We start from the raw sequence: 111,295 nt of genomic DNA, 5'->3' as shown, positions 1-111,295 counted from the left end.
AGTGTTCACATAGTTATTCATATGAGCAGGTTGACCATATTGAGTAGGATTCGATAGACTGCGAAGGGCGTCTCCCGAAATGCCTGGCGTGTAGATATCTTCACCTAACAAGTAATCACCTGAATCTAAGAAATAACCAAAAACATCAGAGAATGACTCGTTCAAAGCACCAGATTGATATTGATATTGTAATCCGGCAGTACGTTCCGTTACGGCATGAGTCAGTTCATGGGCAACGACATCCAATGCACCCGATAGGGAAGTGAAGGTTGTTCCGTCCCCATCTCCATAGACCATTTGGGAACCATTCCAGAACGCATTATTGTAATTCGAGCCGTAATGGACAGTGGAACGGATGGTAGCTCCGTTATTGTCATAGCTATTTCGGTTATGAGTATTCTTATAATAGTCATATACTTTGCCTGCATACGCATGGGCATCTACTTCAGCCGCTTGGGAGTAAGCAGTCCACGCATTATTGCTATCGACTGTGTAGCTTCCCGGAAGGCTTGAACCGTTTTGAGCTGTTCGGGTTTCGATGACCCCATTCATTGGCTTCGTCACATCATATAAGTAATAAGTACCGTTTGAATAATAAGTATTAAGGTCTTTATAGTCATCCAATACGCCATATCCATAACCGGTTGTAGCAGCATCCGTCACTGCGTTGTAAGCTTCCAGGATGGAGCCATCAGTCGCATCAACGTATACCTGCCAGTTTGCTCCGTATGGTTGGATGAATTGAAGCTGCACTTTATAAGCAAGCGTGAACTTCCCATCTTTTTCATGAATCACAAGATCATTTTTAACGTTTGTGCTTTCAACATCACTTTCTTTCTTCGCATCAAGGGTATGCTCGTCGTGAGTACCCGCCATTGTGTCTGCTTTAGAAACGCCAATGTGCTTCCATGCTAAATCTGAAGCTGACTTTTGATTGATTTTTGATTTTGTCTTAGTTACTTTTTTAGAAGCTTCTTCATAAAGTTGACCCGTTGTTGCCGTCACTTCATTCTTTTTATTTGTATGGACAATGAAGATCGCTCCATCGACAGGGACACCGTCCACTGACTGTGTGAATTTATAATGTGACATTCCTAATTCGTCTGTCGTCTTCTCCAGTAATGTCAACTCAGAATGGGGATCGACAGCGAAAAGTCCTTTATTATCCTTTAGAAATTTTTTAACATCTTTATCGTTCTTTACAATACCTTTTGATAGTTTACCAGATAAGAAGCTAGGTCCATTTTTATCTATGTTCATGACCTTTTGATGAATGTCCATTTTTGAAGTGATAGAATCAGAAGACTGAGCAAATGTGGTGGCACCTGTAAAGGATGCGCTGAATACAAGTGAAGTACCTAGTGCTAAACTAACGAGTTTCTTTCTCGACATAATTACAATTTCCCCTTTTGATCATAGATTTGAGAAATAGCTATTTCTTTTGGCCCCGGCGGCTAATTAGTAGTCTAGTAAAAAATTGCAAGATTGACAATGGGAAAAATGGTAATTTTCAGTAAATTAAAAATATTTCGTGTTATATCATGTCGATTTCGCGCAAATAGAAGGGGGATTTCTTCTGTTATCTATCCATTTTGTGAAAAAATATTTTTCTGGGAATATTCCACTATTTTTTGTGCATATATGAAAATCTTGAGGTCCTGATGTTTGTGAAAACATTCACAAAATGGCACAGCCGAGTACATAATATAAGGGAATGACGTTATTAATTGAAATAAATACATTCAGAAGATAGGTCGAGGACTAGGTAGGAAGGGGGAGAGCGGTACAGTCTATTCGCAAAAAAAGGACTTAGCCAATTTGGCAAGTCCTTTTCGTCAGCTTTCCATGAAATTATATGAAGTCCAGCACCGATTCATCTCAATGCCTTTTTGCTCTGCATACTCATCGCCCCACTTACACATTTCAAAAAGAGTGGTTTGCAGTTTTTTTCCCATATCTGTCGTGGAGTATTCAACCCGTGGTGGAACCTCTTGGTACACCCTGCGGGAGACTAATCCATGTTCCTCCAGCTCCCGAAGCTGCTGAGTGAGCATTTTTTGAGTGATGTCTGGGAGGGATCGCTTCAGTTCGTTAAATCTTTTTACACCTTCGTTCAAATTCCATAGTATTAAAACCTTCCACTTTCCTCCGATGACGTCGATGACCAGATCGATGGAGCATTGATATTCAGGGTTTAGTTGTTTCATATGAGTACCTCCATGGATTAAATGTGTTGGTTGGTTTTGACAGCTGAAAATCCTGCGTAATTTACCTGTTGAAATTTTTGTTAAATTCAGCAGTCAATTAGTCAAAGAAGTTCAGCTGTTAAAATCAACAATATATTCAGCTGCTGAAAAATAGCCTGAAATCAGCAGCTGAACCAGTATCACCTTAGGTTTCCAAACAGAAACTAGGATACTAAATGGTGCCTACTTGCCAATGTTCATTACAGTATATATTATATACCACGAGAAGGAAATAATTAAGGAGATGAATGTATATGAAAGCACTGCTTTTAAAAGGTAAAGGATTATGGAAAGACATGAAGGTCGAGGAAATGGAAACACCATCACCACAAAAAGGGGAGCTTCTAGTAGAGGTCCATGCAGTCGGGCTGAACCCGGTTGATTATAAAACAGCCACCAACGGAATGGCGGTCTGGTCTTACCCGCATATTCTGGGACTTGATGTGGCAGGAGTCATAGTGGAGAAAGGTGAGGGAGTGACCGGGTGGAAAACTGGAGATCGCGTCGTTTACCATGGTGACTTCACCAAAAAAGGCGGATATGCTGAATTTGCGATCATCAATGCCCATACCGTTTCACGTATTCCTGAAGCTGTGTCCTTTGAAGATGCTGCAGCTCTGCCGACAGCAGGCTACACAGCTTATCAGGCAATTCACCGCAAGCTTCCCCTCGAACAAATCAATACGATTCTGATTCATGGTGGAGCAGGCGGAGTAGGCGGATTTGGTGTCCAGCTGGCGAAACTTGCAGGTAAAACAGTCATATCCACCGCTTCCGTGCACAATCATGAATATGTAAAATCACTTGGGGCGGATCATGTCATCGACTATCGTGAAGAAGATGTAAATGCTAGAGTGATGGAAATAACAAATGGACGGGGAGTGGACGCTGTTGTGGATGCGGTCAGCAGACAAAGTTCTACAGACTCTTTAGACGCACTTGCGTATATGGGCCACATGGTTTACATTGCAGGGGCTCCGGATTTCACGAAAGTAGAACCTTTTACTAAAGTGGTATCCTATCATGAGATTGCCTTGGCAGCGGCCCATCAATCCAATGACGTGTATGCTCAAAAGGACTTTGCCGCAATGGGTGACCAGATGCTCTCCTTGTTGGAGCAAAGGAAAATAGACGCGATGTTAAAAGAAGTGGTGAACTTGGAAGAAGTTCCTGAAGCACTGAGCCGTTTATCAGAACGTCATGTGAAGGGGAAAATCGTAGCCAAAGTAAAATGATGGTGAAGTAAAAGGAGAGTCTGTTGTGTCAGGCTCTCCTTTTTCCATTATATTTTGTTTTGACCTAAATAATCTAAACTCATCCGGACGCTTTCAATAGGGGAGATCCTGGATTCATCCTGTTCAACGATCCACCAATCTACATCACTATGCATACCATAATCGAGCACTGATGAGAGATCCACCCCGCCCGTTCCCAGTTCAGCAAAAAATCGTTCCCCATCCATCGTCATATCTTTCAAATGTACCAGGGGGGTCCGTCCCTGATATCGTTTCAGCCATTCAACCGGCTTTTCCCCTGCAAAGGTGAGCCAGTATATATCAAACTCTGCCTTTACCCAATGTGGATTCGTTTCGGAAAGAATCGTTTCGAGTGCCGATTTTTCATTGGAAAGGGTGGTTAATTCGAAATCGTGATGGTGATAGCAAAGGGTGATTCCTTCGTTGAAGCATTTCTCCCCGATTGAATTTAAATCATCGATCAGTTGAACATAATGTTCTTCCGTTCGCTCTTCAGGAAAAAGATACGGACAAACGATATAGCTGCTGCCAAGCTCGAGCTGATCCTGTATCACTCTGTTTGCATTGCTTCTCAGTTCAGCTAAAGGAATATGACTTGAAACGGCCTGAAGCCCCAGGTTATCGAGTGTACCTTTAAGGTCTTTCGGGGATAACCCTCCGTACCCGGCAAGCTCGACACCCTCATATCCCAACCCGGCGACTTGTTGAAGTGTCCCTGTGAAATCCTTTTCCGTTTCGTCTCGTAAAGTATACATCTGCAGGGCTATCGGTATTTTTTTCATGGTCACACTCCTATTATGTGTTGGTTGTTATTTTCTTGAAATGTTCTCATTCATTTGAGAGAGCACGCTCTTATATACTTCTAAGTCCTCCTCCGAAATACCTTTAAGAATCGTTTCTTCATATAGGCCTTCTATAAAAGGATCATCCCAGTTTGGATTTTCGGCTTTGTATATCATTTGCAGTGGAGTGATAATTATAACGATCGCGGTTTATCATGTAGTGACCAAACGTGGAAATCATGGTAAAAATCAGAACGCTAGCGTATTGGAATTGTAACTGAAACAGAAGAAGAGGACTTACCATAATTCGGTAAGTCCTCTTTCTCATTTAATTAAAGCGGAAGCTGATTGTTTGTCAAAATTTATTCGGGCAACTTTTTTCTCGTTTTTAAACAATATATAATGGGCGGTGGCAATTTTTTCTTCAACATAATCAATAGAGAAAGTCCCTGATGGATCGGTAAGACTCCCAATTGCACGGGATAGATGATCGATCACATGCTTTAAATGTTCTGTCCTCTTTAATTCGTTATCCGTGTTCATTTGATCCATGATTTCAAATGCAAGATTTTGAACATGGTACAGACGTCTTTGCTCCATACTGAAGATTCTCCCTTCATATCAAACATATCTCTTTGATTATATGGGGAAAGCTCCAGATATATGATGATCACTTTCCCTAAGCGAGGTATGAAACAGGGTGGAAAAGTACACTCTAAAGATAATAAGGGAGGTGTTTGAAGATGGCACAAGTCGTACTATGTGAAGTAAGCAACTGCAAATATAACCGTGAAGGCAAGAAGTGCTCTGCAGACCAGATTTTCGTTGTCAGTCATAAAGGGGACAAAGCCCACAACAGTGAAGAAACAGATTGTAAAACATTCGATCCGGGTATGTAATGGATAGAAGGCAACCATAGGCGTGGTTGTCTTCTTTTTATATAGTATTGATAATAATTCTCATTCTTATACAAAAAAAGCCCACAAAAGTGAGCTTCATGGTCAACCGGTCTGTTCGGATAATGTGGTGGTTTTGAGCTGGCGGTATCTTGAATAGAACAGTCCCGTCATCAAAAGGGACAGACATCCGAATAATACCGTCATGATTTGGAGTCCTACGAGATCCAGCAGTAATCCTGTGAGAAGGAGCACAACCTGGAAAATCAGTCTGTCGAGCATATTACGGAAAGAGAAGAAACGGCCGTGAAATTCTTTCGGTATCCGTGTTTGAAAAATAGTAGCAGCAGTCGGGAAGAAGCATCCCACGGCAAATCCAAACACTGTGAACGCAAGCACGGACAAGAACGGACTGGTTGCAAAATAAAGAATCATTTGCGCAATCCCGATGATAAAGCTAAAAAAGAATAATATGTTATAAGGTGACATATTTTCACCCATCTTCTTGACGGCAAAAGCGCCTGTCATAAAGGCAATCCCTTCGGCGGTATAGATCCAACCCTTAATGGCCGAACTATCCTGTAGCTCGCTGATGTTGATGACCATTAAGTTGAATCCGCCGATAAATAGCAGTGGGATCAACGTCATCACAAGAGTCATCAATACGATCGGTAGCCCTTTAATGACGGGGAAAACTTCTTTAAAGCTTGCCCCTTTTGGTTTTTCACCTTGTTGAGAGGTGGTCGCGGTTTCTTCAATTGATAAGAACCAGGTCATCACAAATAGTGCCAGATACGCCACTAATGAGAGAGCGTATACCATCGTTAAGGATATGACCACCAACAGGATACCAGCTAACGCAGTTCCAAGGATCCTTGAGAGTGTGGCAACATTCATATGAACCCCATTCATTTGCAGTAAATCCTTCTCTTTTACCACCATCGGAATGGCAGCTTGCAGAGCTGGGAAATAGAAGGCGGCAGATATTTGGATGCTCACTAAGAAGACGACCATCCATAGCACCGAGCCTGTGTTAATCGCAATCAACATGAAAATAACACTTAATGCCCTGGTGAAGCCTGAGATGAGCATTACCGTCTTTTTATTTACCTGATCCGTAATTCTGCCGGCTAATGGTCCAACAGCAAGCCCGGCGAGCAATCCGGAAGCGAGAATCACCGATTTCAGAAAGTAGGAAGGCACCTTTTCCTGCATAAACTCCAGATTACCGATAATCCCTAACCACAATCCGAGACCGGCTATAAATTCACCTATCAATAATATCCATACATTTTTATTTCTCCACATATAGGTCCGTCCCTCGCAGTCGATTTATTTCGCTTCTCTAAATATACTATGGCGGGAGGGGAATGGGAATGATTTTTTTGGGTGGGGGATGTAGTTATCTTGTGAGAGAGCCTGGAAGGAGCAGTTCGCCGTTATAATTGAAATTTCGCCGTTATATCAAGGATTTCGCCGTTAAATTTGAAATTTCGCCGATAAAACATAAATCTACTATCTCATAGCAGGAATTTCTATAGTTCAAGGAGAATAGATGAAGTATAAAACCCGATTGGAGTGGTAAAATGATTGAAAAAGAACGAATCATCCCTCGAATTATTCTGATTTTGCAAGCTTTATTCCGCAGACTTCCCCCAAACCATCCAAAACTCCTAATGATATCCGAGGAACTTGGTAAAAGAATGGCAGGATTCAAAGGAGAGAAAGCTCTAGATTACTCTTTAAGCTTTTTAGATCCCAAAGAATACTACATTCTCCACGATCTCAGAATCCCCTTCAAAAACAGCTTTTTTCAAATAGACACTCTAATCATCACAACCAAATTCATCCTCAATATCGAAGTCAAATACCTCGCTGGCACTGCTTATTTCGACCCTATCTTCAATCAACTTATTCAAACAAAAGAAGGTATTGAATCAGCTTTACCGGACCCTACCATCCAAATCAAAAGACAGGAAAGCCAGCTATTGAAATGGTTAAAGAAGAATGGATTCCCCTCCATCCCCATTTACTCTTGCGTAGTCATGAGCAACGATCGGACTATCATTAAAACCTCTCCAGATAACAAATCCCTTAATAAAATCGTCATCCATCGTCATTCTCTCTTGGACAAAATAAACGGAATTGAGAGTAGCGTTGAAAAAGAGACAGCTTCATCTAAAGACATAAAAAAAATCATTCGAACATTGATAAGAAAACATCAAGAAGCAACGCCCTCAATTCCAGAAAGATTTAACATTGAAGAAAAAGATCTATTGAAGGGGGTCATTTGTGAAGTTTGCCATCATCGTCCTTTAGTAAGAAAACATGGTACCTGGTTCTGTTTGAAATGTGAAAGCAGGAATAATGATGCACATATTCAAGCCCTTAAAGATTACGAGCTGTTAATCGATTCAAAAATAAATAATACAGAACTAAGAAAGTATTTAGTAGTAGCTTCACCCTATGTTGCAAAAAGACTCCTCCAATCCCTTAACCTCCCCACAGCAGGCACTAAAAAAGGAACACAATACATCCTAATATTCAATGAAGGTCAACCTCAAAAAACGAAACAAAAACACCCGCCAATAATCTGACGGGTTTTCATTCCTTCTCAATCCACTCCTGGGACCACTTTTCTATATCTTTCATTAAAGGTTCTAAAGAATATCCTTTTTTAGTTAGTGAATATTCAATACGCACGGGTGTTTCCGGGTAGACGTCTCGTTTTACGATTCCTTCTTCTTCAAGATCCTTTAAACGCTCTGATAGAAGTCTCCCACTGATGCCGATTGCGTCTTTGATGGTGCAGTTCCGTTGTGGGCCGGTAAGCAATTGATAAATGATGAGTGCTGTCCATCTTTGACTTAAGATGCCGATGGCCTTCTCAAACCTTGGACAAATTTCTGATTGATTCATTTTGTCAGGCGCCTCCTTCTTTGTGACTAGTATACCACAAAAACACCTTTTTAGTAATTTAATTACTTGACAGAACATAGTTATTAAAATAGTATAGGTTACATAAAGTAACTAACTTTAATAAAATAACAAAAAGGAAGGAAGAATAGACAATGCTAAAGAATCACTTAATAGGGGCATTTATTTTAAGAATATTTCTAGGAATCACCTTTTTCATTCACGGTTTGACTAAGTTTCAGGGAGGGATTGAAAATACGGTCGGTTTCTTTCAAAGTTTAGGACTGCCGGGATTTGCGGCTTATGTAGTCGCCATCATTGAACTGGTCGGTGGACTGGCAATGATCCTTGGGATCGGGACTCGTGTCGTGGCTGGATTATTTGCGTTAATCATGCTGGGAGCAATCGTCAAAGTAAAATTAGCTGCCGGTTTCTTAGGGAATGGACAGATGGCCGGATATGAATTAGATTTAGCACTGCTTGCGATTTCATTATATTTTGTCGTGGCTAAGGAATCATTGTTCTCAATAGATCAGAAGTTTTCACAGTCAGAATGAATGGGAGGAATTAAAATGAATTTTCATAAAGAACCACATACATTCGTTGGGGAAGTAAATATAAAAGTTGAAAACTTAGAACGATCTCTTTCCTTTTATCAAGAAGTAATCGGGTTTAAAGTAATGGAACAAACAGAGAATAGAGCGACTTTGACCGCAGATGGGATCCACCCATTATTATCTCTGGAACAACCGGAAAATGTTTTACCGAAGCAGCCCGGAACAACAGGATTGTACCATTTTGCCCTGTTGTTACCGAATAGAGCAGATCTGGGAAAAATAGTAGAACATTTTATAAAGCTGAATATTCAACTGGGGTCTTCTGATCACCTGGTTAGTGAAGCACTGTATTTGTCAGATCCGGATGGAAATGGAATCGAGATTTACAGGGACCGTCCTTCATCGGAATGGACATGGAATGGCGATCAGGTAAAGATGGCAGTTGATCCCATCGATGCAAAGGGGATTTTGGCTGAGGCAATGGGACAGCCGTGGGAAGGCCTTCCTGCCGGTACGGTCATGGGACACATCCATCTGCATGTTTCTGATTTGAAATCAACAGAGGAATTCTACGGGAAGGGACTTGGCTTCGATGTAGTCAGTCGATTCGGAAGTCAGGCACTTTTCATTTCAACAGGTGGATATCATCATCATATTGGGCTGAACACCTGGAACGGGGTAGGAGCGCCGAGACCAGCTGAAAACAGTGTGGGCTTAAACTCATTCACCCTACACTTCCCAACCGAAGAAAAACGCACCACCATCATCCGACAGCTTCAATCCATTGGAGCGACCATACGCGAACAAAATGGAAAAATCCTGACCGATGACCCATCAGGCAATCGGATCTATTTAAGCCTGTAAGAGAAGAGGGACGGACCTCACTTTGAGGTCCGTCCCTCTTGCTGGGATATCTGCAAATCGTAAGGAAACATTAAAAAGGAGCCAACATGCATTGAATGCGGTGCCTGGCTCCTTTTTTGTATGGTTTTATTAATAATAATAAGGGTAAGGAGGATAACCATAATAAGGTGAAGGATATCCGTATCCATATCCATATCCATATCCGTACGGGCTCAATAATGCAGCTCCAAGCAGCCCACCGGCAAGCCCCCCTAAAAACGGGTTGAATCCGAACCCAAACGGTCTTCTTCCAAATCCACCAAAGCCAAATCCAGGCCTGCCAAACCCCACACGTCCGATTGGGCGACGTACATCATGATAATTGATAAATGGTTCATTACTTACAGTATGAAAATCATTCATAACATAAACCTCCTCTCTATCTAGGTTATGAATATTCGCACCGATACGAAAAGGACTGGGCATTCACCCATCTAGAGAGAGTTTGTGATAATAGACCTATGACATTTTTTTGAGTTATTAAATGTAAAGCAGCTGCTAACCTGGTTGCTTTACATTCTCACTAATTGAGTATGTAAAACAACTTCAGGAGGAAGATTCCTTCGTTTGTACCAATGCCGATATGACAGCACCGATTGCCTGGATCCAGCTCCCCGTCACATTGATATTCCCGCTGTCCCTTTCATTCAATTCGAGGATTCCAGCGATGGCCTGTAGTGAGTTACCAATAACCTGAAGGAGATTTCCGTATATAGAATATAGCTCTTCTAACGTATGTTCTTCATCAAATGAATCGGCAAGGGCAGCCCCTCCACCCAATGCTTGAAGGAGATTTCCTTTAATATTCAACTCTTGCTTCGTAATGTCATTAAACTTAATGAGTATGCCGGCTATAACGGTTACGTTTCCGATCGCTTGAATTTCATTTCCTGCTTTCGTCAGGGTGAAATCATCTATTGCATCTGCTTCTAACGCATTTCCCGTTGCTTGAAGTTCATTTCCTACGAGATTGAACGAGTTTAAAGTATTTTCTGGAATGCTCTTAATGGGGGTACTGCCAATAGCGGCAATGACCGTTCCGATTGCCGCGATCCATGCTCCCAATGTGGCTTTTTGTTCATTGCTCATAGTATAATCGCCTACTTTAAAGTTCTTAGATATTGTATACAACTAGGCGATGGTTGGTTCATTCCCACCATATTGAAGAGGGGTAGGAATCACCTTCTACTGGAAACGTTTCTCCGATTCGAGGGGTAACAACATGAACCCCCTGTTCTGCACCGCTATTCGTCACTCTCATTATGGGATCTGTCCATTCATGAAAAGATAACGTGAAAGCACCCCAATGAATGGGCAGAAGCCACTTCCCCTTCACATCAAGGTGGGCTTGTACAGTCTCTTCCGGACACATATGTATCGGTGCCCATCTGGGATCATATTGACCACATTCCATCAGGGACAAATCGAATGGTCCATAAGCACTGCCGATTTCTTTAAAATGTGGCCCGTACCCACTATCTCCGCTGAAAAAGATTCTGGAAGAGTTCCCGATGATACACCACGAACACCATAAAGTAGCATTGCGATCATGTAAGCTTCTCCCGGAAAAATGTCGTGCCGGGGTACAAGCCAGAGTAAGACCACTCCACTCAATCTCGTCCCACCAATCGAGCTCTACAATGTAATCAGAATGGATTCCCCATCTCTCAAGGTGACTCCCTACCCCGATGGGAACAAAGAACTGATTCACTTTGCCTCGAAGCTTTTGAATCGTACCATAATCCAGATGATCGTAATGATCATGTGAAAAGATCACAGCATCAATAGAAGGTAGTTCATCCATTTGAAACGGGAGGTCTTTGCTAAACCGTTTCCCGCCCATCCAAGGAAAAGGGGATGGAGCACGACCAAACATGGGATCAAGCAATAGCCTTTTTCCATCAATCTCAACCATGGAAGCTGAGTGCCCGAACCAAGTGACATTCGTAGCAGAATGAGGGTGGTCAAAGGATGGAAATCGGACCCTGGGAATATCGGTATCAGGTTTACGGTTGCTATTTCTTTTCATAAGATCCCGAATCATTGTAAGAGACGTGGAAAAGCTGGTATCCATAGAGGTTGGAATGGAATTTTTAAATGAGCCTTTTGAATGTTGGGGAGAGGGCTGAACACGTTGAAGGGAAGGCTTCTCACCAAATGCAGGATAAAACCGGACAACCAGGAAGGCAATCACGATCAAAGCGGCAAGTGAAAATATAAAAATTAGCATGGATTCTGCTCCTTTTCATTCGATATCTATTACTATCTCAGATAAGCTTGCGACTGTCCAAAATGAAAGGAGTATCACATTTAAGAATTATTTAAGATTTTCGTTAAGAATCCATAAGGTTTGTTTATTATACTATCGTTAATCATAACGAGGGGATGAGTAAATGAGAAAATGGATGCTTGGAATAGCTGTAGTAGGAGTATTAGGAGTGGGATGGTGGCTGATTTCTCCGTTATTTTTAGATAAGGTGGTGAACGAAGCGCCTGTTTCATCGTCATCTGCCTCAAATATGAAAGAACAAGAAGAGAATACTATGAAAGAAACCGACTCATCTTCGCCAGACGAAATGACAAACGATACAATGGAAATAAATGAATTAGTCGGGATTTTTCAAGGAGCAGATGAAAATCACGATGCAAAAGGAAAAGTGAGAATATCAGGAAAAAATATTCGATTGGAAAATTTTGAAGTGACCAATGGACCGGATCTATACGTTTACTTAGTAGAAGAAGGTCAGGATACAATAGAAGGGATTTCACTGGGTGAATTAAAGGGGAACATCGGTAATCAAAATTATGAGATTCCAGGAGATCATTCTGCTTCATCAGGGATGCATATTGTGATTTGGTGTAAGCAATTTAATGTGGATTTCGGTCGTGCTGAGTTAGGTAAGGCAATGTAAAGGAGAGTAAGCCATGGCAAACAAAGTGCTGTTAGTAGATGATGAAGAAAATATTGTGGATGTATGCTCACGGTATCTCATGAGGGAGGGCTATGAAGTGAGTACTGCCTCAAACGGATATGAGGCAATCGAACGATACAAAACGTTCCAACCGGACATCGTGATCCTGGATATAATGATGCCTCAAATGGATGGGTGGCAGGCTGCTGAAAAGATAAGGGAAGACAGCGACACACCCATCATCATGCTGACAGCACTGGGGCAGGAGAAGGATCGGATTTATGGGCTGACGATAGGTGCGGATGACTATGTCACCAAACCTTTCAGTCCCCGGGAATTATTGCTCCGTGTCAAAAACGTATTAAGAAGGACCTATTCCCCCAAAAACCGGGAAGCTCAAAAGGAAGTTCTTAAGTGGAGGGACTTACTCATTGATCGGGATAAACGAAAAGTAGTCGTTACCGGGAGAGAAATTGACATGACCTTGAAAGAATTCGATTTATTAACCCTGTTGGCAGAGCACCCTTCACAGGTGTTCTCCAAATCCCAGTTGCTCGAAACTTTATGGGGTTATGAATATCTGGGTGATGCCAACACGATCAATGTCCATATTCGCAGGTTAAGAGAAAAGATAGAGGTCGATCCTTCTGAGCCTCAATGGATAAAAACCGTGTGGGGGATAGGTTATAAGTTTGAGGAGCGGCAGCCTTATGAAAATTAGAACCCTCCTTATATTAGCCAACACGATTTCGCTCTCCGTAATCTTAGTATTTCTCACAATCTCGTATGTTCAGATGTTCATCTCAACCAATATCATTATCCTGCTTTCCCTTATTACGCTTGGAGCGGGGATCCTATCCTTTGCCGTGAATTTGATGATCACATCGCCTTTATTAAAGTCAGTAAAGCAGATGAGCAATGAAGCGGAGCGGATGGCTAAGGGTGACTTTGATGTGAAGGTGACAGAGGCTGGACCTCAGGAAATTAGAGAGCTCGCTGCTAACTTTAATCATATGTCCACTAGAATAGAAGCAATGTTCGACGAATTAAGGGAATCAGAGAAGTTCAAGAGTGAACTGATCGCCAATGTTTCCCATGACCTTAGAACACCTTTATCATCGATCCATTCTTTTGTTGCCGCTTTGAACGATGACATTATTGAAGAACCTGAAGCACGAAAGAGATATTACGAGACGATTTTGTCAGAAACCGAAAAACTTGGTCTATTAATTGAAGAAGTACTGGAATTTTCACAGTTGGAAAATAGGAAGCTGCCATGGAATCCGCATCCGACACCAATCGATAAACTCCTGATCGAAACCATTCAGCAGTTCGAAAGGGTTTTACTAGAAAAGAATGTTGAAGTGATTGTACAGTACGATGAAGATTTACCTCTCGTTCCTTTAATGCCCGTTCAAATCAAAAGAGTAATGACGAACTTTATACAGAATGCTCTATCCTTTTCCCCAAATCATACGTCATTGGAAATAAAAGCAGCGAAGGATGGGGAGATGATGAGCTTTTCGGTCACAGACGAAGGAAAGGGTGTTCCCCTTGAAGAACAGGCATCGATCTTTCAGCGTTTTTATCGGGTAGAGAAGTCCCGTAATAAAGCAGGAGGAGGGTCTGGCCTGGGGCTATCCATAAGCAAAGAAATTGTTGAACTTCATGGAGGAGAGATCGGAGTCGAAAGTGATGGGGAGACAGGCAGCACCTTTTGGTTCCGATTGCCTTTAGAAATGAGGAGGAGAGATGATGAAAAAAGTAATGATAGGAATCGGCCTGATGCTGGTAGTGAGTCTGGCGGTATTTTTCGGACCTAAACTTTATGCAAGCATAACCCAGAAGTCCTTGGGAAGTGAGCCCGTAAAGACGGCTATGGTGGATGACGAACATGCAGTTGCGACCTTTGCAGGAGGATGCTTCTGGTGTATGGAGCCACCTTTTGAAAAATTGGATGGTGTGTATTCCGTCATTTCCGGGTACACAGGTGGCGAGGAAAAGAATCCGACCTATGATGAAGTTTCCACGAAACAGACGGGGCATGTGGAAGCCGTTCAGATTGAATATAATCCTAAAGTGATCACGTATGAACAATTATTAAAGGTGTTCTGGAGACAAATCGATCCTACTGATGCAGGCGGGCAATTCGTGGATCGAGGCCCACAATACGTGAGTGGTATTTTTTATCATGATGATGAACAAAAGAGCATAGCTCAACAATCAAAACAGGAATTAGCAGACTCAGGACGCTTTGATGAAGACATTGTCACAGAAATCCAGCCTGCTAAAACCTTTTACAAAGCAGAAGAGTACCACCAGGATTATTATAAGAAAAATGAATTGAGTTATAAGTTTTATCGAAACAACTCGGGAAGAGACGACTTCCTTGATGAAGCTTGGGGAGACGACCGAAACATCAAGCTTGACACAAACCCTCTATATCCTTCTTACACAGATGAAGAATTAAGGGGGAAACTTACGGATATCCAATACAAAGTAACTCAAGAGGATGCGACAGAGAAAGCATTTGACAATGAGTATTGGGATAACAAAGACGAAGGTATTTATGTAGATGTGGTTTCAGGAGAGCCTCTCTTCAGCTCTAAAGATAAATATAAAAGCGGCACTGGATGGCCCAGTTTCACGAAGCCCTTAGTAGAAGAAAACATTGTGGAAGTGGAAGATCGCACACTATTTATGGTGCGAACGGAGGTAAGGAGTAAACACGCGGACTCCCACCTGGGGCATGTATTCGATGATGGTCCTGAGCCAACAGGTTTAAGATATTGCATGAATTCAGCGGCCCTTCGATTTGTACCGAAAGATGAGTTAGAAGATCAAGGCTACGGAGAGTTTGTATCTCATTTTGAAAAAGTGGAGGAGCCGTCATGAATGGCGCAACTTCATTACGATCGGCTTCAGCCATCAGTGATCTTCCAGGAAGGTTCGCAAATTACTCAAAAAAAGAAGTAATCTTTCAACCTTTTTCACTTAGTCAAAATCTGTACAGGATTCAATCCGGGAAAATAAAGCTATATAAACATAGTGAGGATGGACGCAAAACCATCCTCACCATGCTGGGTGAGGGAGATTTCTTCAGTAACATAGCACGTTTCAGCTTAGATGACGAGGGAGTTTATGCAGAAGCCATTGATGAAACGATCTTAAGGATCATCTCACTTAAACAACTGGATAGCCTAAGTGTATCGCAACCTGCATTTCTTTCAGAGCTCTTCTACACCTTCAATCAGCATATGAAACAACGAAATATGTTCCTCGAACGCATCATGTACGCACCGGTTAAAGAACGAATTCTTTATCTCATGTCATTCCTTATGAAGAACTTCGGAGAAAAACAGGGGAGATTCATGAAATTAACGGTCCCCCTTACTCACCAGGACATCGCAAGCTTCATTGGCTCTACAAGAGAAACGGTGACCACCCTCACAAAAGAACTGATCACAGAAGGACACATCCAAAAAAAAGATAAGCACTATCTTGTGATGGGAGGGACGGACCTTTAAAGGTCCGTCCCTCATTATCACCTGTCTAATTTAACGATGTCTGCGTCTTGGTTTGGACGGTTTAAGATGAGGTCACGGAGGATGTTAGATCCGAGCATGCTGTATACCGTGCCGTTTCCACCGTAGCCTAATAAGTAATAGGTTCGTTCTTTATCAGGGTGCTTTCCGATATAAGGGAGGTTGTCCAATGATTCTCCAAAGCTTGCTCCCCATGCATAGTCCATTTTGATGTCCAGGTCGGGAAATAGTTTTTGAACCTCTTTCTCAATCTGCTTTCCCCTTTTTTCAATTTTCTTCTCATTCTGAGGTGCCTCGGGAGGATCCTCATCCAAGCCCCCTGCAATGATTCGATTATCCACTGTAGTGCGCAAATATAAGTAGGGGCGTTTCGTTTCCCAGATGAGAGCACGTTCATGCCATTGGGATAAGTCTTCAATGGGCAGAGTGGCAATGGCGTACGATCGATTGATATCAGTGCCTATTTTCTTATCGATAGGAGGAGTTTCATATCCGGTTGCATGAACCAGGTGTGATGCCTGAATCATTCCTTCAGAAGTATGAATGTTGACACCGTCAGCATCCTCTTCTACTCGCCCGGCTTCAAGATTTTCAAATATGGTTGTCTTTTGACCTTCCTTTAAATAGGCGATGATACCGTTCACAAATCGGTATGGATTTACCTCGGCATCTCCATTGGTGATCAAAGCTCCCGGTTTTGAAAAAGGCAATCGCTCTTTGATCTCTTTTTTGGACCAATATTCAACGGGAAAGCCATGTTCCTTCAATACTTTGTATTCTTTTTTCAGCTTTGATACATGCCGGGTAGTACTGGCATAGTAGATACTCTTCCTCCGGATGAATTCGGGAGACACGGGTAAATTCATAGCAATCTTCTCAAGGCTTTCGATCGCTTCAACACACAGCTTATAAAAACGGACAGCTTTCTCTTCTCCAATTTGATCCATCAGATCCTGGAGCATGATATCGTTGGAAAATTGAAGTAAACCGGTATTGGCAGCTGAACTCCCTGAAGCCATACTTCGTTTTTCAATGATTGCAACGTTCAAACCAGCTTCGGTAAGGGAATAGGCACATAATGCCCCGGACATTCCTCCCCCGATAATGGCTACATCATACTGTTTATCAAAGTTTCTCTTTTTATCTTTTAATGTAGTAGGCCAATATAAACGGCCATTATGCAAATCCATTTTGGTTCCCCCAATAAGTATCGATAATTAAATTATGTTCATATCCCATTCCCTTAAATAGTCTTGGATAAAACATATATTTAATCGTTACTGTTTTGTAACGCAGTGTGCTATAGTCCAAACCGTTGGAGTGGAAAAGAACAAATGTTCGTTTTTGTAGAAAAAAAAGGATAGGCAACTAAATGCCTATCCACGAATATTTAAAATAATTCAGTATTTAATTCAACATCGATATTGCCACTCGTTGCTTTAGAGTATGGGCAAACTCCATGTGCCTTTTCGACCAATTGCTTCGCTTCATCTAATTCAACACCACTTACTGCTACTGATAACACAACGCCGAGTTTGAATCCACCATCTGTATCTTTTCCAATGGAGACTTCAGCTGCTACTTTCGATTCAATCTTTTTCTTTTCTTGACGGGCCACTAAGTTAAGAGCGCTATCGAAACAAGCCGCATATCCAGCTGCGAACAATTGTTCAGGATTCGTTGCTCCTTCTGCCCCGGAACCCCCAAGTGATTTAGGCATTGCCAATCCGACATCCAATACTCCGTCACTGCTTGTTACTTTACCGGCGCGTCCACCTGTTGCTGTTGCTTTTGCTGTGTATAATGCTTCCATTTCATTCACTCCTTATTTGTATTTAATTGCGCACAATTTAATATTACAAAACTAATAATAAAGGCTCTGATTTATATTGTCAACAATTAAGTTGTGTACAATTAAATTTGATAATCGATATCTTTTTTTGTATGATAATCTCAGGTTAGTTTGCACAAGAAAGGAATTCGCATGTATGAAAGATCCATTATTATTAGAAAATCAAATATGTTTTAAAATCTATACAGCAGAGCGGGAGATTACTAAGTTATATCGCGGGCTACTTGAAGAAATCGGTGTGACTTATCCTCAATACCTTACATTGTTAGTTCTTTGGGAAGATGGAACGGTATCTGTAAAGGAATTGGGCCGGAAATTGTTCTTGGACTCGGGAACGTTAACTCCGATGCTGAAAAGAATGGAAGCGAACGGGCTTGTCGAGCGTCACCGATCGGTTGAAGATGAGCGGAGCGTCGTGATTTCCCTTACAAACAAAGGAGAAGCGATGAAAGAAAAAGCTGCTTGTGTTCCGACTCAGTTGCTACAGCGATTAGAGATGGATGGGGAAGAATTGGAAAGATTGGATCAGACATTGACGACGATACTCGGAAGACTGCAAGGGAAGGGAAGTAAGTAGGGATGACTTTGGTCATCTTTTTTTTGGAAAATTGTAGAATCATGGTTGTGGATTTATTATAATTTGGTAATTGGCTGGGTTTTTCGTGAAAACGGCTGGATTCAAGCTGTAGAGCAGTACCAACCACAGGGTCGACAAGGAACAAAAGATACGACTTAACACCCCTCATGGAGCATCCTCCTTCTCTCCCCGAAAAGCCAACACCGAAGTCTTCAAAGAAGCATAATTCCCAATCGCAGCGTATCCATAAAAGAAACCCATGAAGATTCCCGTTGCCAGATGCCCTCTGTGACTGATGAAAATGGAAATTATCAAGCCTAGAATAACGGCAATGTTTGGGACTAAAAAGGCAGGGGGTTTGAAGAAAATTTTAATGAGTTGGGTCAGGATGATCAGGACGGGTATCGCGATGACCGCATCCCAGAAATTTGTGTGAATCGTCGGGAAATCCATACAGCTCCTCCAATCAAGCATTTTATTATAATGTTTCCTTTTTTAGTTCTGATTAACAAAAAAAAATGACCCCTAAAAAGGGATCATCGCTCATTTAAATAACGCATTCCAACGCTTTGCCTTTTCAAGTGCTGCTACGTCATTCTCGATTTCACCAGGCTTCACTCCGGCACCAATCATATAGTCCGCAAATTCCATATTGACGAATTCAAAAATGTAATTGAACTGCTGTACCAGGGGCAGGGCTTTAATCTTTGCTGAGCTACCACCGGTGATCACGACATATGCTTTTTTCTTCGTAAGCTCTTCTTTTAAGTTAAAGCGCTCATCACGCAAGTACTGACTCCAGCGGTCAAAGAAATTTTTCATAGGACCACTCATTCCGTACCAATAAAGGGGGGTGGCAAATAGTAATACGTCATGCTCTTCCATCAATTGGACGAGTTGTTCGTAATCATCATCCACAGGAGAAAATCCTCCTTCTGAATGTCTTAGGTCTTCGATCGGTTCAATATGCAGGTCGGCAAGAGATACGACAGTGTGATCGGTTCCATCCACGATTTTTTTTGCAAGGAATTCTGAATTGCCGTTTTTTCGTGTACTTCCTAAAAGGGCTAATACTTTCATTTGTCAACACTCCTCTATTTATTCAAATGTAATATTTGAGTCATTTTTTTTAGTATTCCGCATCAAGACCATTCAAGCCACGGTGACTGGCGTCCTCCAATAGTCGCTTATATTTAGAGTGTACAGCATGAAACCGTTTGGACGCCACCTTTCGTTGAGATAAGGTAAATGCGATTCTTGCTGAGGCATACACATACATATTCGCATATCCAATCAACAGAGATCATACCCAACCGACGATCGACAGTAGGCGGTGGTAAAGTTAGTAGCGTTTGGTGATAAAAGTAAAACGGCTGGATTTTTCTCGGAATCGGCCGGATGATTGGCAAAACCGGCTGGATTATGAGAGAAAACGGCCGGATTCATCACCATTTCGGCTGGTTTATCACAGAAAAAGGCCGGATTCGCCATCATTTCACCTCGATTTTCACAAGAAGACGCAGCCCTATGGCAGATACAGCGCCAAAATCCATCAAAAAAGGACGAATCGATAAAGAATTCGTCCTTTTTTAGGAAAAGCATGAAGCTGCCTCTTATCACCGTCTCCGAAACCCTTCCTCACGCAAATACAACGTTGCTTCATCGTACCCGCCAAAGCTGTCTTCCAGGTTATCGCCGGCATAAATATTCCAGCGTTCATCTTCTTCGATCAGCATGAGGGAATGCCCTTCAGCATCTTTCCACATCTGTTCGACGGGCGGCACGATTTCTTCTTCCGTAGCCAGGTGATCAATGGAAGCGCGAATGATGTCTCGCAGTTCATCACCTGAAAAATCACGGATATTCACGAGTCCTTTTTGATTGGCTTCATAATCGGGAAGACTGCCCGTATAAACAAAACCGTTTCCGTTCGGATGGAGGTGGTACACCACAGTCGTCTTTTCATAGAGACTTTCTTCAAAGTGGAAGTTCACCCGGTTCAGTGAAACGTCCTTCCGAGAAAGCTCAGGGAACTCTTCGATTATGGTTAATTTATCTTCAAATGGTAACATCAAATTCCTCATTTCATTTTGCGATTTTCCCATTATAACATAGTGCCCTATTTTCTAAGAGAAGTTAAAGGTATAATGGGGTACAAAGAGGTGACCCCAATGAATGATTTTACTTCCTTAGGAATCCAACCTAAGTACGTCAATGCGTTAAAAGAACAATCGATTACTGAACCAACACCGATCCAGATCGAAACCATCCCTGTGTTATTAAATGGTGAAGACGTGATCGGACAGGCACAGACAGGAACGGGAAAAACGATGGCTTTTCTCCTGCCTATGCTTGCCAAAATTGATCCAGCGAAAGATGAGGTCCAATCTCTTATTGTGACTCCGACGAGGGAGCTCGCGATTCAGGTAACGGCTGAATTAAATCAAATTCTTTCTTCTACGGAAGATGACATAAATGTGTTAGCTGTGTATGGCGGCCAGGATGTTGAAAAGCAGATCAAGCGACTGAAGAATAAAGCGATTCATATCGTGATCGGAACACCTGGTCGTTTACTTGATCACGTTCGCCGGGAGACCGTGGACTTTTCAAATGTATCGTTCCTTGTTCTGGATGAAGCAGATCAAATGCTCCATATCGGATTTTTTGATGAAGTCGAGTCGATCATTCGGGAGACGCCGTTCACCCGTCAAACGGCCCTGTTTTCTGCGACGATGTCCAAGGATATCCGAAAGATCGGCAAGCGCTATATGAACAACCCACATAATGTACAGATTAGGGAAAAAGAAAAAATTGTACAGGAAATTCAGCAGGAAATCGTGGAAACGACGGATCGTCAGAAATTAGATGCCCTCAGTCAAACGATTCATGATGTCCAGCCGTTTTTAGGCATCATTTTCTGCCGAACGAAAAGAAGGGTCAGCAAGCTGCTGGGAGATCTGAAAGCAAGAGGATTCCTGGTGGATGAACTGCACGGTGACTTATCTCAAGCGAAACGAGAAGGAGTGATGAAGAAGTTCAGGGACGCGAAACTTCAGCTTCTTATCGCGACCGACGTGGCAGCCCGAGGTCTTGACGTGGAAGGTGTCACTCATGTGTTCAACTATGATATCCCTCAAGATGTCGAAAGCTACATTCACAGAATCGGACGAACGGGCCGGGCCGGTAAAGACGGGCTTGCGATCACCTTTGTGGCATTAAAGGATAAGCAGGACCTTGAAATGATTGAAAAAGGCGTTGGCCGTTCATTGCCTCGTCGTGTCGTGGAGGTGGCTCCTTCTAAGGAAACCTCACATGTTCATAAGGGAACGAATGAAAGTGCGAAGGATAGACGGGAAAAGAATATCCAAACCAATAAAGAGCGTAAAGCAAGATCTCCACGTGGAGGCCGGTCTCGTAATAGTGACAGTGGTGACTCATCACGCAGTCATCGATCCGGAAGGGAAGAATCATCATCCCGGCGTGGCGGAGACTCAGCCGGTCCCTCAAGGGGCAGACCATCCAGAACAAATGATTCTGGCAAACCAAGAAGAAACGACTCCAGCGGAAAAAGAAACAGCCAAAGCAAACCCTCTTCAAGTAGAAGAGGCCGCTAACCAAAAAGCATGGTGACCAATGTGTCATCATGTTTTTTTATAGAAAAGAGTGGTGATCCCCCAAAATTTTATAAATCAGGACATAAAATTCAGAATATTCCCAATCTATACCCAAATCTGCTAAAATAATGAATATAAATAGTCATTAATTACAGAAGGGGTGGTTGTACATATGCATGTACCTTTAGTGTTAACGGATTTTCTGGATCGCGCAGTCGAGCAATATGGAGAAAAGGTGGCGATTATTGATGATGTGAAACGTTTGACGTATAGGCAGCTGAATGCACGTGTGAATCAACTGTCCAGGGGCCTTAAGAAATTCGGGATTGAGAAAGGGGACAAGGTCGCTTATCTGGCTCCTAATACGACGGAGATGCTGGAAGGATTTTATGGTGTATATGGAGTCGGAGGAATTATGACCCCTCTGAATACTCGTTTAAAGCCATCAGATTATCAATTTATCCTGACTCATAGCGAGAGCAAAGCATTATTTGTGGATGAGGAACTTTATCCGCTGGTGCAGCCGATCTTGTCTAAGGTGCCGAATTTAAAGCATGTTGTGATTCATGGTAAGTCTACAGATGGACATCCCGGCTATGACGGGTGGCGAGGCTCATTCAGCGACGAAGCCTTCGATCGTGTAGTACTGGAAGAAAACGATATCGCTTCATTACTATATACAAGTGGAACGACAGGGGATCCGAAGGGAGTGCTCCTCACTCACCGATCGAACTATCTGCATGCTTTATCTTCCATGCATCATTTACGGGTTTCCGATCAGGACACCTTGCTTCACGTGCTGCCTATGTTCCATGTGAATGGATGGGGATCTCCTTTTTACTATACGGCAAACGGTGCGACCCAGGTGATGCTCAGAAAAGTGGACCCTGAGATGATTTTAGATAAAGTCGAGAAGCATGGCGTATCGGTTATGCATATGGCGCCGACTGTTTTGAATATGCTGCTGGAGAACTATCCAAACAGGGAACGGATCATCGGGCAAAATGTAAGGGTTGTCATTGCGGGTTCTGCCCCTCCGCCGGCATTTGTTCGAAAGGTAGAAGAGGATCTGAATTGGGAGTTTATCCAAGTGTACGGAATGACTGAAATTTCGCCACTTATCACTACGTCCATCCTGAGATCTTCAGAGCAGGACCGACCAAAGGAAGAAAAGTACCGGTTAAAGGCGAAAGCCGGCTACAGTATGATTGGCAGCAAGGTGAAAGTAGTGGATGAGCTCGGAAATGAAGTCCCCCATGACGGGAAAGCGATTGGAGAAATCGTGACGAGAACGAATACAGTGATGGAAGGATATTATAAAAATCCTGAAGCCACCAATCAAGCCATTCGAGATGGATGGCTCCATACAGGGGATATGGCGACGGTTGACTTGGATGGGTACATTGAAATTGTCGACCGGATGAAAGACGTCATCATCAGCGGGGGAGAAAACATCTCTTCTATCGAAGTAGAGGGGGCCCTCTATGAACATGACAGTGTCTTGGAGGCAGCCGTCGTTGCCATCCCCCATGAGCGTTGGGGAGAAGTGCCTCATGCAGTGGTTGTGATCAGGGATGGTCACAGCTTAACGGAAAAGGAACTTATCGCATTCAGCAGAGAAAAGCTTGCCCACTTCAAAGCACCGAAGAGTATTACCTTTGCAAAAGAATTACCCAAGACCGCATCAGGAAAAATCCAAAAGGTTGTGATCCGAAAAGAATACTGGAAGGATCATGATCGGATGGTTCATTAGGAATATTTATTTTTGGCGTGCAACAGCACGCTTTTTTTTAATGGAAACCTAAGGATACACTTCCAAAAAAACACTCATATGTTTATCACTATATATGCGTGGTAAACAAGAACTAAGTACTTACAGACTACACTTACAAAGGAGAGATATTAATGAAGGTACGAAATTTATTACTAACTTTACCGCTGAGTGCAGGACTGGTTTTAGCCGGTTGTGGAAACGAAGAAGGTGCCGAAGAGGAAGACAATAATGTAGAACAGCAGGACACTTCTCAAGAAGAAGGCAACATGGATGAAGGATCAGTAAACGAAGAAACTATGAATGAAGATAAAGCGGATGAAGAAGATAATGAAGGTATGCTCAATGAAGATCCTTCTGATGAGACACTGAATGATGATGAGGTGGATAAGGACGATAAAGCCTCTGAAGAACAATAATGCATTTCAAAAAGGACTCCTGGGAGTCCTTTTTTTGGGGGATTGGACAAAAGCCCTTATTTCTTAAACCCATGATGCCCGTCGTCCCTGTTAAGGCTTCTCCAGCATAACTTATAAAAAGGAAGTTTTATTATCATAATAACAGGGAAAAGCAGTTTTTAAGAGTAGACAAATGGAGGGTATCAAGATGAGTTTAAATTCCCCGTTGGTTCCAAATCAAAAAACCTATTGTTCCAATGAGTATGGAAAGTTAAAGAAAGTGGTCGTTGTTTCACCTGAAAATATGCAAATAAATGAAATCATAAATGAGACTCAAAAGCATTTCCTGAAGGAAAATATCAATATAGATAAAGCGGTTCTGCAGCATAAACACTTTGTTGATACGTTAGAGAAAAATGGTTCAGAGGTCATTCACCTGCAACCATCACCAGAGTTCAATGAACAAGTCTTCACAAGGGACATCGGTTTCACGATTCATGATCAGTTCTTCGTTGCATCAATGAATACCGATGTCAGGCGAGGAGAAGTGAAAACGTTGAAGAATTGGCTGGAAACGAATGAAGTGCCTTATCATGAACTTCTCCATTCCATTGAAGGAGGGGATGTGCTCGTTGATGAGCAGAATATTTGGATCGGAGTGAGTGGACGGACGAACCAATTGGCCGTCCAATCGTTACGAAATCAGCTCCCCCAATTTACTGTTCATGAATTGCCTTTAAAAGAAGAGATCCTTCATTTAGATTGTGTATTTACGATCATTTCAGAGGAGTGGGCCCTTGTGTATCCACCGGCCTTTTCAAAAGAGGATCTTGAGAAGATCAAGTCGCATTACAATATCATCACTGTAACGGATGATGAGCAATTCCAAATGGGCCCAAATGTATTAGCAATCGGTGATGGGAAAATCATCAGTCTTACACAAAATCAAGATTTGAATGCACGAATCAGATCGAAAGGTTTTGACGTGATCGAACTGGATTTATCCGAAATCATCAAGTCAGGCGGATCATTCCGCTGCTGTACGCTTCCTCTGATTAGAGAGTAGTGGAGATCTTATTGGATATGAACTAAATTGTTTCATTAAAGAAAAACAGGTGACTTTATACCTGTTTTTCTTCTTTTTACAGAAGCTTTACACTCCTGTCTTCTTTTTGCAAATGGTTCTTCATATTTCCCCTTTATTCTACATATGTAGTCGAAATTATAGGAGGTAGGGTAAATGAAGAAATCAATGAAGAAAATTCTTCCGTTAGCGGTTGTGTCAACATTAGCTCTTGGAAGTGTAATAGGAATGAATCAAGACAACACAGAAGCACAAGCGAAGGATTCCAAGAACGGCAAAGCAAAGAATGTCATCTTCATGATCGGTGATGGAATGGGCGTTCCTTACACAACGGCTCTTCGTTATATGAACGACAATCCGGAAACAGTGGAGATGGAAAAAACGGCATTCGATCCTTACCTTGTCGGATTACAATCCACTTATCCAGAGGATGAGAAAGAAAACGTAACAGACTCAGCAGCAGCTGCTACGGCGATGAGCGGTGGAGTCAAAACTTACAATAATGCGATAGCAGTCGATAATGATAAAACAGATGTTAAAACGGTATTAGAGCAGGCGAAAGAAAACGGTATGTCTACAGGTATCGTGGCTACATCTCAAATCACCCATGCGACTCCGGCATCTTATGGAGCCCATGAAGAGCAGCGTAAAAGCGAAGATGCGATTGCGGATGACTATTATGATGAAATGATTAACGGTGAACATAAGATTGACGTCATGCTGGGCGGAGGGACGGACTTCTTCGAACGTGATGACCGAAATCTTGCCGAGCAGTTTCAAAAGGATGGATACAGCTATGTGAAATCCGCTGAAGAACTGAAAAATGACGACAACAAACAAGTTCTTGGTCTTTTCTCTGAAGTAGGAATGGACAAGATGATCGACCGTGATGAAGAACAGCCAAGCTTAGCGGATATGACGACTTCTGCACTCGACCGCTTAAAAGGTGACAAGGATGGCTTCTTCCTGATGGTGGAAGGCAGTCAAATCGACTGGGCTGGTCATGACAATGATGTTGTCGGGGCTATGAGTGAAATGAGAGACTTTGAGATGGCACTTGAAGAAGTAAGAGATTTCGCGAAAGAAAATGGTGAAACATTGGTAGTGGTTACAGCAGACCATTCTACAGGGGGAATCTCGATTGGTGCAGACGGTGAATATAATTGGGATCCGGCACCGATTCAAGCTGCAAAACGCACGCCTGACTTTATGGCAGAACAAATCGTAAATGGTGCTTCAGTGGAAGAAACATTAGCTGAAAATATCGATCTTGAGCTGACGGAAGAGGAAATCGCTTCTGTGAAAAAAGCAGCAGAAAAAGGCGATCAAACCGAAATCGATAATGCCATCGAGAAAATTTTCGACAAGCGTTCAGGGACTGGATGGACAACGGATGGACATACAGGAGATGACGTTCCTGTGTATGCATTTGGTCCACAAAAAGAGAAATTCGCCGGCATGATCGATAACACAGATCAAGCGAAAATGATCTTTGAATTATTGAAGAATAAAGGGAAGATCAAAGACGAAAAATAAGCTTACTATAGATGAGACCATGCATACCCCTCTTTCCTGAGGTGGACTGCATGGTCTTTTCTCCGTTTATGCTTCTTCTAAATCTGAAACACTTACTTCAGAACGTTCTTCCAATGGTCCGCGAAGATGAACAACGGCTGTTTTTCCATCTTCATGAACAGAGTCAATCCATACGGACGCCTCTTTATATTTCACTTCAATATCAGCTGAAGAAGATAAAATCTGTTTTACACGGTTAGAATCCATCTTTCATTTCCTCCTTATCGTTTATATTCCATAGGTTAGTTTGTCCTCTTTTATGAGAAAAATGAGCGTATATTTCATTTGAAATCCGATACGCTAATAGCGAAAGGGTGATAACATGAAGAAGCAGGATGAAAGGACATCCACTACAGAAGCAAACATGGAATTGAATGAAAGATTTTATGGAAGTAATGAAAAAGAAGTTGATCCGGCACCCCCAACGTATATTCAAAATAATACGGCCGCGGTGAGGATTACTGGTGATGATGAGTAAGAGTACCAGCTGAATTTATTTATCTATGACAAAAACCTGCCCGATAATCTATCAGGCAGGTTTTTTGTTATTTCGTTTTATTACGTTGGTCTTTATTATGTTTATTCCCCTTACTATTGTCTCCACTTGTGATCTCAGTAGCAAATTCAGTCGTTCCACGCTTAGGTGAATTTTGGTTTTCGCTGCCTTTGTTGTACTTCTTTGTCATTAGAATTCCTCCCGTTTATTTTAATCACTCTTAGTTTTTGAAAAGGGAAGAAGAGTTATACAAATTCTAAGAATATATGCCTTTTTTCCTGTATTTAACAACATTAATGAAATATATTTCCCTCTGAACGATAATGAAGATAAGAAAGTCTTTCTAAAGGGAGGTAAGCCTATTGCAAGAACAAATGTTTAGAGATCAGAATTCGTATGGTACACCTGGAAAATGGTTTGTAGATGAAGATGCAGTTGGGATGAAAGGCTATCCGATTTTATTCATTCATGGGATTCATACCTCTTCAGACACGTGGATACGAGAAAATGATTTATTGGAATACACGCGTAAATTTGGGCACCAAGCAGTTTTTATCGATTTGCATCCAGTTGAAGATATGTGGACAAATGGGCAGCTTTTAGCGGGGAAGCTTCGTGAGATTTACGACTATTTTAAGAGGAAGGTAGTGGTTGTGGGCCATAGTAAAGGAGGAATCGATATTCAAACAGCATTGGTTCATTATGGTGCCGGACCCTATGTAGAGAGGGTCATCACTCTTTCGTCCCCTCATCATGGATCAGAGCTTGCAGACCTTGCCTATAGTAAATGGGCCGGCTGGTTGACCGATGCTTTAAACAGTAAAAATAATGCCGTGTTTTCCCTGCAAACGGGATATATGAAATCTTTCCGTTCCGAGACGGATGAACTTGAACTTGCCAGAGCCACCCCATTCTATACATTCGGTGGTACAGGATGGGGAGGGGTGAATTCTGAACTGTTTTGGGGCGGGCTATACTTGAGCCGATTCGGACAAAGTGATGGAGCGGTTCTGGTAACAAGTTCACGCCTTCCTTATGGGGGTGAGGTGCGGGTCCAAGACTGGTCTCATACGACGATAAAAGAAGGCGGGGAGATTTTCCCTTATTTGAAGGATCTCTTAACAGAAGAGGTGCAAGAGGTTTCCTATGCTGCCGTGAGCGAGCTTGGACAAGAGGGAGAAACATCGGTCCTCCATAGAGGAGGGGCATTTATGGGCATTGGAGTGGAGAAGTTTTCTGTCGAGGAAGAGGTAGAGAAAATCTCGGTGGACTGGATCAGTGATCAACAGGATACCAGCTATGAGCTCATAAGTCCGAACGGGCAAGTGTATAAACAGTTCATGGTTACGGAAGATGCGACAGGCTTTTTCCCTGGCGCTTATCATCATTCCATGATCGTTTCCAAGCCCCTTTTGGGACAGTGGGAAATGAGGGCGCATAATTGTCAAAGTGAAAAATACATGCTGACCATTCTGTTTCAGAAAGGGGTTAGTAAGGAGTGGAGTCAGTTGGCGGTGGATGGAGAATCTTTAATGGGTTCATGGAATGTACACGACAAACCTGTGAAGAAAACATATACCATTCACCATATCCCAAGGAAGAGCGGTAACAAAAACCAAACCACCCTCATTACAACTGAAGATCTATCTTCACTGCCACTTGCTGAATTTGAAGAAGGAGTCCATAACATCACCATCGATATAGAAGGGGAAACCCAGGAAGGAAACGAATTTCAGAGAACGATGATTCAAACGGTTTATGTGGATGGAAAGGGGAATGTCTATTAAATGTTTGAAGTGACATTCATCATGAAGGTTAAAAACAAGGTCCGTCCCTCTGCATAAACGGGGACGGACCTTTGGGTTATAGAGCGCTTAGGAATTCTGTTACTTGTTCTGGTGTTTTGGCGTTGGCGCTGTGCAGGTGCGCGATTTTTTCGCCGTTTTTGTAGACAAGCAGGCTTGGGATACCCATGACGTCATATTTTTCGGCGATTTCAGGAAATTCGTCTTTATTGATGTCGTACCATTTATATTGACCGAACTTTTCCATGATCTCATCAATGAACATATCCATACGACGGCAGTCGGGACACCAGTCTGCGTGGAATTTCACAATCACCGGCTCTGCCGAAGTGATCAGGTCTTCAAAGGTTTCTTTGTTTTTAATTGCTTGCATGTTGTTAACCTCCCTTTTTTCATTATTTTATACAAACAACCGATCATTTGTAAAACGAATCATTTTTCGTTTGAACTTGCACATGATAATATGGGAATACATATTGAAGGAAAAAGGTGACATTATGCAACCGATTAAAGTTGGATTAGTAGGATATGGATTTTCTGGACAAAGTTTTCATCGACCGTTACTTTCTCATTTGGAGGAGTTTCATATCGAAGCGGTGCTTTCATCTGATGAAGAGAAAGTACTGAAAGACATGGAGGGTGCAACAGTGGTGTCGTCCCTTGAAGGTTTACTTCAACAAGACATTGAATTAGTGGTGATCACCACACCGAACCACCTTCACTATTCCATGATTAAGCAGGCTTTACTAGCTGATAAACATGTCGTGGTAGAGAAGCCGTTTGTGACGAATAGTGTGGAAGGGGAAGAGCTGATAGCTCTAGCGAAAGAGAGAGGCTTGCATCTTTCTGTCTTCCACAACCGACGATGGGATGCCGATTTTTTAACCATCCAAAAGTTACTTGAAGAAGAAGCTTTAGGACAAATCTATACATATGAAGCCCACTTCGATCGTTTTCGTCCGACTATTAAAGACCGTTGGAAAGAAAATAAAATCGAAGGAGCCGGAGTGTTATATGATTTGGGATCTCACCTTCTCGATCAAGCACTCACTCTGTTTGGTACACCACAATGGGTGCAGGCGGATGTGTTCCCGCAAAGAAACCCGGAAAAAGCGGAAGACTATTTCCACATTACACTTGGGTATGACGTACTGAGAGTACAATTGTACTCGCGTTCCATTGTCCTTGATCCAGGACCGCGCTATCAGGTTCATGGATTGAAAGGAAGCTACGTGAAGCACGGAATGGATCGTCAGGAAGATGATCTGAAAGCAGGGAGAAACCCCCTTGATGAAGAGTGGGGAGTGGAAGATGAAGAAAACTGGGGTACACTGACAACCATATCCGGGGATGAAGTGACTTCAGAAGTCATTCCTTCTGAAAAGGGGGATTATACCCAATTCTATCTGGGCGTACATGGAAGCTTAAGGGGAAATAAACCACTTCCGGTAAAACCAGAGGATGCTTTGCACGTGATAAAAATCATTGAAGCATGTAAAGAAAGTGCAGAGAGCAAATGTGTTATTCAATTGAAATAGAGTAGAAGGGCTCCCCACAATCGGGGAGCCCTTCTATATAGATGCTATTCTACCGTACCAGCTTCTAAGATCTGAACTTTTGCGTCGACATTGAAATTTACACGGGGATAAATGCTTTCTTTCCATTCTTTAAAATCAAATCCACGTACCCCGTGCTTTTGATATTGACCGATGCCAACAGGGTCGATGCCTAATTCCTGAAACTCCTTCAGCATGGCTAAGCATTTCTCCTCGATATCCTTTTCCATTTTTTTCTCAACTTCTCCCACTTTATCAGGTGTTAATTTCTTTCCGGTATACTCTCTTACAATTCCCCGGATCTTGATTCTCATAGTCACTTCAACAGGATCAGCTTTATGTTTGATGATAATTTTGTGTTTTGAAATCAGACTCGTTACAGAAGCCTCAACCGTTCCTTCTGCAGCTCCAGGCTTTTTCCCCATTTTAATGACATGGCTTCCTTCAGCCAGTTTATCCACTAATAGTTTAAAGAAAAACATATCTTCAGAAGGAATCTTCTTGACCATTTTGTCTTTATCGAAGAGAGCCACACCTGAAATCGCTAGACTTTCATTAGAAAGCTGCTTCAATATAGGGAGATAGGCTGTTTGTCCTTCTTGGAAATAAGTAAATAGAAATAAATGTAAATTTGTTTCCGGTAATTCTCTGCGGGTAATGTTGTGTGTAATCAGGTTAGAAATATACGTTCCATTCCCCCTTAGCCCATAATTTCCTTTGATCAGTTCACCCGCATCTCCTTCGACTACCGTTACATATAGCCTTGCGCCAACACTGGCGTCTCTTTGCAGGGAATCTCCGATATCGATGATTCCTTTCTTTGCCAGTTTTTCTCCTATCAGCACGACATCCAAGCTTCCTCTTACAAGGGGCTGTTGTGCCCTTCTTTCTAATTTCTCGAGCACTTCCCGCGTGGATGATGCTTCTGCAGACAGCGTTCCATTTTGGATGGATTTATCAGATAAGTAAATGGGGAACAGAGCTGTCCCTCTTATCTTATTCTCCCCTACATAATCATAGGCTTTTCCGGTTTCAACATATAAATCGTCGAGAATCTCCTTTTCGACGCATCCCGATAGGAATAGAGAACAAATGAGTAAAATGATCAAGGAAAGTTGTTTCATTGTTTTTGTCTCACCTTCTTCATGATAGTCACCAGTACTAAGAGGGCAGGTATGTAAAAAAAGTTGAAATAGAAACCGATTTGTCCTGAGATCGTATTCAGGAAATTAACCTGTTTACGATCAGTGATAAACGTTAAGGTGCATAGACAGAGAATACAAATAATGATCAATGCATGACGATGTCTTAAAGGAGTCATGCGTTTAATGGTCCTGCTGGCGCACCAGATAGCGATGCACACGTTTGGCAGAATCACTAAGCACCAATTGGCGATACCGATATATTCAAAGCGTTCCACAAAGGGCATTTCAACGATTTTCCACATGGAAAGAGTGGCCCACACGGTCTTTTCTAATTGCTTTTGACTGAAAAATGCAAATGAAATGATGGCGATTAAGGTATATATGGTCGTGGTTGTAAACAGCGCCCAATGAGCATATTTTTGCGACTTTTTCGCTTCTTTAATATATGGATAGAGCATAAGTATGGCTTCGTATCCCAGATAAGTAAGTGACATATTTTTGGTGGAAATCAAGATATCCTTGATGGTGTGATCAAATACCGGCAAGATGTTTCGGAAATCTGCGTATTTAAATGTAAACGCAAAGGTCAAGATCAGATAACTGGGTAGTACAGTTCCAAAAAAAGCGGTACCTGCAATGGTTCGGACTCCACCATTCACGATATAGTAGACAAGGATTAAGAAGAACAGTGCAAACATAAACGTACTTAAACGCGGATACATCCATACTTGCAATACCTCGATATACGTCCTCATGATCGTTATCACCAGCAAACTGAAATAGAGGGCGAATAATAAATTGAATATATTCCCAATCCACTTTCCGAAAACCAAAGTATGAGCAGATACAAGGTCCCCTCCGGATTTTTCTAAAATAAGGTACATAACGAACATGAGAACATGAGTAACAATACCTGCGAGGATGACAGAAATCCAGCCATCATAACCCGCATTCATGGAAATGATTCGTTGAAACCCCAGTACACCTGCCCCGACTTGAATGGAGTGTATGAGAAAGAACACCAGGAAAGGGGATATTTTTCTTCTATCTGGAATGGCCTGCATCTGATCACCTCCAACCTTTATTCGTCTATATCCAGCTTTTTCTTTGCTTCAGATGGATGGAATCTGTATGGTTTCTTCGTTCTTAAATATTCCGGACGTCCTGCTTGTTTACTAAATGGGAACCGGATCAGGGCGTCTTTCAGGTCCTTCATTCTCGGTGGATAGAGCGGCTCAAGGAACGGTCTCCCCAGGGAGGTTAATTGTAATAAATGTCCCATAAGCAAACAGAAACAGAAAACGATTCCTAATAATCCCCAAAGTTGTGCGAACAACAAGAAGGGGAATCGGAGCAAACGGATCGTATTACCCATGCGGTACACGGGAGTCGTAAAGGAAGCAAGCGCAGCAAGGGCAACTAATATGAGCAGGACGTTACTCGTAATCCCGGCCTCAACGGAAGCGGTCCCGATTACAATCCCTCCCACGATACCGATGGTTTGCCCGACTTTTGTCGGTAGGCGGGCTCCTGCCTCACGCAATAATTCAATCGTCAACTCTAGGAATAACGCTTCTAATATAGGTGGCAAAGGGATCTCTTGTCTGGATGTTACAAGAGTGGCCATAAGATCCTTTGGTATGAGTTCATAATGATACGTCAGCGCAGCAACATAAATCGGTGTAATCAAAATCGAAAACGCAACTGCAAAAACACGCACCAGACGGAGGAAAGAGGCGATCGAGAAATTCAAGAAATAATCCTCATAGGCATTAAAGAACTCAACAAGAGTCGTGGGCCCTATCAATGCGTGTGGCGATCCATCCACCATCACGGCCACCTTCCCCTCCACCAGTACAGAAGCGACTCGATCGGGTCGTTCTGAATCCAAAAGCTGGGGGAAAGGGGAATTGCTATTATCGGCAATGAGCTGTTCAATAAACGAACTATCCATGATTTGATCAAAATCCACGGCTCGTAAACGCTGCCGCATCGTATTCACATTGGCTTCATCCACTAATCCATCCAGATAGACTAAAGCGACTCTTGTGTGAGTCATTTTCCCAATATTGAATTCTTCCACTAATAGTTCTTTAATAGGAAGACGTTTGCGGAGGAGATTCAGGTTGTCACTGAGAGATTCCACAAAGGCTTCTTTTGGTCCAACCACACTGAATTCCACTTCCGGTTGGGAAACCTTTCTCCCCATTTCATTTTTCGTAGCGATGAAGGCAAATTTCCGGTTGGAGGCATCCATCGTTAACAAGGTATATCCGTTAAAAAGCTTTTGTTCAATTTGTGCTTCATCTTTGGATATTTCTATATCCAGGACAGGAACCAACGTCTTTAAATCATCAAATGAATGAAAATCTTTTGAAAGTAAGGAGGGAAGAACATCCTCCTGCAGGATTTTCCCATCAATCAGGGTGGTAATGAAGTGCAGACTGAACTTGGCCCCTGTATGAGGATTCTGATAAAAGGCTTGTTTATAGTCAGCCGATTTCTCAGCTTCCTGCTTGAAGTTTTCATAGGTCTGTTTTTTCTTCGTGTTATCGGTGTTTTTCTTGTTCTTAAAGAATGGAAACATACTAATCCCTCATGTTCGATGTATGGTCTATCCAATAGTGTTACCGAAAATAGGAGAATTATGAAAAAGGATGGGGAAGTGGGAAAAAACGTTAAGGTCCCCAATGAAAAGAGGGAATGAGTTCGTTGTGGATTTATTAAGATTGGGAATGAAATAAAAAAAGACTGGAAAAGGAATATCCCTTTTCCAGTCTCATGTCGTTATTCCTTCTCCAGGAAAAACTTCTCGATATCATCAAGCATCGCATTTGCTGCCATGACGCCACCGGCAGTGTTCCAAATAGCATCGCTTACTTCATACACTTTATCTTGTTTTGCCACTTCAAGGTTTTGGAATAGAGGATCGTTGAGCCACTCTTCGGCAAGCTTGTTCGCTTCTCCATCACCCGTTTCATAGGTGAAGTAGAATAACACATCTCCATCCATCGCCGGGATTCGCTCTTTCGTTACACCTTTTTCAGCAAAGTCGTCAACATCCTGACCTTCAGGACGGGCAAATCCTAATTGATCCAGGATCACACCTGAGAATGAATCTTTATGGTAAATGCGTACGTCACCTGCTAAAAAGCGGACCATAGAAACTTCCTGGTTAAGTTTGTCTCCAAGTTTCCCTTTAAGATATTCAATCCGCTGGTCATACTGGGCTAATACTTCCTCGCCTTTTTCTTCTTTGTTTACCGCTTTAGCGTATAATTCAAAGTTTTCTTTCCAGTTCCCGCGTAATGTTTCTGCCATCACCGTTGGAGCGATGTCTTTCAGCTGATTGTATTGTTCCTCTTGACGCATTTTGTTCCCGATAATAAGGTCCGGTTGAAGTTTAGCAATGGCTTCCATGTTTAATTCGCTTTCAGTTCCGACTACTTCAACATCTTTCATGTCGTCGGCAATATGATCGTACCATGGATCGCCTGTCCAGGATTGTACGGCACCAACAGGGGTCACACCCATAGAGAGAAGAGCCTCTGTTCCTTCATTTGTAAGGATGACAACCTTCTTAGGAGTTCCTTCGATTTCAGTCGTACCCATTGCGTGTTCCACTGTATAGGTTTCTTCTTTCTTATCGCTACTTCCAGAACCGTCTTTTTCTTCTTCTTTATTACCGCATGCAGCTAGAAATAGAAGAGAAGCGATGAGTAATAAATATAATAAATTTCTTAATTTCATATGTATAAATCCTCCTGAAAAATAGTTTGTGGGTGATAATGATTATCAATTACACTTTTCATAATAGGTGAGAAAGCTTTCATTGTCAATACCTAAATGATAATGATTTTCAAAGTCATTGACGGTTGTTTCATTCTTCTTTAAAATAGTAGGAGAAGGACTGAACGTGAAATGACAATTGATTTTCCTTTCCTTATGGAATGTTCATATGGATTAGAAAGGTTAACACATAATGAAAATTCAAAAACAACTTATTCTGTATATAGGAACCATTTTCTTTCTCCTATTGTGTATTGGAATCAGCATTGTATACGGGTATACCGATACGTCGTGGAGGGTAGCGATTGAAGCGTTCACCAATCCCGATGGTTCGACTGAACATATTGTACTCCAGACGATCCGGTTACCCCGGGCGCTTATTGCTGCGACCGTAGGGGCATCCCTCGCCATTTCAGGTGTCCTGATGCAAACCTTGACCAAGAATCCGTTAGCATCTCCCGGCATTTTCGGGATCAATGCCGGTGGTGCTTTTATGGTGGTAGTGGCGGTTACGTTATTTGGTGTAACCAATCTTCAATCCTTTACATGGCTCGCATTTCTGGGAGCGGGTCTTGCTGCCGTCGGAGTGTATGTCATCAGCTCCGTTGGGAATAACGGGTTGACTCCCATGAAGCTGACGTTGGCAGGTGCTGCCATCACGGCGATGTTCTCCTCATTCACACAGGGATTGCTTGTACTGAATGAAGCGGCGTTAGAGCAGGTATTGTTCTGGCTTGCAGGATCTGTTCAAGGAAGAAGCCTGGACATTTTAACCGGGGTCTTTCCTTATATTGTGGCAGGCTGGATCCTTGCGCTCATGTTAGCAGGAAAAATGAATATACTTGCCATGGGAGAAGATGTTGCCAAGGGGTTGGGACTTAAAACAGCTCTGATTAAATTTATCGCCTTACTTGTGGTTGTGCTGCTGGCTGGAGGTTCCGTAGCCATTGCAGGACCCATAGGCTTTGTCGGGATTGTCATCCCCCATCTTGCGAGAAAAATCATCGGGGTGGATCATCGCTGGTTGATCCCTTACTCAGGATTGCTCGGAGCGATTTTGCTATTGGCCGCTGACATTGGAGCCCGATACATCATCATGCCCCAGGAGGTGCCGGTTGGTGTCATGACAGCCATTATTGGTGCACCATTCTTCGTGTACGTTGCAAGGAAGGGGTTTTAACCGATGAATAGATTTATGGGGAAACGCTGGCTTCAGGACCGGGTTTCTATGCTTGTTGATATATCGGCAATGAAGAAAATCATGATATTAGGCGTCATCACTGTCCTCATCCTTATTATGAGTACGGGAATAGGTGACTTGAAAATAGCACCATGGAAGGTCGTAAGCGTCTTCTTTGGAGGCGGAACAAGCTTAGAGCAGCTTGTGGTTACGTCTTTTCGACTTCCGCGGATCATCATTGCTCTGCTCGCCGGGATGGCATTGGCCGTTGCCGGTGGGATTTTACAGGGGATGATCCGAAATCCTTTGGCATCTCCCGACATCATCGGGATTACTGGGGGAGCAGGAGCGGCTGTGGTCGCTTTTCTGACCGTTTTCAGCAACGATGATAATACCTTGATGGTCAGCATTAAATGGCTTCCTGTTGCTGCCTTTACAGGGGCAGCAGTCATTGCCTTTTTAGTCTATTTCTTAGCGTGGCGAAAAGGGGTATCTCCTGTCAGATTCGTCTTGATTGGAATCGGTATTTCAGCTCTGACACAAGCTTTGACAACACTTCTTATGATACTCGGCCCTATATATAGAGCCAGTCAGGCAAACATTTGGATAACGGGTACCGTGAACGGATCGGATTGGCAGGACGTATGGATCCTGCTTCCGTGGAGCCTGGTCTTTATCCTGCTAAGCTTCTTTATAACCCGCCAATTAAATATTCAGGAACTTGGGGAAGAAATCGCTACAAGTGTTGGAGGGAACGTTCAGAGACAACGCTTTTTGCTTCTATTGATGTCAACGGCTTTAGTAGGTGGAGCGGTTGCCTTTGCAGGGGGAATTGGCTTTGTAGGTTTGATGGCCCCTCATATGGCAAGAAGAATGGTAGGATCATCTTTCGGTGCGTTACTTCCGACTGCCGCATTTATAGGTGGAATTCTCGTGATGGTGGCAGATCTGATCGGCAGAACTCTATTCCTGCCCCTGGAAGTTCCGGCCGGAGTATTTACTGCAGCGATCGGAGCCCCTTATTTTATCTATCTATTATTTAAAACAAGAAATTCTTAAAGGAGTTGGCCATTAATGAGTGACATTTTACAAACGAAGGATTTAACTCTATCTTACGGGGAACGAACGATCATTGATGAACTAAATATTGATATTCCAAAAGGGGAGATTTCTGTCTTTATCGGCGGGAATGGCTGCGGTAAATCCACTCTTCTTCGTTCCATTGCCAGATTACTTAAGCCGAAACAAGGTTCGGTTCTGTTGGATGGGGAAGCAATCTCTCGTTTATCAACGAAAGAAGTCGCTCGCAAAATGGCCATTCTACCTCAATCGCCAACGGCTCCTGAGGGATTGACCGTCCTGCAGCTGGTAAAGCAAGGTCGGTATCCTCACCAGACCTGGCTCAAACAGTGGTCCCATAAGGATGAGGAAATTGTTCAGGACGCACTGAAGGCAACGAAGATGGAGGAACTGCAGCACCGGAAAGTGGATGAACTCTCCGGGGGGCAGAGACAGCGTGCCTGGATCGCGCTGACTTTAGCACAAGACACAGACATCATTCTGTTGGATGAACCGACTACCTATCTCGATATGACGCACCAAATTGAGATTCTTGATTTATTATTCGAACTCAACGAGAAAGAGCAGCGAACCATCGTCATGGTCCTGCACGATCTGAATTTAGCCTGTCGCTACGCCCATAATATTGTCGCCATCCGTGATAAGCAAATTTATGCCCAAGGGAAGCCTGAAGATGTGATTAGCTGTGAGCTGGTGAAGAATGTATTTGATATGGATTGCCAGGTTTCCCGGGATCCATTGTTCGGAACGCCTCTATGCATCCCGTTTGGTAAAGGCCGCTGCATTCTGAATGCTGTCGGTGAGACGGGATGAATGCCCTCACCCAGGAACAGTGGGACACTCTTAAGAAATATCGTTTTCATAGAGAGTGGGATCCTGCTTCTAAAGGGGAAGAAGCAAGTTCTTTCTTAGGGGAGAATGACATGAAAGCTTATTTATCCAACAGGCTTTCGTCAATCGGAACAGATGATCTTAAAGTAGCAGCGTCCTTATTCATGAAACGTTATGCTTTCATAGCGGCAATGGGATTAATGGCAATGACGTATTGGAATAAGAAATTAAACCTCCACCCTGAAAACCTTATCCTGGTGGATGGGGACAAGAATGGATTATGGATGCCTCAGTTTTATGTGAAAGATGCATCCGTTACTGAATTTAATTCCGACTGGGAAAAGGAGGAATTTATTCAGACGATCTTTCGGGATCATCTTGATGGAGTGATTCAGTCGTTAAAGAAAGCGACAAAGTTATCTAATCTTATACTGTGGGAAAATATCGCCGTATATGTTTTCTGGATTTTCGAGAATGATGATTTTCTTTTGACTGAAGGAATGAGAGAGCAGCGTGACGAACAATTCCGCCAGCTGCTTTCCGATGAAAACAGCCAATGGTTCGGACGGTATCACAAAAATCCATTGACCCGTTACTATAGTGGAAAAGTAAATGTAGAAGGTGTAACGGAAAACGTTCGTGTTCGCAAAACGTGCTGCTTCTCCTATAGACTGGAAAATGGGGAGCAGTATCGCTGTAAAACGTGTCCGCAAACCTGTCGAGTGAAAAGGACATAGTTCAATATTCACAAGGAGGTTTAAGATAATGAAAGAATTTCCCGAACAATTTGATGCATTGATCGAAAAGTACACTGAGCTCTTGGTAGGTGAGGCCGATTCGGACAAGAAAGAAATGGTCACCCGATACGCTCTTTACTCATTCATTGCGAAAAATATGCCTGCACTCGTGAAGCATTGGAATTCGTTATATCCTGAAGGCAAGGATGAGATGAAACGGATCGTCGGCGAGATCAAAGAAATGAATGAAGCCCATCGCGCGGAAATGAATGGGAAAAAGAATGAAGAGTAAAAGTTTTTAATGTGAAAAGTGCCCTTTTTTGTTTGAGAGGGTGCTTTTTTTATTGGATTTGTCTAAGACGGGGAGGCAGAGGGTGACTTTAAGCGAGTTTGTGAAATAAAAAAAGGCAGACCCAAGTCTGCCTCCAATTGGCCAATTATTGAACCTGACCGCCATATCCATAAGGGAATTGAGAAGAGTACTGCTGGTGCTGCTGATAGGATTGTTGAATCTTTTGACTGTCGGCCGCCTCAAGCTTATACCAGCCTTTGCGGAACATTTCATTGTATAGCTCGCGTTGAGCATTTTGTGTTTCATTAAAAATCGTGAGTAGATCCTGGTATAGCGCTTGATGGCTCGCTTCGTTCAGAGCTGTACAATAAGAAGCAGTCATGTATTTCTCGTGAGACAGCACATCCGTGATAAAGTCTCGATCATTCATCTGTGGTGTTTCGGGTACTTGTGATTGCGGGTTCTGGATGTTTTGCTGATTCTGCTGATTCATGTAAGAGGACTCCTTTCTACATCATGTTTTGGTTTTGGTTAGTCGTATTCAAATGTGCTAAAAGTTGTTGATAGTGACGTTGGTGCATCTGGCCGCATTTATCCAACTCAGCTTTAATCTCGGTATCCTGACAGTGAGCTGCTGCAAAATGGCACTTCTTCATGGCATTAAGGTTCCAAGCAAGCATGTCATTTAAATATAAAGAATCTTTCGTTGTAAGCATCTGCGGTGGTTCCGTATAGGCTTGGGGCTGGCTTCCTTGTTGAGGTTGTTGTTGCATTTTCTTTTCCTCCTTTTCAATCTTTAAATACCCTTTCTTTGTATGATCGATAGGTAATTTCACCCTGTATACGACCCGTTAAGAAAGTTCTATCATCATAGGGCAAAGGTTATTTTTCCTACTATTCAACAGTCTTATTCACGTATTTACAAATTTCGATAATATTCTACTAAGAAAGTATTGAAAGTATATTCAAAACGTTTAAAAGGTGATAAAATATTGGTAGATATACTACGTATGAACCTTCTCTTTTTTAGCAATAAAGAAAACGGTTTCATAGTATGGTATATATGTTTTTTCAGGGGGTAAGCAACATGGAGCAAGCAATGCGTAATTTCTTTTTATTCCTTTCAAAAAATAAGCCGATGACAAAACTTGCTAAGAAATATGGCCTGCGCTTTGGTGCCGGTCGATTCGTTGCAGGGTCTTCCATCCTGCAGGCAGTTGAGGTTATTCGCGAGCTGAATAGTCAGAATCTTGTTGTAACAATCGACTATTTGGGTGAGTTTGTGGACAATGAGCGTGAAGCAAACGAAATGGCCCTTGAATGCGTAGAGGCGATTCGTGCGATCGGGAGAGAGAACCTTAAATCTCAACTATCCCTTAAAATGACTTCAATGGGACTGGATATTTCTGAAGAGGTTGTCATGAAGAATATGAGATTGATTCTTGATGAAGCAACTAAACAGAACGTATTTGTGACCATTGATATGGAAGACTACTCCCGTTGTGGAAAGACGATTGATATCTTTACGCGGCTGAAGTCCGAATATGATAATATCGGCACGGTCATTCAAGCCTATTTATATAGAACAGAAAAGGATATCGATGATTTGAATGCGTATTCCCCCAATCTGCGTCTTGTGAAAGGGGCTTACAAAGAGTCACCTGAAGTTGCGTTTCCCGATAAGAAGGATGTTGACGATAATTTCAAAAAAATCATTAAAACTCATCTGTTAAATGGGAATTATACGGCTATCGCCACCCATGATGATGAGATGATCGAATATACGAAGAGGCTCGTGGAAGAATATAAGATCCCGCGTGATCAATTCGAGTTTCAAATGCTTTTCGGTATCCGTGTGGAACGCCAGCATGAGCTGGTCAAAGAAGGCTACAAAATGCGGGTTTACGTCCCATATGGTACGGACTGGTACGGTTACTTCATGAGAAGACTGGCTGAAAGACCGGCCAATGTCGCCTTTGTTCTAAAAGGGGTCATGAAGAAATAATGATAATAGATAGTAATAAGACTCTATGGATGTTCATGGAGTCTTATTTGTATATTCGTCATCATGGGAAGGAGGTTAGGGAACAATGAAAATTGTCCCGTTTCACGTGGAAGGAAAGTATTTCAAGAAAATGATCAAGCTTTATTGTCAGCTCTTTGAGGTGGATCCTGCCGGCATGGAGCAACAGTTTAAGCGTCATTCTACGTACCCGCATTTTGAAGGATATCTCGCTATTGTGGGTGAGGAAGTCGTTGGGTATGTGTATGGATATTCCTCTGAAAAAGGGCAATATTACCACGAGCTCTTGTCCCGTCATTTACAGCGGGATCGTGAATGGATGGAGAATTGCATGGAGCTGGTCGAACTTGGCGTTCATCCCGCTTACAGAGGAAAAGGTATGGCTAAACGACTGATGGGAATATTATTGCAGAATAGAAGAGAGGAAAGAGCACTTCTTACGACCCGCAAGGATAATCAATCAGCCATCGACTTTTATCATTCCCAAGACTGGAAAATCCTTCGTGATGGATTCTTTCCGAATGTCCCCCATGAATATATCATCATGGGTAAAACCTTAAGCAGAAAAAAGAGGAATGGTTGAGTCTCGCTCCCTTTCCGAACAGAAGTTGAGAGAAAGGGAGTTCATGCGTTTATACTTACAGATGTTTCGATAATAGGCGCAGCAAGGCTTTTTAATTGTTACGTAATTCACAATATTATATAATAAAAGGGAATAATCTTCATGAGATAAGAGGCGATAAAATGGACATCACCATTGATAACTTGACTTTACTGCTTGGCCTCTTGCTTTTAGTCGGTGTTGTAACCGCTAAGTTCTCCACACGATTAGGCGTCCCCTCACTTATTTTATTTATCATCGTTGGAATGGTATTAAATACATATTTCTTCTTCGATAATGCTCCAATGACACAATTCATCGGAACACTTGCTTTGATCATCATCCTGTTTGAAGGTGGACTTCAAACGAAATGGAGCAATGTGAAAAGTGTCTATAAACCTTCATTATCACTGGCAACCATTGGAGTCATTGTGACCACACTTTCGATTGGGGTGGCAGCAAAGTTCATCCTGGATGTGAGCTGGCTGGAAGGGATGTTATTTGGGGCAATCGTTGGTTCAACGGACGCTGCAGCGGTTTTCTCCGTTTTAGGGAACAAAAACATCAAACCGAAAATCTCTTCTACACTGGAAGCAGAATCAGGCAGTAACGACCCAATGGCAATCTTTTTGACGGTAGCTTTTTTGCAATTGATCCAATTTCCAGGATTAAATCCTGCTACCTTGATTTTAAGCTTTTTTTGGCAAATGGGTATGGGGCTGGTACTTGGACTGGCGCTTGGATGGGCATCTGTGTGGATCATCAATCGCATCAATCTCGATTCATCCGGATTATACCCGGTTCTGTCCATTTCACTGGCTATCTTTACTTACGCCTTTACGAGCATACTGGAAGCGAGCGGTCTATTAGCTGTCTATATCATGGCGATCGTAGTCGGAAATCAGGAATTGACCTATCGTCATTCGATTGTCCGCTTTAATGAAGGATTTGCCTGGATGATGCAAATCGTCATGTTTATCCTCCTGGGCTTGTTGGTATTCCCTCAGCATTTGCCAAGCATTGCGTGGCAAGGTATTGTTCTCTCGATTCTATTGATTGTAGTAGCGCGACCACTGGGAGTCTATTTAAGCCTAGCCCTGGCAAAGAACTTCACGGTTAAAGAAAAGTTCTTCATCTCATGGGCCGGTTTGAAAGGCGCGGTACCCATCGTATTGGCAACGTATCCAATGGTAGCCAATATCGAAAACAATGAAGTCATCTTCAACGTCGTGTTTTTCGTTGTTCTTCTATCCGCCCTGATTCAAGGAACGACGATATCACCTTTAGCCAACTACCTTAAGCTTGCCGGAGAAGAAAGACCCCCTATCGCTCACAGCATAGAACTCGTTTCAATTGGTAAAACAAACAATGAAATGCTCGAAATTCTCATTAACGACGATGCCTATATTACAAACAAGGCGATCAAGGACATCAGTCTCCCCGAGAAAACATTGATTTCAGCCGTTATCCGAAACAATGAACTTATCACCCCAATGGGAGATACCGTCATCAATGCGGGCGATACACTCTATGTGCTTGCAAATAAGAGTCAGAGAAAGCGTATCAATGAGCTCTTGAATTCTAAAGGGGGATTAAGTTCCACGTAAACAGAGCAATTGGAGCCTGGCACGAGTCCCCTCATTCAGGATGACACAAAATAAAAAGCAATCTCCCACTAGGAAGATTGCTTTTTTAATTGATTAATCAGCAGGAACGGCTGCTTTACCCATTGATTTTCTTTCAAAGAGCTGTTCGAAGATCGGGAAGCTATATTGAACCACGAATCCTAATAGGAGCGTGACAATGATTGTGCCGATTCCAATATCACCCTTAAACAGGAATGCCAGTGACAGAGCAAATCCTTCACTGATGATACGGGAATTACGAAGATTTAACCCGAAACGCGTATGGATGGCCACCATAAGTGTATCCATCGGGCTTGCCGGGAATTTGGCCTGTAAGTAAATCGCAATCCCGATTCCCATTGTCAAAATCCCTGAAGCAAGGGTAAACACCTGATTCATCGGCATCTCAGGGGCATAATTAGTAAAGACAACCAGTAACCAAAAATCAATCAAAAGACCGATCACAAGAATACTTCCCGCAGCCAGTACATCAGGCTTCTTCTTCATAATAAGAGCATTAAGTCCGATCAATACAATCCCATTTATGAAAACAGCGGTTCCCACCGTAATCCCAAACATATTCGATTCCCCAACGGCCAGGGCATCCCAGGCAGAGGCACCCAAACCGGATTTAATAATCAAGGCAACCCCCATCGTCAAAATAAAAAGTCCAATTGTAAAAAACATAAGTCTGCGCTTCATTAAATAGTCTCCTTCTCTGTAAACGTTATCATTACAGTACTTTAAAAAACAGACGAGCTACCTTAGGTGATGTTGATAAAGTAGGAGGTCTGACAACTTCAAATTTATATTCTTAGTTTACTGTAAAAGTGGGGACAAGGCAAAGTTAATTTTTGTATGGGTGGGGAAAAGATTGGGGAGGGTTGTTGGGGATGTTAGAGTGTGAGTGTAGAGCGAATTTTGACGAACGGTCGATATATTGAAATGTCGGTTAAAAAAATGAAACAACGGTCGATAAATCCGGATAACGGTTGATAAAACCAATTAACGGCCACATCAACTCCACGAAAAAAAGCACCCAATCAAAAAAATCAGGTGCTTTTCTTCCTTACATACTATGGTTGCTTCTTAAATTGATTGTTTTGACTGTTTCTTTTGCCTCCGCCATCCATATCAACGGTAGGTCCAGCGTCACCCTTCACACTTGCCGCACTAACTCCAGCTTTTGAAGGATTTTTCTTATGCTTTGCCATATCGAACACCTCCATTACTAAGATTCCCTTATCCATATAGAATTATGAAAAAGAAGGTCCGTCCCTCAAAAAAGTGATGGCAAATGAACGGCTTGTTTCATATATTGTAGTAGAGAAGAATTTCTTCCAAAACCTTTTATCACGAATGCAGGTGTATTTGAATATGTTAATCCGGACGAACGCCTATATACTTACTCAGGAAACAAAAGAGAATTTTTTGTGAATTTATGATTTTTTAACCGTTTAAATATTGCGATATTTTAGAAAATCAGATATATTAGATGTAACAGGAACTCATTCGAGTCTTTTTTTTGAGTAAAAAATGAATGAGTATTCATTCAAAGTGTGTAAAAGGGGGAAATACCATTGGTTCGTAGAATTCAGAAAGCCGCAGTGTTAGGATCAGGAGTCATGGGTTCAGGAATTGCCGCTCATCTTGCAAATATCGGCATCCCGACAATGTTATTAGATATCGTACCAAGAGAATTGACCGACGAACATAAAGCAAAGGGATTGACAGAAGAGAGCAAGGCGTTTCGTAATCAATTTAGTGAAAACGCTTTAAAAAAGCTCTTCAAACAAAAACCGGCGCCATTGACATCAAAGCAAAACGCTTCACTAATTACAGCAGGTAACTTCGAGGATGATCTTCAGAATATCGGGGATTGTGACTGGGTGATTGAAGTGGTCGTCGAGAATTTAGATATCAAGAAGAAAGTGTTCGAGCAAGTGGAGCGCTATCGTAAACCGGGTAGCACCATCAGTTCCAATACATCCGGGATTTCAATCGAGGCCATGTCAGAAGGACGAAGCGAAGATTTCCAAAAGAATTTCTTAGGCACGCATTTCTTCAATCCGCCTCGTTACTTAAAGCTTCTTGAAGTGATTCCAACGAAGAAGACGGATCCGGAAGTAGTCAGTTTCATGAAGACATTTGGTGAAGACATGCTTGGTAAGGGTGTCGTGATGGCTAAAGATACGCCAAACTTCATTGCAAACCGCATCGGAACGTATGGATTGCTCATCACTGTTCAAGAAATGTTGAAAGGCGGCTACTCAGTAGGAGAAGTTGATTCCATCACGGGACCAACGATCGGAAGACCGAAAAGTGCCACTTTCCGTACACTTGATGTGGTCGGACTTGATACATTCGCCCATGTTGCGAAGAATGTGTACGACCAAGTGGAAGGTGAAGAGCAGAAGGTATTTGAAGTACCGGCCTTCATGCAGAAGATGCTTGAAAATGGCTGGCTCGGAAGCAAGAGCGGACAGGGATTCTTTCTGAAACAAGGAAAAGAGATCCTGGAGCTTAATCCTGAAACAATGGATTATCAGCCACGTCAAAAGCTGAAAACCGCTTCTCTTGAAATGGCGAAAAATGAAAAAGGTTTAAAAAATAAAGTCAAATCGCTTGTTTATGCAAAAGATCAGGCAGGGTCACTGCTGTGGAATATCGTGTCTCCGGTCTTAACGTATTCAGCCGAGCTGCATGGTGAAATTGCAGATGACATCGTGGGCATCGACCAAGCCATGAAATGGGGCTTCGGATGGGAAATGGGACCATTTGAAACGTGGGATGCCATTGGAGTTGAGAAATCAGTAACCCGTATGAAGGAAGAAGGTCGAACTGTACCACAGTGGGTGGAGACGATGCTTTCAGAAGGCAACTCCACATTCTATAAAGAAGAAAATGGTGAGCGTTACTTCTATCACAATGGCGACTATCGACTTGTAGAACGTAACCCGAAGGCGATTGACTTAAAGGCGCTGAAGAACTCAGGAAAGCTTATCAAAAAGAATTCCGGAGCCAGCCTGATCGACATCGGTGACGGCATCGCGCTTCTTGAATTCCATTCCCCAAATAACGCCATTGGAATGGATATTACGCAAATGATCAATTTTGCAGTGGATGAAGTGGAGAAGAATTACAAAGGACTCGTCATCGGAAACCAGGGCAAGAACTTCTGTGTTGGAGCGAACCTGGCCATGATTCTCATGGAAGCGCAGGATGACAACGTCTTTGAAATCGATATGGTCGTCAAACACTTCCAGCAGGCGATGATGAAGATCAAATTTTCAAAGAAACCAGTTGTAGCCGCACCATTCGGCATGACGTTAGGCGGAGGGAGCGAAGTCTGCTTACCTGCGGCACACATCCAGGCTTCAATGGAAACGTATATGGGCTTAGTGGAAGTCGGTGTTGGATTGATACCTGGAGGAGGCGGAAACAAAGAGCTTTATATGAAGCACTTAGCGAACCTTCCAAATGGAGTGGAATTCGATCTTCAAAAAGTAGCCAATAAAGTATTCGAAACGATTGCTATGGCGAAGGTTTCCACTTCTGGTGATGAAGCAAGAGACAACAACTTCTTAAATAAAGCAGATGGAGTAAGTGTCAACAGTGATCATCTGTTATACGATGCAAAGCAGGCTGCACTGAGCCTGTACGAAGGTGGATACTCAGCTCCGATCCGCAAGAAAGTACCCGTTGTGGGTGAACCGGGATATGCAACCCTTCTTCTTGGAGCTCAATCCATGATCCAATCAGGCTTTATTTCAGAACATGATCTGATGATTGCGAAAAAGCTTGCTTATGTGATCGCAGGCGGAAAAGTTCCATACGGCACAGAAGTAGACGAACAATACCTGTTGGATCTTGAAAGAGAAGCATTCCTGAGTCTTGTTGCACAGCCGAAATCACAGCAAAGAATGCAGCACATGCTTGTTAAAGGAAAACCATTACGCAATTAATCAGCGTTTATATCATATTAGAAAGCGGGGGAATTTCATGCGCGAAGCAGTCATTGTTGCTGGTGCAAGAACACCAGTCGGAAAATCAAGAAAAGGATCATTAGCACAGGTTCGACCAGATGATCTTGGGGCACTTGTAGTTAAAGAAACCCTCAAACGTGCAGGAAACTATGAAGGCAATATTGATGATCTGATCATCGGATGCGCGATGCCTGAAGCAGAACAAGGGTTAAACATGGCAAGAAATATCGGTGGTCTTGCGGGCCTGCCTGATTCAGTACCGGCCATCACGATTAACCGTTATTGTTCATCGGGATTGCAATCCATTGCTTATGCGGCAGAAAAAATCATGCTTGGTCACTCTGATACGGCGATTGCAGGTGGGGCTGAATCCATGAGCCTTGTTCCCATGATGGGTCACGTAGTCCGTCCAAATGCCAAGCTCGCAGAAAATGCGCCTCAATACTACATGAGTATGGGGCACACAGCTGAGCAGGTGGCAAGAAAGTTCGGCGTATCCCGTGAAGATCAGGATGCATTCGCAGTAAGAAGTCACCAAAAAGCGGCAAAAGCGATCGCTGAAGGGAAATTCGACGATGAAATCGTACCGGTTGATGTGCTTCATCGTTCTGTAAGCAATGAAAATAAACTGGTCGAGAAATCATTCCAATTTTCAAAAGACGAAGGTGTACGTGCTGAAACAAGCTCGGAAGTTCTGGCTAAGTTACGCCCGGCCTTCAATGTAAAGGGGTCTGTAACAGCAGGGAACTCTTCGCAAACAAGTGACGGCGCGGCAGCGGTCATGGTGATGGATCGGGAAAAAGCCGGAAACCTTGGTCTTCAGCCTATGGCGAAATTCAGAAGTTTTGCCGTAGCAGGAGTGCCACCGGAAATCATGGGGATCGGTCCAGTCGAAGCGATTCCACGTGCATTGAAAATGGCAGGGTTGGAGCTTTCGGATATCGGACTTTTTGAGCTGAACGAAGCATTCGCTTCTCAGTCCATCCAAGTCATTCGTCAGCTGGGAATAGATGAAGAAAAAGTGAATGTAAACGGTGGAGCCATCGCTCTTGGTCATCCACTGGGCTGTACAGGTGCGAAGCTGACCCTTTCCCTCGTACACGAAATGAAACGCAGAAACCAGCAATTCGGTATCGTCACCATGTGTATCGGCGGCGGAATGGGCGCAGCCGGCGTCTTTGAATTAATAGGTTAATAGGAGGGACGGACCTCGAATGCCGGGGCCCCCTACTCCTTCAAAATAATAATTTTTAGGGGGATTCGAAATGGCGAATCAAACAGAAAAACTGATCAAGGGTGGAAGTTTTTTAATTGAAGATGTAAGCTGTGAGCAAGTTTTCACACCGGAGGAATACTCTGATGAACAAAAAATGATTGCCAAAACAACCGAGGATTATGTGTTAAATGAAGTGGTACCGGTCATCGATAATCTGGAAAACCATGAATTTGACCACTCTGTTCGCCTGTTAAAAGAAGCGGGGGATCTTGGACTTCTGGGTGCAGATGTTCCTGAAGAGTACGGCGGTCTGGGATTGGATAAAGTAAGCTCGGCACTGATTGCTGAAAAAATGTCCCGGGCAGGTGGATTCTCCATTTCTCACGGGGCACACGTTGGAATCGGTTCACTGCCAATCGTTCTGTTCGGTAACGAAGAACAAAAGCAAAAATACCTTCCTCCACTGGCGACCGGTGAGAAACTGGCAGCCTACGCATTAACAGAGCCGGGTTCAGGTTCAGATGCCCTTGGAGCTAAAACGACTGCTAAATTGAATGCAGAAGGTACTCACTACATTTTAAATGGTGAGAAGCAGTGGATCACGAACTCTGCATTTGCTGATGTATTCGTTGTGTACGCAAAAATCGATGGGGAGCATTTCTCGGCATTCATCGTAGAAAAAGAATTCCCTGGTGTTTCAACTGGTCCGGAAGAGAAGAAAATGGGTATCAAAAGCTCATCCACCCGTACATTAATCTTGGAAGATGCTGAAATTCCAGTTGAAAACCTTCTTGGAGATAGCGGGAAAGGTCATATCATTGCCTTCAACATTTTAAACATCGGCCGTTACAAATTAGGGGTAGGTGCTGTCGGAGCGAGTAAGCGTGCATTAGAGGTAACAGTACAATACACGAATCAACGTCAGCAATTCAAAACACCAATTTCTGCTTTCAACCTGACTAAAGAAAAACTGGCCACAATGGCGTCTAAATTATACGCAGCAGAAAGCTCCGTTTACCGTACAGTAGGGTTGTTCGAGGATCGTATGAGCAAGCTTACGGATGAAGAAGTGAAGAACGGAACGGAAGTGGCAAAATCGATTGCAGAATACGCGATTGAGTGTTCACTGAATAAATTCTTTGCAACAGAAGTACTGGATTATTTAGTCGATGAAGGTGTTCAACTTCATGGAGGATACGGTTTCATGCAGGAATATGAAATTGAAAGAATGTATCGCGACTCCCGTATCAACCGCATTTTCGAAGGAACGAATGAAATCAACCGCCTTCTGGTTCCTGGCACGTACCTGCGTAAAGCAATGAAAGGTGAACTTCCATTACTTCAAAAAGCACAGGCCCTTCAAGAGGAATTAATGATGCTTATGCCTGAAGAAGTAGGAGATGAGCCACTTGCTCAGGAAAAATACCTTGTGAAAAACGCGAAGAAAATCGGCTTGATGCTATCTGGTCTAGCGGCTCAAAAATTCGGTAAAGCTCTTGAAAAAGAACAGGAAATCCTTGTGAACATTGCCGATATCGTTTCAAACGCTTACGCGATGGAGTCCGTTGTTCTTAGAACAGAAAAAGCGGTTCAAAAAGGTGGAGTAGAGAAAGCTCAGCAAAAACTTCTTTACACACAAATCTTCTGTCAAGAAGCATTCAACGAAATCGAACAGCATGCGAAAGAAACGCTTGTAGCAACTGAAACGGGTGACACACTGCGCATGATGCTTTCCGCACTTCGTAAATTCACCCGCCACACGCCGATCAACGTGATCGCAGTCAAACGTGCTGCATCAGAAAAGCTGATCGACGCAGAAAAATATACAGTTTAATTGAATAGTTTAAGGGACGGACCTCTGATTCAGAGGTCCGTCCCTTTATTATGTTTCGACTTGACATCCACTTCAATCTTAATTACTATATGTTTAAAAACTTAAACGTTTAAGTGTTTAAACATTAAAGATAAGGTGGTTACTATAGATGAATAAAACGGTTCTAATTACAGGGGCTTCAAGTGGTATCGGTTTGCACTTTAGTCATAAATTCGCAGGTTCCGGCCATGATGTGATTCTCGTGGCAAGAAGTGAGGAGAAGCTTCGTACTCTATCAAAAGAAATAGAGAGTAAGTACGGAGTGAACTCATATGTCATACCATCGGACCTTTTCAAACCAGGGGCTTCTGAAACGTTATATGAGGAAGTGAAAGCAAAAGGGATCCAGGTTGATATCCTTATCAATAATGCAGGCTTCGGTCTGTTTGGTGAATTCGAACAAACAGTGCTCTCAAAAGAGCTGGATATGATTCAAGTGAATATCACTGCCCTTACCGAGCTAAGCAAGTATTTTGGAAAAGAAATGGTGTACCAGAAACGTGGACAAATCCTGAATGTAGCATCAACTGCTGCATTTCAGCCGGGTCCGCTAATGGCCGTTTACTATGCGACAAAAGCGTATGTCCTTTCATTCTCAGAAGCACTGGCAAATGAATGGGGGCCACACGGAGTGAAAGTGACCGCGTTGTGCCCTGGAGCTACCAAAACGGGATTCAGCGATGCCGCTGACCTTCAGTCTTCCAAACTATTTCAGTCTGGTGTGATGAGCGTGGAGGAAGTGGTGGAAGAGGGGTATAACCAAATGATGACGAAGAACAAAACCGTTATCATCCCAGGTCTTAAAAACAGAATGCTGACTCAATCCATCCGTTTTATGCCGAGGGAAATGGTCACAAATATTGTTCGTAAAGTACAAGAACGGGTATAATTGAATGTGAATGAGTTTGAAGGGAGAAGACTATGGGTCAAAAAGCAATCGATACATTTCGTGCTTGCATTCCATTATTTCAAGCACTGAGTGATCCTTATCGTCAGGACATAATATTACTTCTTGCCGAACAAGAACCTCTTACGGTCAATCAAATTACTGAAAACCTAACGTTATCGCGCCCGGCTGTCTCTCACCATTTAAAGATCCTGAGAGATCAGCAATTAGTTTCTTTAGAGCAAAAGGGGACGCAGCGCTTCTATTCTCTTGAATTGGATAATGCGTCTGTCCTTCTGAAGGAACTGGTTGAGACGGTTGAAAAACAATGTGAGTAATGTTTCACAAAAGAAGGATAATAATGAATATTGTCGAATGTAGAGATAGATTCGTGCAATACAGAATGCTGGATGGAGCCATGCTTCATCCAGATCATAATGAAAGGTGGTGGAATGATGTCGTTGACTTTTTATTCGTATCCAACGTGTGGTACGTGCCGGAAAGCAAAGAAGTGGCTTGAAGATCAAGATATAGCATTGAATGAAATACATATTGCCGAAAACCCACCGTCAAAAGATGAGCTCAAAAGCCTATATGAAAAAAGCGATTTACCTCTTAAAAAGTTCTTCAATACAAGTGGTAAAAAGTATCGTGAACTAGGCTTGAAAGATAAAGTGAACTCAGCTTCAGATGAGGAATTATTAGAAATCCTTTCCACAGACGGGATGCTGATCAAGCGTCCAATCACAACGGATGGGAACCAGGTGACAGTTGGTTTCAAGGAAGAAACCTTTCAAGAAACCTGGAAGTAAAAATAGGTCTTTGATTACCAGATCATGGACGATGAAAAAGTTTCATTATTCACACTTAGTTTTCTTGCTTTTTCAATGAAAAGTGTGTCAATATTAGGTTGTATAACTAGCATTTGGAGGGATAGAGAATGAGTACACCGAAAGAACTTCGTTATTCAGAAGAACATGAGTGGGTCAAAGTTGAAGGGGAAAATCTACGCGTTGGAATCACATCATTTGCACAATCTGAACTGGGCGATATCGTATTCGTTGAGTTACCAGAGGTTGGAGATGAGATCAAAGCGGACGAGCCATTCGGTAGTGTTGAGTCGGTTAAAACCGTTTCTGAGCTATATGCACCTGTATCAGGTAAGGTGGTAGAAGTGAATGAAGAGCTATCTGATAGCCCTGAATTCGTGAACGAATCACCTTATGAAAAAGCATGGATGATCGTTGTTGAACCAACAGATGCTGGAGAAGTAGACAAGCTTATGACAGCTGAACAGTATGATGAAATGATTAATGAAGGATAATATCTTCAGAAGCACCTTGAGAAGTTCTCAAGGTGTTTTGTTTTTAATTTTGGGTACCATATGAGTAGACGTTTTTTCCAAAAGAAAGGGTGAACACAAATGGTACTTGAGCCTAAGAAATTAGATGTGACCAATAGAGTGACAGGAAAACTTAAAGATGGTGAAGTAGAACTATATTTGGATAATCAGCCGATCGGCAGAATGGCTCTGCCTCTTGACGGAATAACCATGGAGCCGAACTTTGAAGCGAAAGAAAATAAAATTTATCAAAGCTACACTTCCACAGAAGGCGATCAAGCAAGATACACCGATTGTGATGAGGGTGGCTGGTGTTAGAGAGGCCCGTGGTGCCAGATTCATTAATGAATCTGGCACCATTTGTATAAATAGATGATTTAGGCAAACCACTTGCACTTTTTTTTATAAACATGAGAAAATATAAGTAGAAAGTGGACATCATCTCTTGTTATCTGAATATACTATCGTAATCTTATTTATGAAAGATAAGGTGATGATCATGATGGAACTTGACGAAAAAGTAATCATTGTCGAAGGAACAACGGACAAACGTAAAGTAAGAGGTATCATCAAAGAACCGATTGAAATAATTTGTACAAACGGGACCATCAGCATTACAAAAATGGACGAACTCATTGATGCTTTATTGGAAAGGGATGTCTATATATTAGTAGATGCTGATGATGCAGGTGAAAAACTGCGCAAGCAATTTAAACGTGAGTTTCCGGAAGCTGAACATTTGTATATCGATCGTATGTACAAGGAAGTGGCCGCAGCACCGGAGTATCACCTGGCGTCAGTGCTTATAGGAGCCAATATCGACGTTCATAAAGAATTTCTAGGAAAAAGGATGATCTAGATTTGATTGAGGTAAGTAGTACCGAAGCTTTAAAACAATTGATTGGAAAACATGCGTTCGAAGCTGTTTATCTTTATACACCGATGTGTGGTACCTGTCAGGTTGCAAGCAAGATGATTGACTTAGTGGAGAAGCTTCCACAATCCTTTCATTTTACAAGGTCCAACTTGAATTACTTGCCCCAATTTGCAGAAGAGCAATCCATCGAAAGTGTACCCTGCCTGATTTTATTTAAGGATGGTGTCGAACAGGAAAGGATTTATGCCTTTCAATCCGTGCCATTTTTATATGAAACCTTAAACAAATTCGCGGATAGTTAGAGGGATAAGAGACCTTTAAGGAGAAGGTCTTTTTTATTTGTCTGATTTCACCTATTTCCTCATGAAATCCAATGATAGAACGTTTTTCTTTCTACAAACGAAGACATATTTCTCGGGAAATGTTGCGAATGGCATCATATTTTGACTAGACATCATCCAAATTCTTACTGTTCGACAAATAAGCTGGACCGGTTCAAATCATGTCGAGAAAGTATTGAAGGGGAAAATGCCTAAAAGTGGAATGGTTAGTATATAGAAGTTTCACTGGGAGGGTAATCATGCGAATATATTTAGAGGGATTAGTAGATCAGTGTCATTCAAGATATCACTTACGACTCTTATTTCCAGACAACCCATTTATTCTTCATTTTGATTGTGGAAGTGACGTGTACGGCATAATGATTTCGAGTAAGAGGTGCGCTTTATTAGATGATTTAAGTGGTGACGCTCATTTCGTCATTGAAGGGATGGAGGAAACACTGGTTTCTCTACTTTCGGGGGAAGAACGGTTGTCTCAACTGATTGAGGACGGATCCCTGGCTATAAGGGGAGGGTATCGTCCACTCTTATTTGTGGAGTCGGTCCTTTGGCTGACGAGATCCAGAGAAAAAGAGCCGATTGAAGTTTAAACATCGGGGAGAAAAAATAATTGACACACACTATATCCGGTGATAGAATCTCTCTTGTAGCAAATTTTCAGAGTCTTTAACTATTTTAAATAATTAAATAATATACTTAGCTCTTATTAAGAGAGGTGGAGGGACGTGCCCTATGAAGCCCGGCAACCGTCAATGAAAATTGAAATGGTGCCAATTCACTCAAAGCATCTGCTTTGAAAGATGAGAGAAAGGATAGTCCTATATGATTATGCCTTTCTGCTTATCGCAGGAAGGCATTTTTTATTGCTTTTAGAAATAGGAGCAGGAAACATCAGATAAGTACAACTATAATTCTGATTAAACAGGTCGTTTTACTCCGAAAGAAGGTGGAATACAACATGATTACCATTTCAGATGTGAAGAAAATCTATCAATCCAAATCGGGTCCGATTTCAGCCGTTGATGGCGTCAATATCGAGATTTCCCAAGGAGAAATTTTTGGAGTGATTGGCTATAGTGGGGCAGGTAAGAGTACGCTGATCCGCATGCTTAATGGTCTTGAAGTTCCTACAGATGGAATAGTGGACGTGAACGGACAAATCGTTTCCCAAGTGAAGGGGAAAAAGCTGCGGGAAGTAAGACAGTCAATAGGGATGATTTTTCAACACTTTAATCTCCTCTGGTCTCGTACTGTAGTAGAAAATATCCAGTTCCCATTAGAAATTGCTGGAGTATCAAAGAAAGAGAGAGTCCAAAGAGCCAATGAATTATTGAAGCTTGTGGGATTGGAAGGCAGAGGAGATGCCTATCCGTCGCAACTGAGTGGCGGACAGAAACAACGGGTGGGGATTGCAAGATCCCTTGCGAACAATCCCGATGTCCTTCTATGTGATGAAGCTACTTCCGCTCTGGATCCACAAACAACCGATTCCATCCTTGATCTATTGGTGGATATTAATAAACGCTTAGGGCTGACGATCGTCCTGATCACCCATGAAATGCACGTGATTCAAAAGATCTGTCATCGTGTAGCGGTCATGGAACAGGGGAAAGTCGTCGAACTCGGGGATGTATTGGAAGTGTTCCGAAATCCACAAGAGCAAGTGACAAAGCGTTTCGTAAGAGAAGTCTCGCAAGTAAAGGAAACGGATCAAACCATTGACCACCTATTGACGCAATATCCTAATGGAAAAGTGCTGAGATTTACTTTTGTAGGTGAATCAACTGAGCAGCCGCTCATCACCGCGCTGATAAGAAAGTTTGACTTAGACGTAAATATCCTGCAAGGACAAATCTCCCAAACCCAAAAAGGGGCCTATGGAACGTTATTTGTTCACCTTGACGGGGAGGAACAAACCATTAAGGATGCATTGGCGTTTGCTCAAACGCAACTGGTTCAAGTGGAGGTGTTGAGAGGATGATTGAAAACTTATTTCCAAATGTAGATTGGGAGAAGATGTGGGAAGCAACCCTCGAAACCCTGTATATGACCGGGATGTCTGTATTGATTACCTTTGTACTCGGAATGATCCTTGGGATTTTGCTCTTCCTTACTTCTAAGGAAAATCTATGGGATAACAAACTGACATATACGATTACAAGTGCAGTCGTAAACGTGTTCAGATCAATTCCATTCATTATTTTGATCGTGTTGTTAATCCCGTTCACCAAGTTTTTATTGGACACAATCCGTGGAGCGAATGCAGCTCTGCCGGCACTGATCATCGGGGCTGCTCCGTTTTACGCCCGCATGGTAGAAATTGCTTTAAGAGAAGTGAACAAAGGCGTCATCGAAGCCGCGAAAGCGATGGGAGCGAAGACGGGCACGATTATATGGAAAGTACTCATACCGGAATCCATGCCGGCTTTGATCTCAGGGATTACAGTGACAGCCATCGCTCTTGTTGGATACACAGCAATGGCCGGGGTCATCGGAGCAGGTGGACTTGGTAACTTAGCTTATTTAGATGGCTTCCAACGAAGCAGGGAAGACGTGACGATTGCAGCAACCATTATGATTTTACTCATTGTGTTTGCGATTCAGATACTGGGTGATTTCTTTACAAATAAATTAGATAAACGATAAAAGGAGAGAAATGAAATGAAAAAATGGGTAACAGGAGTTATAGCAGCAACTAGTATTTTTGGCTTGGCAGCATGTGGGAATGATTCAGGTTCTGGAAATGACGAAAAGGAATTGGTAGTAGGAGCTTCTAATATTCCACACGCTGAAATCCTTGAACAAGTGAAGCCTGTCTTAGAAGAAAAAGGGATCGACTTGCAAATTGAAACGTACCAAGACTATATCCTTCCTAATAAAGATTTGGATAATGGGGATATTGACGCAAACTATTTCCAAACCATTCCTTATATGGACTTGCAAATGAAGGAAAATGAATATGAGTTTGTCAATGCAGGCGGAATTCATATTGAGCCGATCGGTATTTATTCGAAAAAACACAAATCTCTCGAGGAGCTCCCTGAAGGCGCTACGATCTTAATGAGTAACTCTGTATCGGATCATGGACGTATCCTTACATTATTAGAGAAAAAAGGACTCATCACCTTAAAGGATGGGGTGGAAAATACGCAAGCCCAACTTGAAGACATCAAAGAAAACCCTAGAAACCTTCAATTTGATTATGAGTACGAAGCAGCTCTTCTCCCACAAATGTATGAAAACGAAGAAGGAGACGCAGTTGTCATCAACTCTAACTATGCCATTGATGCAGGGTTGAAACCCCTTGAAGATTCAATTGCCATTGAAGATAGTAACTCTCCTTATGTGAATGTGATTGCAGTGAACAAAGGTGATGAAAACAAAGAGGAAGTTAAAGCGCTAGTGGAAGCACTGCGTTCGAAAGAAATCCAGGACTTCATCAATGAAGAATGGGATGGAGCCGTCGTTCCGGTAAGTGAATAATATCGAAACCCGATACTGACATTGATCAGAATCGGGTTTTTTCATTGTAAGGTCTTCCCAAAATTTTTAACATAATCATTTCCTTATTGGTTCATACTATTTCCGATGAATCTATTTCAGAAATGGAGCTGAATGAAATGCAGATGGAACCAAGAAATACAACAGAAGCTGCCCTTCATGATTATAAAATGGGGCTTGGGATCTTCACTGAAAAAATGCCTGAGCTTGCCGAGCAGTACAATGCGTTCACTGAGCACTGCTTTCGAGAAGGAGTTCTTACTAAAAAAGAAAAGCAATTGATCGCGTTAGGAATCAGCCTATATTCCCAGGATGAATATTGCATTATCTACCACACAAAAGGATGCCTGGACCAAGGATGTTCAGAAGAAGAAATCCTTGAAGCAATCGGAGTAACCGCTGCATTCGGAGGCGGAGCAGTCATGAGTCAGGCTGTGACACTAGTACAGCAATCCATTCAGGACTTGAATCAACTGAAGCAATAACAACTAACGGGAGGTGATACACTTCCCGTTTTTTTTGTTGCAGAAGTGAATGATGATCGAGTGTTTTATAGTGGCTATTTTTATTCTATAAGATCGAATAGTGGATTGAATTCGTAATACTAAGTTGATTGGAGCGGAAGGTGCTCGACTTCCTCCCCGGGGAATATTGTGCCTGGAGCGAGAAGGAACGGTCCGTGTCTTTATGTACCGTCTCTTCAGTAGAAGTGGTCACCAAGTATTAAATACTTATTCAATAAAATGAATATATATTAAAAAAGCTATTAATTGGCAGTATAATGGCGGAATTTTGTGAAAACTTAAAGGTAACCCCTTGAGGCTAGGGTGAAAAGGATGAATTTAAGAAAAAATGACCCTATACTGGTTTTGTCTTGTGAACGAGGGGGTAGTATAGTTGTAAAGTAATTAAAAACCTGAAAGGAATGATTCGTTATCGACTCTCTTGAGAGTATCTCGTACACAAGTGAAATGGAAAAGGCAATGCATGGAGCCCATGGGATTGGTTATGAGGTGTACAAACGAAAGCATGAAGTCAGAATGCAAGTAGAGAAAAGAAGAGAGCAGGACTATAAGGAAAGCAGACGAATGATTGCGGCATTTGATCGTAAGGTGCACGCTAATATATAATAAGGAAGAAAAAAGAAAACCAGTGTAGACGTTGCACTGGTTTTTTTGCGTCTTTAACCAAAGGACATAGAGGGAGATCGAATGGTTTTCAACTCCCATCAGTATTGGTATGTTCTTCATGACCGGTAACTGGAGATTGAATCCCTACATTTTTCCTTTATTTTAGGTCAACAATAAAAAAGGATTATCTAGTCAAGTTTACACTATCGATATAGTTGAAAAAGTTGATAATACCTTTTATTTGTTATAAGATTGTAATGAGAATAAATTGAGAATGATTAAAGAATTTAATTCTTAAATTCATTATAAAGTCACGGAGGTAAATATACATGGCAGGTTCTACTTTAACAATTAAAGATCTTCATGTTGAGATTGAAGGAAAGGAAATCCTGAAAGGGGTTAACCTTGAAATTAAAGGTGGAGAAATCCACGCAGTAATGGGACCGAATGGTACAGGTAAATCTACTTTATCTTCTGCTATCATGGGTCATCCAAAGTATGAAGTGACAAAGGGAAGCATTCACTTCGATGGTGAAGATGTGCTTGAAATGGAAGTGGATGAGCGCGCTCGCGTAGGTCTATTCCTTGCAATGCAGTATCCAAGTGAAATCAATGGGGTAACGAATGCAGACTTCTTACGTTCAGCCATCAACAGCCGTCGCGAAGAAGGCGAAGAGATTTCTCTTATGAAATTCATTCGCAAAATGGATTCTGAAATGGAATACCTTGAAATGGATCCGGATATGGCACAGCGTTACTTAAACGAAGGATTCTCCGGTGGAGAGAAGAAGCGTAATGAAATCCTTCAATTAATGATGCTACAACCTAAGATTGCCATCCTTGACGAGATTGACTCTGGTCTTGATATCGATGCCCTTAAGGTTGTATCAAAAGGAATCAATAAAATGCGCGGTGAGGATTTCGGTTGCTTGATCATCACTCACTATCAGCGTCTTCTTAACTACATCACTCCTGATCATGTTCACGTTATGATGCAAGGACGCATTGTGAAATCAGGCGGGAAAGAATTAGCACAACGCCTTGAAGCAGAAGGATATGACTGGATTAAAGAAGAGTTAGGAATCAAAGACGAAACTGTTGGCCAAGAAGCGTAAGTGTTAGGGGGATGAAAATGACTGTAGAAACGAAACTACCAGTAGATCAGGACTATGTCAGCTCCTACTCAAAACAACTTGGAGAGCCGGAATGGTTAACAACCCTTCGCACAGATGCCTTTGATAAAGTAAAGGATCTAAGCCTTCCAGTTGCTGATAAAACGAAAATCACGAATTGGAATTTTACTCAATTCCAGAAGCATACAGTGGAAAGTGATACGTTCTCATCATTGAGTGAGCTGCCGGATGAAGCAAAAGAATTAGTTGATTTAGAAAGCAGTGACCAAAGTCTTTATATTCAACGAAATAATACACCTGCTTTTCTTTCTCTTTCAAACGAATTAAAAGACAATGGTGTTATTTTTACGGATATTTTCACAGCTGTAAAAGACCACAGTGAACTTGTACAGAAGTACTTCATGACTGAAGGTGTGAAAACGGATGAGCATAAGCTTACAGCCCTTCATGCTGCGTTGATGAATGGGGGAGTTTTCCTTTACATTCCAAAAAATGTGGAATTGACTCAACCGATTCAAGCGGTATACCTTCATGACAATGCTGAAGTAGCGATGTTCAACCACGTATTAGTAGTGGCTGAAGACAACAGCTCTGTAACGTATGTTGAAAACTACATTTCTACAACAAATGTGGAAAACGGCGTATACAACATCGTTACGGAAGTTTTGGCAAACAATAATGCTAAAGTGGAATATGGTGCTGTGGATAATTTAACAAGCGGATTAACCACGTATGTTAACCGTCGTGGAATCGCGCAAAGAGATGCTCGCATCGAGTGGGCTCTTGGATTAATGAACGATGGAGACACCGTTTCAGAAAACGTGACAAACCTTATGGGTGACGGCTCATATGGTGATACAAAAACCGTTGTCGTTGGACGCGGAAAACAGAAACAAAACTTCACGACGAAGGTTGTTCACTTCGGTAAAAACTCTGAAGGATACATCCTTAAGCATGGAGTGATGAAAGATGAAGCATCTTCCATCTTCAATGGTATCGGTAAAATTGAACACGGTGCGTCCAAGTCGAATGCAGAGCAGGAATCTCGGGTATTGATGCTTAGTGAAAAAGCACGTGGAGATGCGAATCCGATCCTTCTTATCGATGAAGATGACGTAACGGCAGGGCATGCTGCTTCAGTAGGTCGAGTGGATCCACTGCAACTCTATTACCTGATGAGTCGTGGAATTCCGCAGCATGAAGCGGAACGTCTGGTTATTCATGGCTTCTTGGCTCCTGTGGTAAAACAATTACCGATTGAAGGAGTTAAGAAACAACTTGTTGAGGTTATCGAAAGGAAAGTTAACTAATGGATGTAAAAGAGATTCGTAAACAATTTCCGATTCTCAACCAGGAAGTAAATGGCCATCCACTTGTTTATCTTGACAGTGCCGCAACATCGCAAAAACCGGTTTCCGTTATCGAAGCGATGAATGACTATTACCGTGGATATAACTCAAATGTTCACCGGGGCGTTCATACTCTTGGGACGAGAGCGACAGATGGATATGAAGGTGCCCGTGAAAAGGTCCGCAATTTCATTAATGCTTCCTCTACTCAAGAAGTGATCTTTACCCGTGGAACGACAACAGCAATCAATACAGTTGCAGCAAGCTACGGTCGTGCCAATCTGTCCGAGGGTGACGAAATTGTGATCACTCACATGGAGCATCACAGTAATATCATCCCTTGGCAGCAGTTAGCCAAAGAGACCGGAGCGGCGTTAAAATACGTTCCCCTTCAAGAGGATGGAACGATTGCGATTGAAGATGTACGGGCGACTGTCACATCTCAAACGAAGATTGTTTCGATCATGATGGTTTCAAACGTACTTGGTACGATGAACCCGATCAAGGAAATCACCGGGATTGCTCATGAAAATGGGGCAGTCATGGTCGTTGACGGGGCACAGGCTGCTCCACATATGAAAGTCGACGTACAAGATCTTGACTGTGATTTCTTTGCCTTCTCAGGTCATAAAATGGTAGGTCCTACAGGGATCGGAGTACTTTACGGTAAGAAAAAACACCTGAACAAAATGGAACCGGTAGAATTCGGTGGGGAAATGATCGACTTTGTCGGGCTTCAAGAATCCACTTGGAAAGAGCTACCGTGGAAATTTGAAGGCGGTACACCGATCATTGCAGGCGCCATTGGACTTGGAGCAGCGATTGATTTCCTTGAAGAAGTAGGACTTCATAACATTGAAGAACATGAACATAAGCTTGCGGCTTATGCGTTGGAGAAAATGAATGAAGTCGAAGGCATGAAAATTTTCGGGCCAAGTGATCCCGGAAAGCGTGCAGGTCTTGTTACGTTTAACATTGATGATGTTCATCCGCACGACGTGGCAACCGTCCTTGATGCTGAAGGGATTGCCGTCCGCGCGGGTCATCACTGTGCACAACCGCTGATGAAGTGGTTGAACGTATCCGCAACAGCACGTGCCAGCTTCTACCTCTATAATACGGAAGAAGATATTGATAAACTTGTTGCAGGCCTATTGAAGACAAAGGAGTTTTTCAGCGATGTCTTTTAATAATTTAGATCAGTTATATCGACAAGTCATCATGGATCATTATAAGAATCCACGAAACAAAGGTTCTTTAGAGGATGGAAGCTTTACCATCGATATGAATAACCCTACTTGTGGAGATCGCATACACCTGACTTTAAAGGTGGAAGATGGGATCGTTCAGGATGCGAAGTTTGACGGGGAAGGCTGTTCGATCTCCATGGCTTCTGCTTCGATGATGACCCAAGCGGTTAAAGGGAAGGATATTGAGAAAGCATTGAAGCTTTCCAAGATCTTCTCTGAAATGATGCAAGGCAATGACTATGACGACGATGTAGATTTAGGAGATATAGAAGCATTACAAGGAGTCGCTAAATTCCCGGCCCGTATCAAATGTGCGACACTGGCTTGGAAAGCGATGGAAAAAGGAGTCCAAGAAGAAGAGCAGGAATAAGCTCTTCTCCTACTCTATTTAAGAATGGAGGAATCAACATGGCAAAGAAGATGCCTGAGATCGGAGACTATAAATACGGTTTTAGTGATAAAGACGTATCGATTTTCCGTTCTAAACGTGGTTTGACACGGGAAATCGTTGAAGAAATTTCTCGTATGAAAGATGAGCCTAAGTGGATGCTTGATTTCCGTTTGAAGTCACTGGAGCATTTTTATAATATGTCTATGCCTCAATGGGGCGGAGACATGCAGGAACTGAACTTTGATGAGATCACTTACTATGTGAAGCCTTCTGAAAAGTCAGAGCGCAGCTGGGATGAAGTACCTGAAGAAATCAAGCAGACGTTTGATAAATTAGGGATTCCGGAAGCAGAGCAAAAGTATCTTGCAGGGGTATCTGCACAGTATGAATCAGAGGTTGTCTATCATAATATGCAATCAGATCTTGAGGACATGGGGATCGTTTTCAAAGACACAGATTCTGCTTTAAAAGAAAATGAAGAACTTTTCCGTGAGCATTGGGCGAAGGTTATTCCTCCTACGGATAACAAGTTTGCTGCCCTTAACTCAGCAGTATGGTCAGGTGGTTCTTTCATCTATGTTCCTAAGGGAATCAAGGTGGATACACCACTTCAAGCATATTTCCGTATCAACTCAGAAAACATGGGTCAATTCGAGCGTACGCTGATCATCGTGGACGAAGGCGCAAGCGTGCACTATGTTGAGGGTTGTACAGCACCGGTTTACACAACGAATTCACTTCACTCTGCAGTCGTTGAAATCATCATCAAGAAAGATGCGTACTGCCGTTATACCACGATTCAAAACTGGGCGAACAACGTGTTCAACCTGGTGACGAAGCGTGCCGTATGTGAAGCGAATGCAACGATGGAATGGGTGGATGGAAACATCGGTTCGAAACTGACGATGAAATATCCGGCTGTCATCCTTAAAGGGGAAGGTGCCCGTGGTATGACACTATCCATTGCACTTGCAGGTAAAGGCCAGCACCAGGATGCCGGAGCGAAAATGATTCACCTGGCTCCAAACACATCTTCTACGATCGTTTCTAAATCCATCTCCAAGCATGGTGGTAAAGTAACGTACCGTGGAATTGTACACTTTGGCCGTAAAGCGGAAGGCGCACGCTCAAACATCGAGTGTGATACGCTGATCATGGATAACCAATCGACTTCCGATACGATCCCTTACAACGAAATTCTGAACGATAACATCTCGTTAGAACACGAAGCGAAGGTATCAAAAGTATCAGAAGAACAATTATTCTATCTTATGAGCCGCGGAATTTCAGAGGAAGAAGCAACAGAAATGATCGTAATGGGCTTCATCGAGCCATTCACGAAAGAACTTCCAATGGAATACGCAGTCGAAATGAACCGCCTGATCAAGTTCGAAATGGAAGGTTCCATCGGATAATATATCATTCAAACTCCCTTGATGTTTTCATCAGGGGAGTTTTTTCTGGTTCCAATAATCACCACGATCCTCCTTCAAAGAATCCAAACATAAGAATTTCCATTTCCCTTATGATAAAATGGACATGTTCATAATAAAGCAGGTGAATGAAGATGATATACATAGGAGTAACAGGCTGGGGAGATCATGATACCCTTTATGAAAATGTTTCCCCGAGGGACAAACTAAAAGAATACGGTGCGCATTTTCCGATTGTCGAGGTGGACACAACTTTTTATGCGGTCCAGCCTCTTCGAAATGCTGAAAAATGGGTAAAGGAAACACCGGAAGACTTTAAGTTTATTGTAAAGGCTTATCAGGGAATGACGGGACATCAGCGGGGAGAGATCCCTTTTGATACAAAGGAAGAAATGTTCAATGCCTTTAAGGAATCCCTTGCTCCGTACGAAGATGCAGGTAAATTAGCGATGGTTCTGCTTCAATTTCCCCCTTGGTACGATTGTAAAAAGGAGCATGTTGACTATATCCGGTACTGCCGGGAGCAGCTAAAGGGATTTCCACTATCGTTGGAGTTTCGGAATCAAAGCTGGTTCAGACCGGAGTTCCGGGATAAGACGTTAACGTTTATGAAAAAGGAAGGGTGGATCCATAGCATTTGCGATGAACCTCAGGCAGGAGAAGGATCTGTACCGCGGGTGTTGGAAACCACTCATAAAGATGCGACTCTTATTCGGTTTCACGGCAGGAATCTGTATGGCTGGAATAAACCGAATGGGGAAGACTGGCGGGAGGTTCGTTATTTATATCGCTATAATCGAGCAGAGCTTGAGGAGTGGATTCCGCATATTCATCAGTTGCACGAAACCTCTGAAGATCTCTATATTCTTTTCAATAATAATTCTGGTGGAGATGCCGCTGATAACGCGAAAGAGCTCATTGAATTATTAGGTCTTGAATATAGTGGACTTGCACCAAAGCAACTGGATTTATTTTAGCTGACAGGAGATGAAAGACAGATGGAATGGATCGTTCTTCTATCAATCGGACTACTAGCAGGAGCGATAGGTTCCCTTGTAGGACTGGGCGGAGGAGTCATCATTGTTCCTGCCCTAATCTATTTCGGCGCATATACAAGCTTGATTGAGGGAATGAATCCTCAGACAGCTGTAGGAACATCATTGGTCATTATGATTTTCACAGGGTTATCATCCACCCTGGCTTATTTAAAGCATAAGACCGTTGATTATAAAAGCGGCCTGATTTTCTTTGCCGGCAGCGGGCCGGGTTCAATACTTGGAGCATGGGTAAACAAGGGATTGAACATGGAAAGCTTTAATTTATATTTTGGTATTTTTATGATTCTGATTGCCATTGTACTCATGGTAAGAAACAAGTTGAAGCCTATTGAGAAATTCAAGGATGCCTCTTTTCAACGGGAATTTACCGATCCTGGCGGAAACACCTTCCGATATGGATATCCTCCTGTATTAGGAGCGGCAATTGCCTTTGCAGTTGGATTTACATCTGGTTTATTTGGCATCGGCGGTGGATCATTAATGGTACCTGCGATGATCTTGATTTTTCTTTTTCCGCCTCATGTAGCCGTCGCCACCTCCATGTTCATGATTTTTCTATCGGCTTTGGTCAGCTCGGGAACGCATGTCATGTTTGGCAATGTCAAGTGGCTGTATGCACTGGCACTCATTCCAGGCGCCTGGATAGGGGCGAAGTTTGGGGCCTATTTGAATACGAAGCTTGAATCAAAAGTCTTAGTGAGTGTTTTACGGATTATATTGATTTTAATTGGAATTCGATTGATTTACCAAGGTATTACAGGATAACATACCTCCAATAGGAGTGAGCAAATAGTGAGAGAAACCATTCATATTTATCATACAAACGACCTTCACAGTCATTTTGAGCATTGGTCAAGGATTCGGGATTTTTTGAAGATGAGAAAACAATGGCATCTGGACGAAGGGGAGCCTGTTTATCTATTTGATATCGGAGATCATGTAGACCGCTGGCATCCACTAAGTGAAGCGACCTTAGGAAAAGGAAATGTCGATTTTCTAAATGAAGTCGGCTTTGATGCTGTAACGATTGGGAACAATGAAGGAATTACACTGGACTATGAAGATTTAAACAGTCTCTATGAAGATGCAGATTTTCACGTGATTGTAGGCAATCTATTCGATCGGTCGTCGCAGCTGCCAAGCTGGGTCAAAACCCATCATATTTATCAAACGAATAGTGGCATGAAGATTGGTGTCATCGGATTGACAGCTTATTTCAAACCTTTTTATAAAGCCCTCGGCTGGAATATTACATCTCCGGTGGAGGAGCTTGAGAAATTGGTTCAAGAGCTTCACCCGCAGGTGGATATGGTGATTCTTCTTTCCCATCTGGGGATTCGGGATGATGAGCTGATTGCAGAGAGATTTCCCGGAGTGGACGTTATCCTTGGAGCACATACCCATCATGTTTTGCATCAAGGAAAAGAAATTAAGGGGACCATGCTGGGCGCAGCAGGAAAATATGGTCATTATGTCGGTCATATGATGATTGAGGTAGACACGGCCAATAAAAAGATTGTCGGCAAAAAAGCACAACTTTATGAACAGCAGGAACTTCCCTTTGTCGAAAAGGAAGAGCAGGAAAATCTCGAGTGGTATCGAGAAGGAGAGGAATTGTTAGGGGAGGAAGTAACCGAGCTTGCCAAGCCTCTGCCAGTGGATTGGTTTAATCCTTCGACACTTCCGAATGTGTTGTGTGATGCCCTTGCTGAATGGTGCGAGGCTGATTGTGCCTTCCTCAATTCAGGCTTACTCATTGATGGATTGAGTGAGGGGACAGTGACGAAACAGGATCTGCACCGGATTTTGCCTCATCCCATCAATCCATGTCTCATCGAGATGAAAGGGGCAGAGCTGAAGGAAATCATTAAACAAACATTTAATGAGGAATGGCCGCACCTTCAAGTAAAGGGATTAGGGTTCAGAGGCAAGGTGATGGGCCGGTTTGTGTATACGAATATTCAATTCAAAGGTCATGAAATCTTAATCGATCACAACCCGATTGATCCACAGAAGATATACAAGCTTGCCTTACCTGATATGTTCACGTTTGGCCACTTCTTTCCAGACCTTCAAAGGCTCGGGAAAAAATACTTTATGCCTGAGTTTTTACGGGATATCCTCCAGTGGAAATTAAAGCAGTAAATGTATCACCGTTTCCATCCTCACGTCATACATATGAGGGAAAGGAGCGATGAAACATGATGAATGTATCTCCGATTACCATTCAGGGACATACCTTTTTAGCGATTTCTGTTGAACTGCCCAAGACCAATCTCCTCGTTGTGACGAGTGATATAGGATATATAATGTGTGGAGCACTGGACGTAGCGTTACTAAATGAGAAGTTGAAAGACAGAGGGATCATTGCGGGAAGAGCCGTCGGTGTAAAAACAATCGACCAGCTCCTGGCCGCCCCTCTTGAATCCATCACCTATGAGGCAGAAAATCGCGGCATCACACCGGGCATGATCGGCCGGGATGCATTGTTGAAAATGATATAAGTGTTAAAAAAACCAGCTGCCTTTTTAAGAGCGCTGGTTTTTTGTTGGGTGAATATCAACATTCGCTTTATATTCTTTCATGAATAATTAACAATATATCAGGAAATACACCTTGCAAGAACGTTTTTATCCTTTATAATGGAGATACTAGGAAATTTTGTCGAAAAATGAAAGAATTACATAGGAGAATTCTATGAGGCTTATATCAACTAGGGCTTTGAAACCGGGCATGGTTCTAGCTACAACCGTATATAATATGAGAGGTCAAGCTTTAATTCATGATAACGTTCCGATTACAGAACGCATGATTTTCAGATTGCAGGAGCTTAGTATTCAGTATGTCTATATTGAAGACTCCCTTTCGAAGGGAATCCATGTAAAGGGAACTGTTTCGAGTAAGGTAAGACAGCAAGCTGTAAACAATATTGAGATGGCCTTTAATCAACTAAGCGTATCGAAAGCGCCACCTGGTGTGCTCATGATTGAAGATAGTGCCAAGCAATTGAAGCAGGTGATTGATGTAGTCTTGTCTGAAGTAAAGGCGAATCATGATCTCCTAACCATTTTGACGGATGTTTTCACATACGACTCCTATATTTTTCACCATTCATTTAATGTGACTTTGTATACGTTATCCATAGGGCTGGAACTTAAACTGTCTACTAAACAGCTCGAGCAGTTAGGCGTGGGGGCCATTTTGCATGATATCGGAAAGATGCTCGTGCCGGAGGAAATTCTTCTGAAACCAGGGAAGCTGACAGAAGACGAATTCGGTGAAATCAAGAAGCATTCAGAACACGGTTTTGAGATTTTGCGTCAGCTTCATTCTGTGTCCCTGATCATTGCTCACTGCGCGTACCAGCACCATGAGAGGCTTGATGGATCTGGTTATCCACGAGGGATCAAAGGTGAGGATATCCACCCCTTTGCAAAAATCATAGCGGTGGCCGATGTATTCGACGCCATGACGTCAAATCGTGTATACCGGAAAGCCATGCTTCCACATCAAGCGCTGGAGGTATTATATGCAGGAAGCGGTACTCTGTTTGATGCAAATGTGATTGAAGCCTTCAGGTCTTCTGTGGCCATGTATCCGAATGGGATGGTTGTCGAGCTGAATGATGGCCGAAAAGGAATTGTGACCGATCAAAATAAAGGTGTAACGGATCGACCGGTGATTCGGATCATCGAAGAAGATAGACAGGAAATACAAACGCCTTATGCCATGGATTTAAGTACGGAATTAGATAAGGTGATTACCGGATTTGATCCGGATTATGAACCCCAATCTCTCAAAATTAAATAATTTTTTTGCGTTAAACCCCTCTTACTTTGCATACAAATAGCTTGTAAGGGGGGATTTTTTTGTCAAAGTTTAAAACATACAAACCCCGAAGAGGAGGGCCGCTGCCTTTTCGTTATGTGATGGTCATCACGATTCTATTCTTTATGATTTCGACTGGATTCGGATTGTGGATCATTAACAAAGGTTTGAAACCGACACTGCTTGCGTATGCTGAAACTCAAACCAGCAGGATCGGTACGTTGGTTATCAATAAAGCGATAAACAAAAAAATTGCCGATGTTCTTGATATTTCGGATATAACCGAAGAAGTGAAGAATACAGAAGGCGACATTGTTTCATTTAAATATAATACTCAGACCATCAACCGGGTTCAGGCAGAAATCACCAACTTAGTTCAGCAAAACCTTCAAGAAGCAGAAGAAGGAAACCTAGAAAACCTTGAATTTATTACCGAAGTGGAAATTGATGAAGGGAAGTCTAAAGCAGCAAAAGGGATCACTTACTCGGTGCCTCTTGGTCAAGCGACCAACAACGTGTTACTCGGTAACCTTGGGCCAAAAGTGCCGATTCGCTTTCATTCGATCGGAGATGTCCGATCCGATATTAAAACAACGGTAGAGCAATTCGGGATCAATAATGCCGTTGTGAAAGTGTTTGTGGAGCTTGAAGTCAATGTCCAGATCATCATTCCATTTGCAACGAAAACCGAAACCATCAAGCAGGATATCCTGGTTGCCATGGGTACCGTTCACCTGGATGTACCGCAGTTTTATAACAATGGTGGGGGGGAATCCAGTCCATCCATTGAAATTCCCACAAATTAGTCAGGAAAAAAAGTTGTCAAAAGAATGATAGTTTGTTATATTAATAAAGAAAATTTTATAACACACCACATCATCAGTCCGATGGGGTAGAGGCGCAGAGTTCAAGAGTAAGCTGTTTGAGAATGACAACTGTGAGAACAGATGAAAGGGAACTTTTGCCGAAGTAAATACACATGTCGAATGTGTATTTGCTGGGGTTATCTTGAAGAAGGATAACACTGTCATTATAGGGTAATCTCTATAATGGGGAGCTACAGATCGTGATGGAGCACTTAAATTACTTACTAAGGTAATGATAGCTTCTCTATCGTTGCCTTTTTTTATTATCCTCTATCATGCTACGATGGTTCCCCCCTATCAAATAGGAGGAGGACATTATGGAAAACACGATTTACTCACTATTACCACCCCTTTTAGCCATTCTTATGGTTATACTTACGAGACGGGTTCTACTCTCACTGGGAGTAGGAATCATTGCGTCTGCCTTTCTGTTAGCAGATTTCTCAATTACGAAAACATTCAGCTTTATGTGGGACGCCTTTAAAGGCATCTTTGTCGCAGATGGAGCACTCAACACCTGGAATGTCTATATCATTTTCTTCTTACTCATTCTTGGTGTCATCACAGCATTTGTGAATATTTCCGGCGGTAGCCGCGCATTCGGTGAATGGGCGATGAAACGTGTGAAAACGAGAAAAGGGGCGCAGCTTCTTGCAGCCGTTTTAGGTATCATAATTTTTATTGATGACTATTTTAACGCCCTTGCCGTTGGACAGGTTTCGAGACCCATTACGGATCGTCACAAAATTTCACGTGCAAAACTGGCCTATATCATCGACTCGACATCGGCACCCATTTGTGTCGTTTCACCAATCTCAAGTTGGGGAGCGTACATCATCGGTATTATCGGTTCGATTCTGGCTACACACAGTATCACAGAGTACACAGCATTTTCAGCCTTCGTTCAAATGATTCCGATGAACCTTTATGTCTGGGCAGCTGTCCTGCTTGTCATCATGGTTGCTGCTAAAGGCCTGGACTTTGGAAAGATGAAAGAGCATGAAGTAAGAGCCCTTGAAACGGGAGCCCTTTATGATCCTGAAAAAGAGATTCCAGGAGAATTGAAGAATGATCTGCCTGTCAGCTCGAAAGGATCAGTAGGTGATCTTGTCTGGCCGATTGTAGCTCTTGTTATCGGTACGATTGGAATGATGCTCTGGACAGGATATCAAGCAGTCGGATCGTTTGACATCCTGCCGATTTTTGAAAATACAGATGTAACGAAATCATTATTATATGGTGGATTATTCGGTCTCCTTGTTGCGCTGATCTTCTTCATTCGTCAAGTCAGCTTGAAGGGAATCGAAGGGAAAGCCGTTGGAACAGCAGTAGTGGAAGGGATCAAATCCATGCTGCCAGCCGTTTACATCCTTATCTTCGCCTGGACGATCGTCACATTGATCGATCAATTGCAAACGGGTACGTATCTTGCGGGTCTGGTTGAACAATCAAACTTACCGATGCAGGCACTTCCGGTCATCTTGTTCTTAGTTGCCGGAATCATGGCATTCTCGACGGGAACTTCATGGGGATCTTTCGGAATCTTACTTCCAATCGCCGGGGAAATTGCTGCAGCGACAGATGTAAGTATCTTACTTCCTGCTATGGCTGCTGTATTAGCTGGATCCGTATTGGGAGATCACTGTTCTCCAATTTCGGATACAACCATCCTTTCCTCTACGGGAGCAGGAAGCAATCATATCGATCACGTTCTTACACAGCTTCCATATGCATTGATCGGAGCTGTTGCTGCTTCAATTGGATACCTTGTATTAGGATTCACTGGAAGCACACTGTTCGGTCTCGGTGTTGTGATCGTTTTAATCGTCGCATTCGCTTTTCTGTTTGGTGAAAAAGCAAAACCAGCTGTTTCAGACCAATAATTAAATAAAAAACCAGGAGCTTATCGGCTTCTGGTTTTTTATTATGTATTCGTATGGATGTCAGGGCATTTATTAAAACCCATGGTGGTATCTCAAAACCCAACTCAACCTTTCCGATCATCAATCCTTCATGGTTCGACAAAATTCTTATAGTGAAATAGTACCTGTCCCGATTAGAAAAAATCTCTCTATATGCTTCAAAATAGCTTTGACAATTGCCGTGGAACTAGCTATACTGACTTTAGATTATAAATAATCTGAAAATATAAAAATTTCAAATACCTTAATATGGTAGTTGAAAAGAACTAGGGGGGAACCAACATGGAGAAACGTGCCCAGTTTGGAACACGAGCAGGATTTATTCTAGCTGCTGTCGGATCAGCAATCGGTTTGGGAAACATTTGGCGTTTTCCAGCAGTAGCGTATGAAAATGGTGGAGGAGCATTCTTTATTCCGTATTTATTCGCTCTTCTTACAGCAGGTATTCCATTATTAGTGCTTGAATTTACGTTAGGTCATAAGTACCGTGGGTCGGCACCACTATCTTATTTCCGTCTTAATAGGAAATCAGAGTGGCTTGGCTGGTGGCAAGTATTAATCGCATTTGTCATTTCTACCTATTATGCCGTCATTATCGCATGGGCGATGTCGTACAGTGTGTTTTCTTTCAATTTAGGTTGGGGGAAGGATACAGAGTCATTCTTATTCAATGACTATTTGAAGCTGACAGTTGATCCCGGTCAGACAGGCAGTATCGTTCCTGGAGTATTCATTCCGCTTGTATTGGTATGGGTGATTACATTAGGGATTCTTTTCAAAGGTGTAAAGAAGGGAATCGAAGTAGCGAATAAGATCTTTATTCCGGCACTAGTTATTTTATTCTTAATCATTGTTGTTCGCGCTTTAACATTACCTGGAGCATTGGATGGTTTAGATGCTTTCTTCAAACCGGATTTCAGCAAAATAGCTGACCCTGGTGTTTGGGTAGCGGCATACGGACAAATTTTCTTCAGTTTATCCATCGCATTCGCGATTATGATTACGTATTCCAGTTACCTTCCGAAGAAATCGGATATTACAAATAACGCATTTATCACAGGTTTCAGTAACTCAGGGTTCGAATTGCTGGCAGGTATTGGAGTATTTGCTGCTTTAGGCTTCATGGCTCAATCTCAAGGTGTAGGGGTTCAGGAAGTTGTAAGCGGGGGAGTTGGATTGGCGTTTGTGGTATTCCCGCAAATCATTAACGAATTCCCGGCTCTTAACGGTTTATTCGGATTCTTGTTCTTTGCTTCCCTGGTGTTAGCGGGGCTGTCCTCACTCATCTCGATTACAGAGACGTATGTAGCAGGGGTTTCTGAAAAGTTCGGAATTTCCCGTACGAAAGCCGTTCTATTCGGTGGAGGTCTTTCTGCAATCATCTCGATCTTATTTGCCACTCAGGGTGGATTACTCTTCCTGGATGCGGCAGATTACTTTATCAACCAGTTTGGTGTAGCATTCGCCGGATTAGTTGAAGTACTGGTGATTGCCTGGTTCCTGCGCAAGTTAGGTGCTTTCCAGTCCCACGCTAATGGAATTTCGGATATTCAGCTTGGTGCCTGGTGGAAAATATGCTTAGGCGTCATTACACCAATCGTTCTTGGCTGGATGATGTTCGGATTATTCAAAATGAATTTATTAAGAGAATTTGAAACTGAAACTGGAAACTATGGAGGTTACTCAGATGCCTTCATCCTTTACAGCGGATGGTTTGTTGCAGGATTCGCAATTCTTGCAGGTGTTGCCTTCTCATTCAAACGCTGGCATTCGAAAACAGAAGCTGAAAGCTATAAGGAGGTTGGCTAACATGACTGGTAGTGCGATTGCAATGATGATTGTAGGAATGGTCATCATCTGGGGTGGATTAGCAGCTAGTATCATTAACGCTGTTTCCAAATCCAAAAAACAGGTGTAAAGAGTAAAAAGATGAAGCAGACGATGGGTTAACCATTGTCTGCTTTTTTAACGTTTTTTGCTTTTGATTCTGTCTTGACGTTCCCACATGCGTAAGTGAGGGTAAGGATCAAATGACCATTCCGTCAAACCATTATCCTTGTACATTCCGTAGTGCAGATGAGGAGGGAATTTCCCAGATGTCCCAGGGGGTCCGTATCCGGAACTGCCAACACCGCCAATAACCATTCCCGGTTCCACCACTTGACCTACATGAAGATCTTTAGAGAAACCACTAAGGTGGGCAAAATAATGATACGTATTATTAATGTCACGTATGCCGATACGCCAGCCTCCATATCGGTTCCATCCTTTCATCTCGATGATTCCATACGATGTCGCTCTTACAGGTACACCATAATCAGCAAAGAGGTCCGTCCCTTCGTGAATGCGTCTTCCTCCCCAACCACGGGCATCACCCCAGGTGTTTCGGTAACTGTAGTTGAATCTGAGGGGAAGGGGGAAGGCTTTCTGGTTTAAATGGATGGTACCGTATTGCTTATAGATTTTTGCATTTCCCATGATGATACTGACCGTTTTATCACGTTTGTAATAGTCCCACAGAGCAAGCTTGAAATTATCCCGGTCAATTCCGTATCGTAATATAAAATCTGTCAAAGCAGCCAGTATATCTTCATCACTCTTCAGGCTGGCTTTTCCATCGAAGTCTCCATCCCGGCCTATCCCGTTGAAGAGGGAGATCGTTCCAGGATTGTCATCTTCCCGGTCAGGATTCAGGGGACCGACCCATTTTTCCGGCTCCATATAGATCGATATAAGGGAAGAGGACTTTTCCCTATCTTTGCGGGCAAACCGCAGACTGCGTTCGTACTGATCAACAGCAGCAAGATAGTACCAGGGAATATGAGTCAGAGCCGCGCTTTTCTGAAATAACTCCATCCTTTTCGTATGAATCTGTTCGTCTGTCAGCTTCTCTGCAGCAAAGGTTTGACAAGGACCTGTCAACATGCAGATAGCCACAAAGGCTAAGACCAATCGTTTGTACAAAATAATCCCTCCATTTTTAGGGGCCTACTTCTAGTTTGTATCGTTCATCGGGATTCATAATCATCAATAAATGGTAATAGGGTATCACATGCTTGTTTTCACTTTTTTAGTATGATAAAGTGACAAAAGAAGTATATTGATGATGGCTTTTTTTACATAAGATGAACGATTGAGAAAGCGTTTCACTCTTTGCCTAAGTCAGAATTATTTAGGATTGGAGATGAGGGGTATGAGTAAGAAAGATGAACACATTCGTAAACCGGATTGGCTGAAAATTAAGCTGAATACGAATGATAACTATATGGGCTTGAAGAAAATGATGCGTGAGAACAACCTTCATACGGTATGTGAAGAGGCTCGTTGTCCTAATATTCATGAATGTTGGGGAACTAGAAGAACTGCTACATTCATGATTCTTGGAGATATTTGTACTCGTGCATGCCGTTTCTGCGCAGTAAAAACAGGTCTGCCAACTGAATTGGATCTGAAAGAACCAGAACGCGTTGCTGATTCAGTTCAATTAATGAACCTGAAGCATGTAGTCATTACAGCGGTTGCTCGTGATGACCTGAAAGATGGTGGATCGCAAGTATTTGCTGAAACGGTTCGTGCCATTCGTCGTAAGAGCCCGTTCACTTCCATAGAAGTATTACCTTCCGATATGGGTGGAATTTTCGATAATATCAAGACATTGATGGATGCAAAGCCAGACATCATGAACTACAATGTCGAAACCGTTCGTCGCTTGACTCCAAGAGTTCGTGCCCGCGCTACTTACGATCGCACATTGGAATTCCTGCGTCGTGCAAAAGAATTAAATCCGGAAATTCCAACAAAATCAAGTATCATGGTTGGTCTTGGGGAAACGAAGGAAGAAATTCTTGAAACAATGGATGATCTGCGTGCAAGTCATGTGGATATTGTGACATTAGGTCAATACCTGCAACCATCTAAGAAACACTTGAAAGTACAGAAATATTATCACCCGGATGAGTTTGCTGAACTGCGTGAAGCAGCGATGGAAAAAGGCTTCAGTCACTGTGAAGCAGGACCCCTCGTTCGTTCTTCCTACCATGCAGATGAGCAAGTTAATGCAGCTGCCAAAGCAAGACAAGCAGCCGGTGAGCAAGAAGTTCAAAAGGCATAACTTTTCATATAAAAAAGGACTGACTTGAAGGAGAAGATCTCTAACAGTCAGTCCTTTTTGTAGCAAAGAGCTTCTGTCTTCTAATTAATCGACCATGTTATCTGTGTTATCTTTTCTCTTTTGGCGGTCTTTGTTGATTTTGTGGACATCATCGTCTTGCATTTCGTATTTCTCAGATGTCATCTCACCATTTGGATTTTCACCTGTGTCTACATTTCTTCCCTGAGGAGAATCCTGCAGCATAAGGTTGATGGTATCATCAATGGCTGTATTGGCGTTACGGCTATCGCTATCCATTTTGGCCAGGTTTTCTACATTGCGCATCAGGCTCTTGTCATCGGTCACATAGACATGGTACCAACGGGGAATAACCGACATGGCTGTTTTCTTTACTTGGTCGGCTACTTCAAAGCGGCCGTCTTTATCCTTTTTGTCCGTCACGTATGAAATCAGCACTTCTTCGTCAGTGACAAGAGTGGAACAATCCTTGACGTCTGGAAGTGAGACACTCATTTTGCTGATGGTGTCGGCTACTTGTTCCCGATTGATGCTGTACATATCCTTTGTGGAAATGGTTTGACCACCTGTGGGACTTTTCTGTTGTCGAACATAGCCGAAGTCCTCACCGCGGTGAGCACCTTTTTTCGTCCAGCTATTTTCGTTGTAGAGGTCCTCCCGGTCATTCACGTTAATGGTATTTCCATTGTTGTGAAACATTTCTTCATTGGCCGTGTCAATTCCATCACAAGCAGTTCCGATTAGCGCAATACTTAGTACAGTTGTACCCAGAATGAATTTATTCAAGTTAAACACCCCCTATTTGATAGGGTGACCATCTCTTATGACAATTTTTCATAGTAATTAATGGACAATCCGTTATAATTTAAGATAAGGAAATGAAAGTGGGTGGACAAGATGATTTGTGTGCAGAATACATGCTACGAAATCGTTGAAGAATTTAGAGACGGATTCAACGAGGAAGCATTTAAGGAAAGATATAGCGACATCTTAAGTAAATACGACTTTATCCTTGGGGATTGGGGATATGGACAGCTCCGCTTAAAAGGATTCTTTGATGATCATAATCAAAAAGCCTCTTTTGACACAAAGGTGAGTACGCATAAGGATTATTTGTATGAATACTGTAATTTTGGCTGCGCTTATTTTCTTGTGAAAAAAGTTAATAAATAATGGTGAAAAAAGGAACAAACCGTCCAGTTTGTTCCTTTTGTTATTTTACTTATTTTCAGTATATGGAGGTTCTTCATTCACATCGGGATCTGCATGAACAGGGTGTGATCCAGGCTCCTGACGTGGAATATCCTGATGAAGGGATTTATTTTCATAGTTGAAGGCACTGTAATATCGCTGTCCTTCTTTCCAAGGAGTGCTTTTGTTCTCAACGGGAGTATGCTTTCCTCGGGGAGAGCCATAGGGCCCTTCTGGCAGTGTTTCCGGCACGATAAAATTGCGGTATGTTTCAACATTGGAAAAGTCACTATATACTTCTTCTTCTTTGTCTCTTGGTTCTTTACTCATAGATCTCCCACCTTTCATACTTGTAGTATGTGAGAGTGGAGTGGACTTCATTCTTAATAGTGCGCTGTTAGAAAGACTACATAATGATTTCTCCTAAGAAGTCCCTCAATTCATCGGCTTCTTCCTCCGTCAGCTTGAATACACTTTCTACATAACCGGGTTCATCAAGGTCGTCCTTGCCGACGATCGCGAATCGACTGCCTTGAAGGTCTAATACCAAGGATTTGCCGTAATAGCGATCGGTTTGGGTAATCGCTAAGTCGTACCGCTGATTTTCACCCATAAAACTTACAAAGCGTGTTTTTGTATTTTCTGTATCATCGTATAAATAAAATCGTTCACTCATGACGATGTCCTCCTCTTTTTTTGCTTATCTCATCATAACAAACTGAGCTGAGAAATGCAGGATGTACCTGTATGACAGTGAGGGATATATGTTAAAATAAAGGGGAGGATATCGTTCATAGAGAGGGGTGCACCATGTATTTCGTAGACAGAGAAAAGATTGAGGAAATATTATTGTATATGAATGAGCAGTTAAAGACTGTTAGTGAACTTGATCGATGGGACGGGACATTAGAAAAATTAGCTTTGGAGAGAATGGCTCATACGATTATTGAATCTATACTCGATGTAGGAAACAGTATGATCGACGGTTTCATTATGAGAGATCCGGGAAGCTATGAGGATATCATTGATATTCTTCTGGATGAAAAGGTAATTGGAGACAAGATGAGTGAGGATCTTAAAAGACTTGTTGCAGAACGTAAGGTTCTTGTTCAAGAGTATACAGCCATCGACCATGAGCAATTACATACGATTTTAAACGAGGTATTCAACTCATTAGAGAAGTTTCCCCAGCAGGTTCAGAGCTACCTTGAAAATGAATTGGGACCTGTGTCTGCCTTTAAAAATTAATCAGTATTTGACAGCGCTTTCTTAATAGGGAGCGTTTTGTTTTATTTATGGAATACATTTTACCAAAAATGGCACAGGCTCTACGGTGATTTGGACATACTATACACAAGCATATGGAGGTACACAATGAGAGAATATAAAGGTTACTTAATTGATTTAGATGGCACAATGTATAGAGGCAAAGAGAAAATCGAAGAAGCGGGAGATTTTGTTAAACGATTACAAGAAAAGGGATTACCTTATCTGTTTGTCACCAATAATTCTTCGAGAAGACCGGAACAGGTTGCGGAGAAATTGCAGTCATTCGATATCCCTGCGACGAAGGAACAGGTATTTACTACTTCCATGGCGACAGCTCAGTATATGGCGAAGAAAAAGCCGAATGGGACGGCTTATGTCATCGGTGAAGAAGGAATCCGTTCAGCACTGGAAGAGAACGGCATCACCCTTCAGGATGAGAAACCTGATTTCGTGGTAGTGGGGATTGATCGTGATATTAATTATGAGAAGTTATCCCTCGCTTGTTTAGGTGTGAGGAATGGAGCTACCTTTATTTCAACCAATGGAGATATCGCGATTCCGACTGAAAGAGGGTTGCTTCCAGGGAACGGTTCCCTTACGTCGGTTGTCACAGTTTCCACACAAACCGAACCGGTCTTTATAGGGAAGCCTGAATCGATCATTATGGAGCAGGCGCTAACTGTATTAGGTGTGCCCAAGGAAGATACGTTAATGGTTGGGGATAATTATGATACAGACATTTTGGCCGGGATAAACGCCGGACTTGATACACTGCTTGTTCATACAGGTGTAACAACCAAAGAAGCTTTGAGTTCGAAGTCTATTCAGCCAACCTATACAATTGAAACGTTAGATGAATGGGATCTATAACAATAAAAAAGTGGGGGCAGTATTTACAGCCTCCACTTCCTCTAAACCCTTCTGAGTACTCAAATAGAAAAAATTTCTTAAATTAGTAACATATTCATAATAGACAACCCTCGTTCGTATAAGTAAAATAGAACTAGTGTTAAAAGAAGTAATCAAAATACTATTTATACTCGCGGGACCTATGTAAGGGTCTTTTTTAACTGTCTATGCCTCTATAGATAGTGAGTGAGTATAAATAATAGCAGGAACGAAAATTATACTCCTAAAGAATTATGTGGTTTTTCCTCTAACTAATTTTTCCATCACACATATTTGAGTACTCAGAAGGACCAGGAAGACAGGATTTGAAAAAACAATAAGAATATAAAGATTTTTCTTGAAAAATATTACGAAATGAAGTGTAAAGGTACGCAACTAGGGTAAACAACTAAGGTAGTAGGGGACTATTAGCATTGATACCTTTTCAATTTCTAACTATTCTTTACGAATGCAAACAACTTTAAGAATGAAAGTCACTGTTTCTTATTGATTTTCGAAACATTCCACGTCATTTCTAAAGAATTTTTAAAAGGGTAGTGAGGTAATGAGTATTACAGTTACAGGACTTGTCGGAAAGAAAATAAGGCACCATAGAAGAGCAAAAGAAATCACCATACAAGAATTAAGTCACAAATGTGGATTAACGGTTAATTACATTTCGTTGATTGAAAAGGGAGAGGCGAACCCGTCCCTGAATAAACTATTTGCCATCGTATGTGCCCTGGAAGTCCATTGGGAAGACATTATGCCGACTTGTGAAGAGCACGATGACATCTACAATCAAACGATTCTTTAATGAACTAATTTTCTCTTTTTAATTTCTTGTTCGATCAGAATGATAAATTCATTACTGAGTTTTAACTGTTTTGCTTTCTTATAGGCATCGATAAGGGCTTGGTCACTTAGGAGCCGGATAGGATTTCACCTCAATTATTTCTTCGTATGTAGCATGTGAAATTCTCTCGAATCTCATAAAAGTGATAGCCTTTATTTGGTGTTTATTCGGGCAGAAGCCTTGTTACAACTATATTGACGTTAATTACAACTATAGTTGTAATTATATAAAACTATTCATCGATGTGCAATAATAAAGTTGGTTAAAAGGATCTATTTATAGGAATGTAATCATTTAGGGAATACAGTATGATTTTTTTGTTAGCGTATTTATTCACTTCTTCTATCACAAAAAAATCAGACGACCCCTGTCGTCTGATTTGGATACTTATTCAACCTCATTCTGCGCATTTCGCCCTGTGTGCCAAACGACTGGAAGCAGCCGCCGCAATAGCTCCGACGATATCATCCAAAAAGGTATGACACATACCGGATGACTTATCATTGAGCCTCTCCAGAATTCCGGGTTTTTGCTTGTCGATATATCCGTAGTTTGTAAATCCGATCGATCCATATACATTCACAATCGAAAAAGCCAGGATTTCATCCACACCATAAAGTCCTTCATCTACTTCAATAATCGCTTGAAGCGGTTCTTCTAGCATCTTTTTCTCAGCTAATATATCAAGTTGAATACCTGTCAGTATTGCATTCTGTACTTCCCGCTTCGTTAACACACGTTCAACATTATAGACACATTCCTTTAGTTCAAGATCAGGATGATATTTTTGTTGAAGGTACATGACCAATTGAGCGATATCTTCAATCTCCACTCCTCTTTCATGCAGCCATTTACGTGCCGTTTTCTCTAATAAATCCATTGATTCTTTATCCTTCATCCTATTCACCTTTTCTTTGAAAGATTATAAAACCCCTATTTCGATTAGACGAAGCCTTGTTTTACACATATGATTCCTATTTAAAAAATAGACATAATAATAGCTTCTACTCTCATTCTTGCCCATCTCCAGTTTCAGATATTCATAAATGTCTTTAAAGGTTATATTCATATAAAGTGTGTCCTTTAATACGAAGGAAGATGACAATATGAAAAAGAACTTCTTTGCCACAGATCACCCTGCGAAAAAAAAAGACGGTCACTTTAGATAGGAGAGATCAACATGTCTCAAGAAATATTAATCAATCATTTTGGATTGCATCCAGAGCGGGCATTCTTTGATGGAATGATGAATCGATATATGGTTGGGGGGTTAGTATATAGTATTGTCGGCGTAACGAATATGGAACAAGAAACCTTGGTGGAACTCTACAAATTGGCAGAGCACCTAAAAAGTCAGGGAGATCGGCATGTTTCAACCTTCGTCCCTAACAACGAAGGAAGATTTCTTATTGTCGAAAAAGATAAAGACTTTGTGGTACTGCGAAATGAAAGCATCCAATCCCCCCCTGATAATAAGCAGGGAAGAAAGTTAAGCAAATTCCATTTCAGGGGACGGACCTTTGAAGAAAAGGTGGAGAAAATAAACCGTATGGGACAGTGGAAGAGTCTGTGGGAAAAGCGGCTTGGCCAGTTAGAGAAAGCGTACTATCAGGTTATCCAGGATCAGCCTGCTGATGAGTTTGAGCGTCGTTTTGTTGAGAGCTATCCTTATTACAGTGCTTTGTCGGAGAACGCCATTCAGTACTTGGTGGATACGGAGCTTGATGAGGACCCGAAGCAAGAGGATGCAGGCACGATTTGCCATGAACGTTTTCTTCAATCCACATGGGGGACTGAGGTATGCATTCATTTTCCTTTTCAGTGGGTGTTTGATCACTGCAGCCGGGACATAGCGGAGTGGGTAAGGGAAAGATATTTCATGCGAAGCCAAACGTTTCACCCCGAGCTTCAGGAATTTATGAGAGAGTATGAATCCATCACCCCACTTTCACCTTTCTCATGGAGACTGCTGTATTCACGGCTTTTGTTTCCCCTTCATTATTTCGAATGCATTGAGGAATATTATATTTCGGAATCTGAGCAGAAGAAGAAGATAGTGGAAGAGAAGCTGGAGAACTATCTGAGAAATTCTCATCAATATGAGGCCTTTCTGTCTGACTTTTATCATATGTCCGAGGTTCCGGTGAAAAAATGGGGAATTCCCCTTGTTGCATGGCTCTAAACGAGCAATGTCTTCGCAATCTTTAACCCCCTGTATCCCTTCACTTTTATGCTAAACTGGAGGAAAGTGAAGGGAAGGTAGGGGATACATATGAAGCCATCCATATACATTACGAGAAAATTGCCTGAATCAGTGATTGCACCATTTCAAAGCGAGTTTGAAGTCGACATGTGGGAACATGGGGATGTCCCTGTGCCAAGGGATATTCTTCTCCATAAAGCCGAGAGCTCCACTGCTTTACTTACGATGCTGTCGGACCGGATAGACAAACAGCTGTTACAGAACGCTCCTTCTTTGAAGGTCGTGGCCAATCTTGCGGTGGGCTATGACAATATAGATCTTGAAGCGGCTAAAGAATTAGGGATAACCATTTGCAACACGCCGGATGTCCTAACGGAAACTACGGCCGACTTAACCTTTGCTCTGTTAATGGCGACGTCAAGAAGAATCGTTGAAGCAGATCGTTATATTAAAGAAGGAAAGTGGAAGAGCTGGTCACCACTTCTCCTTTCCGGCATGGATATTCATCACAAAATCATTGGAATCGTCGGGATGGGAAGTATTGGCGAAGCGGTAGCCAGAAGAGCCAAGGGGTTCAATATGAATGTTCTTTATCATAATCGTTCCAGGAAGCATGAAGCGGAAAGAGCCCTTGGTGTTCAATATGTAACCTTTGAAGACCTCCTGATACAGTCTGATTTCGTGGTTGTGCTTGCTCCACTTAACGCGGGAACAAAAGGCATGTTCCAGGAAGAACAATTCACCATGATGAAAAAAACCGGGATTTTCATCAATGCAGCCCGTGGAGCGATTGTAAATGAAGAGGCATTAGAAAAAGCATTAAAGAGGGGTGACATTGCAGGTGCTGGATTGGATGTATTCGAAGCAGAGCCGATTGATGCCGATCATCCCCTTCTTGCCTTTGATCAAGTTGTCGCTATCCCCCATATCGGAAGTTCCTCGAAAGAAACGCGTTATGAAATGATGACCTTATGCGTGGAGAATATTCAGGCAGTTTTAAAAGGAGATCAACCGAAGACGGAAGTGCAATGAAAAAAAGCCTAAATCCGATTAAGGATTTAGGCTTTAACGTGAATGGAATTAGAATACTTGCTCTACTTCAACGATACCTGGAACTTCTTCCACTAAAGCGCGTTCGATTCCTGCTTTTAGCGTGATCGTTGAACTTGGGCAGCTTCCACAAGCACCTAGAAGGCGTAATTTAACGATTCCGTCTTCAACGTCCACTAGTTCACAGTCTCCACCATCGCGAAGTAGGAACGGACGTAATTTATCTAATACTTCCTGAACTGGTGCAATCATTTCGTTTTCAGCCATAATTATCTACTCCTTTCCTTACTCTCTATTATAATGACATATTCACAAAAAATCTATCAACCTGCAAACTATTGGGAATTTCTTTTTTGGAAAATGTTCTAAATGCAATTTCCAGTACAGAATTTCACATATAATCGTTCCAACCCTGCTGCTTTTTTTGTAAAATAAACAAGAGAGGGAAACAAAGGGGAGAGAGTGATATGGAGAGAAAACCTGTTGAGCTTTACGTATATGGGGCAGAAATACTTTGTCCAAGCTGCGTGAACTTACCGTCAGCGAAAGAAACGTACGAATGGCTTGAGGCTGCAGTCAGTCGGAAGTACCCAAACCAGCCCTTCGTGATTAAATATGTAGATATTCACAATCCTCCTGAAGATGAAGCCGTAAAGCAGTTTGCTTCAAGAGTGATTGAAGAAGATATGTTCTATCCAATTGTCCTGTTAGAAGGGAATATTGTCGGTGAAGGGAATCCCCGTTTAAAAACGATTTACTCTGAGCTTGAAAAGTATGGGTATAAAGCGGTTTAGTTCGTGGGGAAGGTTAGCCTTATGTATGGATCATTAGAGCTGCATGAAAAAAAGAACCGCGCGCATCGCGGTTCTTTTTTCATCATCCATTATGATATTTATACATCCACAACACACCGGATTTCAACAATCGAGCGACACGGCCTGTGATGGAGCGCTCGTTTACCAGGCCGAAACCATGTTTCTTTCCGAGTGAACCGAGAATTCCTTTTAGTTTGATTTTAGGTAATTCTGCAGGGAGTTCCTCGTTTTTCCAACGCTTAAGTAGAACGGTCACGATTTGTTCAGCTTGTCCCTCAGCAAGCTGGGCACTTGGAGCTTGAGGAAGGCTTGCGCAGTCACCGACCACGTACACATTCTCATCTTGAGGCAGGTTATGATACTTTGTCAGAATGACGCGACCGCTTGCATCTTTTTCAACATCCATATCACGGACGACCTTGCTTGGCTGTATACCTGCCGTCCAAACGATGGCATCGCAGAAAATCTGTTCTTCGTGGTTATGAAGGGTGTTTGGTTCCACTTTTGTAATATTCGAGCCATTGACGATGTCTACGTCATTCTCGTCGAACCACCCGTGAACATAAGAGCTTAGACGCTCAGGGAAGGCGTTGAGAATACGGGGACCGCGATCGAATAATTTAATTTTCAGATCAGAACGGCTTTCGCGAAGCTCACTCGCAAGCTCGATCCCGCTTAGACCAGCTCCAACGATACCAACGATCGAACCAGCTGGAAGATTACATAAGGTTTGGTATGTCTTACGGGATCTTTCTATTGTTTGAATGGAGTAAGTATGTTCGTCAGCACCAGGAACATTATGATATTTATCCTCGCAACCGAGTCCAACCACAAGGTCGTCATAAGGAACGGGATCTTGATCTTTCATCTTTACGAGTTTATTTTCCATGTCCACTCCGGAGATATCTCCGTACACATAGGATAAACGGGCATGTTCCGGGAATGATACGCGTACATGTTGATCTGAAATCGTACCAGCGGCTAAAGCATAGTATTCCGTCTTAAGACAGTGGTAAGGATTTCGATCAATCAGGGTAATCGATACATCTTCAGGTAATTGGTTGGGTAATAAGCGAAGAAGGACGCGCATATTCCCATATCCTCCGCCAAGCAGCACTAATTGTTTCATGAAAAATTTCCCCTTTTTTGCACTCTACATTATGAATGAAATAGTGTGTTTGTATATGATTTATATCCCATAAATTGTATGGGACAGAATTGAAAGGACATTCACGCCGAAACGGGTCCTGAAAAAGTAAGCATTTTCAATATGAAGCATAATTCGGGCTTTTATCATATTAGTAAACCTATTAACATTAAAAGTATATCGAAATAGTGGCGTTTTCACAACAGAAATAAGCGAAATTGTTCACAATCTGTTATACCATTACATGGAATCAAATGATTGACGATAATGATAAAAAAAGATAGCATAACAATGAGTAGTGAGGTGATAGAATTGAAACCAATTATAGAATTTTGTATAAGCAATCTTGCTAGTGGTGCGCAAAAAGCGCTTGAGATATTAGAGAGAGACCCAAACCTTGATGTCATTGAGTATGGATGCCTGGGTTACTGCGGGAAATGCGCCCAATCCTTTTATGCTCTCGTCAATGGTGAAGTCGTAACAGGGGATACACCTGAAGAACTGGTGGATCATATCTATCAATTTCTTGAAGACAATCCGATGTTCTAATGTAAAGCTGGTCTTATGACTGGCTTATTTTTTTGTATTGTAAACCGGGTTAATGAAAAAAACCAGTGGACTCACCACTAGTTTTCTTTTAAATGGACTTGGTTTCTTTAGAAAGCTCACGAATTTCGTACCAGCTCTCTCTGGCCATTTCAACGATCTTCGGTTCGGTGGAGAGATGCTGATTACTGATCACTTTAGATAAATAAACGACCGATTCCTCGATTTTATCCTGTCTTCTCAATAATTCCGCGATGATATACAATAGCTTAGTTTCGGACATCAAAGAACCTGATACACCCTCTGTCAAATAGGCATCAATGTATTCATGAGTAGCAAGGTTGATGAATCGTCTCTCCTGTTCTTTTTCTTGGGTCTTTCGATAAAGCCAGGCTGTCCGGAGATATAACCCTGCTATGGTCACCTTTTTCTCCTTTTTAATAAGGGCACAGTAGGCGGCCAATTTGTATGTATTGATCCCATCTTCATATGACCTCTGTTTTCCATAATCCTGTGGCTGCCAGTGCAGGCTGATTTTCTTTTCCAGCTCAGCTTTGAGAACAGGAGGTATGTATGTTGTGAAATCATCTGTATATGAAAATCCACACTTTGGGCATACAGAAACATTATAAAGTAAAGGATTTATATCCATTGACTCATAAAGGGGGCAAAAGTCACTGTCATAACCTGCTACCTTCACAAAGCGGGATCTGATCCTTGTTGTACTGTACGAGTGTTTACACGAAAGACACTGAGTTTTTTTATCATAAAAGGGCGTCACTACCGTCATGAATACCACCTCGTAATCGGGACTATTTTCCTTATTATACCTTGATGGAAGGGTAAAGGACTAGTGTTTTCTTAAAAGGTGGTAAGTAAAAAGTCATGGTTGATGGATAATAATATAAAGTTTCCTTCCAATCATTCACCAAAGCCCCTTTGGTTGAGTAGTAAAATAGAAAGGAGTATACTAAGTAGTAAGAAATGTAAAGGTTGGGGGTGTAATGAATGAGTGAAGTAGTCATTCTGACAGAAGCCGCGGCCCTTCAGATTAAAGAAATGATGAAGGAACATGACGAGACAGATGCCATGTTACGAGTAGCGGTAAAAGGAGGAGGCTGTAGCGGCCTTTCTTACGGTATGGGATTTGAACATGAGCTCCAGGATGGGGATACAACACTGGAACAGCATGGAATCAAGCTTGTTGTAGCTAAAAATGATGCTGCCATATTGAACGGTACCAAAATAGATTACAAACAGTCCATGATGGGCGGCGGATTCACCATCGATAATCCGAACGCCATCGCTTCATGCGGATGCGGATCATCGTTCGTGACGGCGACGAATAAAGGAACGCCGGAGAATTGCTAAATGAAAAAAGTGAAAAAAGGGACGGACCTCAGAAATTGAGGTCCGTCCCTTTTATAAGCTCAGTGAATGTTTTTAAGTGCTTCTTCCACAGGTGTGTCACCACTTAGGATTTCGAATACTTTGTGGTTGGTTTCTTCGATGGTTAGAGAGTCCACAAGCACTTTCGCAACATCTGCACGGGAAATGTCACGGCTTTTATCTGTGATGTTTGCAGCCGCTTCAATCTTTCCTGTTGCATCATCGAATGAAAGAGATCCAGGGCGGACGATGGTGTAATTTAAGCCGCTCTCTTTCAAGTGGGCATCGGCAGCACCCTTGGCTTTTAAGTAGAATTGTAATTCATCCGGTCCGCTTGAAGGATTATCGGCTCCCATGGAACTGAGCATCACAAAACGCTCAATGCCCATCTTCTTCGCATAATCCACTGCCTTCTTAGCACCCTCCTGGTCGATGGCTAACGTCTTATCGTCACCCGTCGATCCACCACTGCCGGCTGCAAAAATGACGGCATTCACATTTTCAAGGGCATACGAGAAATCCTGCTCAAGGTCTGCAACAATCGGTCTTGCTCCCAAGTCTTCCATTTCCTTCGCCTGTTCTGTTTTTCGGATCATGGCTCTCACGAAATGCTGACTGCTATTTGAAAGCTCATTCACTATATGGCGGCCTGTGTTGCCGTTTGCTCCGATAACTAACACATTCATTTTACACATCATCCTTTATCTGAAATTTTTTGTCCTACTATTGGTCTACCCATTCATGATGAAAATAAACAAGGGAGTGGGCGTGAATAGGTGAAGAGCACAATGGTTGGAAGGAAGTTGTGATCACGAATCGTTACTCTTTTATAAACTAAAAAAAAGCCCAGGATACGATATCCTGAGCCTTGAATGGTATTAATCCGTAAACATGGACGTACTGTGCATCGGTTGGACTCTTGCTTTTGGATCCATATAAGCTTTGGCATTATTGACCGCTGTCGGTGCCTCGCCAAATCCACTGGCAATGAGTTTGACTTTCCCATCATAGGTACTGATATCACCAGCTCCATAAATGCCTGGAATATTCGTTTCCATTCTCGAGTTGACGACGATTGAATTCTTTTCGATTTCCAGTCCCCAATCCTTGATCGGACCAAGGGATGAAACAAAGCCAAAGTTCACGATCAGCTCATCCAGATCAATAATCTCCTTCTCGTCACCCTTTGTTTCTTCCAAAATCAGCTGATTGATTTTGTTCTCATCCACAACCAGCTCTGAAGGAACATAAGGTGTTTTCAGTTCTACGGTTGAGTTGTGCAAATTCTCGACACTATGTTCATGTGCTCTGAATTTATCTCTTCTGTGAACGAGGTAGACTTTTTCTGCAATCGGCTCAAGCATAAGGGCCCAGTCAACGGCAGAATCACCACCACCACAAATGACAACCTTCTTGCCTCTGAAGTGCTCCAGGTTATCAACAAAGTAATGAAGATTCTTACCTTCAAATTCAGATGCATGCTGGAGTTCCAGGCGTCGAGGCTGGAATGCACCGTTCCCTGCTGTGATGATGATCGTTCTGGAAAAATGAATTTCTTTATCGGTTGTAAGCTTAAACATGCCATCAGCCTGTTTTTCTACACCTTCCACAGCCTGCTCAAGACAAATCGTCGTCTCAAATTTAGCCATCTGCTCTTTTAAATTATTGACAAGATCCTGGGCTTTCACTTTAGGAAAACCGGCAACATCATATATGTATTTCTCAGGATATAGAGTGGCAAGCTGACCCCCGAGTTGTGGTAAACTTTCAATGATCTTAACTGATGCTTTTCTCATGCCGCCATAGAACGCCGTAAACAATCCTGTAGGACCGCCGCCTATGATTGTAATATCATACACTTTTTGATCTTCCTTCAACTAGATCCCTCCAACAATTAAGATGTATTACATGTTAATTTATTCTATCATAGAGCAATCGATTCTTCACAGTAATTGACATTATAATTGGGAATAATCAGTCTTTTCGGGTGGGATCCCCTACGACTTTTGAATGAGTGAATCCAATGTGTTTTTCGATGTGTCCAGCTCCAGGGCTTAGAGGCTCGAGGTCATAAGTCAAACCTGCTAAAAAGGCAAAAAAACGCATTCCCGGCAGGTTCGTCTTATGCTTGTCGCCTCTGGGCAAAGCCCTTCCGCTTTTCGATGTGTCCAGCTCCGGCGGCTAGCCCCTCGAGGTCATAAGTCAAGCACACCAAAAAGGCAAAGAACGCCTTTCCGGTGCACTCGCCTTATGCTTGTCGGGCCTGAGCAAGCCGCCTCCGCTTTTCGGAATATTCTTAAGTTTTCAATTTCCTATATATATCTTGAAAATGTATGGTAAAAAGAATATTATGTAATGTAGGCATAATGTTAAGAATTTATGACAATTCTCGCATAAGTATGTAGTAGTTCGTGAAATACGTCACATACTTTATTGTTTATCGTTTTTATTTATTTTTCATACAATACTTTCCTTTTAAATGAAGGAAAACTTCTCGTTTGATTTGTTTCAGTTTCTTTTCTATAGGGAAAAAGGTAATAGCATCAGATTGAACGGGATAAAAAGGCATGATGTGGAGGACTCTAAGAGTATCCAAAGCAAATTTATCAAAAAAGGTGGATGTGATTCAGTTGAGAAAGCCAAGAATCGTTGTATTAGGTGCAGGTTATGGTGGATTAATGACGGTAACTCGTCTTCAAAAGCAGTTAGGTACAAATGAAGCAGAAATTATTTTAGTTAATAAAAATGATTATCACTACGAAACCACTTGGTTACACGAAGCTTCTGCAGGTACACTTCATCATGATCGTGTACGTTACAACATTAAAGATGTTGTCAACACAAGCAAAGTGAATTTCTTACAAGCTACTGTTAAAGATATTAAAGTAGAAGAAAAGAAAGTCATCACAAGTGACGGTGTAGTAGAATTCGATTACCTTGTTGTTGCATTAGGTGCAGAATCTGAGACATTCGGTATCCAGGGTCTTCATGAGCATGCATTCATGATTTCGAACATCAACTCTGCCCGTCAGATCCGTGAGCATATTGAATTACAATTTGCTACTTATAAAAACGAAGAAGAGAAAAAAGACGACCGCCTTACAATCGTTGTAGGTGGAGCAGGATTCACTGGAATCGAATTCTTGGGTGAATTAGGTAACCGTGTTCCTGAACTTTGTCATGAATATGATATCGATCGCAAGAAAGTACGCATTGTGTGCGTGGAAGCTGCACCGATGATTCTTCCTGGATTCGATCCTGAGCTAGTGAAATACGCGCGTGCCAAGCTTGAGAAAAAAGGTGTGGAATTCCACATCGGAACGCCGCTTAAAGAAGCGAAGGCTGACAGTGTCTTAATCGCTAAAGGTGAAGATGAAGTAGAAGAAATCAAGGCTGGTACGATCGTATGGGCTGCAGGTGTGCGCGGTAACTCCATCATCGAAAGAGCTGGAATCGAAAACATGCGTGCCCGTGTGAAAATCAGCAAAGATCTTCGCGCTCCAGGCCATGATAACATCTTCATCATCGGTGACTGTTCACTTATGATCAATGAAGAAACTGAGCGTCCATACCCGCCAACTGCACAAATCGCGATGCAGCAAGGTGAAGTATGTGCCCGCAACATTGCTTCTTTACTGCACGGTAAGGATCATTTGGAAGAATTCACTCCAGACATTAAAGGAACAGTTTGTTCACTGGGTGAAGACGACGCAATCGGTGTCGTTTACGGTAAGAAAATCACAGGAACAAAAGCTTCGTTCATGAAGAAGGTAGTCGATAACCGTGCGCTTTACATGGTTGGTGGACCATCCCTTGTCTTCAAAAAAGGAAAGTTCAAGTTCTTTTAAGCTGTAATGAGAAAAAAATGAAAAAGCAGGGTGGATTCCGCTCTGCTTTTTGTTATGGGTAAATTCCAGGAAAACAATTCGCCTACATGAAGTGCGAATTATTTTTATAAAATTCTGTAAATTTTAAGAAAAAAAGAGATAATGAAAGAAAAACATAAATGTATTCGCTTTCTTTGAGGTACATCCCCTATAATGTCCCTTTTCTTTATCGAAGATAGATGATATATTATCAGAAAATTAAGAAATTAAAGAAAAGGGAGAGGGAATTATGAGAGCTACTGCAAGTACTAAAACGAAATACTGTCTTTATTGTTCAGGAAAAGGATACTTTCAGTTAGTATTGGGTGGTTCTGAAACGTGTCCGTGCTGCGGAGGCAGTGGGAAGCAGAAATAAGCCCTAAGAGATAGATGAAAAAGCAGACCTGATGAAGGTAGATACTTCTATTGGAAGTATGGATCCTGATTCGGGTCTGTTTTTTTGTCACCTGATATGAAACATATGTTTATTTTGTGAATAAGCTACAAATCTTCCCCGAAAATATTGACGCTTCATTACACTCGGGGTACACTAATCTTTAGTGTTTATGGAGGTGTAAACGGTAAAATGCCTATACATATAATGTTAATTTCGATGCTTCTATTTTTTGTTCTATTTTTCGGAATAGGCTTTTTGTTAAATATGTTATTGCGTATGACGTGGATAATGGCGATCATTTATCCTATTGTCGTCATTTTTATTGTGGATGATGTTCGTTTTATAGATTATTTCCGAAATGCAGGAGAGTCGTTTTCTGAGTTAGGTACGAAAATCAGTCATCTGGCTGTAGCCGATCTTGTGATCTTAGGAAGCGGGCTGGCAGGAGCGATTCTTTCAGGAGTCGTAATGAGGATCTTAAGAGCAAAAGGATATCGAATGTTTTAACCGCATCCGTTTAACCGAGGGATCCTTCCCCGAGTTGAACGGTTTTTTTATTTGGTTCTTTTCGCAAAGATTGTTGTTTTCTAGCATAGAGTCTGCCAGGGCTCTGTCAACCAGGTTTATGCTGGATGGTGAGGGGAACTGCTCCGCTTTCCACGGACGTTCGGCCGAGCCTCCTCAGCTTCGCTTCCGGGGTCTCGGCACGACCGTACTTCCGCAGGAGTCTGCGCAGTTCCCCTCACCATCTTAAACAGTATTTTCATGACAGAGCTTCAAGGTGTGCAAGAAAACAATGTAACTAAAAAAATAACCCTTCTTCCTTAAAATGAAATTCAATCTCTATTGATCTTTAATGAGATTGCTTGCTAAAATTCTTGTTATTATTGATTTCCATTAAGGATACATGCTTAGAAAGTTGATTGGAGCGGAAGGATGCTCGACTCCTGCGGGAATAGCTGGACAGGTGAGACCCCGGAGGCTTGCCGAGGAGGCTCACCGCCAGCCCCGCGGAAAGCGAGCATCCTGGAGCGGAAATCAACTATTACTTTCTCCTCTACAATAGCAACAAACTTTACGAATAGAGCCTTTTATTTAGACTCTTTTCGTAAGGTTTGTTTCTGTTGAAAAAGCGAGCACCTGGAGCGGAAAGGAACGGACCAGGTATTTGTTCACGCTATATTACTCATCTAAAACATTTTATAGCTTTTCAAAAAAAAATTTAATTTATGGAAGTATTTTGGGGGATTGAACATACTAGTTGAAGTAAGGAATGGACCAGTTCGAATAGGGGACTTTCACAAGAAACATCCATCCAATTAATTTCCAAATATTGAAACTATTCGATTTTTTTCTCAATTTATGCATATATCTCCTCCTGGTTGGGAAGTAATAAGGGTGGGAGGAGTGAATACATGAATTTGTTTAAAACATGGACGAAGAGATTCGTTATGGTCAGTTTGTTCATTCTGGCACTGGGAACTACTTTTCAATCAGTCTCCGGAGTAGAAGCCCAAACCTTTAAAACCTGGTTGATGGACAAGGGTGACCGTGATCAAACCAATTTGAATTATAAAGAGCATCAGACAAATCGTATAGGATTGTCATTTAAATTTCTTAAGAAGCTGGCAGGATTTGAAACTCAGATTTCTGCGAGTACCCCCGTTGAACCGAGGACGTTGGAAGAGTCGGTAGATTGGGATCAGTATACAAAGCATAAGGTTGTTGCCACAGGCTATACAGCCGGGATTGAATCGACCGGGAAGAATCCTGGGCATCCCTTGTATGGAATTACATATTCAGGAGTGAAGGTGAAACGTGATTTATATTCTACGATTGCAGCCGATCTTTCCGTTTATCCTATTGGTACCATTCTTTTTATCCCCCATTATGGATATGGGGTTGTAGCCGATAAAGGGAGCGCTATCAAGGGGAATAGACTGGACCTCTATTATGAGACAGTCGATGATGTGTATAATGAATGGGGTAAACAGACACTGGATGTGTATGTGATCCAGATGGGTTCAGGAGAGTTATCCGAACAGCAATTAGTAGACCTTAATGAAAATAAATCCATGCAGGTGTTTAGACAGCAGATTTTATCACCTAAAGAAGAATAATCAAGAAAAGCACGCAGTTGAACTGCGTGCTTTTTTAACGTGATTGTACCTCTTTATACAATTCTGGATGAAGCATCCCGGCAAGCTTGACGGCTCCCTTTAATAGAAGAGGGGACGGCCTGCAATAGAGGGCTTCTTCCAGGACGAATATTCGATCCTGTTGAACAGCTCTCATGTGGTTCCATCCCGGACGCTTCTTCACGATGTCTGGGTTGACCCGTTTCTGCTGAACGCCGACCCAGGCAAGACAAATATAGTCGGGATCACGCTTTTGTACATCTTCCCAATCCGTTTGAACACTCGCAAGATCCACATCTTCATATAGATTCCGTGCCCCGATCATCTCGCTCAACTCGGTTAACCAGTTGATCTTACCAGGGGTGAAAACAGGCTTTGGCCACCATTCCCAGTAGAGAGATGGAGGATGGTGAACCCCGGAACTAATCGTCTTTAATCGTGTTACGATTTGCAGAAATTCACTCTGACGGTTCATGGCATGTTCTTCGATTCCACACGCTTTTCCCACGGTTAAAAGATCGTCTGCTATATCAGAAAAGCTCTGAGGATTTAACGTAATGTGGGGGATGTTCCGTTTATCCAGATTTTCTATGTTTTTTTCCATACCGGGTACACTTAATGAGGAAAACACTAAATCAGGCTCCAAGGACTCCAGCTTATCCATATTAATGGAGAGATCCGGTCCGAGCCTGGGAAGTGATTGGACCTCTTCAGGATAATCGGAGTAATCATCGACTCCTACGAGGAGTGGAGTTAATCCGAGGTAATCGATTATTTCTGTATTACTTGGACAGATCGAAACAATTCTCATCGTGCCACTCCTATGCATAAAAGAAATAATGAAGAAGAAGGGTCAGAATAATACCGGAAAGTCCACCAAAGAACACTTCAATGGGTTTGTGTCCGAGTAATTCCTTTAACTCCTTGCGCTTTTCCTGTTCAGGCTTGTTCTGCCAGCCTTTTGCTTCTGACATGAACCTTTGGAAATCGACCATCAATCGATTCAGGACAATGGCTTGTTCTCCTGCCTGCCTTCTCACACCCGTTGCGTCAAACATCGTAATGATGGCAAACATGGCGGAAACAGCAAAGATTGGTGAATCGACGCCTACTTCCAGGGCTACTCCAGTGGATAATGCCGTTACGGCCGCTGAATGGGAACTCGGCATCCCGCCTGTTGAGGTGATTAATGACCAATTTAATTCCCTGGTCGCGATAAACTGTATGGGAACCTTAACAAACTGAGCAAAAAAGATTGAAAATAAAGATGCCCATAATGGAAAATTAGAAAATACTTCCATGCTGTGAAATGCCACCCTTTCAATTGTTTGAATACAAATAATGTTCTCATTATATCATACCCTATTTACCTCTTTAATTAACTTTGTGGATCGGTTTGTTAGAAAGTCGAAATAATGGGACATTTTCGCTATAATAGAGGGTGGAGGTGTCGGATAAATGAAATTTTCAATTAATCAAAATGAATGGACAGCAGCTGATCAGGAGTGCCTGGTTGTTGGGATTTACAGTCAGCCAACATTTGAAGGGAAGCTGAAAGAGCTTGACCACAAGTTCGAAGGCTATCTTACACAGCTGGTAAAAGACGGGGACATATCTACAAAAGCAAAGAAAGTAACCAAAGTACATACATTTGGTAAGCTCGAAACGAAGAGAGTAGTGTTCGTTGGACTTGGAAAACAAAAAGAGCTTACGTTTGATTCTTTAAAAGAATCGTTAGGGGTGGCATCAAAAGCATTAAAGGGGATGAAAGTTTCTTCTTTTTCAGTAGCACTGGATACGTTCATTTCTGAAGAAATGGTAGCAACAGATGCAGCTCATGCATTTATGGAAGCCTTTACGATGTCTACATATGAGTTCCACGGCTATAAGAAAAAATCAAATCAACGGGAAGTACACGTAGACTCGATCGAGTTCTTCACAAGCGAAGACTCTAAAGAAGTAGAGACGGCTTTACATATCGGCTCCGCCTTTGGGAACGGAGTCAATTCAGCTCGTACGCTGGTGAACACTCCTGGTAATCTATTAACTTCTACAAAATTAGCCGAATACGCCCTTGAATTAGCGAAGCGATATGACTTTGAAGTTGAAATTTTGGATAAAGAAGAGATGGAACATCTGGGCATGGGCGCACTGCTCGCAGTAAACCAGGGATCCGTTGAACCTCCCAAAATGATCGTTCTGAAGTACAACGGGAAAGATGAGTGGAAAGATGTCATCGGTTTGGTTGGCAAAGGAATCACCTTTGATACAGGCGGTTATTCTATTAAGCCGAAAGATGGAATCGTCGGAATGAAAGCCGATATGGGGGGAGCAGCAGCGGTTCTGGGTGCCATGGAAATCATCGGTGAAATCAAACCGGAACAAAACGTAGTTGCCGTCATTCCTTCAACAGACAATATGGTGAGCGGCTCTGCATTCAAGCCTGACGATGTGATAACATCGATGAGCGGTAAAACCATTGAAGTGTTAAATACAGACGCTGAGGGCCGTCTCGCACTAGCTGACGGTATGACCTATGCGAAGCATCAAGGAGCTAATTATTTAGTGGACGTTGCAACTTTAACGGGTGGAGTCATCATTGCTCTGGGTGAAGACAAAACGGGGGCACTCACGAATAATGAAGCGTTCTTCGAGCAAGTGCTGGAAGCGTCAGGGGAATCAGGCGAATACATCTGGCAGCTTCCTTATACGGAAAACGACAAGAAGCGTGTTCGTGGAAGTGATATTGCCGACTTGAACAACTCACCGGGACGAGCAGGTCATGCCATCATGGGCGGGGCCTTTGTCGGGGAGTTCGCTGAAGGTCTTCCTTGGGTACATCTTGATATCGCCGGTACGGCAACGACGAAAGGCAGCTATGAACTGGGTCCGAAAGGAGGAACAGGTGTCATGGCAAGAACGCTTGCACTATTAGTTGAGCGCTTTGTACCTTTAGAAAAATAATATGACGGAATGGAGAGTCTTTTTTCAGTGTTTAAGCACGATGACACTGAAAGAAGGCTTTTTTTGTGAGATACGTCATATTCTCTGATAAAATTTCCCACTCCTCTTTTACTCTGCTAAAGTGTTGACAAACTCTCTTTATCTTGTTAAAGTTGAAATCGTGATTTTATTACTCTACCAATTTAGCGAACTAAAGCAAAACGATAGATCGTTGCATGAAGAATTATGAGGAGGAAGGTAGTTATGAACGCAGTTGTTATAGCGGTTCTGGTCATGCTTGTACTAAGCCTGGTACGCGTGAATGTTGTATTCGCTCTGATCACTGGTGCGTTAGTCGGAGGATTGACTGGTGGGCTGGGATTAAACGAGACGATATCCGTATTTACTGAAGGAATCAGCGGCGGGGCAAGTATCGCCTTAAGTTATGCATTACTGGGTGGATTTGCGGTGGCGATTTCTTATACGGGAATCCCGAATCTACTTGTTGACTGGGTACTTAAAGTAGTTGGGAAAAAAGGCGATTCCAGAAAAACAGCGCTTTCGAAAGCACTTATTGTTTTATCTATTTTAATTATGGCTTGTTTTTCACAAAATGTGATTCCGATTCACATTGCGTTTATCCCTATTTTGATTCCACCTTTATTGAAGGTGATGACAGAGTTACGGATAGACCGACGTTTAATCGCATCTGTGATTACGTTTGGTTTAACGGCTCCGTATATTCTATTACCTGTAGGATTTGGCTTGCAGTTCCATGAAATCATCGCTCAAAACATGGGCTCAAGCGGCATGGAAATTGCGTTAGGTGATATTCCGAAAGCGATGCTTCTCCCTGTAGGAGGAATGGTGATCGGGTTACTCATCGCCGTGTTTGTGAGCTACCGTAAACCACGTGACTACAATGAAGCAGAAGAAGTGATTGCTGAAGAGAAGGTCGTTTATAATAAAAGAGCGATGATTTTCGCTCTCGTTTCCATCGTAGTCGCCCTATATGTTCAGCTTCAGCTGGAATCAATGATTTTCGGTGCATTAGCTGGTATTGCCGTTCTATACATCACAGGATCGGTTAAATGGAAAGAGGCCGACGGGTTACTGAATGAAGGAATGAAAATGATGGCCTTCATAGGCTTTGTGATGATTACGGCATCAGGCTTTGCTGAAGTGGTAAAAGCCACAGGTGATGTCGAAACATTGGTTGAAGCGACTGCTGACCTAATCGGCGGAAACCAGGCATTGGCAGCTCTCATCATGTTGATCGTAGGACTCCTGGTGACAATGGGCATCGGATCGTCATTTGCTACGATTCCAATCATTGCAGCCATCTTCGTACCACTTGCCATGGAGCTTGGATTCAGCCCACTCGCAACGATTGCGATTGTCGGGACCTCTGGGGCACTTGGTGATGCAGGTTCTCCCGCATCGGACAGTACACTTGGGCCGACAGCCGGATTGAATGCGGATGGACAGCATAATCACATTTGGGATACGTGTGTACCAACTTTCTTACACTACAACATTCCACTGATACTATTCGGCTGGATTGCAGCCATTATTCTATAACAAAAGCAAGGGACATGTGCCCTTGCTTTTTGTTCTTTCACAGACGGTTCACCACGTCGCTTCCCTACATCCACCGGACAATCACAATCAAATGGCAGCAATCCACCTGGCCAAGTTTCTCATCGAAGACTAAACGTACACCGTCAGGGTTAAATGAGACGACGGGCTGTACTTTTGTGCCGATGGTTTGAAGTAGTTTATGTACTTCAGGAAGGTTCGATTGCTGTGCAGCCCTCATAAATTTCGATGAAAAATCATCTGAAGATTTAATTCTTTGGAGCACTTTTTGGGCATCTTCCATCAAGCTCAATGTTTTACCTGCTGAAGACATAAATGTTTTGGTTTCAACAGGGGGATAGTTGCGGTTGTATGAAGGCTGTGCCCTTGTATAAATAGGAGGATAGGGGCGTTGAGTGGGCGGATAAAAAGGATGGTACCGATACATAACATAACCCCTTTCTTAGGAATGCTCTAAGGAAATGTATGAAAATGTAGAGGGAATTATTCATGAAACAAAAGGTGGATGGGGAGAGCGGCCAAGCCCTTTTAGGCAAAATAAAGGATTTTCACAGCCACTATAGAACAGATAATAGAGAAGAAAATATGATGAGGTGATTCACATGAACATGGAAAATACATTAATCAGCACGTTAGGAATTGAATTTGTCGAACTGGGAAAAGGAAAAGTGATTGCAACGATGCCAGTAAATGAAAACACGAGACAGCCATTCGGGTTCCTTCATGGAGGAGCATCAGTGGCACTTGCAGAAACGGTTGCGAGTGTTGGGGCGGTGCAATTAATTGATCTGGATAAGGAGATTTGCTTCGGTTTGGAGATCAATGCCAATCATATTAAAGCAAAGCGTGATGGCCTTGTTACTGCTACAGGAACGGTGATGCACCAAGGAAGAACCACAATGGTTTGGGAGATTAAGATCACGGATGAGGACGATCAACTGATCTGTGTTTCAAGATGTACGATGGCAGTTGTGCCAAAACGCTAAACGGAATTCTTACATATCCAAATGTTTTAAAAGTGAATAAATGGGAAATCAATAACTAACCATTTGATTAGGAGGCTATATGTAATGAGTTGGACAAAAAATGATTATCCTGATTCACTGAAAAACCTGCCTGCGGATGTTCGGAACAAAGCCATTGAGATTGCCAACGCCCTTCTCGATGAAGGGTATGAAGAGGGACGAGCGATTGCGATTGCCACCGACCGGGCCCATAAGTCTGAAGAAGGAAGTGCTTCGGATAAAACCGAATATCATGTCAGTCCACATGATGACGGCTGGCAGTTAAAGAAAGCTGACGGACAACGTGCCATCCTGGTGGAAGAGACGAAGGATAAGCTGTTATCAAAGGCGAAGGACTATGTGACGGATCATTCCGGCACGCTTGTTGTACACAAACAGGATGGAAGTGTAGAGAATCACTTGTATCAACAATAAGGAAAAAGGCTTGACCACTCGAGGAGATCCTCATGAGGTCAAGCCTTTTTGTTTCGTATAAGCTCGTTATTGACTGTTTTGGCGGTCATATTCTTTTTTATCTTTTAGGTCATCCCGAACGCTTTTATCCCAAAGCTTAACCCCGGAATTATAGGCAGCTCTTGAGATGAGGTGTCCAGCAACAGGTGCCGTCACAAAGATGAAGAAGATCGCCAGAATCAGTCTCGAATTAAAGTGTCCATGCTCCAAATAAAAGTAAAGGAATGTTGCCAAAAGAATCGACATCACGCCGAGTGTCGCACTTTTAGAAGCCGCATGATTTCTCGTATATACATCCGGGAGTCTCAGCAAACCAAAGGCAGTGACCAGGCTGAGAAACCCTCCTACTACTAAAAAGAACCCGATGAAAAATCTAATGATCTCGCTCACGTTCGATGATCTCCCCTTTCTCTAAGAACTTTGAAAAGGCAACGGTTCCCAAGAAAGCCAGAATCCCAAGAAGGAGAATAACTTCCAGAAAGGCGTAAGTATCGAGCATCATGGATACGAGGGCGATGATGGCAATCAGATTGATACCGATTGCATCCAGGGCTACCACACGGTCAGGGGTGGTTGGCCCTTTCACAACCCTGTATACAAGTCCCAGCATGGATAGGGAGACGCATAGCAGTGTGATTTGGAAAATCGTGTGTAACATTAGCGACTCACCTCCATAATGGCTTTTTCAAAGGAATTTTTAATCTCATCAATGGCTTGATCCACATCAGGGATATCGATGGCATGGACATAAAGAATCTTATTATCATACGATACATCCATCACGAGTGTCCCGGGTGTCAGGGTAATGAGATTAGCTAATAAGGTAATCTCCCAATCTGTTTTTAAATCTGTCGGTAAAGCAAAGATTCCCGGTTGGAAATCAAGCTTCGGTCTCAGGATCGTTTTTAAAACCGAGATGTTAGCAAGGATCAGTTCTTTTAAAAACAGGAAGAATAACTTGATTACGGCAGCCACGCGTAATAAATAAAACCGTGAGCCGAAAAACCTTCTGAATGCAAAAATCACAAGCAATCCTAGCAAATAGCCAATAATAAATGACTGAGAAGTAAAGGATACCGAAAGAAACATCCAGACAAAGGCCAGGAAAAAGTTTAATAAAATTTGAAATGCCATTCTACATTACTCCTTTAACACTGCGTCTATATAAAGATTCGGATTCACCAGTACTTCTGCTGCTTGTGAGAATAAAGGACGGACCGCCTCGGCACCAAAGCCGTAACATACGGCTAACACGACGAGTATTGCGGAAGTCATCCATAAGTAACGAGCGTGACCTTTTGAAATTCCGTTGTATTCTTTTGGAGTTCCCCATATACCATTCAGGAATATTTTCACAACAGAATACAGTACCACTAGACTTGATGCCAGAATGACACCGGCACCGACATACGCTTCTGCAGCAAAGCTTCCTCTTAGAATTAATAGTTTCCCTATAAATCCACTCAAAGGAGGGATCCCTGCCAAGGAGAAGGCTGCCACGAGGAACGTCCAGCCGAGCCACGGGTACTCTTTAATGAGACCTCCCATTTTCTTGAGGTCGGCTGTGCCGGTAATGGCAATCATCACTCCAACCAGGAGGAACAGGGCCGCTTTAATAATCATGTCATGAACGAGATAGTAAATAGCTCCTTCTAATGCTTCAGGGTTCATGGTCGACACCCCGAACAATATCACACCAACTGCAATGATGATGTTGTAGATGATGATCTTCTTGACATCCCAATATGCGATTGCCCCGATACAGCCAAGGACGATGGTCAGGATGGCTAACATGCTCAGGATTTCATGTGTATACCCGGTATCATGGTAGAAGAATAATGTGTACGTTCGTAATATGGAATAAATCCCTACCTTTGTAAGCAATGCCCCGAATAAAGCAAGCACCGGTGTTGGGGGTGCATAGTATGAGCCTGGTAACCAAAAGTAAAGAGGGAAGATCGCACCCTTAAGTCCGAAGACCAATAGAAACATGATAGCGATTGCTGTAAGAATTCCCGGCTGATTCAAATCAGCAATCTTTCTCGAAATATCTGCCATATTCAATGTCCCCACCACGGAATACAAGTATGCAACGGCAATGACGAATAAAGCAGAGGAGATGACATTGACGAGGATGTATTTGATTCCCTCACGCAATTGAGCCTTTGTCCCGCCCAGAACGAGCAGAACATATGAACTCATCAGCATCACTTCGAAAAAGACGAAGAGGTTAAAGATATCCCCGGTTGTAAATGCCCCGTTCACTCCCACCAACAGGAACTGAACAACAGGGTAGTAGTAGAATCGTTCTCTGTCTGCCCCTATGGACTTAAAGGAGTACAGTAACACGACCAATGTGATGATGCTGGTCGTCGTCACCAGTAGAGCAGAGAGCATATCAGAAACGAGTGTAATCCCAAAGGGAGCCACCCAGCTCCCTAAGTTAATCGTTTGTATTCCATCATTGGAGATGGTGTTGATGAGTACAAGGGATGCTGCAATGGTAGCCAGAGTCGATAGGCTTGAAACTCCTCGTTGTACCTTCACATATTTGCTGATAAACATTAAGATAATCGCCGTAAATAACGGGATTAAAATGGGTAATATTAATAAGTTAGTCATTTCCTTCGTTTCCTCTCATCTGATCCATATTATCCGTTCCAAGCTCTTGATAGGCCCGATAAGCAAGAACAAGGAAGAAAGCTGTCACTCCAAAGCTGATAACAATCGCTGTTAAAATCAATGCTTGTGGTAGCGGATCGACATAAGATTTTGCTTTTTCTCCAAGAAGAGGTGCAGCTCCTTCTTTTAGACCACTAATGGAAAGAAGTAAAAGATGCGCGCCGTGACTCAACAATGCTGTCCCGATAATGATTCGGAGCAAGCTTTTGGATAACATTAAGTAAACGGCGATCGTAATAAGAATTCCGACAACAATGGCCATTAATATTTCCATTATTCGCTCACCCCAATCGTTTGAATAATGGTCATCGTGACACCGATCACAACCAGATACACTCCCGTATCAAATAAGACGGCTGTATGCAGGGATGTCTTTCCTAACAGCGGAAGATGGAAATAATCGTACGCATGAGTCAGGAAAGGCACATCAAACAGAAGTGACCCCGCAGAAGTTGCTACTGCCAGGAGTAAACCAATCGCAGTAATGATTTTATAATCCACCGGCAGGATAGTAGCCACTGTTTTGATATCATACGCCAACAACAGTAATACAATCGCTGCCGAAGTCATCAAGCCTCCAATAAAGCCTCCACCCGGGGTATAGTGCCCGGCGAAGAAAAGTCTCAGAGAAAATAGGATAATGATGAATGCGACAACGTTCGTTACGGTTTGTAAGATGACGTCATTCGTTTTTGTTTTCATCCTTCTTTCCCCCTTGTCAGACGCAATTTAATCATGGAGAAAATACCAAGTGCGGCTATCGCCAACACACAAATTTCAAATAATGTATCAAATCCACGGAAGTCAACGAGTATAACGTTTACCATGTTCTTACCGCCCGCTTCTTCATACACATTCTCGATGTAATAGCTTGAAATCGACTTGGAAAGTTTTGTACTGTATGCAGAAATGGCAAATAAGGTAACGACCAGTCCCACACCTATCGCTATCAATGCATTTCCAAGCTTAAATCTCATTCGTTCTTCATGCCTGCTTAATGGAGGCAGGTGATAGAAGCAGAGTAAGAATAGAGCAACAGACACGGTCTCGATCACAAGCTGTGTCAGAGCAAGGTCAGGAGCACGGAATAATACGAAGAATAAAGAAACCGTATATCCGGCAGCTCCCAGCGAAATGATGGAAGTTAATCGGGATTTTGCAAACAAGATGGTAACCGAGCTGATAACAAGTAAAAGCGCTATGGCCACCTCATAGACTCCAATCGGAGCCAAATCATCCGTATTGATAGCAAATGCTCCTTTAAACCACAAACTAAACAGTAATACGGCAATCAAGAAGGAGAAGATATATACGAGATACGTACGGATAAACCCTGTCATATAGCCTTTTGTAAAGTTGTAAGCTCCGCGTTCGGTTCCGATTAATCCACCATCATAAAGTGAATTCAACGTGAAGCGTTCCGGTATCCAAGAGTATACTTTTCTCCATTTTGGAAGCAGGAGATATAACAGAATTCCAAATAGAATGACCCCGAACGTCATAAACAGCTCAGGCGTAAATCCATGCCAGAAATAAATATCAGTTTCGACAGCATGTCCTTCTTGGATCAGGCTGGGAGTAATGGAAGCCACTGCCGGAGCGATGATTCGTTCGGACAGGATATTTGGAAAGAAACCAAAAATAATCACAAGTGAAGCTAAAATGATTGGTGGGATTAACATTCCAAGTGGAGCTTCATGTGGTTTCTTTTCCAGTTTTTCCGGTTTGTGCTCACCTGTAAAGGTTTTAAACACCAGAATCATGCTGTAAATAAACGTGAACACACTACCCACCCAGGCAAGGATCGGGAAAATCATGCCCACTGTATCCAGGTTGAATATATCCATTTCAAGGACTCTTAGCATCCCGGTAAAGAACATTTCTTTACTGAGGAAGCCATTGAATGGAGGAAGTCCTGCCATGGAGAATGCTCCGATCATCGCAATGGTGAAGGTGATCGGCATGAAATTCATCAACCCGCCAAGCTTCCGGATATCCCTTGTTCCTGTTTCATGATCAATAATTCCGACCACCATGAACAAGCTTCCTTTGAAGGTGGCGTGATTGATCAAATGGAAAACGGCAGCAAGGGTCGCAACCATATAAATATTTTCATCTAATTGACTGTAGTGGAGAGCAGCTGCGCCGACTCCCAATAAAGACATGATAAGACCAAGTTGACTGACGGTTGAAAATGCGAGTATTCCTTTAAGGTCTGTTTGTTTCACCGCATTAAAGGAACCCCAGAATAGTGTAAAGATACCGAATCCACCCACAAGCCACAGCCATACACTTGATTCAGCAAATACAGGACTCATGCGGGCAACAAGGTAGATTCCCGCTTTAACCATTGTGGCAGAATGCAGGTACGCACTGACCGGTGTCGGTGCCTCCATGGCATCCGGTAACCAAATGTGGAACGGGAATTGAGCGGACTTCGTGAAAGCCCCCAACAGGACAAGAAGTAATGCCGGAAGGAAAAGTGCTTCTGTCATCAGCTGATCCGACTGCATGACTAATTCCCTGATGCTGAAGGTCCCCGCCATCAGATAGAGAAGTAAGAATCCCCCAAGCATGCTCAGTCCACCAAAGACGGTAATGAGCATGGATTTCTGGGCTCCGTATCTTGAACGCTCACGGTGATACCAGTAACCGATCAATAAGAATGAGGAAATGGAAGTGAATTCCCAGAACATATAAAGAACGATCAAGTTATCCGATAGGACAACCCCCAACATCGCTCCCATGAACATCATTAAATATACATAAAAGTTATGTAGCTGTTCTTTCTTCTTATCTAAGTAATAAATCGAGTACAGGACAACCAGTGAACCGATCCCTGTGATAAGCAGGGCGAACAGTAATCCCAGTCCGTCAACGTAGGCGATGAAGTTGATACCGAAGGACGGCATCCATTCCAAGGTTTCCTTGACGGTATCTCCATTTTTAGTAATGGAGATGAATTGAAAAAAGTAAGTGAATAAAGCGACTGGCAATAATAAAACGAACCAACCGGTATGTACATTCCGAAATGCCTTATAAAGAAATGGAATGAGTATGGCAAATAAAAAAGGCGAAACAATAGCCCAGTGTAACAAAGTCATATAAAACCCCCCTCATGTAGATTATTTATTCTAAAGCATGGTCTAATGTCTTTCCTGTTTTTAAATATGGATCTTCTTTCAAAAACCTCGACCGAAGCTGAACCTCAAAGAGCATTATAACGTAAAAAATAAATGCGTGCATTACTCAGGATTCCATACATTTCAGATTGTTCATGAAGTATTAAATATGTAGATAGACGGAAAATACCACCCTGAAATTTGTTGGTTTTTTTTCCGGCAATCCGACCGATTACAGAATAGTTTCGGTCAAATTGGAGAATCCTATCCATAAGGTGGTGAAGTTATGAAAAAGAAAACGGTAGCGGTTACGACCATATTCTTTACTTTTTTTGGCTTTGCGTGGTTAATTGAATCACAAGATCGGTTTAATAGAGGCATGATCGAAATGGAAGACCCGACCAGTATGAACATCAGGCCAGTTCAATACGGTGAAATGGAAGAAGTGGAAGAGGAAATAACGAAGGACCCCATTCGCCAAAGACAACCATTTGGATCGAGAGAATATATCCGTGTCGTACCACATTCCAATCCTCAGCAATAAATGACTGTCCTTTCTGCACTCATAGAAGGGCGGTCTTTTTATCCTTGCAGTCAAACTAGTGATAGGCAAATAGTCACTGTTCTTTCTGTTTCTATACCCTTTTCAAGATACTCGTAAACGATTATGATGAGAGTGGTCGAAGTATCGTTATGGGAGAGTTTTGAGTGAAAAATACATACTTAACAAGTTATTTGCCTCTTTTTTCAATATTATTATTTAGCCTTACATTTTCTGTGTATGGCGTGGAAGTATTCGTAGACATCTTTAAGAAGATTGGTGTCTATCCCGGAATGAGGGAATTTTTATCGGATATGCAATTAAAGCTCGCGATTTTGATCCTATTAATGGTTGCTTTTTTTATGGTATTTGCTGCTTTGAAGCTGATAGCGGAGACGATTAATGGTATTTCGATGTTGTTTTTCTCCATGGATTCAGATGGTGAATTGTATAACCGTGTTCGAACAGGCTCGATGATTTATTTTATTGGTGGTCTGGTGTCAGTTCTGAGTCTGAAATCCTTTCTCGGACTGTTGATTATCTTTGCTTTGAGCTCTGTTGTTTATTTTATTTATTTTGTATATAAAATAAGTCCGTCCCTCTCGAACATGGGGCTCTTCGGAGTCGTGGGTTTACAGGTGTTTTCATGGTCATCCTTATTTTTAACGATATTCTTTGTGTGCTTGAAATTATACAATGGCGTGATGGCCAGTTTGCCGGTCATGTCGAAGGTGAAGTTATAGACAAAGAGTCTGCAGCACGTGCTGCAGACTCTTTGTCATTCCATGATCTGCTTCCAAATCTTATGACTTGGTCGCTGCTGTTCTATCTGACTCATGTTACGGGGAATGTCATGCCCGACCCATACACCGGTAGTAAAGGTATCGGTCATTCCCATAACCCAGTAGTCATGATAGTTATTGGTGGTGCCCGTCTTAATCCCGACATAAGGCTTTGATACATAAGCTGCTCTTCCAGTTCCGGAAGTAGCGGCTTCACCCAGCATCTTTCTCATTTTAGAAGTTGTATCCGCGGACCAGACCTTCTTCTGCTTATTCTTCCATTGATAAAGGATGTTTCCTTTATTGTCCTTCACATGAATGATCGCATGGCTATCCTTGTACATCCCATCTATAAAGGACGTATATGCATCTGTCATTTCCAGGGGGCTCATCCCATAGGTGAATCCCCCTACGGACGCGGCATAGGTTTGATCCGCGCTGATTACCTTCTCAAATGAGAAAGAGGATAAGGATTTGAAGGCTTCTTCAATACCCACTTTTTCCATCAAGCGCAATGCAGGGGCGTTATACGATTGAGCAAGTGATTGTTTTAACGTGACTGTTCCGGGATTAACCTCTCCATAGTTCACAGGGCAATAGTCACCGACGCAGTACCGGTTCCCATTTACCTTTTCAGTGATGGAAGCCTTGTACTTCTCGATATACGGACCATAAACGAGAAGTGGCTTAATCACTGATCCAGGCTGCCTGAAAGCTTGAAATGCGTGATGAAAGTTATATTTCTGGTAGTTCCTGCCCCCGGTCATAGCCGAGATGGTCCTTGTCTTGTTGTCGATGGTGACAGTGGCTCCTTGTAACTCTTGCTGAAGCTGTTCATTTACAGCCTTCACACTTTTTTGTTGCAGCTCCGGGTTCAGTCCGGTTTGAATTTGAACCCCTGAGGAAATCACTTCCTGGAAACGTTCATCGAGCTTCTGTGCCACTTTCTCCTTTTCCTCTGGAGAGGAGGCATTTGCCAGTTCCACTTTGTAGCCCTCGTGAATCGAGATCAGCTCTTTTAACTCATTTTCCACATAAAAAGCATAATCAGGATATAAATCGATCTTTTGGCGAACATTTAAGCTAATCGGTACTTTTTTCATTTTTTCTGCTTCTTCTTTTGATAGCTTAGCCGTACTGACTAGAATATCCAGAAGCCGTTCCTGACGAACTTTCGTTTGATCGAAATGATCGATGGGATCATATTTCCCCGGATTATTGGGAATCGATGCAATGAATGCCATCTCTGCCTGATTGAGTTCCGTTACACTTTTCTGAAAGTAATACTGTGACGCTGTTTCAATTCCGTAAACACCATTACTGAAGTAAATGACATTCAGGTAAAGCTCTAATATTTCATCCTTGGATAATGACTTTTCAATTTCATGGGCATAAAATAACTCGGTCAATTTACGATTGTACGTTTTCTCCTGACCCAGATAAAGGTTCCTTGCAAGCTGCTGTGTAATCGTGCTCCCACCCTGTTGAATGTGGGTGAACACCAGGTTTTTCACGACAGCCCGAAGGATCGCTCCGGCATCGAATCCGACATGCTCATAAAAATGCTGATCCTCTGAAGCGACAAGAATGTCCTTCATAAAAGGGGGGATCTGTTCATCCGGAATATATAACCGGAAGGGACGATTCACTTCGGAAAATACCTTCCCGTTCTGATCCAGCAGCAAGCTGGTGCGATTGAGATTTAAGGTATCGGTACTTACCGATTGTTCTAATTCATTTTGAAAGCTTTGTACTTTGTTCCATTCATCCGTCGTAAAAAATAATGTGGTAAAAAAGATGAACATAACACTAATTACCGTTATATAACCTGCGAAAATTCTCATTTCTCACTCTACTTTTCTAGTAATCTTTCACATGGCTCGTTGTTTCAGAATGACGCATACTCCACCATAATAATCCAAATGCGCCTAAGAATAAAGCACCTGTTACATAAAAAACGGAAGAAATACCAATATCACTTTTTACAGGGATATTATTTTGCGTAGCTGAAAACTCATTTTGTGATTGAGCGTTGAGTCCACCGTATAACATTTATTCACGGGGAAAACCGGGAATTAGTCATAATTTAGAGGTTCATCATGATATAATGTAAGAATAAGAAGTGTGGGAAATTGGAGTAAGTACCAATTTTATTTTTAGTATGAATTTTTTTTATTATATATAAATTGGGGTCTTATCTAGATTTTGAGGAGGGAGTATAGTGGCGAAAGCGGAACAGCTTGTGTTCATTGATTTTGAGTTTTCTATGCCGGAACGACATAGAGTCCCCAAAGGTTTTTTTCCTGAAATTATTGAAGCCGGTGTCGTGGTGGTCGAGAGAGGGAAAGTGTCCAATTCGTTTTCATCTTATGTGAAACCGACTGCGTTTCCTAAACTGACCAATCGCTGTAAACGGTTTTTATCGATTAACCAGCAGGAAGTCGATTCGGGAATCTCATTTCAATGTTTGATTGATTATTTTTCCGGGTTGAATGCACGAGGGATCGACAAAGTAGTGACGTGGGGAAATATGGATATGAAGGTACTGCGTGATAACTGTGCACAGTCCGGCATTCCATTTCCTTTCCAAGCTCAATTCGTCGACTTGTCCATGGAATACAAACGATTCTTTGGTGATCAAAATCAAACGGGGCTATGGAAAGCAGTCCAGGAATACGGGAGGGAAGGAGTCGGAAAGCATCATAAAGCTTTAGATGATGCCCTCACTACCCACCATATCTACAACCTGGTCGAAAAAGACAAAAAATACCTCGATAAAGCGGAACCAACCACTATCGGGGAAAGAATAGACCTGTCCAAATTTTACAATCAGCTTGCCTAACAAGAAGAGGGACGGACCTTCCTGAGGTCCGTCCCTCTTCTCTGTTTAAAATGTCAGACTATACATCAGTTCGTATTCTCTTTGGATCGATTGGAGCGTTTCAAGGCTCTTTTGGGCGTGAGGGGTTGGGTTTTCTTCCAGCTCTTTCTTCAGTGTATGGTACGCAGAAAACAGTGATTCATTATAATCTGGAATGTTCCCGTCATACGGCTTCACCATCTTCTCCGGCATATTCGCCTGCTCGCGGTGCGCAAGGGCTTTTCGTTCGTGAAACAGAGGAACGTCCACTTCCTGGGGATTATGTAAATCACCTTGCCGTGGATGTTTCACGACGGAGAGAATCTTCACCACGTAGGCACCCGGACGCTCTCCCGTCACTTCCCCGATATACTTGCCCGTTTTATAAAATGCTGTGACATAATCACCAATTTGTATGTTTTTCATAAAAAAACCTCCTCTAATCCTTCAATCTTTATTATAATGAAAGCGGAATGAATGGTGAAAGAACTACTATAAAGGTAACATGTGGAGGTACATATATGAAGCGTCTGATGATCGTGATCCTGTGTTTATTAGGTTTAGTACTTGCCTCTTGTGGACAAACAGAGAAGGAAGATTCGGCTAAAGAAGGAACGGAACAAACAGAAGAAAAGAAGAATACGGCAGAAGAATCCAAAGGAGATGACACAATGACATACCCTCAGCTTACAACAGAAGTTGCTGAAAACGAAAAATTGGTAGAAATGAAAACCTCGATGGGGACGATTAAGATCAAGCTTTTCCCTGAGCAGGCACCTAAAACCGTTGAGAACTTTATCACTCATAGTGAAAACGGCTATTATGACGGACTTAAATTCCATCGCGTGATCAAAGACTTCATGATCCAGGGGGGAGACCCGAATGGAAACGGCACGGGTGGAGAAAGTATATATGGTGAGTCCTTTGAAGATGAATTTTCACCTGAATTATTCAACCTTCGTGGTGCTCTTTCCATGG

The 111,295-nt window shown here is 42.3% G+C and carries 129 protein-coding genes and 2 riboswitches (2 of these 131 only partly in view); of the genes, 80 read left to right on the top strand and 49 right to left on the bottom strand.

Translation table 11 applies throughout. From position 1 onward, the window contains the following. Together DET59_RS07590 and DET59_RS07585 are read right to left on the bottom strand one after the other, a co-directional pair. Positions 1 to 1,392, bottom strand: the 5' portion of a protein-coding gene (locus tag DET59_RS07590) for a M4 family metallopeptidase (protein ID WP_113969082.1). 252 nt of this gene lie to the left of the window's left edge; the window shows 1,392 of its 1,644 coding nt (coding positions 1-1,392); it begins with the start codon at positions 1,390 to 1,392; the stop codon falls past the left edge of the window. A gap of 443 nt (positions 1,393 to 1,835) precedes the next feature. Further along, positions 1,836 to 2,207 (bottom strand): winged helix-turn-helix transcriptional regulator, encoded by a 372-nt coding sequence (locus DET59_RS07585; RefSeq protein ID WP_113969081.1) that lies wholly within the window; start codon positions 2,205 to 2,207, stop codon positions 1,836 to 1,838. A 293-nt stretch (positions 2,208 to 2,500) separates the two neighbouring features. On the opposite strand from DET59_RS07585, the gene DET59_RS07580 reads away from it, so the two are divergent. Then, complete coding sequence (locus tag DET59_RS07580; RefSeq protein ID WP_113969080.1) at positions 2,501 to 3,481, top strand: zinc-binding dehydrogenase; 981 nt, start codon at positions 2,501 to 2,503, stop codon at positions 3,479 to 3,481. A 47-nt stretch (positions 3,482 to 3,528) separates the two neighbouring features. On the opposite strand, the gene DET59_RS07575 is transcribed toward DET59_RS07580, so the two are convergent. Both DET59_RS07575 and DET59_RS07570 read right to left on the bottom strand, forming a co-directional pair. Beyond that, entirely contained in the window at positions 3,529 to 4,284 is a 756-nt protein-coding gene (locus DET59_RS07575) for a sugar phosphate isomerase/epimerase family protein (RefSeq protein WP_113969079.1), read from the bottom strand. 324 nt (positions 4,285 to 4,608) lie between these two features. Continuing rightward, positions 4,609 to 4,884, bottom strand: coding sequence for a hypothetical protein (locus tag DET59_RS07570; protein WP_113969078.1), 276 nt, complete (start codon positions 4,882 to 4,884; stop codon positions 4,609 to 4,611). Positions 4,885 to 5,027: 143 nt separating this feature from the next. Here DET59_RS07570 and DET59_RS07565 point away from each other — a divergent pair, with 143 nt between their 5' ends. Beyond that, on the top strand, positions 5,028 to 5,183 hold the full coding sequence (locus DET59_RS07565) for a DUF1540 domain-containing protein (protein ID WP_113969077.1): 156 nt from the start codon (positions 5,028 to 5,030) through the stop codon (positions 5,181 to 5,183). A 102-nt stretch (positions 5,184 to 5,285) separates the two neighbouring features. Here the strand turns inward: DET59_RS07565 and DET59_RS07560 are convergent, their stop codons facing one another. Then, positions 5,286 to 6,488: an MFS transporter gene (locus tag DET59_RS07560; RefSeq protein WP_113969076.1), complete on the bottom strand. Its 1,203-nt coding sequence runs from the start codon at positions 6,486 to 6,488 to the stop codon at positions 5,286 to 5,288. A gap of 278 nt (positions 6,489 to 6,766) precedes the next feature. Here DET59_RS07560 and DET59_RS07555 point away from each other — a divergent pair, with 278 nt between their 5' ends. Continuing rightward, positions 6,767 to 7,777 (top strand): nuclease-related domain-containing protein, encoded by a 1,011-nt coding sequence (locus DET59_RS07555; RefSeq protein WP_113969075.1) that lies wholly within the window; start codon positions 6,767 to 6,769, stop codon positions 7,775 to 7,777. Positions 7,778 to 7,784: 7 nt separating this feature from the next. Here DET59_RS07555 and DET59_RS07550 read toward each other — a convergent pair whose 3' ends face one another. Then, positions 7,785 to 8,099: a winged helix-turn-helix transcriptional regulator gene (locus DET59_RS07550; protein ID WP_113969074.1), complete on the bottom strand. Its 315-nt coding sequence runs from the start codon at positions 8,097 to 8,099 to the stop codon at positions 7,785 to 7,787. A 152-nt stretch (positions 8,100 to 8,251) separates the two neighbouring features. Between DET59_RS07550 and DET59_RS07545 the strand changes: the two genes are divergently transcribed. Continuing rightward, entirely contained in the window at positions 8,252 to 8,653 is a 402-nt protein-coding gene (locus DET59_RS07545) for a DoxX family protein (protein WP_113969073.1), read from the top strand. A 15-nt stretch (positions 8,654 to 8,668) separates the two neighbouring features. After that, on the top strand, positions 8,669 to 9,517 hold the full coding sequence (locus tag DET59_RS07540; protein ID WP_113969072.1) for a VOC family protein: 849 nt from the start codon (positions 8,669 to 8,671) through the stop codon (positions 9,515 to 9,517). 129 nt (positions 9,518 to 9,646) lie between these two features. On the opposite strand, the gene DET59_RS07535 is transcribed toward DET59_RS07540, so the two are convergent. The 3 genes from DET59_RS07535 to DET59_RS07525 all read right to left on the bottom strand — a co-directional run bounded on the left by DET59_RS07535 (position 9,647) and on the right by DET59_RS07525 (position 11,786). Beyond that, the gene (locus DET59_RS07535) at positions 9,647 to 9,919 is read right to left on the bottom strand and encodes a hypothetical protein (RefSeq protein ID WP_113969071.1); all 273 of its coding nucleotides are present in this window, start codon (positions 9,917 to 9,919) and stop codon (positions 9,647 to 9,649) included. A 183-nt stretch (positions 9,920 to 10,102) separates the two neighbouring features. Then, entirely contained in the window at positions 10,103 to 10,645 is a 543-nt protein-coding gene (locus tag DET59_RS07530; protein WP_113969070.1) for a DUF6944 family repetitive protein, read from the bottom strand. 58 nt (positions 10,646 to 10,703) lie between these two features. After that, positions 10,704 to 11,786 carry an MBL fold metallo-hydrolase gene (locus tag DET59_RS07525; RefSeq protein WP_113969069.1) on the bottom strand — a complete coding sequence of 361 codons (1,083 nt, stop codon included), beginning with the start codon at positions 11,784 to 11,786 and terminating at the stop codon, positions 10,704 to 10,706. A gap of 163 nt (positions 11,787 to 11,949) precedes the next feature. Here DET59_RS07525 and DET59_RS07520 point away from each other — a divergent pair, with 163 nt between their 5' ends. From DET59_RS07520 to DET59_RS07500, 5 genes are read left to right on the top strand one after another with little or no spacing between them, the layout of a single operon-like run. Further along, on the top strand, positions 11,950 to 12,468 hold the full coding sequence (locus tag DET59_RS07520; protein WP_113969068.1) for a DM13 domain-containing protein: 519 nt from the start codon (positions 11,950 to 11,952) through the stop codon (positions 12,466 to 12,468). Between the two features lie 13 nt (positions 12,469 to 12,481). After that, on the top strand, positions 12,482 to 13,189 hold the full coding sequence (locus tag DET59_RS07515) for a response regulator transcription factor (protein ID WP_113969067.1): 708 nt from the start codon (positions 12,482 to 12,484) through the stop codon (positions 13,187 to 13,189). Next, positions 13,179 to 14,291 (top strand): HAMP domain-containing sensor histidine kinase, encoded by a 1,113-nt coding sequence (locus DET59_RS07510; protein WP_113969066.1) that lies wholly within the window; start codon positions 13,179 to 13,181, stop codon positions 14,289 to 14,291. Before DET59_RS07515 ends, DET59_RS07510 begins: the two co-directional genes overlap by 11 nt. Continuing rightward, positions 14,224 to 15,363, top strand: coding sequence for a peptide-methionine (S)-S-oxide reductase MsrA (msrA, locus tag DET59_RS07505; protein ID WP_113969065.1), 1,140 nt, complete (start codon positions 14,224 to 14,226; stop codon positions 15,361 to 15,363). Before DET59_RS07510 ends, msrA begins: the two co-directional genes overlap by 68 nt. Next, positions 15,360 to 15,995: a Crp/Fnr family transcriptional regulator gene (locus DET59_RS07500; RefSeq protein WP_113969064.1), complete on the top strand. Its 636-nt coding sequence runs from the start codon at positions 15,360 to 15,362 to the stop codon at positions 15,993 to 15,995. The genes msrA and DET59_RS07500 overlap by 4 nt, the downstream gene beginning before the upstream one ends. A gap of 17 nt (positions 15,996 to 16,012) precedes the next feature. Here the strand turns inward: DET59_RS07500 and DET59_RS07495 are convergent, their stop codons facing one another. Further along, positions 16,013 to 17,203, bottom strand: coding sequence for an NAD(P)/FAD-dependent oxidoreductase (locus DET59_RS07495; protein ID WP_113969063.1), 1,191 nt, complete (start codon positions 17,201 to 17,203; stop codon positions 16,013 to 16,015). A 200-nt stretch (positions 17,204 to 17,403) separates the two neighbouring features. Next, entirely contained in the window at positions 17,404 to 17,826 is a 423-nt protein-coding gene (locus DET59_RS07490) for an organic hydroperoxide resistance protein (RefSeq protein WP_113969062.1), read from the bottom strand. Between the two features lie 175 nt (positions 17,827 to 18,001). Between DET59_RS07490 and DET59_RS07485 the strand changes: the two genes are divergently transcribed. Next, positions 18,002 to 18,442 carry a MarR family winged helix-turn-helix transcriptional regulator gene (locus tag DET59_RS07485; RefSeq protein ID WP_113969061.1) on the top strand — a complete coding sequence of 147 codons (441 nt, stop codon included), beginning with the start codon at positions 18,002 to 18,004 and terminating at the stop codon, positions 18,440 to 18,442. 165 nt (positions 18,443 to 18,607) lie between these two features. Here the strand turns inward: DET59_RS07485 and DET59_RS07480 are convergent, their stop codons facing one another. The 3 genes from DET59_RS07480 to DET59_RS21610 form a co-directional block, all read right to left on the bottom strand. Beyond that, positions 18,608 to 18,895, bottom strand: a complete 288-nt coding sequence (locus DET59_RS07480) for a hypothetical protein (protein ID WP_113969060.1) — start codon at positions 18,893 to 18,895, stop codon at positions 18,608 to 18,610. A gap of 90 nt (positions 18,896 to 18,985) precedes the next feature. Beyond that, entirely contained in the window at positions 18,986 to 19,522 is a 537-nt protein-coding gene (locus DET59_RS07475; RefSeq protein WP_113969059.1) for a flavodoxin family protein, read from the bottom strand. A gap of 49 nt (positions 19,523 to 19,571) precedes the next feature. Beyond that, positions 19,572 to 19,721 (bottom strand): hypothetical protein, encoded by a 150-nt coding sequence (locus DET59_RS21610; protein WP_181778088.1) that lies wholly within the window; start codon positions 19,719 to 19,721, stop codon positions 19,572 to 19,574. A 119-nt stretch (positions 19,722 to 19,840) separates the two neighbouring features. Here DET59_RS21610 and DET59_RS21410 point away from each other — a divergent pair, with 119 nt between their 5' ends. Then, positions 19,841 to 20,035, top strand: coding sequence for a hypothetical protein (locus DET59_RS21410; RefSeq protein WP_142675569.1), 195 nt, complete (start codon positions 19,841 to 19,843; stop codon positions 20,033 to 20,035). Positions 20,036 to 20,058: 23 nt separating this feature from the next. On the opposite strand, the gene DET59_RS07465 is transcribed toward DET59_RS21410, so the two are convergent. Beyond that, positions 20,059 to 20,514, bottom strand: coding sequence for a hypothetical protein (locus DET59_RS07465; RefSeq protein WP_113969057.1), 456 nt, complete (start codon positions 20,512 to 20,514; stop codon positions 20,059 to 20,061). A gap of 90 nt (positions 20,515 to 20,604) precedes the next feature. Here DET59_RS07465 and DET59_RS07460 point away from each other — a divergent pair, with 90 nt between their 5' ends. The 5 genes from DET59_RS07460 to DET59_RS07440 all read left to right on the top strand — a co-directional run bounded on the left by DET59_RS07460 (position 20,605) and on the right by DET59_RS07440 (position 26,845). After that, complete coding sequence (locus DET59_RS07460) at positions 20,605 to 22,056, top strand: DEAD/DEAH box helicase (RefSeq protein ID WP_181778087.1); 1,452 nt, start codon at positions 20,605 to 20,607, stop codon at positions 22,054 to 22,056. Positions 22,057 to 22,228: 172 nt separating this feature from the next. Further along, positions 22,229 to 23,809: a long-chain-fatty-acid--CoA ligase gene (locus DET59_RS07455; protein ID WP_113969055.1), complete on the top strand. Its 1,581-nt coding sequence runs from the start codon at positions 22,229 to 22,231 to the stop codon at positions 23,807 to 23,809. Positions 23,810 to 23,961: 152 nt separating this feature from the next. Then, positions 23,962 to 24,246, top strand: coding sequence for a hypothetical protein (locus DET59_RS07450; protein ID WP_113969054.1), 285 nt, complete (start codon positions 23,962 to 23,964; stop codon positions 24,244 to 24,246). Positions 24,247 to 24,433: 187 nt separating this feature from the next. Beyond that, positions 24,434 to 25,291 (top strand): dimethylarginine dimethylaminohydrolase family protein, encoded by an 858-nt coding sequence (locus DET59_RS07445; protein ID WP_113969053.1) that lies wholly within the window; start codon positions 24,434 to 24,436, stop codon positions 25,289 to 25,291. 174 nt (positions 25,292 to 25,465) lie between these two features. Continuing rightward, positions 25,466 to 26,845: an alkaline phosphatase gene (locus DET59_RS07440; protein WP_113969052.1), complete on the top strand. Its 1,380-nt coding sequence runs from the start codon at positions 25,466 to 25,468 to the stop codon at positions 26,843 to 26,845. Between the two features lie 66 nt (positions 26,846 to 26,911). On the opposite strand, the gene DET59_RS07435 is transcribed toward DET59_RS07440, so the two are convergent. After that, the gene (locus tag DET59_RS07435) at positions 26,912 to 27,091 is read right to left on the bottom strand and encodes an H-type small acid-soluble spore protein (protein ID WP_113969051.1); all 180 of its coding nucleotides are present in this window, start codon (positions 27,089 to 27,091) and stop codon (positions 26,912 to 26,914) included. Positions 27,092 to 27,206: 115 nt separating this feature from the next. On the opposite strand from DET59_RS07435, the gene DET59_RS21605 reads away from it, so the two are divergent. Further along, positions 27,207 to 27,362, top strand: coding sequence for a hypothetical protein (locus DET59_RS21605; RefSeq protein WP_181778086.1), 156 nt, complete (start codon positions 27,207 to 27,209; stop codon positions 27,360 to 27,362). Between the two features lie 67 nt (positions 27,363 to 27,429). Here the strand turns inward: DET59_RS21605 and DET59_RS21600 are convergent, their stop codons facing one another. Continuing rightward, on the bottom strand, positions 27,430 to 27,570 hold the full coding sequence (locus DET59_RS21600; RefSeq protein WP_181778085.1) for a hypothetical protein: 141 nt from the start codon (positions 27,568 to 27,570) through the stop codon (positions 27,430 to 27,432). 172 nt (positions 27,571 to 27,742) lie between these two features. Between DET59_RS21600 and DET59_RS07430 the strand changes: the two genes are divergently transcribed. Beyond that, a complete protein-coding gene (locus tag DET59_RS07430; RefSeq protein ID WP_113969050.1) occupies positions 27,743 to 29,167 on the top strand; it encodes an esterase/lipase family protein in 1,425 nt (474 codons plus the stop codon). Between the two features lie 76 nt (positions 29,168 to 29,243). On the opposite strand, the gene DET59_RS07425 is transcribed toward DET59_RS07430, so the two are convergent. Beyond that, a complete protein-coding gene (locus DET59_RS07425) occupies positions 29,244 to 29,558 on the bottom strand; it encodes a thioredoxin family protein (protein ID WP_113969049.1) in 315 nt (104 codons plus the stop codon). 124 nt (positions 29,559 to 29,682) lie between these two features. Here DET59_RS07425 and DET59_RS07420 point away from each other — a divergent pair, with 124 nt between their 5' ends. Next, complete coding sequence (locus tag DET59_RS07420; protein ID WP_113969048.1) at positions 29,683 to 30,723, top strand: oxidoreductase; 1,041 nt, start codon at positions 29,683 to 29,685, stop codon at positions 30,721 to 30,723. Between the two features lie 44 nt (positions 30,724 to 30,767). Here the strand turns inward: DET59_RS07420 and DET59_RS07415 are convergent, their stop codons facing one another. The 4 genes from DET59_RS07415 to DET59_RS07400 all read right to left on the bottom strand — a co-directional run bounded on the left by DET59_RS07415 (position 30,768) and on the right by DET59_RS07400 (position 35,636). Beyond that, positions 30,768 to 31,865, bottom strand: a complete 1,098-nt coding sequence (locus DET59_RS07415; protein WP_113969047.1) for a Ger(x)C family spore germination protein — start codon at positions 31,863 to 31,865, stop codon at positions 30,768 to 30,770. After that, complete coding sequence (locus tag DET59_RS07410; RefSeq protein WP_113969046.1) at positions 31,862 to 32,950, bottom strand: GerAB/ArcD/ProY family transporter; 1,089 nt, start codon at positions 32,948 to 32,950, stop codon at positions 31,862 to 31,864. Before DET59_RS07410 ends, DET59_RS07415 begins: the two co-directional genes overlap by 4 nt. Positions 32,951 to 32,967: 17 nt before the next feature. Continuing rightward, on the bottom strand, positions 32,968 to 34,473 hold the full coding sequence (locus DET59_RS07405) for a spore germination protein (protein ID WP_113969045.1): 1,506 nt from the start codon (positions 34,471 to 34,473) through the stop codon (positions 32,968 to 32,970). A gap of 200 nt (positions 34,474 to 34,673) precedes the next feature. Beyond that, positions 34,674 to 35,636 carry an ABC transporter substrate-binding protein gene (locus tag DET59_RS07400; protein ID WP_113969044.1) on the bottom strand — a complete coding sequence of 321 codons (963 nt, stop codon included), beginning with the start codon at positions 35,634 to 35,636 and terminating at the stop codon, positions 34,674 to 34,676. A gap of 232 nt (positions 35,637 to 35,868) precedes the next feature. Between DET59_RS07400 and DET59_RS07395 the strand changes: the two genes are divergently transcribed. Genes DET59_RS07395 through DET59_RS07375 form a run of 5 tightly spaced genes read left to right on the top strand, consistent with a single transcriptional unit; the run spans position 35,869 to position 39,795 of the window. After that, complete coding sequence (locus tag DET59_RS07395; RefSeq protein WP_113969043.1) at positions 35,869 to 36,855, top strand: FecCD family ABC transporter permease; 987 nt, start codon at positions 35,869 to 35,871, stop codon at positions 36,853 to 36,855. A gap of 3 nt (positions 36,856 to 36,858) precedes the next feature. Continuing rightward, positions 36,859 to 37,914 carry a FecCD family ABC transporter permease gene (locus DET59_RS07390; protein WP_113969042.1) on the top strand — a complete coding sequence of 352 codons (1,056 nt, stop codon included), beginning with the start codon at positions 36,859 to 36,861 and terminating at the stop codon, positions 37,912 to 37,914. Between the two features lie 15 nt (positions 37,915 to 37,929). Further along, complete coding sequence (locus tag DET59_RS07385; RefSeq protein WP_044338193.1) at positions 37,930 to 38,748, top strand: ABC transporter ATP-binding protein; 819 nt, start codon at positions 37,930 to 37,932, stop codon at positions 38,746 to 38,748. Then, a complete protein-coding gene (fhuF, locus tag DET59_RS07380; protein ID WP_113969041.1) occupies positions 38,745 to 39,503 on the top strand; it encodes a siderophore-iron reductase FhuF in 759 nt (252 codons plus the stop codon). Before DET59_RS07385 ends, fhuF begins: the two co-directional genes overlap by 4 nt. A gap of 25 nt (positions 39,504 to 39,528) precedes the next feature. Further along, positions 39,529 to 39,795: a DUF2573 family protein gene (locus DET59_RS07375; RefSeq protein WP_113969040.1), complete on the top strand. Its 267-nt coding sequence runs from the start codon at positions 39,529 to 39,531 to the stop codon at positions 39,793 to 39,795. A 145-nt stretch (positions 39,796 to 39,940) separates the two neighbouring features. Here the strand turns inward: DET59_RS07375 and DET59_RS07370 are convergent, their stop codons facing one another. Beyond that, a complete protein-coding gene (locus tag DET59_RS07370; protein ID WP_113969039.1) occupies positions 39,941 to 40,288 on the bottom strand; it encodes a spore coat protein in 348 nt (115 codons plus the stop codon). Positions 40,289 to 40,304: 16 nt separating this feature from the next. Beyond that, complete coding sequence (locus DET59_RS07365) at positions 40,305 to 40,568, bottom strand: hypothetical protein (RefSeq protein ID WP_113969038.1); 264 nt, start codon at positions 40,566 to 40,568, stop codon at positions 40,305 to 40,307. 314 nt (positions 40,569 to 40,882) lie between these two features. Here DET59_RS07365 and DET59_RS07360 point away from each other — a divergent pair, with 314 nt between their 5' ends. From DET59_RS07360 to DET59_RS07350, 3 genes are all read left to right on the top strand, one after another. Beyond that, on the top strand, positions 40,883 to 41,800 hold the full coding sequence (locus DET59_RS07360; RefSeq protein WP_113969037.1) for a proline dehydrogenase family protein: 918 nt from the start codon (positions 40,883 to 40,885) through the stop codon (positions 41,798 to 41,800). 85 nt (positions 41,801 to 41,885) lie between these two features. Continuing rightward, a complete protein-coding gene (locus tag DET59_RS07355; RefSeq protein ID WP_113969036.1) occupies positions 41,886 to 42,401 on the top strand; it encodes a GNAT family N-acetyltransferase in 516 nt (171 codons plus the stop codon). A gap of 161 nt (positions 42,402 to 42,562) precedes the next feature. Continuing rightward, complete coding sequence (locus DET59_RS07350) at positions 42,563 to 44,026, top strand: potassium/proton antiporter (protein WP_113969035.1); 1,464 nt, start codon at positions 42,563 to 42,565, stop codon at positions 44,024 to 44,026. A gap of 93 nt (positions 44,027 to 44,119) precedes the next feature. Here DET59_RS07350 and DET59_RS07345 read toward each other — a convergent pair whose 3' ends face one another. Both DET59_RS07345 and DET59_RS07340 read right to left on the bottom strand, forming a co-directional pair. After that, positions 44,120 to 44,746 (bottom strand): YczE/YyaS/YitT family protein, encoded by a 627-nt coding sequence (locus DET59_RS07345; protein ID WP_113969034.1) that lies wholly within the window; start codon positions 44,744 to 44,746, stop codon positions 44,120 to 44,122. A gap of 374 nt (positions 44,747 to 45,120) precedes the next feature. Then, on the bottom strand, positions 45,121 to 45,258 hold the full coding sequence (locus DET59_RS07340; RefSeq protein WP_113969033.1) for a YuzL family protein: 138 nt from the start codon (positions 45,256 to 45,258) through the stop codon (positions 45,121 to 45,123). 366 nt (positions 45,259 to 45,624) lie between these two features. On the opposite strand from DET59_RS07340, the gene DET59_RS07335 reads away from it, so the two are divergent. From DET59_RS07335 to DET59_RS07195, 30 genes are all read left to right on the top strand, one after another. Beyond that, on the top strand, positions 45,625 to 48,009 hold the full coding sequence (locus DET59_RS07335) for a 3-hydroxyacyl-CoA dehydrogenase/enoyl-CoA hydratase family protein (protein WP_113969032.1): 2,385 nt from the start codon (positions 45,625 to 45,627) through the stop codon (positions 48,007 to 48,009). Positions 48,010 to 48,046: 37 nt separating this feature from the next. Beyond that, the gene (locus tag DET59_RS07330; protein WP_113969031.1) at positions 48,047 to 49,225 is read left to right on the top strand and encodes an acetyl-CoA C-acetyltransferase; all 1,179 of its coding nucleotides are present in this window, start codon (positions 48,047 to 48,049) and stop codon (positions 49,223 to 49,225) included. Between the two features lie 70 nt (positions 49,226 to 49,295). Beyond that, the gene (locus DET59_RS07325; RefSeq protein WP_113969030.1) at positions 49,296 to 51,080 is read left to right on the top strand and encodes an acyl-CoA dehydrogenase family protein; all 1,785 of its coding nucleotides are present in this window, start codon (positions 49,296 to 49,298) and stop codon (positions 51,078 to 51,080) included. Positions 51,081 to 51,228: 148 nt separating this feature from the next. Next, a complete protein-coding gene (locus tag DET59_RS07320; RefSeq protein ID WP_113969029.1) occupies positions 51,229 to 52,008 on the top strand; it encodes an SDR family NAD(P)-dependent oxidoreductase in 780 nt (259 codons plus the stop codon). 32 nt (positions 52,009 to 52,040) lie between these two features. After that, a complete protein-coding gene (locus DET59_RS07315) occupies positions 52,041 to 52,343 on the top strand; it encodes an ArsR/SmtB family transcription factor (protein WP_113969028.1) in 303 nt (100 codons plus the stop codon). Positions 52,344 to 52,460: 117 nt separating this feature from the next. Further along, positions 52,461 to 52,817 (top strand): arsenate reductase family protein, encoded by a 357-nt coding sequence (locus DET59_RS07310; protein WP_113969027.1) that lies wholly within the window; start codon positions 52,461 to 52,463, stop codon positions 52,815 to 52,817. A gap of 128 nt (positions 52,818 to 52,945) precedes the next feature. After that, on the top strand, positions 52,946 to 53,329 hold the full coding sequence (gene gcvH / locus DET59_RS07305) for a glycine cleavage system protein GcvH (RefSeq protein ID WP_113969026.1): 384 nt from the start codon (positions 52,946 to 52,948) through the stop codon (positions 53,327 to 53,329). Between the two features lie 99 nt (positions 53,330 to 53,428). Further along, positions 53,429 to 53,665, top strand: a complete 237-nt coding sequence (locus tag DET59_RS07300) for a YusG family protein (RefSeq protein WP_113969025.1) — start codon at positions 53,429 to 53,431, stop codon at positions 53,663 to 53,665. Between the two features lie 181 nt (positions 53,666 to 53,846). Next, the gene (locus tag DET59_RS07295; RefSeq protein WP_113969161.1) at positions 53,847 to 54,206 is read left to right on the top strand and encodes a toprim domain-containing protein; all 360 of its coding nucleotides are present in this window, start codon (positions 53,847 to 53,849) and stop codon (positions 54,204 to 54,206) included. A gap of 5 nt (positions 54,207 to 54,211) precedes the next feature. Continuing rightward, complete coding sequence (locus DET59_RS07290) at positions 54,212 to 54,526, top strand: thioredoxin family protein (protein ID WP_113969160.1); 315 nt, start codon at positions 54,212 to 54,214, stop codon at positions 54,524 to 54,526. A 278-nt stretch (positions 54,527 to 54,804) separates the two neighbouring features. After that, positions 54,805 to 55,155 (top strand): hypothetical protein, encoded by a 351-nt coding sequence (locus DET59_RS07285; protein WP_113969024.1) that lies wholly within the window; start codon positions 54,805 to 54,807, stop codon positions 55,153 to 55,155. A 110-nt stretch (positions 55,156 to 55,265) separates the two neighbouring features. Next, positions 55,266 to 55,372: riboswitch (SAM riboswitch) on the top strand. Between the two features lie 151 nt (positions 55,373 to 55,523). After that, a complete protein-coding gene (locus DET59_RS07280) occupies positions 55,524 to 56,546 on the top strand; it encodes a methionine ABC transporter ATP-binding protein (protein WP_113969023.1) in 1,023 nt (340 codons plus the stop codon). Continuing rightward, positions 56,543 to 57,211 (top strand): methionine ABC transporter permease, encoded by a 669-nt coding sequence (locus DET59_RS07275; RefSeq protein WP_113969022.1) that lies wholly within the window; start codon positions 56,543 to 56,545, stop codon positions 57,209 to 57,211. The genes DET59_RS07280 and DET59_RS07275 overlap by 4 nt, the downstream gene beginning before the upstream one ends. Before the next feature lie 15 nt (positions 57,212 to 57,226). Further along, the gene (locus tag DET59_RS07270; protein WP_113969021.1) at positions 57,227 to 58,048 is read left to right on the top strand and encodes a MetQ/NlpA family ABC transporter substrate-binding protein; all 822 of its coding nucleotides are present in this window, start codon (positions 57,227 to 57,229) and stop codon (positions 58,046 to 58,048) included. Between the two features lie 137 nt (positions 58,049 to 58,185). Then, positions 58,186 to 58,551 carry a carboxymuconolactone decarboxylase family protein gene (locus DET59_RS07265; RefSeq protein WP_113969020.1) on the top strand — a complete coding sequence of 122 codons (366 nt, stop codon included), beginning with the start codon at positions 58,186 to 58,188 and terminating at the stop codon, positions 58,549 to 58,551. Between the two features lie 486 nt (positions 58,552 to 59,037). Next, complete coding sequence (locus DET59_RS21595; protein ID WP_181778084.1) at positions 59,038 to 59,196, top strand: YuzK family famiily protein; 159 nt, start codon at positions 59,038 to 59,040, stop codon at positions 59,194 to 59,196. Positions 59,197 to 59,525: 329 nt separating this feature from the next. Then, positions 59,526 to 60,311 carry a Fe-S cluster assembly ATPase SufC gene (gene sufC / locus DET59_RS07260; protein WP_064092886.1) on the top strand — a complete coding sequence of 262 codons (786 nt, stop codon included), beginning with the start codon at positions 59,526 to 59,528 and terminating at the stop codon, positions 60,309 to 60,311. 17 nt (positions 60,312 to 60,328) lie between these two features. Beyond that, on the top strand, positions 60,329 to 61,639 hold the full coding sequence (gene sufD, locus DET59_RS07255; protein ID WP_113969019.1) for a Fe-S cluster assembly protein SufD: 1,311 nt from the start codon (positions 60,329 to 60,331) through the stop codon (positions 61,637 to 61,639). After that, a complete protein-coding gene (locus DET59_RS07250) occupies positions 61,639 to 62,868 on the top strand; it encodes a cysteine desulfurase (protein WP_113969018.1) in 1,230 nt (409 codons plus the stop codon). The genes sufD and DET59_RS07250 overlap by 1 nt, the downstream gene beginning before the upstream one ends. Further along, on the top strand, positions 62,858 to 63,298 hold the full coding sequence (gene sufU / locus DET59_RS07245; RefSeq protein ID WP_113969017.1) for a Fe-S cluster assembly sulfur transfer protein SufU: 441 nt from the start codon (positions 62,858 to 62,860) through the stop codon (positions 63,296 to 63,298). The genes DET59_RS07250 and sufU overlap by 11 nt, the downstream gene beginning before the upstream one ends. A gap of 38 nt (positions 63,299 to 63,336) precedes the next feature. Then, positions 63,337 to 64,734, top strand: coding sequence for a Fe-S cluster assembly protein SufB (gene sufB, locus DET59_RS07240; RefSeq protein ID WP_113969016.1), 1,398 nt, complete (start codon positions 63,337 to 63,339; stop codon positions 64,732 to 64,734). A gap of 152 nt (positions 64,735 to 64,886) precedes the next feature. Then, positions 64,887 to 65,729 (top strand): DUF72 domain-containing protein, encoded by an 843-nt coding sequence (locus tag DET59_RS07235; protein ID WP_113969015.1) that lies wholly within the window; start codon positions 64,887 to 64,889, stop codon positions 65,727 to 65,729. A 21-nt stretch (positions 65,730 to 65,750) separates the two neighbouring features. Further along, positions 65,751 to 66,575 carry a sulfite exporter TauE/SafE family protein gene (locus DET59_RS07230; protein ID WP_113969013.1) on the top strand — a complete coding sequence of 275 codons (825 nt, stop codon included), beginning with the start codon at positions 65,751 to 65,753 and terminating at the stop codon, positions 66,573 to 66,575. Positions 66,576 to 66,602: 27 nt separating this feature from the next. Further along, positions 66,603 to 67,955: a bifunctional metallophosphatase/5'-nucleotidase gene (locus DET59_RS07225; protein WP_113969011.1), complete on the top strand. Its 1,353-nt coding sequence runs from the start codon at positions 66,603 to 66,605 to the stop codon at positions 67,953 to 67,955. Positions 67,956 to 68,011: 56 nt separating this feature from the next. After that, positions 68,012 to 68,314, top strand: coding sequence for a YunC family protein (locus DET59_RS07220; RefSeq protein WP_113969009.1), 303 nt, complete (start codon positions 68,012 to 68,014; stop codon positions 68,312 to 68,314). A gap of 193 nt (positions 68,315 to 68,507) precedes the next feature. Further along, positions 68,508 to 69,620 carry an HD-GYP domain-containing protein gene (locus DET59_RS07215; protein WP_113969008.1) on the top strand — a complete coding sequence of 371 codons (1,113 nt, stop codon included), beginning with the start codon at positions 68,508 to 68,510 and terminating at the stop codon, positions 69,618 to 69,620. Positions 69,621 to 69,679: 59 nt separating this feature from the next. After that, positions 69,680 to 70,444 carry a sporulation protein YunB gene (gene yunB, locus DET59_RS07210; RefSeq protein WP_113969006.1) on the top strand — a complete coding sequence of 255 codons (765 nt, stop codon included), beginning with the start codon at positions 69,680 to 69,682 and terminating at the stop codon, positions 70,442 to 70,444. Between the two features lie 79 nt (positions 70,445 to 70,523). Continuing rightward, positions 70,524 to 70,706, top strand: a riboswitch (Lysine riboswitch). A 115-nt stretch (positions 70,707 to 70,821) separates the two neighbouring features. Beyond that, a complete protein-coding gene (locus tag DET59_RS07205; RefSeq protein ID WP_113969004.1) occupies positions 70,822 to 72,387 on the top strand; it encodes a Na+/H+ antiporter NhaC family protein in 1,566 nt (521 codons plus the stop codon). Between the two features lie 321 nt (positions 72,388 to 72,708). Continuing rightward, positions 72,709 to 74,235, top strand: coding sequence for a sodium-dependent transporter (locus DET59_RS07200; protein ID WP_113969002.1), 1,527 nt, complete (start codon positions 72,709 to 72,711; stop codon positions 74,233 to 74,235). 1 nt (position 74,236) lies between these two features. Then, on the top strand, positions 74,237 to 74,344 hold the full coding sequence (locus DET59_RS07195; protein ID WP_113969000.1) for a methionine/alanine import family NSS transporter small subunit: 108 nt from the start codon (positions 74,237 to 74,239) through the stop codon (positions 74,342 to 74,344). 47 nt (positions 74,345 to 74,391) lie between these two features. Here the strand turns inward: DET59_RS07195 and DET59_RS07190 are convergent, their stop codons facing one another. Next, entirely contained in the window at positions 74,392 to 75,351 is a 960-nt protein-coding gene (locus DET59_RS07190) for a M23 family metallopeptidase (RefSeq protein ID WP_113969159.1), read from the bottom strand. Between the two features lie 268 nt (positions 75,352 to 75,619). Here DET59_RS07190 and lipA point away from each other — a divergent pair, with 268 nt between their 5' ends. Further along, positions 75,620 to 76,537: a lipoyl synthase gene (gene lipA, locus DET59_RS07185; protein WP_113968998.1), complete on the top strand. Its 918-nt coding sequence runs from the start codon at positions 75,620 to 75,622 to the stop codon at positions 76,535 to 76,537. Between the two features lie 84 nt (positions 76,538 to 76,621). Here the strand turns inward: lipA and DET59_RS07180 are convergent, their stop codons facing one another. Next, complete coding sequence (locus tag DET59_RS07180; RefSeq protein ID WP_397540924.1) at positions 76,622 to 77,341, bottom strand: YhcN/YlaJ family sporulation lipoprotein; 720 nt, start codon at positions 77,339 to 77,341, stop codon at positions 76,622 to 76,624. A gap of 111 nt (positions 77,342 to 77,452) precedes the next feature. Here DET59_RS07180 and DET59_RS07175 point away from each other — a divergent pair, with 111 nt between their 5' ends. Then, positions 77,453 to 77,728, top strand: coding sequence for a YutD family protein (locus DET59_RS07175; RefSeq protein ID WP_113968994.1), 276 nt, complete (start codon positions 77,453 to 77,455; stop codon positions 77,726 to 77,728). Positions 77,729 to 77,773: 45 nt separating this feature from the next. Here the strand turns inward: DET59_RS07175 and DET59_RS07170 are convergent, their stop codons facing one another. After that, positions 77,774 to 78,076 (bottom strand): cytosolic protein, encoded by a 303-nt coding sequence (locus DET59_RS07170; protein WP_113968993.1) that lies wholly within the window; start codon positions 78,074 to 78,076, stop codon positions 77,774 to 77,776. A 76-nt stretch (positions 78,077 to 78,152) separates the two neighbouring features. Next, positions 78,153 to 78,422 carry a DUF3055 domain-containing protein gene (locus DET59_RS07165; RefSeq protein WP_113968991.1) on the bottom strand — a complete coding sequence of 90 codons (270 nt, stop codon included), beginning with the start codon at positions 78,420 to 78,422 and terminating at the stop codon, positions 78,153 to 78,155. Positions 78,423 to 78,556: 134 nt separating this feature from the next. Here DET59_RS07165 and DET59_RS07160 point away from each other — a divergent pair, with 134 nt between their 5' ends. The 3 genes from DET59_RS07160 to DET59_RS07150 all read left to right on the top strand — a co-directional run bounded on the left by DET59_RS07160 (position 78,557) and on the right by DET59_RS07150 (position 80,720). Next, positions 78,557 to 78,994, top strand: a complete 438-nt coding sequence (locus DET59_RS07160) for a DUF86 domain-containing protein (protein WP_113968989.1) — start codon at positions 78,557 to 78,559, stop codon at positions 78,992 to 78,994. Positions 78,995 to 79,120: 126 nt separating this feature from the next. Continuing rightward, on the top strand, positions 79,121 to 79,885 hold the full coding sequence (locus DET59_RS07155) for a TIGR01457 family HAD-type hydrolase (RefSeq protein WP_113968987.1): 765 nt from the start codon (positions 79,121 to 79,123) through the stop codon (positions 79,883 to 79,885). A 583-nt stretch (positions 79,886 to 80,468) separates the two neighbouring features. Beyond that, complete coding sequence (locus DET59_RS07150; RefSeq protein ID WP_113968985.1) at positions 80,469 to 80,720, top strand: helix-turn-helix domain-containing protein; 252 nt, start codon at positions 80,469 to 80,471, stop codon at positions 80,718 to 80,720. Here DET59_RS07150 and sda read toward each other — a convergent pair. Together sda and DET59_RS07140 are read right to left on the bottom strand one after the other, a co-directional pair. Then, the gene (sda, locus tag DET59_RS07145) at positions 80,717 to 80,839 is read right to left on the bottom strand and encodes a sporulation histidine kinase inhibitor Sda (RefSeq protein WP_113969158.1); all 123 of its coding nucleotides are present in this window, start codon (positions 80,837 to 80,839) and stop codon (positions 80,717 to 80,719) included. The genes DET59_RS07150 and sda overlap by 4 nt on opposite strands. A gap of 317 nt (positions 80,840 to 81,156) precedes the next feature. After that, positions 81,157 to 81,657 carry a phosphatidylglycerophosphatase A family protein gene (locus DET59_RS07140; protein WP_113968983.1) on the bottom strand — a complete coding sequence of 167 codons (501 nt, stop codon included), beginning with the start codon at positions 81,655 to 81,657 and terminating at the stop codon, positions 81,157 to 81,159. 282 nt (positions 81,658 to 81,939) lie between these two features. Here DET59_RS07140 and yutH point away from each other — a divergent pair, with 282 nt between their 5' ends. Continuing rightward, positions 81,940 to 82,941, top strand: coding sequence for a spore coat putative kinase YutH (gene yutH / locus DET59_RS07135; protein ID WP_113968981.1), 1,002 nt, complete (start codon positions 81,940 to 81,942; stop codon positions 82,939 to 82,941). A gap of 90 nt (positions 82,942 to 83,031) precedes the next feature. Beyond that, complete coding sequence (locus DET59_RS07130; protein WP_113968979.1) at positions 83,032 to 83,994, top strand: 2-hydroxyacid dehydrogenase; 963 nt, start codon at positions 83,032 to 83,034, stop codon at positions 83,992 to 83,994. Positions 83,995 to 84,042: 48 nt separating this feature from the next. Here DET59_RS07130 and DET59_RS07125 read toward each other — a convergent pair whose 3' ends face one another. Continuing rightward, positions 84,043 to 84,279, bottom strand: a complete 237-nt coding sequence (locus DET59_RS07125) for a NifU family protein (protein WP_034763763.1) — start codon at positions 84,277 to 84,279, stop codon at positions 84,043 to 84,045. A gap of 200 nt (positions 84,280 to 84,479) precedes the next feature. Between DET59_RS07125 and DET59_RS07120 the strand changes: the two genes are divergently transcribed. Beyond that, the gene (locus tag DET59_RS07120; RefSeq protein ID WP_113968978.1) at positions 84,480 to 84,806 is read left to right on the top strand and encodes a YuzD family protein; all 327 of its coding nucleotides are present in this window, start codon (positions 84,480 to 84,482) and stop codon (positions 84,804 to 84,806) included. 82 nt (positions 84,807 to 84,888) lie between these two features. Here the strand turns inward: DET59_RS07120 and DET59_RS07115 are convergent, their stop codons facing one another. After that, complete coding sequence (locus DET59_RS07115; RefSeq protein ID WP_113968976.1) at positions 84,889 to 85,956, bottom strand: NAD(P)/FAD-dependent oxidoreductase; 1,068 nt, start codon at positions 85,954 to 85,956, stop codon at positions 84,889 to 84,891. A gap of 330 nt (positions 85,957 to 86,286) precedes the next feature. Between DET59_RS07115 and DET59_RS07110 the strand changes: the two genes are divergently transcribed. Next, positions 86,287 to 86,523, top strand: coding sequence for a YuzB family protein (locus DET59_RS07110; RefSeq protein WP_258549604.1), 237 nt, complete (start codon positions 86,287 to 86,289; stop codon positions 86,521 to 86,523). 88 nt (positions 86,524 to 86,611) lie between these two features. On the opposite strand, the gene DET59_RS07105 is transcribed toward DET59_RS07110, so the two are convergent. Further along, positions 86,612 to 87,310: a DUF2225 domain-containing protein gene (locus DET59_RS07105; RefSeq protein ID WP_113968974.1), complete on the bottom strand. Its 699-nt coding sequence runs from the start codon at positions 87,308 to 87,310 to the stop codon at positions 86,612 to 86,614. A gap of 218 nt (positions 87,311 to 87,528) precedes the next feature. Between DET59_RS07105 and DET59_RS07100 the strand changes: the two genes are divergently transcribed. After that, entirely contained in the window at positions 87,529 to 87,891 is a 363-nt protein-coding gene (locus DET59_RS07100; RefSeq protein ID WP_113968972.1) for a HesB/IscA family protein, read from the top strand. A gap of 59 nt (positions 87,892 to 87,950) precedes the next feature. Here the strand turns inward: DET59_RS07100 and DET59_RS07095 are convergent, their stop codons facing one another. Then, complete coding sequence (locus DET59_RS07095) at positions 87,951 to 88,595, bottom strand: SDR family oxidoreductase (protein WP_113968969.1); 645 nt, start codon at positions 88,593 to 88,595, stop codon at positions 87,951 to 87,953. A gap of 192 nt (positions 88,596 to 88,787) precedes the next feature. Continuing rightward, positions 88,788 to 89,786: an NAD(P)/FAD-dependent oxidoreductase gene (locus DET59_RS07090; protein ID WP_113968968.1), complete on the bottom strand. Its 999-nt coding sequence runs from the start codon at positions 89,784 to 89,786 to the stop codon at positions 88,788 to 88,790. 753 nt (positions 89,787 to 90,539) lie between these two features. On the opposite strand from DET59_RS07090, the gene DET59_RS07085 reads away from it, so the two are divergent. The 4 genes from DET59_RS07085 (at position 90,540) to DET59_RS07075 (ending at position 94,292) form a co-directional block, all read left to right on the top strand. Then, entirely contained in the window at positions 90,540 to 91,757 is a 1,218-nt protein-coding gene (locus DET59_RS07085; protein WP_113969156.1) for an NAD(P)/FAD-dependent oxidoreductase, read from the top strand. A gap of 268 nt (positions 91,758 to 92,025) precedes the next feature. After that, positions 92,026 to 92,151, top strand: a complete 126-nt coding sequence (locus DET59_RS21590; protein ID WP_172655674.1) for a YuiA family protein — start codon at positions 92,026 to 92,028, stop codon at positions 92,149 to 92,151. Positions 92,152 to 92,361: 210 nt separating this feature from the next. Then, positions 92,362 to 92,679, top strand: coding sequence for a YuiB family protein (locus DET59_RS07080; protein WP_258549603.1), 318 nt, complete (start codon positions 92,362 to 92,364; stop codon positions 92,677 to 92,679). Between the two features lie 908 nt (positions 92,680 to 93,587). After that, complete coding sequence (locus tag DET59_RS07075; RefSeq protein WP_113968966.1) at positions 93,588 to 94,292, top strand: 3D domain-containing protein; 705 nt, start codon at positions 93,588 to 93,590, stop codon at positions 94,290 to 94,292. A gap of 34 nt (positions 94,293 to 94,326) precedes the next feature. Here DET59_RS07075 and DET59_RS07070 read toward each other — a convergent pair whose 3' ends face one another. Both DET59_RS07070 and DET59_RS07065 read right to left on the bottom strand, forming a co-directional pair. After that, complete coding sequence (locus DET59_RS07070) at positions 94,327 to 95,121, bottom strand: cobalamin-binding protein (protein ID WP_113968964.1); 795 nt, start codon at positions 95,119 to 95,121, stop codon at positions 94,327 to 94,329. 10 nt (positions 95,122 to 95,131) lie between these two features. Then, entirely contained in the window at positions 95,132 to 95,611 is a 480-nt protein-coding gene (locus tag DET59_RS07065) for a divergent PAP2 family protein (protein ID WP_113968962.1), read from the bottom strand. A gap of 157 nt (positions 95,612 to 95,768) precedes the next feature. On the opposite strand from DET59_RS07065, the gene DET59_RS07060 reads away from it, so the two are divergent. After that, entirely contained in the window at positions 95,769 to 97,274 is a 1,506-nt protein-coding gene (locus DET59_RS07060; RefSeq protein WP_113968960.1) for a leucyl aminopeptidase, read from the top strand. A 243-nt stretch (positions 97,275 to 97,517) separates the two neighbouring features. Continuing rightward, complete coding sequence (locus DET59_RS07055; protein ID WP_113968958.1) at positions 97,518 to 98,834, top strand: Na+/H+ antiporter family protein; 1,317 nt, start codon at positions 97,518 to 97,520, stop codon at positions 98,832 to 98,834. 64 nt (positions 98,835 to 98,898) lie between these two features. On the opposite strand, the gene DET59_RS07050 is transcribed toward DET59_RS07055, so the two are convergent. After that, on the bottom strand, positions 98,899 to 99,279 hold the full coding sequence (locus tag DET59_RS07050) for a YuzC family spore coat inner layer protein (protein ID WP_113968956.1): 381 nt from the start codon (positions 99,277 to 99,279) through the stop codon (positions 98,899 to 98,901). A 175-nt stretch (positions 99,280 to 99,454) separates the two neighbouring features. Between DET59_RS07050 and DET59_RS07045 the strand changes: the two genes are divergently transcribed. Both DET59_RS07045 and DET59_RS07040 read left to right on the top strand, forming a co-directional pair. After that, complete coding sequence (locus DET59_RS07045; RefSeq protein ID WP_113968955.1) at positions 99,455 to 99,838, top strand: PaaI family thioesterase; 384 nt, start codon at positions 99,455 to 99,457, stop codon at positions 99,836 to 99,838. A gap of 84 nt (positions 99,839 to 99,922) precedes the next feature. Then, positions 99,923 to 100,291 (top strand): DUF2188 domain-containing protein, encoded by a 369-nt coding sequence (locus DET59_RS07040; protein ID WP_113968953.1) that lies wholly within the window; start codon positions 99,923 to 99,925, stop codon positions 100,289 to 100,291. Positions 100,292 to 100,357: 66 nt separating this feature from the next. Here DET59_RS07040 and mnhG read toward each other — a convergent pair whose 3' ends face one another. Genes mnhG through DET59_RS07005 form a run of 7 tightly spaced genes read right to left on the bottom strand, consistent with a single transcriptional unit; the run spans position 100,358 to position 106,116 of the window. Beyond that, a complete protein-coding gene (gene mnhG / locus DET59_RS07035; protein WP_113968952.1) occupies positions 100,358 to 100,720 on the bottom strand; it encodes a monovalent cation/H(+) antiporter subunit G in 363 nt (120 codons plus the stop codon). Continuing rightward, complete coding sequence (locus tag DET59_RS07030; protein WP_113968950.1) at positions 100,704 to 100,988, bottom strand: Na(+)/H(+) antiporter subunit F1; 285 nt, start codon at positions 100,986 to 100,988, stop codon at positions 100,704 to 100,706. The genes mnhG and DET59_RS07030 overlap by 17 nt, the downstream gene beginning before the upstream one ends. Beyond that, a complete protein-coding gene (locus DET59_RS07025) occupies positions 100,988 to 101,464 on the bottom strand; it encodes a Na+/H+ antiporter subunit E (RefSeq protein ID WP_113968948.1) in 477 nt (158 codons plus the stop codon). The genes DET59_RS07030 and DET59_RS07025 overlap by 1 nt, the downstream gene beginning before the upstream one ends. 6 nt (positions 101,465 to 101,470) lie before the next feature. After that, entirely contained in the window at positions 101,471 to 102,952 is a 1,482-nt protein-coding gene (locus DET59_RS07020) for a Na+/H+ antiporter subunit D (protein WP_113968947.1), read from the bottom strand. Beyond that, positions 102,945 to 103,286, bottom strand: coding sequence for a Na(+)/H(+) antiporter subunit C (locus DET59_RS07015; RefSeq protein ID WP_113968945.1), 342 nt, complete (start codon positions 103,284 to 103,286; stop codon positions 102,945 to 102,947). Before DET59_RS07015 ends, DET59_RS07020 begins: the two co-directional genes overlap by 8 nt. After that, positions 103,286 to 103,714, bottom strand: a complete 429-nt coding sequence (locus DET59_RS07010; protein WP_113968943.1) for a Na(+)/H(+) antiporter subunit B — start codon at positions 103,712 to 103,714, stop codon at positions 103,286 to 103,288. Before DET59_RS07010 ends, DET59_RS07015 begins: the two co-directional genes overlap by 1 nt. After that, a complete protein-coding gene (locus DET59_RS07005) occupies positions 103,711 to 106,116 on the bottom strand; it encodes a Na+/H+ antiporter subunit A (protein ID WP_113968941.1) in 2,406 nt (801 codons plus the stop codon). The genes DET59_RS07010 and DET59_RS07005 overlap by 4 nt, the downstream gene beginning before the upstream one ends. 304 nt (positions 106,117 to 106,420) lie before the next feature. On the opposite strand from DET59_RS07005, the gene DET59_RS07000 reads away from it, so the two are divergent. Both DET59_RS07000 and DET59_RS06995 read left to right on the top strand, forming a co-directional pair. Further along, entirely contained in the window at positions 106,421 to 106,678 is a 258-nt protein-coding gene (locus DET59_RS07000) for a hypothetical protein (protein ID WP_113968939.1), read from the top strand. 164 nt (positions 106,679 to 106,842) lie between these two features. Beyond that, on the top strand, positions 106,843 to 107,418 hold the full coding sequence (locus DET59_RS06995; protein WP_113968938.1) for a DUF5366 family protein: 576 nt from the start codon (positions 106,843 to 106,845) through the stop codon (positions 107,416 to 107,418). 35 nt (positions 107,419 to 107,453) lie between these two features. On the opposite strand, the gene DET59_RS06990 is transcribed toward DET59_RS06995, so the two are convergent. Next, the gene (locus DET59_RS06990; RefSeq protein ID WP_113968936.1) at positions 107,454 to 109,301 is read right to left on the bottom strand and encodes a transglycosylase domain-containing protein; all 1,848 of its coding nucleotides are present in this window, start codon (positions 109,299 to 109,301) and stop codon (positions 107,454 to 107,456) included. A gap of 377 nt (positions 109,302 to 109,678) precedes the next feature. On the opposite strand from DET59_RS06990, the gene kapD reads away from it, so the two are divergent. Further along, entirely contained in the window at positions 109,679 to 110,299 is a 621-nt protein-coding gene (kapD, locus tag DET59_RS06980) for a 3'-5' exonuclease KapD (protein WP_113968932.1), read from the top strand. A gap of 45 nt (positions 110,300 to 110,344) precedes the next feature. Here the strand turns inward: kapD and kapB are convergent, their stop codons facing one another. After that, positions 110,345 to 110,743 (bottom strand): kinase-associated lipoprotein KapB, encoded by a 399-nt coding sequence (kapB, locus tag DET59_RS06975; RefSeq protein WP_113968931.1) that lies wholly within the window; start codon positions 110,741 to 110,743, stop codon positions 110,345 to 110,347. A 95-nt stretch (positions 110,744 to 110,838) separates the two neighbouring features. Here kapB and DET59_RS06970 point away from each other — a divergent pair, with 95 nt between their 5' ends. After that, positions 110,839 to 111,295, top strand: partial view of a peptidylprolyl isomerase gene (locus tag DET59_RS06970; RefSeq protein ID WP_113968929.1) — the 5' portion only. Its footprint extends 284 nt past the window's final position; only the first 457 of its 741 coding nucleotides appear in the window; its start codon is at positions 110,839 to 110,841; its stop codon lies off the right edge, out of view.

It is taken from the genome of Rossellomorea aquimaris (genome assembly GCF_003315075.1).
Lineage (GTDB): Bacteria > Bacillota > Bacilli > Bacillales > Bacillaceae_B > Rossellomorea > Rossellomorea aquimaris_C.
Note: the sequence above shows the minus strand (reverse complement) of the source record. Positions and strands in the feature narration are given on the sequence as shown.

Excerpts from the sequence above, each read along its gene's own strand:
- DET59_RS07280 (WP_113969023.1), top strand. The coding sequence starts at position 55,524 with ATGATTACCATTTCAGATGTGAAGAAAATCTATCAATCCAAATCGGGT.
- DET59_RS07355 (WP_113969036.1), top strand. The coding sequence starts at position 41,886 with ATGAAAATTGTCCCGTTTCACGTGGAAGGAAAGTATTTCAAGAAAATG.
- DET59_RS07560 (WP_113969076.1), bottom strand. The coding sequence starts at position 6,488 with ATGTGGAGAAATAAAAATGTATGGATATTATTGATAGGTGAATTTATA.
- DET59_RS07445 (WP_113969053.1), top strand. The coding sequence starts at position 24,434 with ATGAGTTTAAATTCCCCGTTGGTTCCAAATCAAAAAACCTATTGTTCC.
- msrA (WP_113969065.1), top strand. The coding sequence starts at position 14,224 with ATGAAAAAAGTAATGATAGGAATCGGCCTGATGCTGGTAGTGAGTCTG.
- DET59_RS07000 (WP_113968939.1), top strand. The coding sequence starts at position 106,421 with ATGAAAAAGAAAACGGTAGCGGTTACGACCATATTCTTTACTTTTTTT.
- DET59_RS21410 (WP_142675569.1), top strand. The coding sequence starts at position 19,841 with ATGATTGGCAAAACCGGCTGGATTATGAGAGAAAACGGCCGGATTCAT.
- DET59_RS07360 (WP_113969037.1), top strand. The coding sequence starts at position 40,883 with ATGGAGCAAGCAATGCGTAATTTCTTTTTATTCCTTTCAAAAAATAAG.
- DET59_RS07070 (WP_113968964.1), bottom strand. The coding sequence starts at position 95,121 with ATGAGAATTGTTTCGATCTGTCCAAGTAATACAGAAATAATCGATTAC.
- DET59_RS07485 (WP_113969061.1), top strand. The coding sequence starts at position 18,002 with ATGAAAGATCCATTATTATTAGAAAATCAAATATGTTTTAAAATCTAT.
- DET59_RS07315 (WP_113969028.1), top strand. The coding sequence starts at position 52,041 with ATGGGTCAAAAAGCAATCGATACATTTCGTGCTTGCATTCCATTATTT.
- kapB (WP_113968931.1), bottom strand. The coding sequence starts at position 110,743 with ATGAAAAACATACAAATTGGTGATTATGTCACAGCATTTTATAAAACG.
- DET59_RS07555 (WP_113969075.1), top strand. The coding sequence starts at position 6,767 with ATGATTGAAAAAGAACGAATCATCCCTCGAATTATTCTGATTTTGCAA.
- DET59_RS07455 (WP_113969055.1), top strand. The coding sequence starts at position 22,229 with ATGCATGTACCTTTAGTGTTAACGGATTTTCTGGATCGCGCAGTCGAG.
- DET59_RS07410 (WP_113969046.1), bottom strand. The coding sequence starts at position 32,950 with ATGCAGGCCATTCCAGATAGAAGAAAAATATCCCCTTTCCTGGTGTTC.
- DET59_RS07540 (WP_113969072.1), top strand. The coding sequence starts at position 8,669 with ATGAATTTTCATAAAGAACCACATACATTCGTTGGGGAAGTAAATATA.
- DET59_RS07025 (WP_113968948.1), bottom strand. The coding sequence starts at position 101,464 with ATGGCATTTCAAATTTTATTAAACTTTTTCCTGGCCTTTGTCTGGATG.
- DET59_RS21600 (WP_181778085.1), bottom strand. The coding sequence starts at position 27,570 with ATGACAAAGAAGTACAACAAAGGCAGCGAAAACCAAAATTCACCTAAG.
- DET59_RS07235 (WP_113969015.1), top strand. The coding sequence starts at position 64,887 with ATGATATACATAGGAGTAACAGGCTGGGGAGATCATGATACCCTTTAT.
- DET59_RS07405 (WP_113969045.1), bottom strand. The coding sequence starts at position 34,473 with ATGTTTCCATTCTTTAAGAACAAGAAAAACACCGATAACACGAAGAAA.
- DET59_RS07150 (WP_113968985.1), top strand. The coding sequence starts at position 80,469 with ATGAGTATTACAGTTACAGGACTTGTCGGAAAGAAAATAAGGCACCAT.
- DET59_RS07205 (WP_113969004.1), top strand. The coding sequence starts at position 70,822 with ATGGAAAACACGATTTACTCACTATTACCACCCCTTTTAGCCATTCTT.
- DET59_RS07195 (WP_113969000.1), top strand. The coding sequence starts at position 74,237 with ATGACTGGTAGTGCGATTGCAATGATGATTGTAGGAATGGTCATCATC.
- DET59_RS07250 (WP_113969018.1), top strand. The coding sequence starts at position 61,639 with ATGGATGTAAAAGAGATTCGTAAACAATTTCCGATTCTCAACCAGGAA.
- DET59_RS07345 (WP_113969034.1), bottom strand. The coding sequence starts at position 44,746 with ATGAAGCGCAGACTTATGTTTTTTACAATTGGACTTTTTATTTTGACG.
- gcvH (WP_113969026.1), top strand. The coding sequence starts at position 52,946 with ATGAGTACACCGAAAGAACTTCGTTATTCAGAAGAACATGAGTGGGTC.
- DET59_RS07265 (WP_113969020.1), top strand. The coding sequence starts at position 58,186 with ATGCAGATGGAACCAAGAAATACAACAGAAGCTGCCCTTCATGATTAT.
- DET59_RS07490 (WP_113969062.1), bottom strand. The coding sequence starts at position 17,826 with ATGGAAGCATTATACACAGCAAAAGCAACAGCAACAGGTGGACGCGCC.
- DET59_RS07350 (WP_113969035.1), top strand. The coding sequence starts at position 42,563 with ATGGACATCACCATTGATAACTTGACTTTACTGCTTGGCCTCTTGCTT.
- fhuF (WP_113969041.1), top strand. The coding sequence starts at position 38,745 with ATGAATGCCCTCACCCAGGAACAGTGGGACACTCTTAAGAAATATCGT.
- DET59_RS07175 (WP_113968994.1), top strand. The coding sequence starts at position 77,453 with ATGATTTGTGTGCAGAATACATGCTACGAAATCGTTGAAGAATTTAGA.
- DET59_RS07385 (WP_044338193.1), top strand. The coding sequence starts at position 37,930 with ATGAGTGACATTTTACAAACGAAGGATTTAACTCTATCTTACGGGGAA.
- DET59_RS07525 (WP_113969069.1), bottom strand. The coding sequence starts at position 11,786 with ATGCTAATTTTTATATTTTCACTTGCCGCTTTGATCGTGATTGCCTTC.
- DET59_RS21590 (WP_172655674.1), top strand. The coding sequence starts at position 92,026 with ATGAGAGCTACTGCAAGTACTAAAACGAAATACTGTCTTTATTGTTCA.
- DET59_RS07230 (WP_113969013.1), top strand. The coding sequence starts at position 65,751 with ATGGAATGGATCGTTCTTCTATCAATCGGACTACTAGCAGGAGCGATA.
- DET59_RS07200 (WP_113969002.1), top strand. The coding sequence starts at position 72,709 with ATGGAGAAACGTGCCCAGTTTGGAACACGAGCAGGATTTATTCTAGCT.
- DET59_RS07020 (WP_113968947.1), bottom strand. The coding sequence starts at position 102,952 with ATGACTAACTTATTAATATTACCCATTTTAATCCCGTTATTTACGGCG.
- DET59_RS07080 (WP_258549603.1), top strand. The coding sequence starts at position 92,362 with ATGCCTATACATATAATGTTAATTTCGATGCTTCTATTTTTTGTTCTA.
- DET59_RS07370 (WP_113969039.1), bottom strand. The coding sequence starts at position 40,288 with ATGAATCAGCAGAATCAGCAAAACATCCAGAACCCGCAATCACAAGTA.
- DET59_RS07030 (WP_113968950.1), bottom strand. The coding sequence starts at position 100,988 with ATGTTACACACGATTTTCCAAATCACACTGCTATGCGTCTCCCTATCC.
- DET59_RS07130 (WP_113968979.1), top strand. The coding sequence starts at position 83,032 with ATGAAGCCATCCATATACATTACGAGAAAATTGCCTGAATCAGTGATT.
- DET59_RS07435 (WP_113969051.1), bottom strand. The coding sequence starts at position 27,091 with ATGGATTCTAACCGTGTAAAACAGATTTTATCTTCTTCAGCTGATATT.
- yutH (WP_113968981.1), top strand. The coding sequence starts at position 81,940 with ATGTCTCAAGAAATATTAATCAATCATTTTGGATTGCATCCAGAGCGG.
- DET59_RS07270 (WP_113969021.1), top strand. The coding sequence starts at position 57,227 with ATGAAAAAATGGGTAACAGGAGTTATAGCAGCAACTAGTATTTTTGGC.
- DET59_RS07065 (WP_113968962.1), bottom strand. The coding sequence starts at position 95,611 with ATGGAAGTATTTTCTAATTTTCCATTATGGGCATCTTTATTTTCAATC.
- DET59_RS07055 (WP_113968958.1), top strand. The coding sequence starts at position 97,518 with ATGAACGCAGTTGTTATAGCGGTTCTGGTCATGCTTGTACTAAGCCTG.
- DET59_RS21595 (WP_181778084.1), top strand. The coding sequence starts at position 59,038 with ATGGAAAAGGCAATGCATGGAGCCCATGGGATTGGTTATGAGGTGTAC.
- DET59_RS07120 (WP_113968978.1), top strand. The coding sequence starts at position 84,480 with ATGGAGAGAAAACCTGTTGAGCTTTACGTATATGGGGCAGAAATACTT.
- DET59_RS07155 (WP_113968987.1), top strand. The coding sequence starts at position 79,121 with ATGAGAGAATATAAAGGTTACTTAATTGATTTAGATGGCACAATGTAT.
- DET59_RS07425 (WP_113969049.1), bottom strand. The coding sequence starts at position 29,558 with ATGCAAGCAATTAAAAACAAAGAAACCTTTGAAGACCTGATCACTTCG.
- DET59_RS07545 (WP_113969073.1), top strand. The coding sequence starts at position 8,252 with ATGCTAAAGAATCACTTAATAGGGGCATTTATTTTAAGAATATTTCTA.
- DET59_RS07060 (WP_113968960.1), top strand. The coding sequence starts at position 95,769 with ATGAAATTTTCAATTAATCAAAATGAATGGACAGCAGCTGATCAGGAG.
- DET59_RS07395 (WP_113969043.1), top strand. The coding sequence starts at position 35,869 with ATGAAAATTCAAAAACAACTTATTCTGTATATAGGAACCATTTTCTTT.
- DET59_RS07330 (WP_113969031.1), top strand. The coding sequence starts at position 48,047 with ATGCGCGAAGCAGTCATTGTTGCTGGTGCAAGAACACCAGTCGGAAAA.
- DET59_RS07125 (WP_034763763.1), bottom strand. The coding sequence starts at position 84,279 with ATGGCTGAAAACGAAATGATTGCACCAGTTCAGGAAGTATTAGATAAA.
- DET59_RS07340 (WP_113969033.1), bottom strand. The coding sequence starts at position 45,258 with ATGGCAAAGCATAAGAAAAATCCTTCAAAAGCTGGAGTTAGTGCGGCA.
- DET59_RS07565 (WP_113969077.1), top strand. The coding sequence starts at position 5,028 with ATGGCACAAGTCGTACTATGTGAAGTAAGCAACTGCAAATATAACCGT.
- DET59_RS07580 (WP_113969080.1), top strand. The coding sequence starts at position 2,501 with ATGAAAGCACTGCTTTTAAAAGGTAAAGGATTATGGAAAGACATGAAG.
- DET59_RS07465 (WP_113969057.1), bottom strand. The coding sequence starts at position 20,514 with ATGTTACCATTTGAAGATAAATTAACCATAATCGAAGAGTTCCCTGAG.
- DET59_RS07585 (WP_113969081.1), bottom strand. The coding sequence starts at position 2,207 with ATGAAACAACTAAACCCTGAATATCAATGCTCCATCGATCTGGTCATC.
- DET59_RS07500 (WP_113969064.1), top strand. The coding sequence starts at position 15,360 with ATGAATGGCGCAACTTCATTACGATCGGCTTCAGCCATCAGTGATCTT.
- DET59_RS07045 (WP_113968955.1), top strand. The coding sequence starts at position 99,455 with ATGAACATGGAAAATACATTAATCAGCACGTTAGGAATTGAATTTGTC.
- lipA (WP_113968998.1), top strand. The coding sequence starts at position 75,620 with ATGAGTAAGAAAGATGAACACATTCGTAAACCGGATTGGCTGAAAATT.
- DET59_RS07215 (WP_113969008.1), top strand. The coding sequence starts at position 68,508 with ATGAGGCTTATATCAACTAGGGCTTTGAAACCGGGCATGGTTCTAGCT.
- DET59_RS07165 (WP_113968991.1), bottom strand. The coding sequence starts at position 78,422 with ATGAGTGAACGATTTTATTTATACGATGATACAGAAAATACAAAAACA.
- DET59_RS07285 (WP_113969024.1), top strand. The coding sequence starts at position 54,805 with ATGCGAATATATTTAGAGGGATTAGTAGATCAGTGTCATTCAAGATAT.
- DET59_RS07275 (WP_113969022.1), top strand. The coding sequence starts at position 56,543 with ATGATTGAAAACTTATTTCCAAATGTAGATTGGGAGAAGATGTGGGAA.
- DET59_RS07450 (WP_113969054.1), top strand. The coding sequence starts at position 23,962 with ATGAAGGTACGAAATTTATTACTAACTTTACCGCTGAGTGCAGGACTG.
- DET59_RS07310 (WP_113969027.1), top strand. The coding sequence starts at position 52,461 with ATGTCGTTGACTTTTTATTCGTATCCAACGTGTGGTACGTGCCGGAAA.
- DET59_RS07400 (WP_113969044.1), bottom strand. The coding sequence starts at position 35,636 with ATGAAATTAAGAAATTTATTATATTTATTACTCATCGCTTCTCTTCTA.
- DET59_RS07040 (WP_113968953.1), top strand. The coding sequence starts at position 99,923 with ATGAGTTGGACAAAAAATGATTATCCTGATTCACTGAAAAACCTGCCT.
- DET59_RS07050 (WP_113968956.1), bottom strand. The coding sequence starts at position 99,279 with ATGTATCGGTACCATCCTTTTTATCCGCCCACTCAACGCCCCTATCCT.
- DET59_RS07510 (WP_113969066.1), top strand. The coding sequence starts at position 13,179 with ATGAAAATTAGAACCCTCCTTATATTAGCCAACACGATTTCGCTCTCC.
- DET59_RS07420 (WP_113969048.1), top strand. The coding sequence starts at position 29,683 with ATGCAACCGATTAAAGTTGGATTAGTAGGATATGGATTTTCTGGACAA.
- DET59_RS07170 (WP_113968993.1), bottom strand. The coding sequence starts at position 78,076 with ATGAGTAAAGAACCAAGAGACAAAGAAGAAGAAGTATATAGTGACTTT.
- DET59_RS07495 (WP_113969063.1), bottom strand. The coding sequence starts at position 17,203 with ATGGATTTGCATAATGGCCGTTTATATTGGCCTACTACATTAAAAGAT.
- sufD (WP_113969019.1), top strand. The coding sequence starts at position 60,329 with ATGACTGTAGAAACGAAACTACCAGTAGATCAGGACTATGTCAGCTCC.
- DET59_RS07365 (WP_113969038.1), bottom strand. The coding sequence starts at position 40,568 with ATGCAACAACAACCTCAACAAGGAAGCCAGCCCCAAGCCTATACGGAA.
- DET59_RS07005 (WP_113968941.1), bottom strand. The coding sequence starts at position 106,116 with ATGACTTTGTTACACTGGGCTATTGTTTCGCCTTTTTTATTTGCCATA.
- DET59_RS07530 (WP_113969070.1), bottom strand. The coding sequence starts at position 10,645 with ATGAGCAATGAACAAAAAGCCACATTGGGAGCATGGATCGCGGCAATC.
- sufC (WP_064092886.1), top strand. The coding sequence starts at position 59,526 with ATGGCAGGTTCTACTTTAACAATTAAAGATCTTCATGTTGAGATTGAA.
- DET59_RS21610 (WP_181778088.1), bottom strand. The coding sequence starts at position 19,721 with ATGTATGTGTATGCCTCAGCAAGAATCGCATTTACCTTATCTCAACGA.
- DET59_RS07015 (WP_113968945.1), bottom strand. The coding sequence starts at position 103,286 with ATGGAAATATTAATGGCCATTGTTGTCGGAATTCTTATTACGATCGCC.
- sufB (WP_113969016.1), top strand. The coding sequence starts at position 63,337 with ATGGCAAAGAAGATGCCTGAGATCGGAGACTATAAATACGGTTTTAGT.
- DET59_RS07160 (WP_113968989.1), top strand. The coding sequence starts at position 78,557 with ATGTATTTCGTAGACAGAGAAAAGATTGAGGAAATATTATTGTATATG.
- DET59_RS21605 (WP_181778086.1), top strand. The coding sequence starts at position 27,207 with ATGAAGAAGCAGGATGAAAGGACATCCACTACAGAAGCAAACATGGAA.
- DET59_RS07415 (WP_113969047.1), bottom strand. The coding sequence starts at position 31,865 with ATGAAACAACTTTCCTTGATCATTTTACTCATTTGTTCTCTATTCCTA.
- sufU (WP_113969017.1), top strand. The coding sequence starts at position 62,858 with ATGTCTTTTAATAATTTAGATCAGTTATATCGACAAGTCATCATGGAT.
- DET59_RS07515 (WP_113969067.1), top strand. The coding sequence starts at position 12,482 with ATGGCAAACAAAGTGCTGTTAGTAGATGATGAAGAAAATATTGTGGAT.
- DET59_RS07475 (WP_113969059.1), bottom strand. The coding sequence starts at position 19,522 with ATGAAAGTATTAGCCCTTTTAGGAAGTACACGAAAAAACGGCAATTCA.
- DET59_RS07390 (WP_113969042.1), top strand. The coding sequence starts at position 36,859 with ATGAATAGATTTATGGGGAAACGCTGGCTTCAGGACCGGGTTTCTATG.
- DET59_RS07190 (WP_113969159.1), bottom strand. The coding sequence starts at position 75,351 with ATGTTGACAGGTCCTTGTCAAACCTTTGCTGCAGAGAAGCTGACAGAC.
- DET59_RS07010 (WP_113968943.1), bottom strand. The coding sequence starts at position 103,714 with ATGAAAACAAAAACGAATGACGTCATCTTACAAACCGTAACGAACGTT.
- DET59_RS07100 (WP_113968972.1), top strand. The coding sequence starts at position 87,529 with ATGAGTGAAGTAGTCATTCTGACAGAAGCCGCGGCCCTTCAGATTAAA.
- DET59_RS07480 (WP_113969060.1), bottom strand. The coding sequence starts at position 18,895 with ATGGATTTCCCGACGATTCACACAAATTTCTGGGATGCGGTCATCGCG.
- DET59_RS07220 (WP_113969009.1), top strand. The coding sequence starts at position 68,012 with ATGATGAATGTATCTCCGATTACCATTCAGGGACATACCTTTTTAGCG.
- DET59_RS07570 (WP_113969078.1), bottom strand. The coding sequence starts at position 4,884 with ATGGAGCAAAGACGTCTGTACCATGTTCAAAATCTTGCATTTGAAATC.
- DET59_RS07520 (WP_113969068.1), top strand. The coding sequence starts at position 11,950 with ATGAGAAAATGGATGCTTGGAATAGCTGTAGTAGGAGTATTAGGAGTG.
- DET59_RS06990 (WP_113968936.1), bottom strand. The coding sequence starts at position 109,301 with ATGAGAATTTTCGCAGGTTATATAACGGTAATTAGTGTTATGTTCATC.
- DET59_RS07105 (WP_113968974.1), bottom strand. The coding sequence starts at position 87,310 with ATGACGGTAGTGACGCCCTTTTATGATAAAAAAACTCAGTGTCTTTCG.
- DET59_RS07095 (WP_113968969.1), bottom strand. The coding sequence starts at position 88,595 with ATGAATGTGTTAGTTATCGGAGCAAACGGCAACACAGGCCGCCATATA.
- DET59_RS07550 (WP_113969074.1), bottom strand. The coding sequence starts at position 8,099 with ATGAATCAATCAGAAATTTGTCCAAGGTTTGAGAAGGCCATCGGCATC.
- DET59_RS07300 (WP_113969025.1), top strand. The coding sequence starts at position 53,429 with ATGGTACTTGAGCCTAAGAAATTAGATGTGACCAATAGAGTGACAGGA.
- DET59_RS07535 (WP_113969071.1), bottom strand. The coding sequence starts at position 9,919 with ATGAATGATTTTCATACTGTAAGTAATGAACCATTTATCAATTATCAT.
- DET59_RS07115 (WP_113968976.1), bottom strand. The coding sequence starts at position 85,956 with ATGAAACAATTAGTGCTGCTTGGCGGAGGATATGGGAATATGCGCGTC.
- DET59_RS07075 (WP_113968966.1), top strand. The coding sequence starts at position 93,588 with ATGAATTTGTTTAAAACATGGACGAAGAGATTCGTTATGGTCAGTTTG.
- DET59_RS07440 (WP_113969052.1), top strand. The coding sequence starts at position 25,466 with ATGAAGAAATCAATGAAGAAAATTCTTCCGTTAGCGGTTGTGTCAACA.
- DET59_RS07295 (WP_113969161.1), top strand. The coding sequence starts at position 53,847 with ATGATGGAACTTGACGAAAAAGTAATCATTGTCGAAGGAACAACGGAC.
- DET59_RS07140 (WP_113968983.1), bottom strand. The coding sequence starts at position 81,657 with ATGAAGGATAAAGAATCAATGGATTTATTAGAGAAAACGGCACGTAAA.
- DET59_RS07575 (WP_113969079.1), bottom strand. The coding sequence starts at position 4,284 with ATGAAAAAAATACCGATAGCCCTGCAGATGTATACTTTACGAGACGAA.
- DET59_RS07325 (WP_113969030.1), top strand. The coding sequence starts at position 49,296 with ATGGCGAATCAAACAGAAAAACTGATCAAGGGTGGAAGTTTTTTAATT.
- DET59_RS07320 (WP_113969029.1), top strand. The coding sequence starts at position 51,229 with ATGAATAAAACGGTTCTAATTACAGGGGCTTCAAGTGGTATCGGTTTG.